The 87,569-nt window shown below is 41.7% G+C and carries 95 protein-coding genes, 2 pseudogenes and 1 riboswitch (1 of these 98 cut by a window edge); of the genes and pseudogenes, 30 read left to right on the forward strand and 67 right to left on the reverse strand.

What is annotated here, in order from left to right:
* Positions 1-350: the 3' portion of a beta-ketoacyl-ACP synthase gene (locus QQJ93_RS10900; protein ID WP_089122197.1), read on the forward strand. It extends 898 nt beyond the left edge of the window; 350 of the gene's 1,248 nt are visible here — the last part of the coding sequence; the start codon falls outside the window, past its left edge; its stop codon occupies positions 348-350.
* Positions 351-453: 103 nt separating this feature from the next.
* Positions 454-909 (forward strand): Zn(2+)-responsive transcriptional regulator, encoded by a 456-nt coding sequence (gene zntR / locus QQJ93_RS10905; protein ID WP_089122196.1) that lies wholly within the window; start codon positions 454-456, stop codon positions 907-909.
* On the opposite strand, the gene QQJ93_RS10910 is transcribed toward zntR, so the two are convergent.
* From QQJ93_RS10910 to QQJ93_RS10925, 4 genes are all read right to left on the reverse strand, one after another.
* Complete coding sequence (locus tag QQJ93_RS10910) at positions 906-1,805, reverse strand: cation diffusion facilitator family transporter (RefSeq protein ID WP_089122195.1); 900 nt, start codon at positions 1,803-1,805, stop codon at positions 906-908. The genes zntR and QQJ93_RS10910 overlap by 4 nt on opposite strands.
* Positions 1,806-2,000: 195 nt before the next feature.
* Complete coding sequence (locus QQJ93_RS10915; RefSeq protein ID WP_089122194.1) at positions 2,001-2,879, reverse strand: LysR family transcriptional regulator; 879 nt, start codon at positions 2,877-2,879, stop codon at positions 2,001-2,003.
* A gap of 250 nt (positions 2,880-3,129) precedes the next feature.
* Positions 3,130-4,962 carry a glutamine--fructose-6-phosphate transaminase (isomerizing) gene (glmS, locus tag QQJ93_RS10920; RefSeq protein ID WP_089122193.1) on the reverse strand — a complete coding sequence of 611 codons (1,833 nt, stop codon included), beginning with the start codon at positions 4,960-4,962 and terminating at the stop codon, positions 3,130-3,132.
* 90 nt (positions 4,963-5,052) lie between these two features.
* A complete protein-coding gene (locus QQJ93_RS10925; protein ID WP_089122192.1) occupies positions 5,053-5,814 on the reverse strand; it encodes a DeoR/GlpR family DNA-binding transcription regulator in 762 nt (253 codons plus the stop codon).
* A gap of 398 nt (positions 5,815-6,212) precedes the next feature.
* Here QQJ93_RS10925 and pykF point away from each other — a divergent pair, with 398 nt between their 5' ends.
* Complete coding sequence (gene pykF / locus QQJ93_RS10930) at positions 6,213-7,625, forward strand: pyruvate kinase PykF (protein ID WP_089122191.1); 1,413 nt, start codon at positions 6,213-6,215, stop codon at positions 7,623-7,625.
* Positions 7,626-7,770: 145 nt separating this feature from the next.
* Here pykF and QQJ93_RS10935 read toward each other — a convergent pair whose 3' ends face one another.
* From QQJ93_RS10935 to QQJ93_RS10960, 7 genes and pseudogenes are all read right to left on the reverse strand, one after another.
* Positions 7,771-7,902 (reverse strand): hypothetical protein, encoded by a 132-nt coding sequence (locus QQJ93_RS10935; RefSeq protein WP_086961987.1) that lies wholly within the window; start codon positions 7,900-7,902, stop codon positions 7,771-7,773.
* A gap of 143 nt (positions 7,903-8,045) precedes the next feature.
* Positions 8,046-8,540, reverse strand: coding sequence for an acetolactate synthase small subunit (gene ilvN / locus QQJ93_RS10940; protein WP_089122190.1), 495 nt, complete (start codon positions 8,538-8,540; stop codon positions 8,046-8,048).
* Between the two features lies 1 nt (position 8,541).
* Positions 8,542-10,260, reverse strand: a complete 1,719-nt coding sequence (locus QQJ93_RS10945; RefSeq protein ID WP_089122189.1) for an acetolactate synthase 3 large subunit — start codon at positions 10,258-10,260, stop codon at positions 8,542-8,544.
* A 558-nt stretch (positions 10,261-10,818) separates the two neighbouring features.
* Positions 10,819-10,923: pseudogene (gene leuO / locus QQJ93_RS16455) on the reverse strand (transcriptional regulator LeuO); the annotation flags it as partial.
* A pseudogene (gene leuO, locus QQJ93_RS10950) lies at positions 10,903-11,784 on the reverse strand (transcriptional regulator LeuO); the annotation flags it as partial. The pseudogenes leuO (QQJ93_RS10950) and leuO (QQJ93_RS16455), both read right to left, overlap by 21 nt.
* A gap of 275 nt (positions 11,785-12,059) precedes the next feature.
* A complete protein-coding gene (locus QQJ93_RS10955) occupies positions 12,060-13,115 on the reverse strand; it encodes an MJ1255/VC2487 family glycosyltransferase (RefSeq protein ID WP_089122187.1) in 1,056 nt (351 codons plus the stop codon).
* Positions 13,116-13,120: 5 nt separating this feature from the next.
* A complete protein-coding gene (locus QQJ93_RS10960) occupies positions 13,121-13,651 on the reverse strand; it encodes a phosphatase PAP2 family protein (RefSeq protein WP_089122186.1) in 531 nt (176 codons plus the stop codon).
* Positions 13,652-14,254: 603 nt separating this feature from the next.
* Between QQJ93_RS10960 and leuA the strand changes: the two genes are divergently transcribed.
* The 5 genes from leuA to QQJ93_RS10985 all read left to right on the forward strand — a co-directional run bounded on the left by leuA (position 14,255) and on the right by QQJ93_RS10985 (position 20,116).
* A complete protein-coding gene (leuA, locus tag QQJ93_RS10965) occupies positions 14,255-15,805 on the forward strand; it encodes a 2-isopropylmalate synthase (RefSeq protein ID WP_089122185.1) in 1,551 nt (516 codons plus the stop codon).
* Positions 15,806-15,905: 100 nt separating this feature from the next.
* Positions 15,906-16,994, forward strand: coding sequence for a 3-isopropylmalate dehydrogenase (leuB, locus tag QQJ93_RS10970; RefSeq protein WP_089122184.1), 1,089 nt, complete (start codon positions 15,906-15,908; stop codon positions 16,992-16,994).
* A gap of 23 nt (positions 16,995-17,017) precedes the next feature.
* Complete coding sequence (leuC, locus tag QQJ93_RS10975; protein WP_089122183.1) at positions 17,018-18,436, forward strand: 3-isopropylmalate dehydratase large subunit; 1,419 nt, start codon at positions 17,018-17,020, stop codon at positions 18,434-18,436.
* Between the two features lie 10 nt (positions 18,437-18,446).
* On the forward strand, positions 18,447-19,067 hold the full coding sequence (leuD, locus tag QQJ93_RS10980; protein ID WP_089122182.1) for a 3-isopropylmalate dehydratase small subunit: 621 nt from the start codon (positions 18,447-18,449) through the stop codon (positions 19,065-19,067).
* 269 nt (positions 19,068-19,336) lie between these two features.
* The gene (locus tag QQJ93_RS10985) at positions 19,337-20,116 is read left to right on the forward strand and encodes a DUF547 domain-containing protein (RefSeq protein WP_089122181.1); all 780 of its coding nucleotides are present in this window, start codon (positions 19,337-19,339) and stop codon (positions 20,114-20,116) included.
* A gap of 17 nt (positions 20,117-20,133) precedes the next feature.
* Here the strand turns inward: QQJ93_RS10985 and djlA are convergent, their stop codons facing one another.
* Complete coding sequence (gene djlA / locus QQJ93_RS10990; RefSeq protein ID WP_089122180.1) at positions 20,134-20,976, reverse strand: co-chaperone DjlA; 843 nt, start codon at positions 20,974-20,976, stop codon at positions 20,134-20,136.
* A gap of 459 nt (positions 20,977-21,435) precedes the next feature.
* On the opposite strand from djlA, the gene lptD reads away from it, so the two are divergent.
* The 6 genes from lptD to QQJ93_RS11020 all read left to right on the forward strand — a co-directional run bounded on the left by lptD (position 21,436) and on the right by QQJ93_RS11020 (position 28,358).
* Positions 21,436-23,757 (forward strand): LPS assembly protein LptD, encoded by a 2,322-nt coding sequence (lptD, locus tag QQJ93_RS10995; RefSeq protein WP_089122179.1) that lies wholly within the window; start codon positions 21,436-21,438, stop codon positions 23,755-23,757.
* Between the two features lie 85 nt (positions 23,758-23,842).
* Positions 23,843-25,138 carry a peptidylprolyl isomerase SurA gene (gene surA / locus QQJ93_RS11000; RefSeq protein ID WP_089122178.1) on the forward strand — a complete coding sequence of 432 codons (1,296 nt, stop codon included), beginning with the start codon at positions 23,843-23,845 and terminating at the stop codon, positions 25,136-25,138.
* Positions 25,135-26,175: a 4-hydroxythreonine-4-phosphate dehydrogenase PdxA gene (pdxA, locus tag QQJ93_RS11005; protein ID WP_431313593.1), complete on the forward strand. Its 1,041-nt coding sequence runs from the start codon at positions 25,135-25,137 to the stop codon at positions 26,173-26,175. The genes surA and pdxA overlap by 4 nt, the downstream gene beginning before the upstream one ends.
* On the forward strand, positions 26,172-26,978 hold the full coding sequence (gene rsmA / locus QQJ93_RS11010; RefSeq protein WP_089122177.1) for a 16S rRNA (adenine(1518)-N(6)/adenine(1519)-N(6))-dimethyltransferase RsmA: 807 nt from the start codon (positions 26,172-26,174) through the stop codon (positions 26,976-26,978). The genes pdxA and rsmA overlap by 4 nt, the downstream gene beginning before the upstream one ends.
* A gap of 176 nt (positions 26,979-27,154) precedes the next feature.
* Positions 27,155-27,535 carry a Co2+/Mg2+ efflux protein ApaG gene (gene apaG, locus QQJ93_RS11015; RefSeq protein ID WP_089123526.1) on the forward strand — a complete coding sequence of 127 codons (381 nt, stop codon included), beginning with the start codon at positions 27,155-27,157 and terminating at the stop codon, positions 27,533-27,535.
* Between the two features lie 10 nt (positions 27,536-27,545).
* Complete coding sequence (locus QQJ93_RS11020) at positions 27,546-28,358, forward strand: symmetrical bis(5'-nucleosyl)-tetraphosphatase (RefSeq protein WP_089122176.1); 813 nt, start codon at positions 27,546-27,548, stop codon at positions 28,356-28,358.
* Between the two features lie 170 nt (positions 28,359-28,528).
* Here the strand turns inward: QQJ93_RS11020 and folA are convergent, their stop codons facing one another.
* The 6 genes from folA to rplU form a co-directional block, all read right to left on the reverse strand.
* On the reverse strand, positions 28,529-29,011 hold the full coding sequence (folA, locus tag QQJ93_RS11025; protein ID WP_160117463.1) for a type 3 dihydrofolate reductase: 483 nt from the start codon (positions 29,009-29,011) through the stop codon (positions 28,529-28,531).
* A gap of 11 nt (positions 29,012-29,022) precedes the next feature.
* Positions 29,023-29,505 carry a threonine/serine exporter family protein gene (locus QQJ93_RS11030; protein ID WP_089122175.1) on the reverse strand — a complete coding sequence of 161 codons (483 nt, stop codon included), beginning with the start codon at positions 29,503-29,505 and terminating at the stop codon, positions 29,023-29,025.
* The gene (locus tag QQJ93_RS11035; RefSeq protein ID WP_089122174.1) at positions 29,487-30,254 is read right to left on the reverse strand and encodes a threonine/serine exporter family protein; all 768 of its coding nucleotides are present in this window, start codon (positions 30,252-30,254) and stop codon (positions 29,487-29,489) included. The genes QQJ93_RS11030 and QQJ93_RS11035 overlap by 19 nt, the downstream gene beginning before the upstream one ends.
* A gap of 187 nt (positions 30,255-30,441) precedes the next feature.
* Entirely contained in the window at positions 30,442-31,611 is a 1,170-nt protein-coding gene (gene cgtA, locus QQJ93_RS11040; RefSeq protein WP_089122173.1) for an Obg family GTPase CgtA, read from the reverse strand.
* Positions 31,612-31,836: 225 nt separating this feature from the next.
* Positions 31,837-32,094, reverse strand: a complete 258-nt coding sequence (rpmA, locus tag QQJ93_RS11045) for a 50S ribosomal protein L27 (protein WP_017026335.1) — start codon at positions 32,092-32,094, stop codon at positions 31,837-31,839.
* A 21-nt stretch (positions 32,095-32,115) separates the two neighbouring features.
* Entirely contained in the window at positions 32,116-32,427 is a 312-nt protein-coding gene (gene rplU, locus QQJ93_RS11050) for a 50S ribosomal protein L21 (RefSeq protein WP_089122172.1), read from the reverse strand.
* 273 nt (positions 32,428-32,700) lie between these two features.
* Here rplU and ispB point away from each other — a divergent pair, with 273 nt between their 5' ends.
* A complete protein-coding gene (gene ispB / locus QQJ93_RS11055) occupies positions 32,701-33,672 on the forward strand; it encodes an octaprenyl diphosphate synthase (protein WP_089122171.1) in 972 nt (323 codons plus the stop codon).
* A gap of 113 nt (positions 33,673-33,785) precedes the next feature.
* On the opposite strand, the gene mdh is transcribed toward ispB, so the two are convergent.
* On the reverse strand, positions 33,786-34,721 hold the full coding sequence (mdh, locus tag QQJ93_RS11060; RefSeq protein ID WP_089122170.1) for a malate dehydrogenase: 936 nt from the start codon (positions 34,719-34,721) through the stop codon (positions 33,786-33,788).
* A gap of 380 nt (positions 34,722-35,101) precedes the next feature.
* Between mdh and argR the strand changes: the two genes are divergently transcribed.
* Positions 35,102-35,572: a transcriptional regulator ArgR gene (gene argR / locus QQJ93_RS11065; RefSeq protein WP_089122169.1), complete on the forward strand. Its 471-nt coding sequence runs from the start codon at positions 35,102-35,104 to the stop codon at positions 35,570-35,572.
* Between the two features lie 211 nt (positions 35,573-35,783).
* Positions 35,784-36,791 (forward strand): TAXI family TRAP transporter solute-binding subunit, encoded by a 1,008-nt coding sequence (locus QQJ93_RS11070; protein WP_089122168.1) that lies wholly within the window; start codon positions 35,784-35,786, stop codon positions 36,789-36,791.
* Positions 36,792-36,809: 18 nt separating this feature from the next.
* On the opposite strand, the gene QQJ93_RS11075 is transcribed toward QQJ93_RS11070, so the two are convergent.
* The 3 genes from QQJ93_RS11075 to rapA form a co-directional block, all read right to left on the reverse strand.
* Complete coding sequence (locus QQJ93_RS11075) at positions 36,810-37,796, reverse strand: D-2-hydroxyacid dehydrogenase (protein WP_089122167.1); 987 nt, start codon at positions 37,794-37,796, stop codon at positions 36,810-36,812.
* A 54-nt stretch (positions 37,797-37,850) separates the two neighbouring features.
* Positions 37,851-38,588, reverse strand: a complete 738-nt coding sequence (gene rluA / locus QQJ93_RS11080) for a bifunctional tRNA pseudouridine(32) synthase/23S rRNA pseudouridine(746) synthase RluA (protein ID WP_089122166.1) — start codon at positions 38,586-38,588, stop codon at positions 37,851-37,853.
* 188 nt (positions 38,589-38,776) lie between these two features.
* On the reverse strand, positions 38,777-41,701 hold the full coding sequence (gene rapA, locus QQJ93_RS11085) for an RNA polymerase-associated protein RapA (protein WP_089122165.1): 2,925 nt from the start codon (positions 41,699-41,701) through the stop codon (positions 38,777-38,779).
* A 555-nt stretch (positions 41,702-42,256) separates the two neighbouring features.
* On the opposite strand from rapA, the gene QQJ93_RS11090 reads away from it, so the two are divergent.
* Together QQJ93_RS11090 and QQJ93_RS11095 are read left to right on the forward strand one after the other, a co-directional pair.
* Complete coding sequence (locus tag QQJ93_RS11090; protein ID WP_089122164.1) at positions 42,257-43,690, forward strand: PhoH family protein; 1,434 nt, start codon at positions 42,257-42,259, stop codon at positions 43,688-43,690.
* A gap of 223 nt (positions 43,691-43,913) precedes the next feature.
* The gene (locus QQJ93_RS11095) at positions 43,914-44,609 is read left to right on the forward strand and encodes a hypothetical protein (RefSeq protein ID WP_089122163.1); all 696 of its coding nucleotides are present in this window, start codon (positions 43,914-43,916) and stop codon (positions 44,607-44,609) included.
* Between the two features lie 54 nt (positions 44,610-44,663).
* Here QQJ93_RS11095 and thiQ read toward each other — a convergent pair whose 3' ends face one another.
* The 5 genes from thiQ to mpl form a co-directional block, all read right to left on the reverse strand.
* Positions 44,664-45,383 carry a thiamine ABC transporter ATP-binding protein gene (gene thiQ, locus QQJ93_RS11100; protein WP_089122162.1) on the reverse strand — a complete coding sequence of 240 codons (720 nt, stop codon included), beginning with the start codon at positions 45,381-45,383 and terminating at the stop codon, positions 44,664-44,666.
* Positions 45,384-45,454: 71 nt separating this feature from the next.
* Entirely contained in the window at positions 45,455-47,044 is a 1,590-nt protein-coding gene (gene thiP, locus QQJ93_RS11105) for a thiamine/thiamine pyrophosphate ABC transporter permease ThiP (RefSeq protein WP_089122161.1), read from the reverse strand.
* Between the two features lie 47 nt (positions 47,045-47,091).
* Complete coding sequence (gene thiB, locus QQJ93_RS11110; protein WP_244943683.1) at positions 47,092-48,063, reverse strand: thiamine ABC transporter substrate binding subunit; 972 nt, start codon at positions 48,061-48,063, stop codon at positions 47,092-47,094.
* A gap of 90 nt (positions 48,064-48,153) precedes the next feature.
* Positions 48,154-48,251: riboswitch (TPP riboswitch) on the reverse strand.
* Between the two features lie 96 nt (positions 48,252-48,347).
* The gene (locus tag QQJ93_RS11115) at positions 48,348-48,977 is read right to left on the reverse strand and encodes a flavin prenyltransferase UbiX (protein WP_089122159.1); all 630 of its coding nucleotides are present in this window, start codon (positions 48,975-48,977) and stop codon (positions 48,348-48,350) included.
* Positions 48,978-49,072: 95 nt separating this feature from the next.
* Positions 49,073-50,428, reverse strand: a complete 1,356-nt coding sequence (gene mpl, locus QQJ93_RS11120; RefSeq protein ID WP_089122158.1) for a UDP-N-acetylmuramate:L-alanyl-gamma-D-glutamyl-meso-diaminopimelate ligase — start codon at positions 50,426-50,428, stop codon at positions 49,073-49,075.
* 247 nt (positions 50,429-50,675) lie between these two features.
* Here mpl and fbp point away from each other — a divergent pair, with 247 nt between their 5' ends.
* Positions 50,676-51,686: a class 1 fructose-bisphosphatase gene (fbp, locus tag QQJ93_RS11125; protein WP_089122157.1), complete on the forward strand. Its 1,011-nt coding sequence runs from the start codon at positions 50,676-50,678 to the stop codon at positions 51,684-51,686.
* Between the two features lie 197 nt (positions 51,687-51,883).
* The gene (ppa, locus tag QQJ93_RS11130; protein ID WP_089122156.1) at positions 51,884-52,411 is read left to right on the forward strand and encodes an inorganic diphosphatase; all 528 of its coding nucleotides are present in this window, start codon (positions 51,884-51,886) and stop codon (positions 52,409-52,411) included.
* Between the two features lie 99 nt (positions 52,412-52,510).
* Here ppa and QQJ93_RS11135 read toward each other — a convergent pair whose 3' ends face one another.
* The 4 genes from QQJ93_RS11135 to tamA form a co-directional block, all read right to left on the reverse strand.
* Positions 52,511-52,882 carry a DUF2799 domain-containing protein gene (locus tag QQJ93_RS11135; RefSeq protein WP_170143413.1) on the reverse strand — a complete coding sequence of 124 codons (372 nt, stop codon included), beginning with the start codon at positions 52,880-52,882 and terminating at the stop codon, positions 52,511-52,513.
* A gap of 86 nt (positions 52,883-52,968) precedes the next feature.
* Complete coding sequence (locus QQJ93_RS11140) at positions 52,969-53,328, reverse strand: gamma-glutamylcyclotransferase family protein (protein ID WP_089122155.1); 360 nt, start codon at positions 53,326-53,328, stop codon at positions 52,969-52,971.
* Between the two features lie 42 nt (positions 53,329-53,370).
* Entirely contained in the window at positions 53,371-57,174 is a 3,804-nt protein-coding gene (tamB, locus tag QQJ93_RS11145; RefSeq protein WP_089122154.1) for an autotransporter assembly complex protein TamB, read from the reverse strand.
* On the reverse strand, positions 57,174-58,910 hold the full coding sequence (tamA, locus tag QQJ93_RS11150; RefSeq protein WP_162497268.1) for an autotransporter assembly complex protein TamA: 1,737 nt from the start codon (positions 58,908-58,910) through the stop codon (positions 57,174-57,176). The genes tamB and tamA overlap by 1 nt, the downstream gene beginning before the upstream one ends.
* Positions 58,911-59,089: 179 nt before the next feature.
* Between tamA and msrA the strand changes: the two genes are divergently transcribed.
* Positions 59,090-59,725, forward strand: coding sequence for a peptide-methionine (S)-S-oxide reductase MsrA (gene msrA / locus QQJ93_RS11155; RefSeq protein ID WP_089122153.1), 636 nt, complete (start codon positions 59,090-59,092; stop codon positions 59,723-59,725).
* Between the two features lie 70 nt (positions 59,726-59,795).
* Here msrA and QQJ93_RS11160 read toward each other — a convergent pair whose 3' ends face one another.
* On the reverse strand, positions 59,796-60,008 hold the full coding sequence (locus QQJ93_RS11160; RefSeq protein WP_089122152.1) for a DUF1107 family protein: 213 nt from the start codon (positions 60,006-60,008) through the stop codon (positions 59,796-59,798).
* A 348-nt stretch (positions 60,009-60,356) separates the two neighbouring features.
* Here QQJ93_RS11160 and QQJ93_RS11165 point away from each other — a divergent pair, with 348 nt between their 5' ends.
* From QQJ93_RS11165 to QQJ93_RS11185, 5 genes are all read left to right on the forward strand, one after another.
* On the forward strand, positions 60,357-60,908 hold the full coding sequence (locus QQJ93_RS11165; RefSeq protein ID WP_089122151.1) for a YtfJ family protein: 552 nt from the start codon (positions 60,357-60,359) through the stop codon (positions 60,906-60,908).
* Between the two features lie 296 nt (positions 60,909-61,204).
* The gene (gene zrgA / locus QQJ93_RS11170) at positions 61,205-61,873 is read left to right on the forward strand and encodes a zinc uptake protein ZrgA (RefSeq protein WP_119297236.1); all 669 of its coding nucleotides are present in this window, start codon (positions 61,205-61,207) and stop codon (positions 61,871-61,873) included.
* A gap of 211 nt (positions 61,874-62,084) precedes the next feature.
* Positions 62,085-62,810, forward strand: coding sequence for an ABC transporter ATP-binding protein (locus QQJ93_RS11175; RefSeq protein WP_089122150.1), 726 nt, complete (start codon positions 62,085-62,087; stop codon positions 62,808-62,810).
* Complete coding sequence (locus QQJ93_RS11180) at positions 62,810-64,069, forward strand: ABC transporter permease (RefSeq protein ID WP_089122149.1); 1,260 nt, start codon at positions 62,810-62,812, stop codon at positions 64,067-64,069. Before QQJ93_RS11175 ends, QQJ93_RS11180 begins: the two co-directional genes overlap by 1 nt.
* A 2-nt stretch (positions 64,070-64,071) precedes the next feature.
* The gene (locus QQJ93_RS11185) at positions 64,072-64,617 is read left to right on the forward strand and encodes a DUF3299 domain-containing protein (protein WP_089122148.1); all 546 of its coding nucleotides are present in this window, start codon (positions 64,072-64,074) and stop codon (positions 64,615-64,617) included.
* A gap of 136 nt (positions 64,618-64,753) precedes the next feature.
* Here the strand turns inward: QQJ93_RS11185 and cysC are convergent, their stop codons facing one another.
* Genes cysC through cobA form a run of 5 tightly spaced genes read right to left on the reverse strand, consistent with a single transcriptional unit; the run spans position 64,754 to position 70,495 of the window.
* A complete protein-coding gene (gene cysC / locus QQJ93_RS11190; RefSeq protein ID WP_089122147.1) occupies positions 64,754-65,365 on the reverse strand; it encodes an adenylyl-sulfate kinase in 612 nt (203 codons plus the stop codon).
* A gap of 54 nt (positions 65,366-65,419) precedes the next feature.
* Complete coding sequence (locus tag QQJ93_RS11195) at positions 65,420-67,144, reverse strand: SLC13 family permease (protein WP_089123522.1); 1,725 nt, start codon at positions 67,142-67,144, stop codon at positions 65,420-65,422.
* Between the two features lie 24 nt (positions 67,145-67,168).
* Entirely contained in the window at positions 67,169-68,623 is a 1,455-nt protein-coding gene (gene cysN / locus QQJ93_RS11200) for a sulfate adenylyltransferase subunit CysN (protein WP_089122146.1), read from the reverse strand.
* Between the two features lie 29 nt (positions 68,624-68,652).
* On the reverse strand, positions 68,653-69,561 hold the full coding sequence (gene cysD, locus QQJ93_RS11205) for a sulfate adenylyltransferase subunit CysD (RefSeq protein WP_089122145.1): 909 nt from the start codon (positions 69,559-69,561) through the stop codon (positions 68,653-68,655).
* A gap of 58 nt (positions 69,562-69,619) precedes the next feature.
* Positions 69,620-70,495, reverse strand: coding sequence for a uroporphyrinogen-III C-methyltransferase (gene cobA / locus QQJ93_RS11210; RefSeq protein ID WP_089122144.1), 876 nt, complete (start codon positions 70,493-70,495; stop codon positions 69,620-69,622).
* Between the two features lie 237 nt (positions 70,496-70,732).
* On the opposite strand from cobA, the gene QQJ93_RS11215 reads away from it, so the two are divergent.
* Positions 70,733-71,185 (forward strand): GNAT family N-acetyltransferase, encoded by a 453-nt coding sequence (locus QQJ93_RS11215; protein WP_089122143.1) that lies wholly within the window; start codon positions 70,733-70,735, stop codon positions 71,183-71,185.
* A 7-nt stretch (positions 71,186-71,192) separates the two neighbouring features.
* On the opposite strand, the gene QQJ93_RS11220 is transcribed toward QQJ93_RS11215, so the two are convergent.
* Complete coding sequence (locus QQJ93_RS11220; RefSeq protein WP_089122142.1) at positions 71,193-71,846, reverse strand: LysM-like peptidoglycan-binding domain-containing protein; 654 nt, start codon at positions 71,844-71,846, stop codon at positions 71,193-71,195.
* Positions 71,847-72,040: 194 nt separating this feature from the next.
* On the opposite strand from QQJ93_RS11220, the gene bamJ reads away from it, so the two are divergent.
* Positions 72,041-72,661, forward strand: a complete 621-nt coding sequence (gene bamJ / locus QQJ93_RS11225; protein WP_089122141.1) for a BamJ family beta-barrel-assembly machinery protein — start codon at positions 72,041-72,043, stop codon at positions 72,659-72,661.
* Between the two features lie 108 nt (positions 72,662-72,769).
* On the forward strand, positions 72,770-73,234 hold the full coding sequence (locus tag QQJ93_RS11230) for a DUF2780 domain-containing protein (RefSeq protein WP_089122140.1): 465 nt from the start codon (positions 72,770-72,772) through the stop codon (positions 73,232-73,234).
* Between the two features lie 104 nt (positions 73,235-73,338).
* Here QQJ93_RS11230 and rplQ read toward each other — a convergent pair whose 3' ends face one another.
* The 29 genes from rplQ to QQJ93_RS11375 form a co-directional block, all read right to left on the reverse strand.
* Positions 73,339-73,725 carry a 50S ribosomal protein L17 gene (gene rplQ / locus QQJ93_RS11235; protein ID WP_089122139.1) on the reverse strand — a complete coding sequence of 129 codons (387 nt, stop codon included), beginning with the start codon at positions 73,723-73,725 and terminating at the stop codon, positions 73,339-73,341.
* A gap of 26 nt (positions 73,726-73,751) precedes the next feature.
* Positions 73,752-74,744: a DNA-directed RNA polymerase subunit alpha gene (locus QQJ93_RS11240; RefSeq protein WP_017026372.1), complete on the reverse strand. Its 993-nt coding sequence runs from the start codon at positions 74,742-74,744 to the stop codon at positions 73,752-73,754.
* A gap of 24 nt (positions 74,745-74,768) precedes the next feature.
* Positions 74,769-75,389 (reverse strand): 30S ribosomal protein S4, encoded by a 621-nt coding sequence (gene rpsD / locus QQJ93_RS11245; protein ID WP_027697909.1) that lies wholly within the window; start codon positions 75,387-75,389, stop codon positions 74,769-74,771.
* A gap of 29 nt (positions 75,390-75,418) precedes the next feature.
* Entirely contained in the window at positions 75,419-75,808 is a 390-nt protein-coding gene (gene rpsK / locus QQJ93_RS11250) for a 30S ribosomal protein S11 (RefSeq protein ID WP_027697910.1), read from the reverse strand.
* Positions 75,809-75,829: 21 nt separating this feature from the next.
* A complete protein-coding gene (rpsM, locus tag QQJ93_RS11255) occupies positions 75,830-76,186 on the reverse strand; it encodes a 30S ribosomal protein S13 (protein WP_027697911.1) in 357 nt (118 codons plus the stop codon).
* A gap of 147 nt (positions 76,187-76,333) precedes the next feature.
* Positions 76,334-76,447 carry a 50S ribosomal protein L36 gene (rpmJ, locus tag QQJ93_RS11260; RefSeq protein ID WP_000868186.1) on the reverse strand — a complete coding sequence of 38 codons (114 nt, stop codon included), beginning with the start codon at positions 76,445-76,447 and terminating at the stop codon, positions 76,334-76,336.
* A gap of 41 nt (positions 76,448-76,488) precedes the next feature.
* Positions 76,489-77,823, reverse strand: coding sequence for a preprotein translocase subunit SecY (gene secY / locus QQJ93_RS11265; protein WP_089122138.1), 1,335 nt, complete (start codon positions 77,821-77,823; stop codon positions 76,489-76,491).
* A gap of 20 nt (positions 77,824-77,843) precedes the next feature.
* Entirely contained in the window at positions 77,844-78,278 is a 435-nt protein-coding gene (gene rplO, locus QQJ93_RS11270; protein WP_027697913.1) for a 50S ribosomal protein L15, read from the reverse strand.
* Between the two features lie 5 nt (positions 78,279-78,283).
* Positions 78,284-78,460 (reverse strand): 50S ribosomal protein L30, encoded by a 177-nt coding sequence (gene rpmD / locus QQJ93_RS11275; protein WP_089122137.1) that lies wholly within the window; start codon positions 78,458-78,460, stop codon positions 78,284-78,286.
* A gap of 6 nt (positions 78,461-78,466) precedes the next feature.
* Complete coding sequence (gene rpsE / locus QQJ93_RS11280) at positions 78,467-78,967, reverse strand: 30S ribosomal protein S5 (RefSeq protein WP_017026378.1); 501 nt, start codon at positions 78,965-78,967, stop codon at positions 78,467-78,469.
* A 14-nt stretch (positions 78,968-78,981) separates the two neighbouring features.
* Positions 78,982-79,335 (reverse strand): 50S ribosomal protein L18, encoded by a 354-nt coding sequence (gene rplR / locus QQJ93_RS11285; RefSeq protein WP_027697916.1) that lies wholly within the window; start codon positions 79,333-79,335, stop codon positions 78,982-78,984.
* Between the two features lie 9 nt (positions 79,336-79,344).
* Entirely contained in the window at positions 79,345-79,878 is a 534-nt protein-coding gene (rplF, locus tag QQJ93_RS11290; protein WP_089122136.1) for a 50S ribosomal protein L6, read from the reverse strand.
* A gap of 10 nt (positions 79,879-79,888) precedes the next feature.
* Positions 79,889-80,281 carry a 30S ribosomal protein S8 gene (gene rpsH, locus QQJ93_RS11295; protein WP_089122135.1) on the reverse strand — a complete coding sequence of 131 codons (393 nt, stop codon included), beginning with the start codon at positions 80,279-80,281 and terminating at the stop codon, positions 79,889-79,891.
* Positions 80,282-80,310: 29 nt separating this feature from the next.
* Positions 80,311-80,616, reverse strand: coding sequence for a 30S ribosomal protein S14 (gene rpsN, locus QQJ93_RS11300; RefSeq protein WP_027697919.1), 306 nt, complete (start codon positions 80,614-80,616; stop codon positions 80,311-80,313).
* Positions 80,617-80,633: 17 nt separating this feature from the next.
* On the reverse strand, positions 80,634-81,173 hold the full coding sequence (gene rplE, locus QQJ93_RS11305; protein WP_027697920.1) for a 50S ribosomal protein L5: 540 nt from the start codon (positions 81,171-81,173) through the stop codon (positions 80,634-80,636).
* A gap of 14 nt (positions 81,174-81,187) precedes the next feature.
* The gene (gene rplX / locus QQJ93_RS11310; RefSeq protein ID WP_027697921.1) at positions 81,188-81,502 is read right to left on the reverse strand and encodes a 50S ribosomal protein L24; all 315 of its coding nucleotides are present in this window, start codon (positions 81,500-81,502) and stop codon (positions 81,188-81,190) included.
* 14 nt (positions 81,503-81,516) lie between these two features.
* Positions 81,517-81,888: a 50S ribosomal protein L14 gene (gene rplN, locus QQJ93_RS11315; RefSeq protein WP_017026385.1), complete on the reverse strand. Its 372-nt coding sequence runs from the start codon at positions 81,886-81,888 to the stop codon at positions 81,517-81,519.
* A 165-nt stretch (positions 81,889-82,053) separates the two neighbouring features.
* Positions 82,054-82,308 (reverse strand): 30S ribosomal protein S17, encoded by a 255-nt coding sequence (gene rpsQ, locus QQJ93_RS11320; protein ID WP_027697922.1) that lies wholly within the window; start codon positions 82,306-82,308, stop codon positions 82,054-82,056.
* Complete coding sequence (gene rpmC, locus QQJ93_RS11325) at positions 82,308-82,499, reverse strand: 50S ribosomal protein L29 (RefSeq protein WP_017026387.1); 192 nt, start codon at positions 82,497-82,499, stop codon at positions 82,308-82,310. The genes rpsQ and rpmC overlap by 1 nt, the downstream gene beginning before the upstream one ends.
* Positions 82,499-82,909, reverse strand: coding sequence for a 50S ribosomal protein L16 (rplP, locus tag QQJ93_RS11330; protein WP_027697923.1), 411 nt, complete (start codon positions 82,907-82,909; stop codon positions 82,499-82,501). The genes rpmC and rplP overlap by 1 nt, the downstream gene beginning before the upstream one ends.
* 11 nt (positions 82,910-82,920) lie before the next feature.
* Entirely contained in the window at positions 82,921-83,622 is a 702-nt protein-coding gene (rpsC, locus tag QQJ93_RS11335) for a 30S ribosomal protein S3 (protein WP_017026389.1), read from the reverse strand.
* Positions 83,623-83,642: 20 nt separating this feature from the next.
* A complete protein-coding gene (gene rplV / locus QQJ93_RS11340; protein ID WP_027697924.1) occupies positions 83,643-83,975 on the reverse strand; it encodes a 50S ribosomal protein L22 in 333 nt (110 codons plus the stop codon).
* Between the two features lie 10 nt (positions 83,976-83,985).
* Entirely contained in the window at positions 83,986-84,264 is a 279-nt protein-coding gene (gene rpsS, locus QQJ93_RS11345) for a 30S ribosomal protein S19 (protein WP_004398469.1), read from the reverse strand.
* A 19-nt stretch (positions 84,265-84,283) separates the two neighbouring features.
* Positions 84,284-85,108, reverse strand: coding sequence for a 50S ribosomal protein L2 (gene rplB / locus QQJ93_RS11350; RefSeq protein WP_089122134.1), 825 nt, complete (start codon positions 85,106-85,108; stop codon positions 84,284-84,286).
* Between the two features lie 15 nt (positions 85,109-85,123).
* Complete coding sequence (rplW, locus tag QQJ93_RS11355; protein ID WP_027697925.1) at positions 85,124-85,426, reverse strand: 50S ribosomal protein L23; 303 nt, start codon at positions 85,424-85,426, stop codon at positions 85,124-85,126.
* Positions 85,423-86,025 carry a 50S ribosomal protein L4 gene (gene rplD / locus QQJ93_RS11360; RefSeq protein WP_027697926.1) on the reverse strand — a complete coding sequence of 201 codons (603 nt, stop codon included), beginning with the start codon at positions 86,023-86,025 and terminating at the stop codon, positions 85,423-85,425. The genes rplW and rplD overlap by 4 nt, the downstream gene beginning before the upstream one ends.
* A 16-nt stretch (positions 86,026-86,041) precedes the next feature.
* On the reverse strand, positions 86,042-86,671 hold the full coding sequence (rplC, locus tag QQJ93_RS11365; RefSeq protein ID WP_089122133.1) for a 50S ribosomal protein L3: 630 nt from the start codon (positions 86,669-86,671) through the stop codon (positions 86,042-86,044).
* Positions 86,672-86,684: 13 nt separating this feature from the next.
* Entirely contained in the window at positions 86,685-86,996 is a 312-nt protein-coding gene (gene rpsJ, locus QQJ93_RS11370) for a 30S ribosomal protein S10 (RefSeq protein WP_017026395.1), read from the reverse strand.
* A 447-nt stretch (positions 86,997-87,443) separates the two neighbouring features.
* On the reverse strand, positions 87,444-87,569 hold a 126-nt coding region (locus QQJ93_RS11375; RefSeq protein ID WP_488803634.1), incomplete at its 5' end, for an EF-Tu C-terminal domain-related protein.

Below are 87,569 nucleotides of genomic sequence, written 5' to 3' on the forward strand. Positions count from 1 at the left end.
TCATCGATTATATTTCCGCTCATGGCACCGCAACCGATCGTGGTGATATTGCTGAAAGCCAAGCCACCTTTAATGTATTCGGCAATCAAACACCTATCAGCTCACTAAAAAGCTATTTTGGTCATACCTTAGGAGCTTGTGGCTCGATTGAAGCTTGGCTGAGCTTAGAAATGATGCATTCAGGATGGTTTAGCCCAACCCTAAATTTAGAGAATATCGACCCTGAGTGTGGTGACTTAAACTACATTCGTGGCAATGGTTGTGAAATGGATTGCCAATACATCATGAGCAATAACTTTGCTTTTGGTGGTATTAATACTTCAATCATCTTTAAACGCCATTCTCACTAGCTTTCAACAATAAAATCCCTTTTACTCAAAAACCATTGGCCCTAGACTTAGATCTAGGGCCTGTTGAACTTTGGACATAAACGATGGAAGAAAGGAGTCGCTGATGTACAAGATAGGTGAACTAGCAAAGTTATGTGGCATTAATAATGACACACTGCGCTTTTATGAAAAATCAGGCTTATTGAGCCCATCAGCTCGCTCTGAATCTGGTTACCGCCTTTATAACGAGCAAGATAAGCAAGCACTACAATTTATTATTCGAGCCAAAAAGGTTGGATTTAATTTATCCGATATTAAAGAGCTACTTGAAATCGAAGTCGATAAAGCTAGTAACTCCTGCTTTGATGTCAAACAAGTTGTTGATGCTAAGCTCGCCGATGTGGAGCAAAAACTTTCTGAACTGCAACACTTTCAACGTTCATTAAAAACCTTATCTTCCGCTTGTTGTGGCGGCAAAGGTAGCGCCGAAGAATGCACCATCTTACAAGCCTTGGAAACCAATACTGAACAAGTGGCCGTAGAACAACATCACCATGCCGAAAACTGTCAGAAACATTAACTCGCAATATTAATCGTGAGCTGTAATTTTAATGGCAAAGAAGACAAGTGAGTTTCAATTCTTTGTCTCGCTTGTTCAATATCATCACGCGAGATCAACTCACTAGAATCATCAACATGAAGATCCACATCAACCCACAATTCATGGCCAACCTTTACCACACCCGCTAATTCAATTTCCTGCTGAGAATCTTTATTCGTCACCGTAATAGTTTGATCAACGGTTTGGCAAATCTCTTTACTTGGTGCCATTAAAAAGATTTCTCTTAATGCAGAGCGCAACATCCCAAATGGCACTTTAATGAAATAAAATGACATCAGCAGCATCATCATTGGATCTGCATATACAGCGTATTTTGCTAATGGTGTTAATGTCATCAACCAGGCCACCACAAACCCTGCTGTTACCGCAACACTAAGTAATGTATCCATTTGCCATTGCTTCACTTCAGCATCAATCAAACCAGAAAAATGTTTGTTCCTTAATGAAAGCATGCACCACCAAGCCAGACCACAACCAATCACATTGATAACACCAAAAGCGGTTGCAATCGAAACATCAACAGCACGGCCTCCAGTAAACATGGCGCCAATGGCTGAATATAATGAATAGCTGACAATTAATAAGATCACCGCACCTTTCACGGCGATAACCGCAGGTTCAAATAAAGCGCGGCCAAAAGGGAATTGGGCATCTGATGGTTTTTTAATATAACGAGCAGCAACTAGCGACAATAATGTTAACAGCAGACTAACAAGGGAATAGACTCCATCAAACATGATGACAAGTGAGCCAACAAGTAAGCCAACAATCAACCCACCCCCTGCAAATATTGATGCAAAAAGAGCGGAGAAAGCTAAAGCACGATTTTCGTTAAACTTTGTATGAACAGACATTTTATGAATACCTTTAGATAACTAAAGATATTTTGGGGGAATGTAGGATCTTTACAATAAAAACTTACACAAACCAGCAATAGAAAAACAATATTTCGAATTAAATCACTTATAAATCAACAACTAAAATCCAACACCACCCGTCAAATTAACTGACACTGACCGCTACAGAAAAGTAAAGAAACCCAAAATACTTTAGAAGTCGAACAGATAATCGCTCACCTTATCAACTAACCAGTCAATAGCAGGACTATCGGTCCCTTCGGCAACACTGAACATACAAAAATCTTCTTGTGTTAATCCATAAGTATGGCGAATCACAGAAAGACGCTGTTCACGCAAATGATGACGAATCAATGGCTCTGGAAGTACTCCCCATGCCGATTCAGTTAATATGGTATTAAGCATATATTCAAAACTAGAAAAGCCAATATAACGGCGAGAAAAAGGCTCTAAACTGGCATTGTCTTGCTCATTTAGATAAGCCATGACCGCTTGCATAGACTTGCGTAACTCTTCATCTGTAACTCGCTGAAGTTTGCTTAATGGATGAGTTGAACTACACACCGACATCATACGAATTTTGCCTAACGGTTGACGAACAATACGTGCATCATCGATATGCTCATAATCCACTCCGAATGCAAAATCAACCTGTTGAGTTGCCACTAAATTGGCTAAGTCTCCACTTGAAGCCAAAATGATGTTAAATGAAGTACTAGGAAACTGCTTACTAAGTGAATGAGCAAATTCCTGCCATAACAGATCCGGTAAGGCATCATCACGAGCTATCCATATTTCCGATGCAAACTCATCAGACACTTGAGAGCAAATTCGACGAACACGAGAAGTGGTAATAAGAATACTTTCAAAATCCTTATAAACGGCCTTACCGACTTCAGACAAGGTTAGGTTATTGCCAGTGCGGATAAACAACTTAACATTTAGATCCATTTCAAGCGCTTTAATTGCCATACTAAGCTTAGTGCGATTACATTCTAACTGCCGGGCTGCTTCAGAAACGGAACCAGTATTAGCAACAGTGCAAAATGCTTCAATTTGTGACAAGTTCATAGCCAGCTCACCTAATTAAAGTCTCGGAATAATAAACAATTATTAAAAGATTGCCTATCAACACCATTCATTGTTGTACAAACAATTTTAGCCTAACCAACAGAAATTAAGGATTCATCTCAATTAAATTAAAACCTCGAGAGTTGGATGCTGGTGACATAAAAAATGGCTGTGTCCAATCTGAACACAACCATTTACTCATAACCAGGTTTTAACGGCTAGATGAGATATGTAACTTATTGATTTAAAATTACTCTACCGTAACCGCCTTAGCTAAGTTCCTTGGCTGATCAACATCGGTGCCTTTAATCAAAGCAACATGGTATGAAAGTAACTGCATTGGAATGGTGTAGTAGATTGGTGCAGTGATCTCACTGACATGTGGAAGATTAATGATCTTCATACTTTCATCGGCTTCAAATCCTGCGCCAGCATCGGCAAACACATACAGTAAACCGCCACGCGCGCGGACTTCTTCAATATTCGATTTCAGCTTCTCTAGTAGCTCATTATTGGGTGCGACCACTACCACAGGCATATCCGCATCAATTAAGGCTAACGGACCATGTTTTAGCTCACCGGCAGCATAAGCTTCAGCGTGAATATAAGAAATTTCTTTTAGCTTTAAAGAGGCTTCTAGTGCAATTGGGTAATACTCACCACGACCTAAGAATAGCGTGTGATGTTTGTCGGCAAAGTCTTCTGCTAAGGCTTCAATATCTTTATCGTAAGCAAGTGCTTTTTCAATTTGAGAAGGCAATAAATGTAGAGCTTCAACAATTTCTGCTTCTTTTGCGCTATCAATACGTTGCTGCTGTTTACCCATAGCAGTGACCAGCATGAGTAGTCCCGCTAGTTGAGTAGTAAAGGCTTTAGTTGAAGCGACACCAATCTCAGTGCCAGCACGTGTCATAAAGGCAAAATCAGACTCACGAACAAGAGATGAACCTGCAACATTACAAATGGTCATTGCTGACATATAACCTTTTTCTTTGGCTAAACGTAATGCGGCTAAGGTGTCGGCAGTCTCGCCGGATTGAGACAAGGTGATCAGTAGGCTATTTGGTCGAGTCACAAATTTGCGGTAGCGGAATTCTGATGCAATTTCCACATCACAACTTACGCCAGCCAAAGACTCAAACCAGTAACGTGCTGTCATACCTGCATTGTAAGACGTACCACAAGCGATGATTTGTACATGCTCAACTTTAGATAGGATCTCGGCAGCATTCACACCAATGCTTTCGGTAACCACTGAATCTTTGGTTAATCGAGCTTCCATGGTATTAATTAATGCGGTTGGCTGTTCAAAGATTTCTTTTTGCATAAAGTGACGATATTGACCTTTATCACCCGCATCATGCTCTGCGCTTGATTCAGAAACCGTGCGTTCTACTCGCTCACCATTTTCAGCAAAAACGGTCACTTCACGACGAGTCACTTCAGCAACATCACCTTCTTCAAGGTACATAAAACGGCGAGTCACATTTAATAGAGCCAATTGATCCGAGGCGATAAAGTTTTCACCTACGCCTAAACCAATCACAATTGGGCTACCTGAACGCGCAACGACTACACGGCTTGGATCTTTACGATCAAATACGACCGTGCCGTAAGCACCATCAAGCTGCTTAACTGCTTTTTGTAATGCTTCAATTAATGTTGCAGAAGTACGACGTTCCCATTCAACTAAGTGAGCAATCACTTCAGTATCAGTTTGAGATTCAAACACATAACCACGCTCACGTAAGGTTTCACGCAAGGATTGATGGTTTTCAATAATACCGTTATGCACCACTGCAATATCATTTGAAACGTGTGGATGGGCATTGATTTCAGAAGGTTCACCATGAGTTGCCCAACGAGTATGAGCAATACCGGTTCCACCAAACACATCGGCAGCGTCAACCGCATCAGCTAATTCTTGTACTTTGCCTAAGCGGCGTACACGCGTCATGTTTGAATTACCATCGACGACCGCGACACCGGCTGAGTCATAGCCGCGATATTCCAAACGACGTAAACCTTCAACAAGAATTTCAGCTACATCACGCTGCGCAACAGCACCCACGATTCCACACATATTGTTATCCTTTTTTATTCCTTTACCAGCAGCAAGCAAAAGGTGGTAAAGCGTAATTTAATAAATTGATTAGATTTTAAGTTTTCGATATTAGGCAATCAGAACTTGCACATTATGTTGTTGTATTTGTGCTTGTTGTTCGTCAGTAATGCCATTATCCGTTACCAGCACATCGACTTTGTCCCATGCCAGTTCTAAATTTGGAATTTTTCTACCAATCTTGTCAGATTCCACCATCACCACCACACGGCGCGCCACTTCGGACATAACCTGACTGAGGCCAAGCAGTTCATTAAACGTTGTGGTGCCACGTTCCAAATCAATCCCGTCTGCTCCAATAAATAATTGGTCGAAATCGTATGAACGCAGAACTTGCTCAGCGACTTGCCCTTGGAAAGATTCCGAATGGGTATCCCAAGTGCCACCGGTCATTAATAAAGTTGGTTCGCTTTCTAGTGCATTTAATGCATTAGCGACATTCAGTGAGTTGGTCATCACCACTAAGCCTCGCTTATGATTAAGTTGCTCGATCAAAGCACCAGTAGTACTACCGCTATCAATAATCACTCTATGGTGATCTTTAATTAACGATGCTGCCGCTTTAGCCAGCGATACCTTTCGTTTCGAAACCTCTTCTGAAAATTCTTCATCGATGATTTCTTTAGGTAAAGCAATCGCCCCACCGTAACGGCGCAATAGCAAACCACTGGCTTCCAATGCCGACAAGTCTTTTCTTATAGTGACTTCAGAGATATTAAATTGCTTATTTAACGCTTCAACACTGACTTCACCAAATTCATTTACCTGTTGAACAATAAGATGACGTCGCTGTTGAGTATTTCGTTTTGACATAAAATAAAACCAATTAAGTTTCGAAACGAAACATATTAAACACAATCGAAACTTATTTGTCTATTTTTTTCACCACAAAAAATAAATGTTTTTTGAAGAAACCTTGTTCTAAGACAAGTAAGTATCGTGATCTTCCCCACAAAGACTGGTAAAATTATTACCCCATTTAAGAAACAAAATTACAACGCAGCCCCTCGCAGACTACAAAATGAAATGGTGGCTGCAACGAAAGTGAAGTGTGGCCGTGCGAGAATGGGAATAATGACTACAATGTAGGTCAGACAATAAAAATGCAGTAAAGAATTTCTGTTTTAGCGCATCCAACCTTTCTCGTTGTTTGCGGTTAAAACGCATAAAAATTGAAAAATGTAATATTACTTACCGGAGAGTATCTACTCATGAAAAAGACCAAAATCGTATGTACGATTGGCCCGAAAACTGAATCTGTTGAGAAACTAACTGAACTAGCAAACGCTGGCATGAACGTAATGCGTTTAAACTTCTCACACGGTGATTTCGAAGAACATGGCAACCGTATTGCTAATCTTCGCCAAGTAATGAAGAACACAGGTAAACAACTTGCGATCCTTTTAGATACTAAAGGCCCAGAAATCCGTACTATCAAACTAGAAAACGGCGATGATGTTGCCCTAGTAGCTGGTCAAGATTTCACATTCACAACCGATATCTCTGTTGTGGGTAACAAAAACACAGTAGCGGTAACGTACCCTGGCTTCGCTCAAGACCTTAAAGCTGGTGATACTATCCTAGTAGATGATGGTCTTATCGAAATGGAAGTGGTAGCAACGACTGATACTGAAGTTAAATGTAAAGTATTAAACAACGGCGACCTAGGTGAAAACAAAGGTGTTAACCTTCCTGGCGTTTCTGTAAAACTACCTGCACTTGCTGAAAAAGATAAAGCTGACCTTAAATTTGGTTGTGAGCAAGGCGTTGATTTCGTTGCTGCTTCTTTCATCCGTAAAGCAGACGATGTAAAAGAAATTCGTGAATTGCTATGCGCAAACGGCGGCGAGAACATCCAAATTATTTCTAAAATCGAAAACCAAGAAGGTGTTGATAACTTCGATGAGATTTTAGAAGCTTCTGACGGCATCATGGTTGCTCGTGGTGACCTAGGTGTTGAAATCCCAGTTGAAGAAGTAATCTTCGCTCAGAAAATGATGATCGAGAAATGTAACCGCGCACGTAAAGTGGTTATCACTGCAACTCAAATGCTTGATTCTATGATCAAAAACCCACGTCCAACTCGTGCAGAAGCGGGTGACGTTGCGAACGCAATCATGGATGGTACTGATGCAGTAATGCTTTCTGGTGAGTCTGCGAAAGGTAAATACCCTGTTGAAGCGGTAACTATCATGGCGCAAATCTGTGCTCGTACTGATAAAGCTCTAAAAGCAGAACTAGGTTCTCGTTTAGATAGCCCTCGTCTACGTATCACTGAAGCAGTATGTAAATCAGCAGTAGAAACTGCCGAGAAACTTGCTGCTCCAGTTATCGTTGTAGCAACTGAAGCAGGTAAATCTGCTCGTTCAGTACGTAAATACTTCCCAACAGCAAAAATCATTGCCGTTACTACGAACACTAAGACTGCAGCACAACTTTGCTTGTCTAAAGGTGTAACGCCAATCGTTGTTGAGTCTATCAATGATACTGAAGACTTCTACCGTCAAGGTATGGCTCTAGCGCTAGAAACAGGCTACGGCGAGAAAGGCGATGTAACTGTTATGGTTTCTGGTGCTCTAGTACCATCAGGCACAACTAACACTTCTTCTGTTCACGTTCTTTAATTAAAACGAACCGATAGAAATACCAAAGGAGGCCAATCGGCCTCCTTTTTTCTACTTTTCTTACACCTGCAAAACACAATCTACCTTTAGTTGTACTACTCACTGCAATATCTTCCCTACGTTAGATACTACCTTTCCTACGCCATTACCAACCAAAGAACTCTTGATGATGAGTGTTCAGCAACACCACCAACAATAAGAAATATAAAGCACTAATATTGATAGCAAGTACTAACAAACTAGCAATCGTTACCCTCACAACCACGACATTAGACATAAGCCACTCACCGAAATTGATAAATATTCATTCAATAAGTTTAGTGAAGTTTTGCCGATTTATTAGACTAAAGTCTTAGATCTTTTTTTCATAAAAAAACGCAACCCGTAGGCTGCGCTATCAGTTATGGTATTAGAAAATCACTATGCTTTTAAAGCACGCTCTCCACGGGCTATACCAACGACTCCACTGCGTGCGACTTCAATGACATCAGTCATCTCTGATACCGCTTTAATAAAAGCATCTAACTTAGCACTATCGCCAGCGAGTTGAATGGTAAATAATGAAGCGGTCACATCAACAATCTGTCCACGGAACACATCAGATAAACGATGTACTTCAGCACGAGAAAAGCCACTAGCTTTTACTTTTACTAACATCAATTCACGTTCAACATAATCGTACTCAGTAACCTCTTGCACCTTAAGTACATCCACTAGCTTGTGTAGGTTTTTTTCAATCTGCTCAAGCTGTAGCGCATCAGTTGCAGTAGTGATATTTATACGAGATAAGGTTTCATCATCCGTCGGAGAAACAGTTAATGACTCAATGTTATAACCACGTTGTGAGAACAAACCAACAACACGTGATAAAGAACCTGGTTGGTTTTCTAATAGCAATGAAATGATATGTCTCATATTAGGTTCTCTCCGTCTTGCTTAACCACATTTTATCCATTGCTTCACCTTTAATTTGCATTGGATAAACATGCTCAGTTTCATCAACATTAATATCAACAAACACCAGACGATCTTTCATATCTAAGGCTTTTTGTAGGCCAGCTTCTAGCTCATCTGGAGTATTAATACGAATCCCAACATGGCCATAAGCTTCAGCAATGGCAGCGAAATCAGGCACAGAATCCATATAAGAATGAGAATGGCGACCTTGATAAATCATATCTTGCCATTGCTTTACCATGCCTAAGAAACGGTTATTCAGGTTAATAATCTTAACCGGAATGTCATATTGCATACAGGTTGATAGCTCTTGAATATTCATCTGAATACTGCCATCACCGGTAATGCACACCACTTCTTCTTTTGGCATAGCAAACTTAACGCCCATTGCCGCCGGTAAACCAAAGCCCATGGTGCCTAAACCACCAGAGTTAATCCAACGACGTGGCTTATCAAATGGGTAATATAGCGCAGCAAACATTTGGTGCTGACCGACATCTGAAGCAACATAAGCTTCACCTTTAGTTAGCTTGTAAAGCGTTTCGACTACCTGCTGAGGTTTAATACGATCTGAAGTACGATCGAACTCTAAACATTTACGATTGCGCCAACTTTGTAGTTCTTGCCACCAAGTTTCAATCGCCTCACTATCTTGATCTGCACCTTGATCTTCAAGCAGCTTTAACATGCTATTTAATACTTCATCAGCAGAACCTACGATAGGTAAGTCCGCTAGAATGGTTTTAGAGATCGAAGATGGATCGATATCAATGTGCATAATCTTGGCATTAGGGCAGTATTTTTCGACATTATTGGTGGTACGGTCATCAAAACGCACCCCGACGCCAAAAATAAGATCAGCATTATGCATCGCCATATTAGCTTCATAAGTACCGTGCATACCTAACATACCCAGCGAATTATGGTGAGTCGCAGGGAAAGCGCCCAGCCCCATTAAAGTACTGACTACTGGTAAATTCAGTGCTTCAGCAAGCTTAATCAATTGCTCACTGGCTTCTGCAATAATGGCCCCACCACCGACATAAAGTACTGGTTTTTTCGCTGCCAGTAAGGCTTTCAACCCTTTCTTAATTTGCCCTTTATGACCCGAAGTTGTCGGATTATAAGAGCGCATTTTAATTTCATCAGGGTAGTGATAAGAGAATTTTTCTAATGGATTTAAAACGTTTTTCGGTAGATCAACCACCACAGGGCCAGGTCGGCCGGTAGAGGCTAAGTAAAACGCTTTTTTTATGGTTTCTGGAATATCTTCAGCTTTAGTGACTAGGAAGCTGTGTTTAACGACAGGACGGGAGATCCCCACCATGTCACATTCTTGAAAAGCATCGTTGCCAATTAAGCTACTTGGTACTTGGCCAGACAACACTACCATTGGCGCAGAGTCCATATAGGCAGTCGCAATACCGGTAATGGCATTCGTTGCACCAGGGCCGGAAGTGACGAGAACAACGCCGACTTTACCCGTTCCCCGAGCATAGCCATCTGCCATGTGGACCGCAGCTTGTTCATGACGAACCAGTACGTGTTCAATATCACTCTTTTCATGTAAAGCATCGTATATATCCAAAACTGAACCGCCTGGATAACCGAAGATATGCTCTACACCTTCATCTATTAGGGAACGGACGATCATATCCGCGCCAGATAACATTTCCATGTTGCCTCCTGTTAACTGAATTTCATCGACCTTAATATAAAGTGCAATAATTCAGTGCTACATAGTTAGGGCTTATTTTTAGCCTAAGAAACTTCAGGCTGCTTAATACTTTAGATTTACAAAAGCACTGCAACCTTGCTATGTACCTATTTGCATTGTCATAACAAGCAACTAGGGTGCATACGCTCAAAGTCACCTTTGAACTTGACCACTTTACCGCCATTAACAGAAACTTGTCTATTACTCTAAAGTTATCCGAATCATAAAAATTAACAAATAACCCACATAATCAGTGATAAAGACTGTATATCCAGCAGACCTCAAAACATCCCGACCAATACCCTTCTTAAATTCAGTAGATAATAAAACCAACAATGAGAGATTAATCTCGTTTTTGTACCCAAGTAACTTCAAGGTACAGAGTTCAGCACTATTACCCAAGCCTTCAAGCGTAAGAGGTTGGCGAAATAATGTAAGCACCTTAAAATCAATCTGACCTAACAAAAAAACGCAGCCTCTAATCAAATAGAGACTGCGCTTTTTAAAAGAGTTTACTTGTTATAGGCTTGCGGCAAGAGTCTCGCCACAAATCAACATCAATTGATCTCTCATCCAGATGTGACCTTTATCTTTCTCACTAGATTCATGCCAGCTTAAGTAACCCGCTACCTTATTGTCTGCGTATGGGTAAGACATGACTTTATAGTTTGCACGAGTAGGAACAGAATCAATCAACCAACGAGGAACCACTGTCACTAATTCAGATTGACCTACTACGTACAAAATATTGCTTAAACTTGTACCATGGTAAGATGCTTGGAATTCAAAATCCCCGGTATAAACACGTTCATAGAAACTACGTACACCGTTTACTTTCGATAACGTTGCATGCTTTTCTGCCATAAACTCTGCTTGACTAATTTGAGAGCCAATGCGTGGATGATTTGCCGCAGTCACCACGACAAGTTCATCACTGAAGATTTCCGTGCTTGAATATCCTGGCTGCTCAAAACGTGCATAATCAATCACAAAATCAACTTCTTGATAACGAAGTTTTTCAGGCAAGTGGCGATCAAAATCAGCATCCAGGCTTAATTGAATGCTTGGGGATTTTTCAGCAATACCATGCATAATTCTTGGTGCAAAGCGCAAATCTGAAGGACTGCAAACCGCTAATTTAAATACTCGCTCTGATGTTTCAGGAACAAAAATAGAATTCGGTAATTCATTGCGCACTAATTGCAGTGCTTGACGAAGCGGGCCAAACAATTGACGAGCGCGTTGAGTCGGTTGGATACCACGACCATGACGCATGAATAATTCGTCATTAAACATAACTTTTAAACGAGCCACCGCATTACTTACGGCAGGTTGTGACATACCTAAATACTGTGCCGCACGAGTAATATTTTGCTCTTGCATTACTGCATCAAAAACGGTCAACAAGTTAAGATCTACGCCACGTAAAGTTGATTCCGTTCTTAAATTAAGGGCAGTGTTTTTTGGTTCAGTAGAAAGTGTCATGTTGTGTTGTGCCTCTTTTAATTGTAGTTCAATCACACATAACGACCGTGATTATCAACTACAAAAAGATATCGAATAATAATTGTATTTGCCCCGCCAATATGTCGGGTGGCACTTACTATTCACCAAGCAAATATTAGAAGCAACCGTATTGATATTAAATCATTTTTATTTACCAAAAATCACTAAAAAAACTAAACTTTCAATGGGTTATATTAAAAACATAAATTAATATAAAAAACATTTAACGACTAAATTGATGACAAAAAAGTTGTTCACTCATTAATCAAAGCATAGTGAGGGAAATCAACTTGCTCCCATAAGTAGCTCCACAGCGGTGCAATATTCTCCCACTCACCTTGTACTACCCAATCAGCAATTGACTCGGCAACATTGGGATAAATCACTCGCTCAGCCGGCTCATCATCTAACCAAGTTCGCACGATACTAGGATCAAGCCATTGCATTGAACTGGCTAACCCTAAAGATTCAAGTGTCGCCACATTACTCATTTGTTCAAATTGTCCATCTAATGGTTTTAATAGTAATTTCTTACCCAAGGTTAATGCTTCAGAAGGCAACTCAAAACCACCATTGGCAATCACACCATGACAAGCATGCAAATCTCGTTGGAAGTTTTGATACGACAAAGGCATAAAAGTAAGGTGCTCTTGTTGATTTACTTCTTTTATTTCTGGGTGGTAACAAATGAAATGACGATTGGAGAAGCGTTGTAAAAGATCACTTATGGCTGGTAGCGCCTCGAAAGGTAAATAAACTAAAATAAAGTCATGCTTTTGGTTATCAATTTGCTTGGGTGTATGAACGATTGGCGGCAAAATGGGTTGCTGAAAATGGTACCAATGCAATCCTAAATGATGTTGAGTAGGCGCAAAATGCTGTATCAATGTCTGATCAAGCCAACTCGCCCCTTTCTTTGGCACGGAATAGCGAAAGGCATTTTGATGGCTTATCCCAATGCTCGGCACGTTTTGCTTTTTAGCCGCCCAAGCAGTAATCGGTTCAAAGTCATTGAGCACCACATCATAGCCTTCCAAGTCCATCTCTGACACTTCTCTCCATAGTTGGCTAGGATTTGTATTCAAGGCAGTTTTCATATGGCTGACTTTGCCCTTTTCAGTCGTAAATGTCAGTCCACGTCGGGTTTGATAGTCCCCAAAATCTTCCATTGAAAAATAAGCTTTGTCATCTCGTCCCGAGAATAAGAAATCAACAGAGACATCCGATTGTTTAGATAAAGCAGATGCCATTGCCCGTGCTCGAGCGATATGACCATTTCCTGTACCTTGCACGCCATATAAGATTTTCATTCTTTTCATCCACCAGCTAAAATATTAATTGCTGCGATAGCGCAACTGATTCCCAAAGCTGCCCCTAGTACAATATCCGTTAGAAAATGCACTCCTAACAGAATTCGAGAAAACCCGATCAATCCAGCCCAAATAAAAGGCAACAAACCGAATTCCGGATAGTAATTTTGTAATAACACTGCCATTAAGAAAGCGGCTGCCGTGTGGCCAGAGGGCAAGCTATATTGATCGGATGGAGTGATAAAAGAAGTTAACAAATGGGATATTTGTGCTGGCCTGCGACGTTTAAAACTATTTTTAGCTAACCAATAAATTGGCAATTCCAGTAAAAATGCTAACAATCCCGCCAGTAAAAAATATTGACCCGTTCTCGGCTCAAACAACCAAGCTAATAACCCCATCACTGCGTATAAATGTCCATCACCAGTATGAGAGATGGCTTTGCTAATACGAGCAACTGGTAAATTAAAGCGGTGTTGTAAGCAAAATAAAGAAAACGCTAAATCAAAGCGTGCGATTGGCTGTATGGTTTTCATCGTATGCTCCTTGTTCGATGCTTAATCAGCACTACACTGGCTAAGGTAAGGGAGATAAATGACAAAAAAGTGACGATATTTTGTTCTTATGATGAAAGGTGATTTCCAGATATAAATAGGTATAGCTAAGTGACTTCAAAGTGCAGAATTTAGAGCTCTCATCCAAACCTTTAGGTAAAGAAGATTGACGAAGAAATGTAAGCATCTTTAAAACCAATCTCACATGGCATAAAGATTTGAATGAGAGGCCATTAAGTTATTTGGATATTTTTTCATCCAAAAGGTTGACGCATCCCCCTTGAGTGCGGTACTAATTGAATCAGTTTTTACGTGGTCGAAGACATTGCTAAGCTAGTTTTGATAAATAGCACTCGGTTAACATAGATAACACTAAGGTACCAAGCATGATTCAACAATTTTCAGCTCTACTGAACCTCCTCCTCATCGTGACTCAATCGCGCGGGTAGGCAGTGGACGAAAAACCACATACGATTTCAAACAAGCCCGCATCCCGATGCGGGCTTTTTTATTCGCAAATACTCAAAAATAAGTAGCCGAATAAACCGCATTGGATAGCAAAGCATTAATCACAAGGAAGATAACATGAACGATCAAGTCATTATATTCGACACCACACTACGCGATGGCGAACAGGCACTTTCAGCAAGCCTAACCGTAAAAGAAAAACTACAGATCGCTTATGCCCTAGAACGTTTAGGTGTAGATGTTATCGAAGCTGGCTTTCCAGTTTCTTCACCCGGTGACTTTGAATCCGTTCAAACCATCGCTAAACAAATCAAAAATAGCCGAATTTGCGCCCTATCCCGTGCAGTAGAAAAAGACATTGATGTCGCAGCAGAAGCGTTAAAAGTCGCTGAAGCCTTTCGTATTCATACTTTTATTTCCACATCGACTATCCACGTACAAGATAAACTTCGCCGTAGTTATGATGACGTAGTAGAAATGGGGGTTAATGCTGTTAAACGTGCACGTAAATACACCGATGATGTAGAGTTTTCTTGCGAAGATGCAGGTCGTACTCCAATTGATAACCTATGCCGCATTGTTGAAGCTGCCATTGATGCAGGGGCAACAACCGTTAATATCCCAGATACCGTTGGTTATACTCTACCAAGTGAATTTGGTGGTATCATCGAAACTTTATTTAATCGCGTACCAAACATTGATAAAGCAGTCATTTCAGTACACTGTCATGATGACCTAGGTATGTCAGTTGCTACCTCTATGGCGGCAGTTCAAGCTGGCGCTCGCCAAGTAGAAGGTACCATTAATGGTATTGGTGAACGTGCTGGTAACTGTGCGTTAGAAGAAATCGCCATGATCATTCGCACTCGCGCGGAATTGTTAGGTGTTCATACTGGCCTTAAATACGATGAAATTCATCGCACTAGTAAACTTGTCAGCCAATTGTGCAACATGCCAATTCAATCGAACAAAGCGATTGTCGGTGCCAATGCCTTTAGCCACTCATCAGGTATTCACCAAGACGGTATGTTGAAGAATAAGAATACTTACGAGATCATGACACCAGAATCCATTGGCCTTAAAAACCAAGCATTAAACCTGACCAGTCGCTCAGGCCGCGCAGCCGTCAAAAGTCACATGGAAACCATGGGTTACAGCGATGGTGATTACAACCTAGATACTCTATACGAGGACTTCTTGAAGCTAGCTGACCGAAAAGGCCAAGTATTTGATTACGATTTAGAGTCATTAATGCACTTTGCTAACTTGCGTGAAGAAGATGATTTCTTTAAGTTAAATTACCTAAGCGTGCAATCTGGTAGCGTGATGGCAACCACCAGCATTAAATTACAATGTGGTGAAGAAGAAAAATGTGAAGCAGCAGTCGGTAACGGTCCCGTCGATGCACTTTATCAATGTATCTATAAACTAACCGGTTATGACATTGTATTGGATAAATTCGACCTAACCGCCAAAGGTGAAGGGGAAGACGGCCTAGGTCAAGCGGATATCATCGCCAACTACAAAGGTCGTAAATATCATGGTACAGGTCTTGCGACTGATATCGTTGAAGCTTCTGGCCAAGCCTTGTTGCATGTTATAAATAGCATTCAGCGTGCCGACCAAATTGCCAAGATAAAGCAATCTAAAAGAATTGAAACGGTTTAATTGACCAACCGCTAAACAAGTAGCTGACCAGATTGATTGAAACAGCGGCTCAGCTACTTACACAATATGACGTAGATAAATATTTAAGGAATAAATAACCATGGCAGGTACATATAAAATTGCTGTTTTACCCGGAGATGGCATCGGCCCTGAAGTCATGCAACAAGCGCAAAAAGTACTCGATGCGATTGAAAAAAAACATGGCATTTCATTTGAGCGCCAAGAATTTGATGTCGGCGGGATTGCAATTGATAACCACGGTACACCACTACCAGAGAGCACAGTCAAAGGTTGTGAAGAGGCTGATGCAGTATTATTTGGCTCGGTAGGTGGTCCAAAGTGGGAACATCTACCACCAAATGATCAACCGGAGCGCGGTGCACTACTTCCACTGCGTAAACACTTCCAATTATTTTGTAACCTTCGTCCAGCACAAATCCATACAGGCTTAGAGAGCTTCTCACCATTACGTGCTGATATTTCTGATCGCGGCTTTGATATCGTAGTCGTTCGTGAATTAACGGGCGGTATTTACTTCGGTCAGCCGAAAGGTCGTGAAGGTGAAGGCCCACAAGAAAAAGCTTTTGATACTGAGGTTTATCATCGCTATGAGATTGAACGCATTGCCAAAATCGCATTTGAATCAGCGCGTCTACGTGATAAAAAAGTCTGCTCGGTAGATAAAGCAAACGTGCTACAAAGCTCAATTTTATGGCGTGAAGTGGTAGAAGAAATCGCTAAAGACTACCCTGATGTCGAGCTGTCTCACATCTACATCGATAACGCCACCATGCAGCTAATCAAAGATCCCTCTCAATTTGATGTGATGCTTTGTTCAAATATTTTCGGCGATATTATTTCTGATGAATGCGCAATGATCACAGGCTCTATGGGCATGTTGCCATCCGCTAGCTTAAATGAAAGCAAGTTTGGTCTATATGAACCAGCAGGTGGTAGTGCGCCAGATATCGCAGGAAAAAATATTGCCAACCCAGTGGCGCAAATTCTATCAGCAGCATTGATGCTTCGTTACAGCTTAAATGAAGAGCAAGCGGCGCAAGATATCGAACAAGCGGTATCAAAAGCACTAGCAGCCGGAGAGCTGACTGCCGATCTTGCTGGTAAAAACCCCGCCCTTTCGACTTCAGAAATGGGTGACAAGATTGCGCAGTACATTCAGTCATTATAATTAATTTGAGCAGGTAGCTAGCAATGTCAAACTCAACATCAAAAACATTATATGAGAAAGTCTACGATGCTCACGTAGTCGTAGCCGCCCAAGGTGAAAATCCGATTTTATATATCGACCGTCATTTGGTACACGAAGTGACTTCACCGCAAGCATTTGATGGCTTACGCGAAAAAGGCCGCAAGGTACGCCAAGTCAGCAAAACCTTTGCCACTATGGATCACAACGTATCGACGACCACCAAAGATATTAATGCCTCTGGTGAAATGGCGCGCATTCAAATGCAAACCTTGATGAAAAACTGCTTAGATTTCGGTGTCACGCTGTACGATCTAAACCATAAATATCAAGGTATTGTGCATGTAATGGGGCCAGAACTTGGTATTACATTGCCAGGCATGACGATTGTTTGTGGTGACTCCCACACCGCCACTCATGGCGCATTTGGCTCATTGGCTTTCGGTATTGGTACTTCCGAAGTGGAGCATGTACTTGCGACTCAAACGCTAAAACAAGCCAAAGCTAAGACCATGAAAATCGAAGTCAAAGGCAAAGTCACCGAAGGCATCACAGCCAAAGATATTGTATTGGCGATTATCGGTAAAACCACCGCAGCTGGCGGAACCGGTTATGTAGTAGAGTTTTGCGGTGAAGCCATTACCGACCTGTCAATGGAAGGACGAATGACGGTTTGTAACATGGCGATTGAGCTAGGCGCAAAAGCAGGTCTCATTGCACCAGATCAAACTACTTTCGATTACATTAAAGATAAAAAGTTTGCTCCGAAAGGTTCAGAATTTGATGCGGCAGTAGAATACTGGAAAACGTTAAAATCTGATGATGATGCTCAATTTGACGCGGTAGTCACTCTAGATGCTTCAGAAATCAAACCACAAGTGACTTGGGGCACCAACCCAGGTCAAGTGATGTCGGTTGATGGCATTATTCCTAACCCTCAAGATTTCACCGATCCAGTCGAAAAAGCATCCGCACAAAAAGCATTGGCTTACATGGGATTAGAAGCCGGCAAAAGACTATCGGACTACACGGTAGATAAAGTATTTGTTGGTTCTTGTACTAACTCTCGCATTGAAGATATGCGCGCCGCGGCAGCCGTTGCTAAAGGACGTAAAGTCGCGCCAAATGTACAAGCCTTGATCGTACCGGGTTCAGAGCAAGTCAAAGCTCAAGCGGAACAAGAAGGTCTGGATAAAATCTTTATTGAAGCCGGTTTTGAATGGCGTTTACCAGGCTGTTCAATGTGTCTTGCAATGAACAATGATCGCCTAGGCCCACAAGAGCGCTGCGCGTCTACCAGTAACCGTAACTTTGAAGGTCGCCAAGGTCGTGATGGTCGCACCCATCTCGTTAGCCCAGCAATGGCGGCAGCAGCAGCGATTGCTGGTCACTTTGTCGATATCCGTTCACTAGAACAAGCCTAAGGAGCACGCTATGTCTCAAGACCCTAAACAGACAGGTTTTAAACAACATACTGGCCTAGTCGTGCCACTGGATATTGCTAACATTGATACGGATGCAATCATACCCAAACAGTTTCTACAAAAAGTCACTCGCTTAGGCTTTGGTCAGCATTTATTTCATGATTGGCGCTTTTTAGATGATGCGGGTAAACAACCTAATCCTGAGTTTGTAATGAATGCACCACGTTATCAAGGTGCAAGTATTTTACTAGCACGTGAAAACTTCGGCTGTGGTTCATCTCGTGAACACGCTCCTTGGGCACTTGCCGACTACGGTATTCAAGTGATGATCGCACCTAGCTTTGCTGACATTTTCTACGGTAATTCCATCAACAACCAGATGGTTCCGGTACGTTTAACCGAAAGTGAAGTTGATGAATTATTTGATTTTGTTCATAGCAATCAAGGCGCCCAAATTACGGTAGATTTAGAAGCGATGACAGTGTCGGCTAACGGCAAACAATATAGCTTTGAAATTGATGAATTCCGTCGTCATTGCTTGCTTAATGGCTTAGATAATATCGGTCTAACATTACAACATGCAGAGAAAATCACAGAGTTTGAAAATAACATTCCAAGCTTTTTGAAGTAGACAGGCAATATACCCAAAGTAATTGACGTTGCAGTGAGGTGGCAAGTGAATGAAGCCCTATGAGTTTAGCTTGGCTAAATAGTTGGGGCGAATAAACACTGTCAACAAAGCTTCACCTTCAAGTACGAAGGGGATAAACGCAATCATACTAGCCCAAATACTCAATAGGTATTTGGGCTTTTTTATAGCTAAAACCTAAAGTGAAAGTTCTAAGTATCTCTACAGGTCTCTTTCTTTATTGAGAATAATACCGAGATTGAAAAATGAATATGAAATACGTTTGGTTAATACTACTCGCCAGCTTGAGCTTCTTCTCCCATGCTGCCCCCAAAGCCGAATTGTGGCTCTATTGGAATAAAAGCAATGAAGCGAACTTACAAATGATCGATCATAGTGAATGGCAACACGTATTAGATAACAACCTATCTCAACAGGACTCTAATACTCTATTTGATTACAAACATATTAGCCCGACCGACCGACAGAGTTTACGGGATTATATCAATACGCTAACTAATCTTGATCCTCGCCAATTCAATAAAAGTGAACAATTTGCCTATTGGGTGAACTTATACAATGCAGCAACCGTTCAGCTTATTTTAGAACACTACCCCATTACTTCGATTACTAAACTCGGCGGCTTATTTTCATTTGGCCCTTGGGATCAAGATATCATCACCATTAATAACCAAGAATTAAGCCTTAACGATATTGAACATCGAATTCTTCGCCCTATTTGGCAAGACAAACGCATCCATTATGCGGTCAATTGTGCCAGTTTAGGCTGCCCTAATTTATCGACTAAAGCTTTTACCGCTGATAATACTCCATCGTTACTCAAAAAAGCTGAATTCGATTTCATCAACAGTAAAAAAGGCGTCAACATAACGGATGACAAGCTTGAGCTTTCTTCCATTTATGATTGGTATGCAGTGGATTTCGGCGGTGAACAAGGGGTATTGAACTACTTATCTCGCTTTAAGCCTGAGATACAAAAAATCAACAAAAAGCCCAGCTATCAATATAACTGGGCTCTCAACGAAAAGTAGATTGAAACTAGGTTGGATTAAAAACCTTTATTCTTCTTAACTAAATCATAAGCAGATTGAATTTCTTGCGCTTTTTGTTTCGCCACTTCCATCATTTCTGGTGGCAAACCTTTCGCGACTAACTTATCTGGGTGGTGCTCATTCATTAGCTTACGGTGAGCACGCTTGATCGTTTTCGCATCTGCACTTTTATCTACACCTAATAGTTCATAAGCATCATCCAATTGAGATGCTGTTGGGCCTTGCTGCCACTGACCACCGGATTGCTGACCTTGATGCTGATAACCACCAAAGCCACCACCTTGTTGAAAGCGAAATGCTGCTTCTTGCATACGTAAACGCTGTTGCAAATATTGCGCGGTAAAACCTAATTCTGATGCCACAACTTGCAAGACATTAATTTCACTAGGATGCAATGAACCATCAGCAAACGCAGCTGAAATCTGTAACTCTAAAAAAAACTGTAACAAATCACGTCGACGTCCCGCAGAAAAGCGCACTTTACGTAACGTGTCTTCTAATGGAAAGCTCGATTCTTTACCTTGTCGGAATGCTTCTTGGGCAATTTTTTTCTGCTCGCCAGTAAGGTTCATGCGATCCATCATGACAGAAGCTAATTGAATTTCTTCTTTAGTCACTTGTCCTTTAGCTTTCGCGACATGTCCCATAACGGCGTAAGCAGCTTGGAAAAATTCGGTTTGTCTTTCCGCTTGAGAAGGGCCAGTTCCAAATGCTGATTGGAATCCTTGTTGGCTACGACGAGCCTTATCAAATTGATGACCAATAAAGCAGCCAATGATCGCACCAGGAATATTCCCGATCATTGAGCCAAACAAAATACCCAGTAATTTACCTAACATATGTTGATTCCAAATCCCAAACTATGAATTTTTATTGTTAACTATTGTCTGTATAGTGTCGATTCTTGCAAGTTTCTTATATGATATACCCAAGTAACTTCAAGATGCGAGTTTCAGCAAGAATAAAACAAGCTTTAGGCAAGGCAAATTGAAGATGATCATAGTGATTCTATCTCTGTTCAATTTAACGTAGCATAGAGCTTGTTTTAACTTGCCCTTCGGGAGCTTCATTCAAACCTTTATGCCGCGTCAGATTGGTTTGAAAGGTGCCTACATTCCTTCGCCAATCTTCCTTGCCTAAAGGTTTGGATGATAGCTCTGAATTCTGCATCTTGAAGTCACTTGGGTATATAAAAATCTGTGTATATTTCGTCTTATTTCTGTAAATAACCTTTGTGTATACATAAGTATTATCAAAAACGACATTCACAACTAAGTTTCACAGGACAACTTTATTTCATGCTACCAATTTCTCGCACTTTTCTTGCCACGCTCATAAGTGCAGCCTTCCTACCTACTGCTTTCGCTGATGAAAGTAGTAGCGACAGTGTGCCGGAAATCGTCCCAGTAGATCAATGTATTGCTCCAGAAGAAAATTCAGCGGATCCAGCTCAAGAGACCGTCAATATCGAAGCGGATAGTATTCATGCTGAAGGAAAAGATAAAGCAGTATATCAAGGTGACGTTATTGTTACTCAAGGTCATAAAAAAATCACTGCTGATAAAGTGACACTCAATCAGAGCGAAAGTTCTGTCGTTGCTGATGGTAATGTGACGATGAATGATGGCCAAATTAAATCCACATCCAACCAAGCCAAGTCTGATTTTAAAGGCGAACGCATTGAACTGCATGACACAAAGTATCAATTACTTTGCCAACCTGCTCGCGGTGAAGCCACTTACATATTAAAAGATGGCCAAAGTATCTACACCATGGAAGATGGTTCATTAACCACTTGCCCTGAAGGCAATAAATCATGGCGTGTTAAAGCAACCAATATTGATATCGATAACGATGAAGAAGAAGCAACCTTTTACAATACCCGCTTTGAAATCTTAGATGTCCCTGTCTTTTACTGGCCGTACATTACCGTACCGATTGGTGATAAACGTAAAACCGGTTTTCTTTATCCATCGGGTGGCTATGATTCAAAAAATGGCTTGGAAATTAATGTTCCAATCTACTTTAACCTTGCACCACAATATGATTTAACGACTACCATTAATTACATGCAAAGACGTGGTGTACAGTTCGAAAATGAATTTAGATATTTAACCGATGGTTTTGGTACCGGTTCAATCGATTTTGAATATTTAAACGATGACGACTTATACAGCGATAAAGGTTCTCGTTGGGGGGTAAACTTCTCTCACGATGGTATTTACGATCGTCATTGGAAATTCTCTGTCGACTACTCTCGCGTTAGTGATAATGATTACTTTGCCGACCTTGATTCCAATATTGGTAATCGTGAAGATGGTCAATTATTGCAAGCGGGTGAAGTCTCTTATCGTACTGATTATTCTGATACCACGTTAAAAGTTCGTGACTTCCAAGTGCTCAGCTCGTCTCAGCCTTATCGGTTAATGCCACAACTACAATATGAGTACAACCGACCAAATGTGCTACCGCATATTGATATGGAGTGGAATAGCCATATTAGTCGCTTTGAGACCGATGACGATGACCTGCCTGATGCAACCCGTGTACATTTAGAACCTGGTGTAGTCGTACCTTTCTATGCACCGTGGGGGCAATTAACTTCTGAAGCGAAGTTGATGTATACCTACTATGACCAAGATCTAAAAGGTGGTTCAGCTGAATTTCAAACCAATGGCAATGGCGATACTTATCAATTAAAAGAAAATGCCAGCCGTACCGTGCCAGAATACCGTATGACCGGCACGCTATTTTTAGATAACAGCCAAAAATGGCTCGGTGGGTATACCCAAACTCTTGAACCTCGATTGCAATATTTGTACATCCCGGAAGTTAACCAAGATGATATTTATCAAGGTTATGATACAACTTTAATGCAGCTAGATTATTATGGGTTATTTCGTGATACGAGATACAGTAGTGTTGACTATATCGCTCCAGCCAATCAATTCAGTTATGGTGCTACCTCGCGCTTTTACGATGATAACTACAAAGAACGCTTCAATGTTTCAATAGGCCAAATCTACTACATCAACCCTGAAAGTGGTGAAGCTAATTTATCCGCTTGGGCGCTAGAGAATGAATGGAACATCAATGATGAATGGCTATTTAAAGGTGGCGTACAGTACGATGGCGATGCGTCTGAGCTACAACTGGCAAACAGTACCCTTGAATATAAGCTTCCGTGGGGCGGACACACTCAATTAAATTATCGCTATATTGCTAAAAGTTATATCGAAGATAATGCTACTAACCTAAATAATGTCGACCAATATACTCGTGATGGTATCTCTCAAGCAGGGATTGTTAATAGCTTTACTATCGCTCAACGTTGGAGTGTGCAAGCAGACTACTACCATGATCTGACCGAGCAAAGCATGTTAGAAAGCTTAGTTGGTGTGACTTATAACGATGATTGCTGGTTCTTAGGATTAACCTATTCTCGTCATATCATGAACTCAGGTGATGTTAGAAATGTCTACCCAGAACCTGGCCCAGAATATGAATCAAAAGTAAGCCTAAATATTGGCATTAAAGGCTTAGGACAAAGTGCAGGCGTAACCTACAGCGATGGCGGCAATGCACTAGGCTATGGCCGACCATTTAGCCTTGCTGACTAATGAACCGATAAGCCTGTCATGCTAACATTACAGGCTTACTCGTTTACTGTACTTAATTTATTGTACTTATTGGATATCAAAAATAATGAAGACATGGATTCCCGCATTACTTGGAATAATGAGTCTGTTTACGGCCTCAGCAACACTGTCTGCACCCCAACCTCTCAACCATGTGGTAGCAATAGTGAATGATGGCGTTATTTTACAAACAGATGTAGATACCGCGATAAAAACAGTACGAGCTAATGCACAAGACAAAAGCCAATCGCTTCCTGATAGCGATACCCTACAAGAACAAGTCCTTGAAAAGTTGGTATTAGATGAAATTCAATTACAAGAAGCCAAACGAATGGGCATTCAAATTGATGACCAACGTTTAGATCAAGCGATTGAAGGCATCGCCCAAGATAATAATCAGAGTTTGGAACAATTAAGGGCCTCTCTACAGCAACAAGGCATCACTTACCCAGTATTTCGTGAACAAATTCGTAAAGAAATGGCAATAAGTGAAGCCCGAAATGCTCAAGTTCGCCGTAGAGTGAATATTTCACCATCCGAAGTCGATACTCTGGCATCTATGTTGGCTGAACAAACCACACAAAATGTTGAATATAAAGTGTCTCAAATTCAACTACGCTTTGGTGATGATAAAGAAGCAACCGAACAACAAGCTCGTGAGTTAATTGAACGATTAAACCAAGGTGAAGACTTTTCTACTCTTGCTTATACCTACTCGAAAGGCCCAAAAGCTCTACAAGGTGGTGACTGGGGCTGGATGCGTAAAGAAGAAATGCCAACCATCTTTGCCGATGAAATTAGCACTCAAGGCAAAGGCGCAATCATTGGCCCATTCCGCAGTGGTGTTGGCTTTCATATTATGAAAATTGATGATGTTAAAGGTTTACAAACCGTTGCCGTTACCGAAGTCAATGCACAACACATATTGATTAAACCATCGATCATTTTAAGTGATGAAGGCGCGAAAGAAGAGCTCAATCGCTTGATTGATGAAGTCCAGTCGGGCAAGCGTACTTTTGGTGAGCTAGCTCAACAATACAGTCAAGATACAGGCTCAGCGGTAGCTGATGGCATTTTAGGTTATCAAACACCAGATACTTACGTACCTGAGTTTAAACATCAAGTTGAAACCTTACCAGTCAATCAAATCAGCGAACCCTTTAAAACGGTTCATGGTTGGCATATCGTTAAAGTACTAGATCGCCGTACGGTTGACCGCACAGAATCAGCGATGAAAAACCGCGCTTATCAAATATTATTCAAACGTAAATTCAACGAAGAAGCCGGTGCATGGTTACAAGAAATTCGTGCCAGTGCCTATGTTGAAATGTTAGATCAACAAGACGAGCAAGATGACCAATGAGTATTGAAAAAATGATAAACATTCGTCGTCTTGCAATCACTGCGGGTGAGCCTGCAGGCATTGGCCCTGATCTCGTATTAGCACTATCTCAATATGATTGGCCACATCAATTGGTAGTGTGCGCAGATAAACAGTTACTAACTGAACGTGCTGAGCAACTTGGGATTAACGTACAACTTCTAGACTATGACGCAGCACTTCCCGCTCAAGTGCAGCAAAAAGGCCAATTATACGTTGAAAATATTGCAGTTTCTCAACCGGTTGTGCCTGGTCAACTTAATGAAGCCAATGGCCACTATGTGTTACAGACCTTAGAGCGAGCTTGCCAAGGTAGTATGACGGGGGAATTTGATGCCATTGTCACAGGCCCTGTTCATAAAGGAGTGATTAATCGCGCTGGTGTTGCTTTTAGCGGCCATACAGAGTTCTTTGCGGAACGTTCAAATACTCCATTAGTAGTGATGATGTTAGCGACAGAGGGATTACGGGTAGCGCTTGTGACCACCCATATTCCTTTGGCCTATGTCAGCCAAGCAGTGACCGCTGAACGCCTTGAAAGTATCATTCGAATTTTGCATGCAGATTTAGTCAATAAATTTGGTATTGATAAACCTAATATCTACGTGTGTGGTCTTAACCCTCATGCGGGCGAAGATGGTTGTTTAGGGCGTGAAGAGATTGAAACCATTACGCCTACATTAGAAAAAATGCGTCAACAAGATGGCATGAATTTAGTTGGTCCACTACCGGCTGATACCATTTTCAATCAAAAATATTTAGAAAAAGCCGATACCGTATTGGCGATGTATCATGATCAAGGGTTACCCGTGCTAAAATACAAAGGCTTCGGTAATTCAGTCAATATTACCCTGGGGCTACCGTTTATCCGTACCTCAGTCGATCATGGTACTGCACTGGATCTAGCTGGCACAGGGAATGCCGATATAGGCAGTTTTTTAACTGCAATCACCCATGCTTTAGAACTGGTGGAAAGCTCAAAGCTACCAGAATCAAAGCAACAAGAGAGTAATCAATGAGTAATGATGTCCATCTAGGTCATAAAGCCCGTAAACGCTTTGGCCAAAACTTTTTAAATGATCCCTATATTATTGATGGTATTGTTTCTGCAATAAACCCACTTCCTGGACAAAACCTGGTTGAAATTGGCCCAGGCTTAGGTGCCATCACTGAGCCTGTTGGCCGTGAAGTTGATAAATTAACCGTTATCGAACTTGACCGCGATCTAGCTGAACGCCTAAGAAATCACCCAGAGTTATCCAGTAAGCTAACCATTCATGAAGGCGATGCAATGCGCTTTGACTTCAATGAATTAGTGAAGCCAAATAATAAGCTACGTATTTTCGGTAACTTACCTTACAACATCTCGACACCATTGATGTTCCACTTATTTGAATTTCATAAAGATATTCAAGACATGCACTTTATGCTGCAAAAAGAAGTGGTTAATCGTCTAGCGGCAGGTCCAGGCTCAAAAGCTTACGGTCGTTTAACGGTTATGGCTCAGTACTTCTGTAAAGTAATGCCAGTACTTGAAGTACCACCAACTGCATTTATACCACCACCGAAAGTTGATTCAGCGGTCGTACGTTTGATGCCTTATGAAGTATTACCTCATCCTGCCACTAGCTTGAAATGGTTAGATCGTGTGTGCCGTGAAGGTTTTAATCAACGTCGTAAAACGGTTAGGAACTGCTTCAAGAGCTTAGTGTCATCAGAAGAGTTAGAGCAATTGAATATAAGCCCAAGTGTGCGCCCTGAGAACTTAACTTTAGTGCAGTTTGTTGACTTGGCAAATTACCTTGATGCCAAAGATAAGTAATTCACTATACCCAAATGACTTCAAGATGCAGAATTCAAAGCCGAAACTTTCATCTTGAAGTTACTTAGGTATAAGCTTCAATTATCACTAAATAATAAAAATAAGAGCACGATAACGTGCTCTTATTTTACCTATACTATTCAACATCAATTCTCTAAGGATAGGAGAAATTTGTGATTCCACAACAACCACCAAGTATTACTTGTCAGATCCATACACGTTATATAGAAGAGCAATCTCAACCAGAAAAAAGTCGCTATATCTTTGCCTACACCATCACCATTCGTAATCTCAGCCAACAGTCTGTTCAACTGATCAGTCGTCGTTGGTTAATTACCGATGCTAACGGTAAACAATTAACCATTGAAGGCGATGGCGTAGTCGGTGAGCAACCAGTAATAGAGCCGATGCAAGAATATACTTATACCAGTGGTACCGCTTTAGAAACTCCACTAGGCGTTATGCAAGGTCACTATGTGATGCTGGATGAACAAAGTGAGCAATTTCTTGCTGAAGTCGCGCCATTTCGCATGGCTATTCCAAATATTTTAAATTAAGCGAGGTTTTGTGGCGACCTACATAGTTGGTGATATCCAAGGCTGTTTTGATGAATTACAAGCTCTACTAAAACAAGTCAATTTCAACTCGCAAGTTGATCAATTATGGTTGGCTGGAGATTTAGTTGCTCGCGGTCCCAAGTCATTAGAAACATTACGCTTTGTCAAAAGTTTAGGCAACTCAGCAAAATGCATCCTCGGCAATCATGACTTACACCTACTGGCGGTACATTTAGGTTACTTCAATGCCAAACCTAAAGACCAAACACTCCCTATACTACAAGCAACCGATCGCCAAGAATTAATCGATTGGCTACGTCAACAACCATTGATGGCAGAGCATGAAGAGTTTGTTATGTGTCATGCAGGAATTGCACCTAGTTGGGATCTCGCAACAGCTAGACAATCGAGCTTAGAAATCACTACTATTTTGCAAAGTGATGATTGGAGTTGGTTAATCAAAAATATGTACGCTAACCAACCCGTTCAATGGGATGCTAATTTACAAGGCATTGAGCGATACCGTTTTATTATCAATGCTTTCACTCGAATGCGATTTTGCGATCAACAGGGGCAACTAGAGATGGAGTGCAAACTTCCTCCCACTAAAGTCGACAATAGTAGCCTAGTGCCTTGGTTTAAAGTAAGCAAACGTATCTCATTGAATAAAACAGTCATTTTTGGCCATTGGGCCGCCTTAATGGGATGTCATGATCAAAAAGCAAATGTGATAGGGCTGGATACTGGTTGTGTGTGGGGAGAACATTTGTCTATGTTACGCTGGGAAGATAAGCAAATGTTCACTCAAGTAAGTCTACAATAATCCCTTTATATCCAAGTAACTTCAAGGTGCGAGTTTCAGCAAGATTAAAACCTTTATGTTCCGTCAGATTGAGTTGAAAGGTGCTTACATTCCTTCGCCAATCTTCCTTGCCCTAAAGGGTGGATGATAGCTCTGAATTCTTCATCTTGAAGTCACTTGGGTATAGACCATTAAACCTTTTCTAAACAAACAAAGCGCATGTTGTAGGCGTTTTTATCATCTTTGAGATATTCTTCCTGCTCAACGATTTGCCAATGATCTCCCCAGTCTGGAAATTGAGTATCACCTTCAATATCCGCATCAATAAAAGTTAAATAAAGACTATCGGCTTGAGGTAGGCAGAACTCGTAGATTGTGCCACCTCCGATAATCATCAATTCATCAAAATCACCAGCCACTTGCTTGGCTTGTTCTATACTGGTTACAGTAGTGACACCTTCAATAAAGAGTGAAGCATCTCTTGAAATCACAATATTTAAACGTCCCGGTAATGGTCGCCCAATCGATTCATAGGTCTTGCGGCCCATTACTATCGGCTTTCCCATTGTGCAGCGCTTAAACCAAGCAAAATCGGCAGGTAGGTGCCATGGCATTTGATTATCTTTACCGATAATACGATTATTTGCCATTGCGGCAATCATGCTAACCTTCACACTCAATCCTTTTAAATAATTGATTTTCTTCTATAAAATAACAATCCTGGCATTGCTAGACCTATTGCTAATCCTGCAATAATAAACATGGCTTGTAAGAAGTTATCGATCAAAATACTAAATAATTGTGCATCATAGCCATTTTGGTTTATTTCAACTAGAGCGATCATCGCTTTAAATGCATAAACTCCCGGTACCATAGGAATCATGGCAGCCACGGTAAAGACCTTTGGGTGCGCTAAAAAACGATGTGACCAATGAACCCCAACCATACTCACTATAGTTGCGGCAAAAAATGTTGCCCATTCAATAGGAATATTATAAGTCATTAATGCAAATCGAATTCCATGCCCTATCGCTCCTCCTAGTGCGCAATATTTTAGAGCTTTAACCGGAACATTAAATACCAAAGCAAAGCCAACGGCGGGAATAGCAGCAAGGGACATATCAGTAAGCAAAGCTATCAAAAAATCCATTATCTCACCCACACCCATGTCCCCGTTACTGTCATTGCTGCCACGATTCCTAAGCAAGTGGCAAAGGTCAATAAACTTGCCATGAAAAATCGAGCTATTCCCATATTTATATAACCTTTCAACATATCTGCAACAGAATTAATCAAAGGAAAACCAGGAACTAGCATCAGCACTGAAGATGCCATGGCGGTAAATGGAGCATTACCTAATTGGTGAATAACCGCTTGAGAGGAAATTACTGTGGTCACAAATGCTGTCACTGCAAAATTGACTAATGGGTTAAAGTTACGATGACCTACTTCTTGCCGAACAAACATGCCACAACAGGATGCAATAAAGGTAATCGCACATATCATGACATCCCCGCCAGCTAAACGAGCAAACGCAGCACAAGATAAGCCAATCATGAATAAAACCAACCAACGGTTATATCTAACGGGCTTAATTTGTTCGAGTTTCTGGAGAGCTAACCGATAATCAATAATTTTTCGCTCCAGCATAATACAGATTTGCTGAACTTCCGTAACAACCCTCATATTGATGCCACGATCAGGACAACGGCGGGCGGTAGTAATACAATGTTCATTCATAACAGTGGTTACCACTAATGAGCTGGCTGACATTGACACCTCAACATCCGTCATTCCACTTGCGAGCCCTAATCTTCGGGTTAAATCTCCGACTAAAGTACTTTCAGCCCCGTGTGCTAGAAGCATTTGACCTGCTTGAATAATCATCCGAGTAATTATTCGTTGTTTTTCATCCATAATTATATTCTCATCAATCCATTGATAATTAATTAACCTTTATTGCAGATAAGAGTTATCACATTATCGACAATTAAGGTTAGCGCTTAAAGTGTGCACTAAAATACCCTCTGATAGCATGATTTAGGATAAAAAAAAGCTGTGATCTTAAAAAAATCACAGCTTATATGAATCTAAATTTTAAAGACTAGTCACGAACATAGATAACATGACCGTCATCTTCGTCATCATCCCAGTCATCGTCATCCCACTCTTCGGTAATCACATCTTTACCGCTCATGGCATCTTTATGGTAGTCATCCCACTTGAAGTCGACTTTCTCTTCTTCTTCAATCACCTGCTCTTCTTTCGGTAAAGTTTCCATAAACTCAGCTAATTGGAAAGCCAGTTCTTTAGTACCTAATTTATTCGATGCAGAAATCTTAGCGTAATGACCATCCCAACCTAATGCATCAATGATCTGTTGGATCTTTTCATCCACTTCTTCTTCTGAAAGAAGATCGACTTTATTAAAGATCAACCAGCGAGGTTTAGCGGCGACTTTTTCACTATATTGTTCAAGTTCATCAATGATCGTCAGTGCATTTTCGATTGGATCTGAGCCGTCAATCGGTAATAAATCGATCATATGCAATAGCACACGACAACGCTCTAAGTGTTTTAGGAAGCGAACACCAAGACCGGCCCCATCAGCAGCACCTTCAATTAGACCGGGAATATCGGCAATCACAAAACTACGTTCAGAGCCAGCTCTCACAACACCTAAGCTAGGAATCAAAGTAGTAAATGGATAATCTGCCACTTTAGGTTTAGCCGCAGACACAGCTCGAATAAAGGTTGATTTACCCGCATTTGGTAGCCCAAGCATACCAACATCGGCAAGCAACAATAGCTCTAGACGTAACTCACGTACTTCACCTTTGGTACCCATAGTCTTTTGACGTGGCGCACGGTTAACCGAAGATTTAAAGCGTTGGTTACCTAAACCATGCCAACCGCCTTTCGCGATCATGATTTTCTGGCCATGTTCCGTTACTTCAGCAACGACTTCATTAGTATGGATATCAATAGCGCGGGTTCCAACCGGTACTTTGATCGTTTTATCAGCACCGCGTTTACCTGTACAGTTACCACCACTACCATTTTTACCACGTTCCGCTTTATGGAAACGTTCAAAACGGTAATCAACTAACGTGTTAAGGTTTTCGTCGGCTTGCATGTAAACATCACCGCCATCACCACCATCACCACCGTCAGGGCCACCTTTTTCAACAAATTTTTCACGCCAGAAACTAACAACGCCATTACCGCCATCGCCAGCTTCCACTTTTATGGTTGATTCATCAACGAACTTCATTTGCTACTCCACCTGCATTATTGGCAAGTTATTATGAGTGTAGACCACAGACTGTAAATCCCAACTATCGGCTTTCGATGATAGGGTCTAGGGTCTAGGGTCTAGGGTCTAGGGTCTAGGGTCTAGGGTCTAGGGTCTAGGGTCTAGGGTCTATTATATAACTTTGTTATAAATAAAAAACCCCGCCATAAAGGCAGGGCTTTGAATTCAATTGTAAACAGAAACTTATGCAGTTTCGATGCTTACGAACTTACGGTTCTTAGGACCTTTAACTTCAAATTTAACTTTACCTTCAGATAAAGCAAATAGAGTATGGTCTTTACCGATACCAACATTTGTTCCAGCGTGGAATTTAGTACCACGTTGACGAACAATGATGTTACCAGCTAGAACAGATTCGCCACCAAAACGCTTAACACCTAGGCGTTTGCTTTCTGAATCGCGACCGTTATTAGTAGAACCACCAGCTTTTTTATGTGCCATGTTAGCTTCTCCTTAGTTAAATTAAGCGCTGATGCCAGTAATTTTGACTTCAGTGAACCACTGACGGTGGCCCATTTGCTTACGAGAATGCTTACGACGACGGAACTTAACGATTTTTACTTTATCGCCACGACCGTGCTTAACTACTTCCGCAGTTACTTTACCGCCAGCAACCAGAGGTGCACCAATAGTGATTTCTTCACCATTAGCAACCATAAGAACTGAATCAAACTCAACGTTTGCGCCAGTTTCTACGTCCAATTTTTCTAAACGAAGAGTTTGACCTTCGCTTACACGGTGTTGTTTACCACCAGATTGGAAAACAGCGTACATATTTTACTCCGCTTTTTCCGCACAGCATCATGTTAGTTATTTTAAACATATCAGGTGTGCGCTTAAACTTGTCATCAATAGGGCGCAGATTCTACTTGAGAGCTTGGCCTTTGACAAGATAAATATTAAAAAAAATGGCGAAAAGATCATCGCCTGATTAAAGTGCGCTAATGATGCCGTTTACACTCGTGTTTATCAATGTTTTTTAGTGTAGAATCCATGATTATTTTTTAAATTTAGGCCTAGCACGCCCTATTCTCAGCTGGAAGAACAATGGATTTTAAAGCTATCCAGGCACTCACTGCCGACGACATGGTAAAAGTGAATGAAACCATTCATGCACAATTGAATTCAGAAGTTAGCCTTATTAATCAACTCGGTTTCTACATTGTTAGTGGTGGAGGTAAGCGCCTACGCCCTCTTTTAGCATTGCTATCAGCAAAAGCTTTAGGCTACCAAGGTCAAGATCACATCACTGCCGCTGCATTTGTAGAGTTTATTCATACGGCTACATTACTACATGATGACGTGGTTGATGAATCTGATATGCGTCGTGGTAAAGAAACAGCTAATGCTGCGTTTGGTAATGCTGCTAGCGTTCTTGTTGGCGACTACATTTATACTCGCTCTTTCCAAATGATGACCAGCTTAGGATCTTTGAAGATCCTCAAGTTAATGAGTGATGCGGTTAACGTGATTGCCGAGGGTGAAGTTCAGCAACTAATGAATTGCAATGATCCAAACACCACCGAAGAAAGCTACATGCAAGTGATCTACTCTAAAACGGCTCGTTTATTTGAAGCGGCAACTCAAATCGGTGCTTTGTTGGTTGATGCGCCAAAAGAAACCGAAGTCGCCTTGCAAAATTATGGTAAGTACTTAGGTACCGCTTTCCAGTTAATTGATGATGTAATGGATTACACATCCGATGGTAAAGAAATGGGCAAAAATGTAGGCGATGATCTTGCGGAAGGCAAACCGACCCTACCTTTACTTTATGCCATGCAAAATGGTACACCAGAACAAGCAGCTATGATTCGTGATGCCATTGAACACTCGAATGGTATGGAAAAACTGGATGCGATTATGGCGGCAATGCATGAAACAGGCTCACTTGAATATACGACACAACGAGCTGAAGAAGAAGCGGATAAAGCAATTTCCGAACTCGCGATTATTCCAGAGTCAGACTATAAACAAGCTCTAATTGCTCTTGCGCATATGGCGGTTAGAAGAACGAAATAGATTTCCGAAGCTCGAACGCAAAACTTCTCGTTCGCTTCGCTACTCGTTTATCGAATAAAAAAGCTCGTCTCTTTTCCAAGAAACGAGCTTTCGAGAAACAAGATTCGCTTACTTTACTTCGCGAACTCTTCACCAAGTGCGATATCGCCTTTTAGTGTATCTAGCATGCTATCAAACGCTTGTTGTTCGAATGCACTTAGCTCACCAAAGCTTAAAATTTCCTCTACACCCTCTTTACCTAAACGAATAGGTTGAGCGAAGAAGCGTGCGTGCTCGCCATCACCTTCAACGTAAGCACATTCAACAATACCTTGTTCGCCGTTTAGTGCTTTCACTAAAGATAAACCAAAACGGTATGCTGCTTGGCCCATAGAAAGCGTTGCTGAACCGCCGCCAGCTTTTGCTTCTACTACTTCTGTACCTGCATTTTGAATACGCTTAGTCAGAGAAGCTAACTCATCATCAGAGAATTCCACGCCTTTTACTTGAGAAAGTAGAGGTAGGATCGTCACACCAGAGTGACCACCAATAACGGGTACTTCTAAACCGTCAAGTGAAACACCTTTCAGTTCAGAAACAAAAGTCTCAGAACGAATCACATCTAGCGTGGTAATACCAAATAGGCGTTTCTTATTGTAAACACCTGCTTTTTTCAATACTTCAGCGGCAATTGGCACTGTTGTGTTTACTGGGTTAGTAATAATACCAACACACGCAGTTGGACAAGTATTAGCAATTTTTTCAGCTAAAGATTTGATGATCCCAGCATTTACATTGAAAAGATCTGAACGATCCATACCAGGTTTACGTGCAACACCAGCAGAAATAAGCACTACATCAGCACCTTCTAAGGCTGGAGTTGGATCTTCACCGGCATAACCTTTAATTGAAACCGGAGTAGGAATATGGCTTAAATCAGCAGCAACTCCTGGTGTAACTGGAGCAATATCGTATAAAGCAAGATCTGATCCTGCAGGAAGTCCGTTTTTCAGCAATAAAGCAAGTGCTTGACCAATACCACCAGCAGCACCAATTACAGCTACTTTCATGAGCCTTTCTCCTTCGAAAAAATTTGATTATTTTTTTACATTATTTAGGTCTGAATTTAAGGAGTTGGAACGACACTCCCTAAGAAATTTATAGGGCCTAATCTTAATTCCTTCGAAAGTACAATAACTCGATTATAATTACAATTATTCAACATCAGCTTTGAGATATTGAACTCATCCCTAATAAAATCATATATAAATTCAATAACTAAAATTAATACCTAGCATGCAACACACCTAGTTCAACCAGACATTTTGGCAAAAAAATTAACATAATAATCACAATCTTTTTTTGCTGAAAATTTGACTTAATCGTTTGGTGATCACTGAGCATCTATGCGAAAATATTGAAATTATATGTACCACTAAAAGAATCCATTATGCGAAATAGTGACAAACAAGATAACTTAGTCCGCTCTTTTAAAGCCCTACTAAAAGAAGAATGTTTTGGCTCTCAAGGCGAAATTGTTGATGCACTGCGAGAAGAAGGCTTTGTCAATATCAATCAGTCAAAAGTTTCTCGAATGCTGACTAAGTTTGGTGCCGTAAGAACGCGTAATGCGAAAATGGAAATGGTGTATTGTTTACCAGCTGAACTAGGTGTCCCTACGGCTTCAAGCTCTTTACGTGAATTAGTACTCGATGTTGGTCATAACGATGCTTTGGTTGTGATTCATACTGGCCCGGGAGCTGCTCAGCTTATAGCTCGCTTGCTTGATTCTCTTGGCAAATCGGAAGGCATTCTTGGAGTGGTTGCGGGTGATGACACCATTTTTATTACACCGACCTTAAATATTAGTACCAAACAATTATTTGACTCTGTATGCGAGTTATTTGAATTCGCAGGTTAAATTCCCTCTATCTTTTCCTTTGGCGTTCTTTGACTATTTTTCCCCCTTGTCGTGAACGCCTTCTCACTTTTTAAATAACCTTTAATAATTATCTATCTTTATAATCCTTATTGTTAGTATGTTTATTAACAACTGATCAACCTACCACCTACTGTTGATATACAATGGCAAGGATCGCCATTTCTCGTTTTATTGGCATAAGGAGTACGCCATGATTAACCCTGTATCATTTTTTCAGCGCTTTTGTTTTCTGTACGTCTATAGAACTTTGTTGACTTGCCTTTTAGTCGTTTCAAGCACAACGGTCAAAGCAGAAGATAATAAAAGCTATATCACAATTGCCACCGGTGCAGTAACAGGAGTTTATTACCCTGCCGGCAGTTCTATATGTAAGTTAATCAATAAAGGACGTTTACAGCATCATATTCGTTGCTCAGTCGAGCCTTCTGCTGGTTCTGTTGATAATATTGATCAAGTGCGATTAGCTAAAAATGATTTAGGGATCACTCAATCAGATTGGCAGTATTTTGCTTTTCAAGGGAGTAAAGAGTTTACACCTAAAGCACCTTACTCCAACATGCGTGCCCTCTTCTCTTTGCACAATGAACCTTTTAACCTAATCGTGCGCAAAGATTCAAATATCAAAAGTGTCGCAGATTTAGCAAGAAAAAGAGTCAATATTGGTAATAAAGGCTCAGGTGATCGAGCGACAATGGATAGAATCATGCAGCAATTTGGCTGGTCACCAAAAAGCTTCTCACGAGCAACTGAATTGACAGGAGCAAGCCGAGCTCAAGCGTTATGCGATAATCAGATTGATGCGTTTGTTTCCATTCTAGGTAATCCTAATGCTTCGATAAAAGAAGCAACGACTTCTTGTCAGGCCAAATTAATTCCAGTAACTGGCCCTAAAATCGATAAATTAGTTGATAACACGCCTTATTATGCCACGACTAGCATCCCGGCAAATCTCTACCCAAACAATGAAAAAGACATCAAAACTTTCGGCACCTTATCGGTTGTGTTTACCGATAAGCGCATGTCCGATGAACTTGCTTATAACATCACCAAATCGGTATTTGAGAACCTTGATACCTTTAAGCGCCTGCACCCTGCTTTCGCAATGTTAAAGAAAGAAAATATGATTAAAGATGGCATTTCCGCGCCACTGCATCCGGGCGCGATTCGTTATTATAAAGAAGTTGGCTTGCTACCTTAACTGAATATACCCAACTAACTAGCAGACTCGGTTTTGCTCAACACCTTGTTGGTATTTTTCAATATTATCCATCAAGATATTACACAAAGCTTGAATAGATGAATGACTCCCCCATGCGACATGTGGAGTAAGAAGTAGATTTGGCAAGTCCATATTAGCGATAAGCGGGTTCGATTCATCAGCAGGCTCTTTGCTGAACACATCACACCCTGCACCTGCAATTTGTTTTGTTTTTAATGCTTCCACCAAATCCGACTCATTAACTAGCCCACCGCGGCCGGCGTTAATTAAAATTGCGCTCGGTTTCATCGCTGCTAGTTCTGGCATAGCAATTAAATCTTGCGTGTCATCAGTAAGTGGGCAATGTAAAGTCAACACATCAGCGGTTTCAATCACCTTATCAAACGCCATATAACCAGGGCGTGCAGGTTTTACCCCTTTACGTTCCGCAAACACTACCTTCATGCCAATTGCTTTAGCCAGTACCCCTACCGCCTGTCCTAGACTACCACTGCCAATGATCCCTATGGTTGAATCGGCCACATCGGTAATAGGATGAGTAAAGAAACAGAATTGCTTTTGTTTTTGCCACTCACCATCGGCGATATCTTGGTGATAACCGACTAGGTTGCGTTTAAGTGCAAACATCATCGCCACTACATGTTCTGGCACGGAGCGGGTTCCATATCCCTGAACATTGGTTACCACTATTCCATGCTCTCGACAGTAGTCTAAATCAACGTTATTGGTTCCTGTCGCCGCGACCGCAATTAACTTAAGTTTCGGGGCTTGATCCAAAATGTCCGCAGTTAATTGCACTTTATTGGTGATCACAATATCGGCCGATGCAATACGCTCAACCACCTTCTCCACTGGCGTTAAATCAAACTGTTGCCATTGATGCTCAAAGGTTAAGTTTGGCACAGTAATATGTTCAGGAATCGTCGCGTGATCTAAAAAAACCACCGTTGGTTTACTCGATAAATGAGTGGGAGGGATCGGCATGTAAAATCCTTTTCGGCCTGAAAGTAAAATATACCCCGTGATTTGGGCATAACCCTACGACGATACCAAAGTTTTATAATCTGGCAACTCAGGTTCAGCGTTAAAGTGTTGCAAAATTTGCGCTTTTACATTGGGATAAAAATCACATTCGACAAATGCAGTTGCTAATTGGTTATCTTTCGGATGATAAAAACTCAGCTCAGCAGAATGCAATTGCAACCGTTCAGAATACTCTAATGCCTCTGGAGTTGCATAGAATTCATCACCGACAATCGGATGACCAAGCGCCATCATATGTACCCGAAGTTGATGTGATCGCCCTGTAATTGGTAGTAAGCGAACGACGGTAGTTTGCTCTTCCCGTGCTACCACTTGGTAACGTGTTAAAGAAGGCTTGCCATCTTGATGACACACTTTCTGCCGAGGACGATTCGGCCAATCACAAATCAGCGGTAAATCGATTTCACCTTGGTCGTGCTCAACACTTCCCCATACTCGCGCATAATAAATCTTATGGGTAAGGCGATATTGGAATTGCTTCTTAATGTGACGTTCTGCTTCTTTAGTTAAAGCAAATAGCATCAAACCAGAGGTCGCCATATCCAAACGATGCACCACTTCAATATTTGGGTAGATCTCACGTAAACGGCTCCAAATACTGTCGTAATGCTCCGCCAAGCGCCCCGGTACCGATAACAAACCCGCAGGCTTATTGGCTACCAGAATATGCTCATCTTGATAGACGATATCCGTCCAAGGATCGGTGGGGGGAAGGTATTCAAGTAGGGCCATGAAAAAGGTTCCTAGTTTGGAGTTCGTTCCTAATTTGGAGTTCCGAGCCCCTAGGATTCACTCCCTAAGAAAATAGTTCAAGGAATAATATTTAGGGTGGAAAACTAACAAATAAGATATGTACAAATCCCCCAGTTCCTAGAAGCTCCCCTGTAGGGACTAAAAACTAGGAACTAGGGACTGCTTTTTTACTGATGCGCAACCACGATCAAACGTAGAGAATCCAGTTGCAACTGAGCGGTTTCGATATAACCAGACAGCGTTTCAATTTGCGTTTCAATGGCGCTAATTTCTTCATCACGAATGTTTGGATTCACCGCTTTAAGTGCCAATAAACGTTCTAATTCAGAATTAAGCTTCTGCTGCATCTCCGATTTAGCAGTTTGTCGCACTTCATCCAGTTTTGGCAATACCGCTTGCTCAGCACTTTCAATTAATGCATGAATCTGATCTTGAACCGAGCTGGCAACTTTACTCGCCATATGACGGTTAATCGGGCTAAGTTGGCGGTTAAAGGTATCAAATGGTACTTGCTCTGAAAGTTCGTTACCTTTGGCATCCATCAATAAACGAATTGGCGTTTTTGGCAAGAATTGGTTAATGCCACTGCGTTTCGGTGCTTGAGCATCCACCAAATACACCAGCTCTAAGAACATAGTACCAACTGGTAACGCTTTGTTTTTCAATAAAGAAACCGCATTAGTACCAACATTCTCGCTAAGCAGTAAATCGATACCACCTTGGATCATTGGGTGCTCCCAACTCATAAAGTGCATATCTTCACGAGACAGAGCAGTATCACGATCAAAAGTAATGGTCGCTCCCTCATACGGCAATCCCGGATAGCTTGGCACCATCATGTGTTCCGATGGGGTAACGACTAACGCATTTTCACCTTTATCATCTTGGTTTAAGCCAATCGTATCAAATAGGCCAAGTGCAAACGTTACAAGATTCGTATCATTATCACCAGATGCGATAATTTCAGTGATTTTCTGTGCTTTTTCGCCACCGTTCGAGTGAATTTCTAATAAACGGTCACGGCCTTGTTCTAATTTAGATTTCAGTTGTTTATTGAGCGCTGCCGATTGCTCGACTAAATGCTCTAATTCACTCATATCGCCAGACGCTAGCATAGCAATTAAGTTGGCAGAATATTCATCATATACCGCACGGCCAGTCGGGCAGGTTTCTGCAAACGCATTCAAGCCTTGGTGATACCAATGAGCCAAAATTGATTGTGCTGAATTCTCTAAATGTGGAACGAAAATTTCAATATCTCGAGTTTGACCAATACGGTCTAAGCGGCCAATACGTTGTTCCAGTAAATCTGGGTTGAATGGTAAATCGAACATCACTAGCTGATTGGCAAACTGGAAGTTACGTCCTTCTGAACCAATTTCAGAACAAATCAACACCTGCGCACCGCCCTCTTCCTGCGCGAAATACGCTGCGGCTTTATCACGTTCAAGAATAGACATACCTTCATGAAATACCGTGGCTCGAATACCTTCACGTTCACGTAAAGCTTGCTCTAGTTGCAAAGCCGTAGAAGAACGAGAAGCGATCACTAAGATCTTTTCAGAGCGTTTTTCTAACACTTTGTCGATAAGCCAAGTTACGCGAGGATCGAACGTCCACCATGAAGTTTTATCGCCTTCAAGATCTTGCAAGATCTCTTCTGGATATAAGTTTTTCAGTGCTTGCGCTTGCTCTGGAAGTTCGCCATCCATCATCTTAGAAACTCGCATCGCTCGCGTGTATTGCTCAGGCATTGGCATTTCTAACATGTGTACGTGGCGTTCAGGAAAACCTTGGATTGCGGCACGAGTATTACGGAACAAAATACGCCCTGTGCCATGACGATCCATTAAGTTATCAATCAACTCTTGGCGAGCTAAGGTTTTCTGTTCTACATCAAATTCAGCCTGTGAGCTACAACCATCTAAAATTCTAAATAGAGGCTCGGCATCTTGCTCTGATAATAATTCAGTGATGCTATTTTTTTGATCGTTAGTGAGCGGCTTGCCAGACTCCAAACTTGCTACGGCTTCAGCAACCGGTGCGTATTGCTGCTCTTCTTTAACAAAAGTGGGGTAATCAAAAAAGCGGTCGGAATCAAGCAAACGCAGCCGAGCAAAGTGACTTTCATGCCCAAGTTGCTCTGGAGTTGCCGTAAGAAGAAGGACACCAGCAATTTTTGCTGCTAAGCCTTCGATCATCTGATATTCACGGCTTGGTGCGTCAACACTCCACTCTAAGTGATGTGCTTCATCTACTACCAATAAATCCCAATCTGCTTCCAGTGCTTGGTTGAAACGTTTTTCATTCTTTTTCAAGAAATCTAATGAACATAAGACATATTGCTGAGTATCGAATGGATTTAAAGCATCAGCTTGTGACTCTAGGCAACGCTCTTCATCGAATACCGAAAAATGCAGGTTGAAACGACGCATCATTTCGACTAACCATTGATGCTGCAAGGTTTCTGGCACCACAATTAAAATTCGCTCAGAACGACCGGTTAATACTTGTTGGTGAATGATCATGCCCGCTTCAATGGTTTTACCTAGACCCACTTCATCGGCAAGTAGAACACGAGGCGCATGACGACGCCCCACTTCATGAGCAATATAAAGTTGATGAGGGATAAGGCCAGCACGCATACCACATAGACCACGCATTGGACTTTTATGTTGTTGATATTGATTAGTTAACGCGTTGTAGCGCAAAACAAAGTTATCCATACGATCAATTTGACCAGCAAACAATTTATCTTGCGGTTTATTAAAGCGAATTTGGTGGTTTAAGAAAATTTCACGTAATACAACATCGCTTTCTTGGTTATCTTGGCGACTACCGATATAGCTAATCACATCATCTTTTACTTCGACATGCTCAACTTTTAAGGTCCAACCTTCTTGGCTTTCAATAACATCACCGACATTAAACACCACTCGAGTGATCGGCGCATCATTACGGGCATATAAACGGTTTTCTTCTGATGCAGCAAACATCAAGGTCACAGTACGAGCATCAAGCCCGACGACTGTTCCTAATCCTAAATCGCTTTCTGTATCACTAATCCAACGCTGACCTAACGCAAATGCCATGTAATCGACTACCTTATGAATCTGACTTTATAAAATCTAGTTTAGAAGCTTGCGGTTCCAATTTCTTAAAAAATAATGAACGAAATCATCCAATGTCCATTCCGCAAAAAGCTGATTATTTTACTGGATAGCTAACGATATATCACCATGATTTAAAGTTAATTTTCGCCTTGACATAAAAGTGTCAATATTTGAGAGGTAAATTAGAGCTGAAAGTAAAAATCTTTCATATACTCACTATATACTCAAAGTAATTGGAGCTGCAGTGAGGCGACAAGTGAATGAGACCCCATGAGCATAGCTCGCCTATGTGATTGGGGCGAATGAACGCTGTCAACAAAGCTGCAGCTTCAAGTACGACGGGTATAAGCACTCAGATAGTTTTGTATTAAAAAGCTATCATTGCTTATCAATCAAAAGGGTTTGATCGTTATGTAGCTGCACGCTACCGACACTCTCGATAGCGAAAATGGGAACAGGACGTTCCCTATTATTGTAGCGACCTCTAGCAATCAAACATTGCTAGCTTTCCGCACCGCGGAACAAGGAGACGCTATGGGCTCGACCGACAGAACGCTAACTAGCACAACATTATCCAAGCACCCGTTATCACACGATAAATCATCGCGCAAAATCTTTGTCCTTGACACTAATATACTACTCCACGAACCTCACGCCATATATTCATTCCAAGAACACGATGTTGTCATTCCAATGACGGTATTAGAAGAACTTGATCGCATCAAAGACAGCAAACGTGATGTTGCCCGAGATGCCCGAGTCGCCATTCGAGCCCTAGAAGCAATCTTCCACGATGCAACACCCGATGAAATATCCCAAGGCATTCCTTTTGCGAAGGACAATCAAGCCACGGGCACTATTTCTATTCTGGCGGATTTCGACATACAAGATAGTGATAAAGCCTTTGCCGATAAAGCTGGCGACAATCGAATTTTAAATGGTGTGATTGCTCTACAAAATCGTCGTGCACCGCGTGAAGTGGTATTGATCACTAAAGATATCAATATGCGTTTACGAGCCAAAGGCGCAGGGGTTCAATATGTTGAAGACTACCGAACTGACCAATTAATTGATGACGTACAATTTCTAACCAAAGGATTTAATGAATACCAAGGCAGTTTTTGGGATAACTTTAAACAAGTAGAGAGCCACAATTGCGGCAGTAAAACTTTTCATACGGTTGATCGAGAAGGCTTAGAGCCAACCTTTATTAATCAATATATTATCGATGAAGATACCGATTTTGCTGGTCGTGTTGAAGAACTGCATCCAACGAGTGCCAAAATTAAAGACCTTAGCCGAGAACGACTGATGCACCGACATGCTTGGGATATTTATCCGAAAAATGTCTATCAAGGAATGGCGATGGATGCCTTACTGGATCCTGAAATTGATTTGGTGATTTTAACTGGGGCAGCAGGTAGTGGTAAAACCATGCTTGCCATGGCGGCAGCGTTAGAAATGACTATCGAAAAGAAAATGTTCGATAAGATTATCGTCACTCGTAATACACCTGATATCGGTGAAGCCATTGGTTTCTTACCCGGCACGGAAGAAGAAAAAATGATGCCTTGGTTAGCAGCGATTACTGACACGCTAGAAGCACTACATAAAAACGATCACTGTACTGAAGGCTCATTAAAGTACATTTGTGATAAAGCCAATATTCAATTTAAATCTATCAACTTTATGCGTGGCCGCTCCATTCAAAATGCTTTCGTGTTGCTGGATGAATGCCAAAATCTGACCGCTTCACAAATAAAAACCATCATTACTCGCTGTGGTGAAGGTACCAAGATTGTCTGCTCGGGTAACCTAGCGCAAATTGATTCCACTTATTTAACCCCCGTAACCTCAGGTTTAACTTACATGGTTGAACGTTTTAAGAACTTCGAAGGTAGTGCCAACATTCATTTAAATGGCGTTGTGCGTAGCCGTTTAGCGGAGTTCGCTGAAGAAAACTTATAATCAATTAAAAGTCATGGAGTTACTACAATCAAGGCACACATTGTGTGCCTTGATTGTAAAAAATAATTAGACTTATTTAGCATTAAACTTTATTTGATAAAACTAAAAAATATTAGCGTTAAAACAATATCAGCTATAGAATTCCTTTCCCTCTGCCAATATCACATGGAGTGCCAGACTAAAACGGATGAAAACATAAGGCAGCTTTATTTTCGGAGTGACTATGTCTACTGATATACGTTTTATTTTCAAAGGGTTTGGCCAATTTTTATTACTTGCTTTACTTGTTACTTTGCCAATTGCCACTCTTAGTTATGACCTGATCTACCTCAAACACGGAATAACTGAAACCTCGCTCACTGAATACTTTCAGGAACTTATTCTCCTACTTAGCTCACTATCTTTTGCTTACATCGCTTATAAAGAACCTTCTACACGACATTTTTGTACTTTAGCTGCGGGTTTTTTCGGTTGTATGTTCATCCGAGAATTAGATGGTTTATTTGACTTGGTATTTCACGGTTTCTGGATAGTACCTGCACTATTTCTTGCGGCTGCCTGTATGATATTCGCTTCAAGAAATATCAAGCAAACCATACACACCTTTTCTCACTTCACTCAAAGTCGTCATTTTTTCTCATTATGTTTAGGTATGTCATTACTGCTGGTATTTTCGCGCTTATTTGGTATGGGGCATTTTTGGCAAGGTATTCTCGGGCCTGAATACGATCGAACGATCAGGCGTGTAACAGAAGAAGGGCTAGAAGTCCTAGGCTATACCATCATTTTTTATTCATCATTAGGCTACCTACAAAGCTTCTTAACTTGGCGTAAATATCGCCTTAATGATGAAAGTTACTCTGAGTTTATCGGTAAGCGAAATCAGTTTTTTACCGATCGCCTGGCTAAAAAATCTTAACCTCCTTTTCATGTCAACATGCTGCCCTTGATATTGATGATATCAAGGGCGGTGTTAATTTCCGCTCGCTTGAAGGAATGCTCTTAGGTGAGCGTTAGAACTTTCTTGAGTTAACTGTGATATTTGATCGCACTCCGTCACTTGCCCTTGCTCCATAAAAGCAAAATGACTCCCTATCGATTTGGCATCTGACAAATGATGAGTCACCATCAATACGGTGATATTGCGTTCTTTGGCTAAACTTGCCACCAGCGACAACATCTCTTGACGTAAAATAGGGTCTAACGCTGAAAAAGGCTCGTCCAACAACCAAATAGAATGAGTCTGTACAAAGCATCTTGCCAATGCGACTCGTTGCCGCTGCCCGCCCGATAACTGCTCTGGTAAGCGTTCCAAGAGTTCAACAATACCAACTTGGTGCGCAGCGGATTCTACTTGCTGTTTTTGTTGGATAGTTAATTTCAGGCCGGGATGCAAACCAAGTCCAATATTTTGCCTTACCGTTAAGTGACTGAATAAATTATGCTCTTGAAATAACATCGCCAATGGTCTTTGGTGAGGCTGTAAGCCAATCACAGATAAGCCATCAACTTTAATCTTCCCTTGCTTAGGTTCAATAAAGCCGGCGATTAAACTCAATAAGGTTGATTTCCCAGATCCACTAGGCCCCATCAAAGCCATAATGGAGCCACGCTCTACCTGCAAATCAAAGTGAAAGGTTTCTTTTTGATAGTCATAAATGACTTGTTGGATCTCAATGGCGCTATCAGACATGGTGACTCTTCTTCATTAACTATGGGCGTGTTCATCTCGAACAAAATTTAACCATAAAAGGTAAACTCGCCCTAACGACTACTTCGCTTAAACGTAACATCAATCAAGCTAAAACAGATAACGCTAAACACCAATAAACACAATGAGACCATCGCCGCTGCTGGCATTTGATAGCTCCCCAATAGTTGAAATAAATACAAAGGCAAAGTAGTAAAAGATTGATTACCAAATAGTGCCACTGCACTTAAGTCCCCCATCGAAAACATAAAGCTAATCGCAAAGGCGTGAGCAATGGGTTTATTCAGCGCTTTCCACTCAACCATTTTAAAACGACTCCAACCCGTCATACCTAAACTTTGACATAAAAATTGATATTGCTGCGCGGTTTGTAACATCGGCTGCGACAAAGTTTTGATGATGTAAGGCAACGCCATTAAACCATTAACTAAAATTACCATAACAAAAGCAAGGCTGAATACATCGACTTGATTACGCAGCAATAAAAACAGTCCGGTACTAATCACAATCCCCGGTGTCACCAAAATAATCGTGCCCATTAACTCTATACGTCCAGCCCAATGACTTTGACCTTTCAAGTGCCAAGCACGACTGGTAAATAAAATCGCAATCCCCATTATCAGGGCGAGTGAACTGGCTAATGTTGCGACTTTAATTGAGGCCATCAACGCTTGCCAAAATTTGGCATCTTGCAGCACAACCAATGATTGAGGGTTCAAACCTTGCCAAAACACCATCAATAAAGGTGGTAGAACAAGCAAGATTGCCGCCATAATCCAAACGCTATCCCAAACTTTTGCTAAACGTGAGTCTGACCATAGAGGCAAAACCGGTTGGTTAGTCTGAACCGAAGCTGGCAACGTTTTAGCTAAACGCAATAATAGTAAACTTAGCCCACCACATAGCAGCATTTGCCATAACGCGAGAATCGCGCCAGCTTGTAGGTCAAAATCAAACTTAATCGCTTGGTAGATAGCAAGCTCAATCGTGGTTGATTTAGGCCCACCACCTAATGCCATAACCGTCGAAAAACTAGTGAAGCACAACATAAACACCAAGCCAGCTACATGTGGAAGTTGCTGCCTGATACGTGGCCATTCGACTTGATGAAACTTTTGCCATGCATTCATTCCCAAGTGAGAACACAATTTATGTTGCTCATTAGGGATAGACTCTAAAGCATGTAATAACAAACGACAGGCATAAGGTAAGTTAAAAAATACATGAGCCACTAAAATGCCATTTAAGCCGTAAATTGAAAATGGTAAACGGGCATCAAAAGCTTTAAACGCACTAGCGACTAAACCGCTATTACCTAAAATAGCTAAAATACCGAATACCCCAACCAACACCGGCAATACCAATGTCGAAGCAAACAGTTTCAATAACAGCGACTTGCCTCTAAATTCTCGTCGAGATAACGCATGAGCAACCGGAATCGCTAAACCAACACTCAACAAAGTCGAAAAGAATGCCTGATAGAAGCTAAAGAAGGTGATATGACGATAATAAGGATCGGATAAAACCCAACTGATATTTAGGCTTGGCGCATACTGAACTAACGCTCCTATAGTGGCACTGACAAACAAAAAAATTGCCAGTGCAACCGCTACGCCAAGTTTAGGAACAGGAACATTAACCACGCTAGCAACCTACTAGAATCTTAAAAGCGAAAAGAGTTGTCATGTGGTTATTGCGACAAAGCCATCTGCCATTCACGAGTCCAACCTTTCAGCTGTTTAGCAACCACTTCAGGCTCTAATGACAGCATCTTGCTTGGCAGCGTTAATTGGTCATAGCCTTTAGGCAATTCAATATCGGTCACAGGGTACATCCAATTTCCCGTTGCCATCACAGATTGAAAAGCATCCGTTAAGATAAAATGCATAAACTCATCGGCCAATTTAGGGTGCTTAGTACTTGCCACTTTAGCCGCCAGTTCAATCTGTGCATATTGGCCTTCAGTAAAATTAGCTGCAGCATATTGTTGATCATTTTCAGCAATGATGTGATAAGCCGGAGAAGTACTATAAGACAGCACCATATCACTCTCCCCTTTTAAGAACATAGGGTAAGAGTCTGACCAACCTTTGCTGACCGTAACGGTTTTATCGGCAATTTTTTGCCATGCTTGCGCCGCATTATCACCATAAACCGCTTTCACCCACAGCAATAAACCTTGCCCGGTAATCGACGTTCGCGGATCTTGATAAATGATATTGAAGTCATCACGATCGACTAATTCTTTTAAGCTTTTCGGCGGATTCTTCATTTTGGTTTTGTTGTACACAAAAGCAAAATAGCCGTAATCAAAAGGCACAAAATAAGGGTTATTCCAACCACCAGGAATAGTGACTTGAGAGGTATCAACATCATGTTTGGCAAGTAGCCCCGTTTGCTGAGCTTGAGCCATAATATTGTTATTTAGCCCCAGTACAACATCCGCCTTGGTGTTGTTGCCCTCTAAACGAATACGACTGAGTACTGAACCACCATCATCCAAGGCAACAAAATTTAGGTTGCAGCCACATTGCCCCTCAAAAGCTTGTTTTATTTTCGGGCCGGGGCCCCAGTCAGAAGTAAAAGAGTCGTAAGTATAAACGGTTAAGGTCGGCTTTTGTTCAGCTAGTTCTGAACTAGCAAGCGCTGAAGTAGAAAAGATTGCAGCACAAGAGAGAGCAAGCAAACTAGAAGCTTTAGGTGTGAAGTTCACTAGATTAATCCTTATTTAGTGAGCGGCACAGGGAAAAGGAGGAGAAACTCACTCAATTCCTACGCCAGCATTATCTGGTTCAGGTCACGGGTGTTATCTCAGCCAAATCACATGATTCAGCACCCCGATGAGTTGTATACCCAAGTAACTTCAAGTTACTTGGGTATATATCTAAATTGTAAAGTCTTGCTTAACAAGTGGCGAGTCGTTATTCACTATTAATAACAATACTGTTAGCTAGAGCGCTGATCGTATCCCCAACGAGGCACTAAACCTTGTTCAATGCCTAAATGATCGAGAATTCTCGCTACCATAAAATCGACTAAATCTTCAATGGTTTTCGGTTGATGATAAAAACCTGGTGCTGCCGGCATTATAGTAACGCCCATTTGCGATAACTTGTGCATATTTTCTAAATGCAAAGTAGAAAATGGCGTCTCACGTACCACTAACAATAATTGACCACGTTCTTTCATTACCACATCAGCCGCACGTTCAATTAAGTTATCCGACATGCCATGAGCAATCGAAGCCACACTACCAGCAGAACATGGACACACTACCATTTGTTTCGGTGCGGCAGAACCTGAAGCAACGGGAGAAAACCAGTCCTCTTTACCACATACGATTAACTTATCACTGCGGCATTTAAGGTGTTCAGCCAAAACTTTTTGTGCAGCCTCTGGACCACTTGGTAACTTTAAATCATGCTCGGTTGCCATCACGACACGAGCGGCTGATGAGATCAGTAAATAGACTGTGTAATCAGCCGCCAACAAACACTCTAATAGACGTAATCCATAGGGTGCGCCGGAGGCTCCAGTGAAAGCCAGAGTGATTTTCTTTTCCGTCAATTGAGACATATTCGCTTCCTCAATAGAGAATGAGTTAGGTAAGTAAAAAGATCATAATGATCTTTTTACTACCCATGATCTTTTTGCTTACTATGATCTTTTTACTATTTTTGTTGTAAAGCTTGTAATAGTTTGGCGTGGATCCCTTCAAAGCCGCCGTTACTCATCACTAAGATCTGATCGCCACTTTGCGCTTGAGCTGCAATATGTCCCACAAAGCTATCAATATTGTCATCAACATAACTTGGTTGAGAGCACTGCTTCGCCACCTCTTCTACCGACCATTGAATATTACTTGGTTGATATAAACAAACCTCATCGGCATGCTTAAAGGCTGCGGCTAAAGTTTGTTTATGTACGCCCATTTTCATCGTGCTTGAGCGAGGCTCAAACACCGCAATAATTTTGCTATCACCAACTTTATTGCGTAAGCCTTCTAAAGTAAGCTCAATCGCTGTTGGGTGGTGAGCAAAATCGTCATACACCTTAATACCCTTAACTTCACCTTTCAGCTCTAAACGACGCTTAGTATTGATGAATTTACCGAGTGCTTCGCAAGCCAGATCTGGAGTAACACCAACATGACGCGCTGCAGCAATCGCCATCAATGCGTTATTCACATTATGATCACCGACTAAATCCCACATTACATCACCGTAATGTTTGCCATCTAAATACACTTGGAAGTGACTTCCATCTTTTTTTACTTTTTCGGCTTTCCAGTGACCATCATCGCCAATGTATTCTAATTCGCTCCAGCAACCACGCTTAATAACATCCTGCAGGCCATCATCATTACTTGGCATCAGAATACGACCGTTGCCAGGAACCGTACGAACTAAATGATGAAATTGACGCTTTATCGCTTCAAGATCATCGAAGATGTCAGCATGATCGAACTCTAAATTATTCATCACCAGTGTGCGTGGATGGTAATGGACAAACTTAGAACGCTTATCGAAAAAAGCACTGTCGTATTCGTCTGCTTCAACCACAAAAAACATACTTTCGCCTAAACGAGCTGACACACCGAAGTTACCCAATACGCCTCCGACTAAGAAGCCCGGCGCATAACCGCAATCTTCTAAAATCCAAGACAACATACTCGAGGTAGTGGTTTTTCCATGAGTACCAGAAACCGCAAGAACCCAGCGGTCATGCAATAAAAACTCTTGTAGCCATTGCGGACCAGAGGTGTATTTCAAATTGTTATTTAATACATATTCTACACAAGGATTACCACGGCTCATCGCATTACCTATCACCACGAGATCCGGCGCAGGATTAAGCTGAGAAGGATCAAAGCCTTCAATAATATCAATACCTTGAGATTCAAGTAATGTGCTCATCGGTGGGTAAACATTAGCATCACAACCTGTCACCTTATGTCCAAGTTGACGTGCTAAAACTGCAGCTCCACCCATAAAAGTGCCACAAATACCGAGAATATGAATATGCATAACAATGGTTCCAATCCAACTATTAGGATCTAAAAAAATGAATGTACGATAATTCTGAATAGTACCGTAAACACAGAGAAAAGTATGGTTAGAGTTTAAAGGATATAAACTGAAATAAAAATTAAACATTTTCTACTATTGCCATAGTTACTTCATTACCATAAAAAAGTTTATCCTTTTACAATGGGTTAGCCCCTAACACACCCGTAATAGGTGTATACCGCTTAACGACACAAAAGGATTAAACATGTCGACCATGCGTACACTTGGTGAATTTATTGTTGAAAATCAACACCACTTCCCTCACGCGAGTGGAGACTTATCTTCTCTACTCGGCTCTATTAAATTGGCTGCTAAAATAGTCAATAGGGAAATCAATAAAGCCGGACTGGTTGATATTACTGGCTCGGTGGGCGCAGAGAATGTTCAAGGAGAAGAACAACAAAAACTCGATTTATACGCTAATGACAAATTTAAAGCAGCATTAGAAGCTCGCGATCAAGTCTGTGGCGTAGCAAGTGAAGAAGAAGATGAGGCGGTCGCCTTTAATAAAGATCTGAATAAAAATGCTAAATACGTCGTATTAATGGATCCACTTGATGGTTCATCTAACATTGATGTTAATGTTTCAGTTGGCACCATCTTCTCTATTTATCGCCGCGTTTCTCCAATAGGCACCCCTCCAACCGAAGAAGATTTCTTACAACCAGGTCATAAACAAGTGGCTGCGGGTTATATCATTTATGGCTCTTCTACTATGTTGGTTTACACCACTGGTAATGGCGTACATGGCTTTACTTATGACCCATCACTTGGAGTATTCTGCCTATCTCATGAGCAAATGATGATTCCACAATCTGGCACCATTTATTCAATCAACGAAGGCAACTATATTCGTTTCCCAACCGGCATCAAAAAATACATCAAATATTGCCAAGAGAATGTTCCTGAAGAAAAACGCCCTTATACTTCTCGTTACATTGGATCTTTGGTTGCTGATTTTCACCGTAACTTACTAAAAGGTGGAGTCTACCTCTATCCAAGTACTGAAAGTCATCCAAATGGTAAATTACGCTTATTGTACGAGTGCAACCCTATTGCTTTTCTCATGGAGCAAGCGGGCGGCAAAGCAACCGATGGTAAAAACCGTATCATGGATTTAAAACCAACCGAGCTACATCAGCGAGTTCCTTTTGTAGTAGGTTCACCTGTTATGGTTGATAAAGTAGAAAGCTTTTTAGAGCAATACCCTGAATAGCTAATTGCATCGTTTAGCAATGAAAGATAGGAGGACTCCATTCCTCTTATCTTTTTCTCTTATCACTTCACTAGAATTTCCTTCGCATATTTCACTCAAACCCTTTACAACCCCTTAACAACTCACGTTATAATCAAAGCGTTAATTTCAAATCTAATAAGTTATCTCAAGATAGCTAAACTGAGAAAGGAAGCCCAATGAGCTTGAATAATGTACCTGCTGGTAAATCACTACCAGACGATTTATATGTAGTGATCGAAATCCCTGCTAATGCAGACCCAATTAAATATGAAGTTGATAAAGACAGCGGCGCAGTATTTGTTGACCGCTTTATGTCAGCGCCAATGTTCTACCCATGTAACTATGGTTATGTAAACGACACACTATCTTTAGATGGTGACCCAGTAGATGTTCTAGTACCAACGCCATTTCCATTGATGCCTGGTTCAGTTATTCGTTGTCGTCCTGTTGGCGTACTAAAAATGACAGATGAGTCTGGTGAAGATGCTAAAGTAATTGCTGTACCTCACAGCAAATTATCTAAAGAGTACGAACATATTCAAGATATCAACGATGTACCTGAATTACTTAAATCTCAAATCACACACTTCTTTGAGCGTTACAAAGATCTTGAAGAAGGTAAGTGGGTAAAAGTTGATGGTTGGGAAGATGTAGCAGCTGCACGTAAAGAGATTTTAGAATCTTACGAGCGCGCTCAAAAATAATACCATTACCAATTCAAACTGGTAACCATAAAAAAGAGCCTGCTATAGGCTCTTTTTTATTAGTTGATATTTTTATTAACGGGGTATTAAGTATTAACACTACATTCCACCAGCGTGAGATTGGACACCAGCTGTGTAGTCTTGGCGAAAGAAAGGATCAATATTATCGCAAATCCCTCGGTAGGCTTGTCCGGTAGAACCTAACCAGGAGGCATTCTGACTACAATATTGCTTTTGCCCCTTCGCGTAACCTTGTTGATACGCCATATATGCTTCATCAGTTAAGTTAGATGTTTTAGCAAGTTGATGCTGGCTATGTTCCACCAATCCTTTAGCTGCCGTTTGTTCACCATAGTTTTGCCACGCTTGGCTATCAGCTGAATTCGGCATATCCTTGTGAGATGCACAACCTGCTACAACCAATAGAGCAAGCATTGCAAGAGTTTGTTTAATTACAGTTATCTGTTTCATGTCTATCTCCATTTATCGTAAGGATGACTGAATAAGTATACGACAACAGTTCAATACGCCTAGACAGGAAAAAAGTTCACTTTGTTTTAATAGGAACCCTCATCCCGTTTACACCAATCTCCAGACGATATTTCTTTTTTCAATAAATCTTTGTTTTGGTATAAATATATCCATGCCAGCCCATGTGGTGTAGTAACTAACTCACGCTCATATTCATTCGGATAATCTTCCAATATATCTAATTTCCGCATCGTTTCATCAGCAACTAAATACACTTCGGCGATTAAAGATTGTTCACCTTTTATTGCCGCAGGGTAAGGTCCTAAGTCAAACAGCTGGAAATGAGCTTGTGTCACTACATTGCCTAAAAATTGGCTATCACTTAATAAGTGATGATTTAATTCACCTTGACGTAACGTGCCATAAACCAAAACACGATGCGACATAGTTTTTCCTTTTCTATTCAATGCAATATTCCCTACTCACCATCAATTAAAACTAAATTGGTAAAGGAAATCGACGGCACTATCGACTCCTGTCACCGCTTCAACATAAAAGTCGGTGAGCAATTCATAACGAACGGTAAACTCACCTAATGCGTTAAATATTCCGACGCCATATTTTACTTGTAGACCCGGTGCAATATAACCGCTTACCGTCACCTGAGAGTCATCACCCGAGCCCGCAGTACCTAATTGTAAATCTTGCACGCCAAAGGCTTCACCAAGCTCGCCAACTAACTGACCACTTTTAGCCAAACTTAATCCGATTAATGCTGTGGTCATAGTACTGCCACTTGTACCATCTTCTATACCCTGACCGCGCAATAGGTAAGACAACGCATTAGTTTGCGACATCGCGGGCTCAGAAAACACCTTAACTTCTGGTGCATCCGCGGGGCCATTCACTTGGATCCCAGCGATGACATCATCTTGAGTGTTGTCTGGATTTCGGATCGCCTTAATCGCCACATAAGGTTGATCAGCAGGCCCATTCATTAATATTTTACCTTCTTGAATGATCAAATCTTGCCCAAAGGATTGGTAATAACCTTCCTCGATTCTCACTTCACCTAAAATAAATGGACCTTTATCTTTCTGAGAAACTTTCAAGCTCCCCACTAAATAACCTTTTAAACCAAATGCAGACAAACTGACATCATCGCCAATATTGATCGTAATATCGCTTTCTAACGCCATTGGTAGACCATTATTCTCTTCTACCGGATTAAGATCTTCATCTAAAATGATTTCATCTTTCGATAAACCTACCGCACTTTCTGGTAGGTCTTCGACTAAAATTCGCCCCCAAGGAATATCAATATTACCGGTGATTTTTGCCAGTGTTGGCGTAATCGCAATGGTAAGATCTGGCTTCACTTTTAAAGCAACCATTGGCGGAGCTTCAACTTTCAGCTCATCACCAAAGGCACGTAAATTGGCATACCAGTTACTACGTTGCGCCCAATTAGCATCTCCTTGTAACTGTAAATCACCATCATCGGTTTCTAATACACTATTCAAGGTCGCCGAATAGCCATTAAATCGAGTTTTAACTTCCCCTTGATGAATATCTACTGGGAACATTGGACCTTCTAATTGAAAGTTCTCAATATCAAAATTACCTAACACTTTAGGATTTAAAATGGGTCCATTGAAATCTAACTTGGAATTCACATTGGCATTAAGACGGTTTTGTTCTCCTAACAAAGGACGTAGAAAGCCAAGATGGATGTTCTCAATGGTATTATCACCATCAATCGACATCTGTTGAGCTTGAACATTGGGGATAGTAGCTTGGCCTTTAATTTGGCCGTTATTAGTTAACGCTAACAGCCAACTCATATCGAGCTTATTTTGCTGTAAATTGGCGGATAATTGGATCTCGTCCCAAGGGATGGTGAGTGGTGTATCCAGTTTCTGAACCACATTACCTTGAGGAATATCCACATCCAACTTCATCTGAGGCGCTTTATCATTTGCCCATTTCAGCCAAGCGTTAACGTTTAACTCACCATTAATTTCGGTATCCTCAGGAAAGAACACTGCCAACTCATCAAAAGAAAATTGTTGCACCGACAACGTAGCCTCGCCATCACTGCCGACTGAAAGGTCTTTATCTAAACAAATTTTAGAGGGTAGATGTTGCCAACAATGAGCTTGTACATACACACGTTGCGATGCAAATTGATAACCAATATCAACTGGCTGATTAATCTGCCAGATTGGGTTGGTTTGTTGATTGGTATTTGGCTCCATTAAGGTAATTTGAGCCGACGTTAATTGCCCTTGCCACATTTGTTGCGACTTAGCTTGTTGCGGCTTATTTTTCATTCCACCTTTAACGGCTAAGTTGGTTGAAAATAAATCCGTCATCATATCAAGATCGAGTTGGTGATCTTGCTCATTCCCTTTAAAGGCTAAAGAAAGGTCTTTAAGTTGGTGTTCTTGATATAGACCGCCTTGCGCACTCAAACGAATATCGCCACTTGGTGATGGAAAAGGAGAAACTTGCCCTTTAACCAGCAGTGATTTCAATTTGGCTTCACCTTGCTTCCAGTCGATGTCGCTTATCGATAAGTCGGTCAAAATTTGCGGCGACTTTTGTGCACCACGTAGCTGAACATCCCCCATCGCTTGGCCTTTTAACTCTGGAATCGTTGCTTCCAGTTTTGGCATATGAAGCGCTATATCCATATCCCACTTCTGTTCTAATCGACCTTTAATTCTGACACTATTCTTTGCGTGAGAGAGTTTTAATCCGCGAGTTCGAACTATGTATTGGCCTTTACCATGAAGATCACTAGCATTTAACTGACCTTTTAAAGACAAAGGATAACCACGCAACTTGCCATCTATCGCCAAGCTTGGAAACTGCACTTTCCAACCTCCTTGTGGCGTTAAATTACCAGTATGAATTAAACTGCCGTTAAGGGTGCCCTCCGCTTGTGGCCATTGCATGCCTGGCTGAATATCGCTCAAACCTAAAGTTGCTTTCCAGTTTAATGGCGCTTGCCAATTAACCATTGCTTGGCCTGTAACATTCCCCCCGAGCGTCGCAATATTTAATTTATGCAATTCAATCTGATCAAGATCTCCTTTTGCATCCAATTCAATATCTAAAGCTGGAATATCTATCCCAGACACTTGTGAGTCTAAGTCAAATTGATAGCCTTCTAATGAACCACTGCCATCTAAATGCGCAATGTTAACTTTATAATCGGCTTGCCCTTTAAATGGCCATTGTGCTTTAGCATTTTTAATAGATAAGCCAAATGGTAATGTCGCTTTCAGTGGTTGAAGGTGGGTTTGTATTTTCGCTTCAACTCCGCCCGAAAGCTCACTCGATACATTTAGATTGGCAACACTACCTTTGGCATCTAAGGTTATCGTCTGACCTGAATACTCCGTCATTTTGACTAACCCTTTTGCTTGCAATGTTAACGGGTAGTCACCAGACATGGTGAGCTTCGTATTTAAGTTTAAATCTGCCTGTGGCATATCAAGCTTAAGATCTCGAATATCTAGCTTACTCCCGGTCAATGAGCCTTTAAAACCTAAATGATTCACCTTCATAGGTGAGTCTTGCTGCAAAATAAAATCATCAACATTAAATTGTTCAACTTGCAAATTGACAGGCAATGCGACTTTAGGCAGCAGAATATCGGGCCGTTGTGCCAACGGGGTTTCATCGACTGGCTCAGGAATATTGTCAGCCTCATCGGGCGCTAAGGTTAGCCGGATGGTTTGCCATTTGGTTGGACGTAATGTCAGCGTTCGCCCTTGCATATAAAGCCCGGTAGAAAAATGTTTCCAAGATGCTTTATTGCCCAAGATATTCAAATCAATATCATTAAGTTCGAGATGTGTTAGAGAGACGGGAATAGGGATAAAAATGGCCGGCATCAATGAACTACTGTCATCAGGCTCACTACTTTCAGATGCAGGTAAATCCGGCATTGAAAACTTCAGGCCATTAACCGCGATAGTATCAATACACACCGAGTGCTCAAATAGGCAGTCAATTGATGTTGAGAAATCAAAGCGCTTAAGCTCAGTTAAAATCCCTAGTTCGGTATTTTTATATTCAAGATCATGCAAGGTAAAAGCCGGTAATAAACTACCTTCGGTGGAGCCTACTTTCAGCTCTGGTACTAATTTTTGCGCCACCCACAAACTACTATTTAAACCAACATTGGTAAACAGCAATACCGCAACTAACAACAAAGCGACCAAAACCGTCGTTGGGATCAATAAAATAATGCCAAGTAGCCATTTCAGTAATCGCTTCATTACAACTCAGGACCTAAGGTAAAGTGGATACGGAATTCATCACCATCATCGGCATCTAATCCATAAGCAAAATCTAAGCGCACTGGCCCCACCGGTGAAGCCCAGCGCACCCCGAGGCCAACACCTCGTTTCCATTCTGGGGTATCAGTCCATGCATCACCAACATCTAAAAATGCCGCGCCCCACCAATTGCCAGTTACTCGATATTGATATTCCAAACTAGAGGTAGCCATATAGGCACCGCCTTCTAGTTCATCGTTACTATCTCTTGGCGAGACCTCTTCATAACCATAGCCGCGTAGTGAATTCACCCCACCCACAAAAAAGCGTAATGAAGGTGGCACTTCCGACCAATCATCTGCAAAAGCGCCCCCCGCATCTAAACGAGTTAGGAAACGGTGATTACGACCGATTCCTCGAACCCATCCAGTATGACCAACCACACGAACAATTCGCGTATCCGATAATAATGACGGATCACCATATTCAAAACTGATACTTTGTTTATCACCCCACATTGGCATAGTGTTACCACGCGTTCTTACTCGGGAGAATGAAATCCCCGGTAGCACATATAAAGAGTGGCCAGATTCTGATGCTTGTACATAGTCTTCATACAACAAGCGTAAATAAATGGTTCGATGCCAACCGTTATCGTAGAGCCAATGACGTTCAAAAGATAAGTTTTGTTCTTGGCTATCTGTGTCATTATCATCTTCATCTTTAAAGCCGTACTGCACGAGATAATAATCGTGTAACACATCTTCCAATGGGATCTTATAGTTGGCAGTAAAGGTTTTTTCAGGATGCGATAACATCACACTGGCACCGACACTATGGCCATATTTATTTAACCAAGGTTTTTTCCATGAAAGTTTACCTCGCGGACCAACATCAGTGGAATAGCCTAAACCCGTTTCGATTTGGTTACGTGTTTGCGGTGAGACTCTCACTTTCATTGGTAATGACTTATCTTCATCAACACTTTCAATATCCGGCTCAACAAAAATGTTAGTAAACCACTCAGAACTCGATAAGTTTTGGTTAAGCTCACCCACTAAAACCGATTGATACGGTTGACCATTTTCATACGGCACTAATGACTGAACCCGCTTTTGCTCAATTTGACTGCCGGTAATAGTGGTTTGGCCAAACACATAGCGTTGGCCGCTTTGATAATGAAGATGTACAAAAGCTTGATTACGGCTTGGCGAGACTTGCAAACGAGTGTCTATAAACTGGCCATCGAAATAACCTTTCTGTAATGCGAGATTACGCAAAGCACTCTTTAACCCTTCATAATTCCCGTGGTTCACCACTTGGCCTAAATTTAATTTAGATCGATCTACCAAACGCATAAAGTCCACATCGGTAGCTGCATCGCCTTCTATCACAATATCACTTTCATAAATAATAGTAGGAATGCCTGCGTCAACCGTTACGATTATCTCATTATCAGCATCAGGATCATTAGTATCACCTTCAATTTGAAACTGAATAATTGGATTGTAATAACCGAGCGCTTTAAGAGCATCGACAATATTTTGCTTAACTCGGGATTGAAAACGCAATGAGGTGGAATATTCACTTTCCTTAATCGCTGATAAATATGAAGACACATTATCTTCTAGCTCACCATCTAAACCTTCAATGGTGAGTTCGGTTTCCGCATAACTCGGCATTGCCGAAAAAATCAGCAAACAGGCTAACAATGAAGTGAGGTGACTCTTTTTCATAAGTGAATATTTGTACTCATTGTCAAAACTGCTGTAGTTTGTCACTTCAAATACTCATTCATTTGAAATGACCACAGGGATTCGTCGGTCTATGGTTAGGTTCTTTACACCTAATATATGGTATACAACTTAAACTACCAGACTTTCCCGGTTCTCAAAAGCCAGATTAAGGATTATATATGTCGAATAAAGATAAATTAGTCACCCAAGAAACGGCATTAGCTGGCCGTGATGAAAAAATGCTCATCACAGAGTTACATTATATTAATCAAACAGATTTAACTGCCGACAAACCTGCAGGCAGTAAAGAAGTATTATTAGGACTCGGATGCTTCTGGGGAGCTGAACGTGTTTTTTGGCAACTTGATGGTGTACTCAGCACATCGGTTGGTTATAGCGGAGGTTATACCCCAAACCCAACCTATCAAGAAGTATGTAGCGGAGAAACCGGGCATGCTGAAGTAGTGCGAGTGATTTTCGATCCAAGTCGATTAACTCTAGAAGAGATCTTAGTAATATTTTGGGAGAAACATGACCCGACCCAAGGAATGCGCCAAGGTAATGATATTGGCACTCAATATCGATCAGTGATTTATACCGAAGACCAAAACGATCTCGCGATAGCGGAACAAAGCAAAACGATCTACCAGCAAGCGATCGGCGAATCTTTAAGTAAAAACATCACCACTGAATTAGCCGTAATGGAGGATTATTACTTAGCGGAAACCTATCACCAGCAATATTTAGCTAAAAACCCACAAGGCTACTGCGGTATTGGCGGTACAGGGGTGTGCTTCCCACCAAGCCTAGCTTAATAAACTCCGCGTAAGAGCTACAGCATAAACAGGCTTACCTCTCCCAAGCCTGTTTTCTTAAATCCCTACCTCAAGACTCCATCGATAATTGATGAATCGCCAAGTTGACCTCTTTCATAATCTTCAATTGTTTCTTATTCGATATATCTGGTAATAGCACTTTACCTTGGTCGAAATAAAATTCCCCAACCCCTTTGATTCCAAAGTGCCCTTTAAATACAACTTTCACAAAACGAGCAATTTGAAGTGGGCGATAACGATTAAAAATTGGCTGCATATTCATTAGTCTATCCAGATTATTGTTATTTGCGATAACGTCTTCACAGGCCTTAATAGCATTTCAATAGTGTCTTTAATGTCACATTTTGATAGTGCTATTAATAAATATATAGTGGCTAAAACTTAATTGAGCCACATTGATACAGTAGAATTGCTGCAAATTCGTGACAAAGAGCAAATTCAAAATTTTTCACTTCTTGGCTATATACCCAAATGACTTGGGTGTAGTTAATAAAAATTAAGCAAAATTAGAGCCAACTTATATTTCACTCTTTTCAACTCTATTTATGCGCTATCATATGAATATATGAGGACTTTCTCACTTTTCCAGTATCTAACTAGGTAGACAACTATGATAAGAAAACTATCCATTGCCCTCTTTTTGAGCATAGCGTCACTCGCTGCAAGTGCAAATAACATTCAAATAGGCAGAAGCGTTCCGGCAGTAACGGTAGAAAAAGGTGGCGAGATTTTCATGCAAAATGATGATTTCAATTACTTACCTTGGAATACTGAACTACTACTCGGTAAGGTTCGTGTCATTCAAGCAATTGCAGGAAGAAGCGGTGCGAAAGCAATGAATGCTCCTTTAATGGAGGCGATTACTCATTCAAAATTCCCAGAAGATAAATATCAAACCACCACCATTGTTAACCAAGATGATGCGATTTGGGGTACTAGTTCATTTGTAAAATCATCAGCAGAAGATGGTAAGGAAGAGTTTTCTTGGTCTTCAATGGTATTAGATCAACAAGGTGTGGTAGCAAAACAATGGCAACTAACCCCTAAATCTTCAACCATTATCGTCCAAGACAAAACAGGGCGAGTTCTTTTCAATCAAGATGGTGAACTGACTGAGCAGCAAATTAACCAGGTTCTACAGTTAATCAAGCAAAACCTGTAAGTGATATACCCAAGTAACTTCAAGATGTGAGTTTCAGCAAGAATAAAACAAGCTTTATGCCGCGTCAGATTGGTTTGAAAGGTGCCTACATTCCTTCGCCAAGCCTCCTTGCCTAAAGGTTTGGATGATAGCTCTGAATGCTGCATATTGACGTCACTTGGGTATACCTATTGTAATAACATAACATTCTCTTGCCAGATGGTTAATTGTTATAGTATAACAGTCAATCATCTGGTGAGAATTTAAGCCATCATGCTTGATCTCACATCCTATATTTATTCAGTGAGATCTCGACAATGCATAAAAATATTCTTGTTCCTTCCATCTTATCTGCAAGCCTATTCGGACTATCTACTGGTGTCGCTGTTGCAGATTCTCAGCATGAATTTACTCAACATCAAGCCCATGTTCACGGGGTTGTCACATTCAATATGGTACAAGATAGCAACGATTTTCTAATCGAAATTGAATCTCCAGGACAAGACATTTTAGGCTTTGAGCATGCCCCAAATAGCCAATCAGAAAAGCAAACCTATCAACAAGCAGTTGCCTTACTTAGACAACCTAACCAACTATTCGCTTTCGCGGCTGCAGCTAATTGCCAGCCTGTTGATTCATTAGTTAAAGACAACATAGGTCAAGATGAACACGATCATGATAACCATAACGAACATCATGATTCGCACGACCACGACCACGACCACGACCACGACCACGACCACGACCACGACCACGACCACGACCACGACCACGACCACGACCACGACCACGACCACGACCAAAATCATGGCGCATTTACGTTGCAATACCAGTATCAATGTGAAAATATTTCTCAATTATCAACAATTGATACTCAATGGTTTACTCACTTTCCAGCAAGCCAGACCATTGAAGTTAATCTGTTAACTGACAGTACTCAAAAACACATTGAACTCAAACAGCCGAAGCATACTATTACGTGGTAAAATAACCGACCTATAAAAATAGCGCCGCAGTCTTAGCGTGGCGTTATTTGCTCAAAATATATATCCAAAGTTATTGGAGTTACAGTGAAGCAACAAGTGAATGAAGCCTCATGAGTACAGTTAGCTTATGCCATAGTGATTTTAAAATTCAGGCGTAGTCAACACCGCTATAGCTTCAAATATAATGGATATCAGCCAAAACGAGATCAAGATGACAATGCCTCTCGCGATAGAACTTAAACAGATCAGCTTTACTTGGCCAAAGCAACCCTCCCCCACTGTAGTGATAGAACAGTTGACAGTTAAGCCCCAGCAGCATGTATTTATTCAAGGACCAAGTGGCTGTGGAAAGTCGACATTATTAAGCTTATTAACCGGAATAATAACGCCACAATCAGGTCAAGTTCGCATTCTCGATAATCCACTCAATCTCTTATCGCAAGCTGAGCGGGACAAATTTCGCGCTCGACATATTGGTTATATTTTTCAGCAATTTAATCTACTACCTTACTTATCTGTTTTAGAAAATGTCTTGTTGCCTTGTCGATTTTCTCGAGATCGTAAAGCTAAAGCAGAACAACAAACTTCATCCCTAGAACAACAAGCAAAGCAATTACTCTCTCGGCTACATTTGCCTACATCGTGTTTTGAACAGCCCATCAATGAACTGAGTATTGGTCAACAACAACGAGTAGCGGCCGCCAGAGCATTAATAGGTCAACCAGAAATCATCATTGCCGATGAACCAACCTCAGCCCTAGATCAAGATAACCGCCAAGCTTTTATTGAACTATTAATTGAAGAAGCCAATCAATCAGGCGCCACAGTGATTTTTGTCAGTCATGATTCTAGTTTGCGTTCTTACTTTGAGGTACATGTTGACCTACCAACAATTAACCAAATCAGCCTAGTGAACCAACAACAAGAGGTAAATTAATGAGTGCAATTATCTCTCTTGCTTGGAAGAGCTTACTTAATCGTAAAACCACCGCCATATTGACCATCATTACTGTAGCTATTTCAGTGGTGTTACTACTGGGTGTAGAAAAAATCCGTACCCAAGCGAAAAGCAGTTTTGCTAACACCATCTCAAGTACCGATCTCATCGTTGGAGCGCGATCTGGTGAAGTGAATTTATTGCTTTATTCAGTATTTCGGATTGGTAATGCCACCAATAATATCGGTTGGCAGAGCTATCAAGATATCGCTCATCTACCACAAGTTAAGTGGGCAATTCCTATTTCTCTAGGGGATTCACACCGCGGCTTCCGTGTAATGGGCACCAATCAGGACTATTTTAAATTCTATCGTTACGGAAGTAAGCAACCACTTACTTTCTCTCAAGGGGAAGCTTTTCATAGCTTATTTGAAACTGTCATTGGCTCGGATGTAGCAAAAAAACTCAACTATCAACTCGGTGATGAGATTATTATTGCTCATGGTATCAGTGATAAATCTTTTACTCGCCACAAAAACTTACCCTTCACCATTACTGGTATTTTAGCGCCAACCGGTACGCCCGTTGATAAAACAGTACATGTTTCATTAGGTGCGATTGAAGCGATCCATGTTGGTTGGGAGTCAGGTGCGCACCTTGGCCAAACACCAGATAAACAAGTATTAGAGCAGCAAACATTCGAACCTAAAGAGATCACAGCTTTCATGCTAGGTCTGAATTCTAAAATCCAAACTTTTATGCTGCAAAGGCAAATCAATAATTACAACAAGGAGCCTTTAAGTGCCATTTTACCTGGTATCGCATTAAGTGAATTGTGGGGCATGATGTCAGTAGCAGAACAAGCCTTAATGGTAATCTCAGGTTTTGTAGTCATCGCCGGCCTGCTAGGCATGCTGACCAGTTTACTCACAGGATTACAAGAACGTCGCCGCGAGATGGCGATTTTGCGTGCTATGGGCGCACAACCTAAGCACATCTTCTTCTTACTAATGAGTGAAGCGAGTTTATTAACCTTACTTGGCATCACTGTTGGTACAGGGATACTCTACCTTGTATTAGCCGCTTGTGCTCCAATCATAGAACATCAATATGGTGTCAAAATTGCCTTAACCGCTTTATCCCAACATGACCTTATGTTACTACTACTGGTACAAATTTCAGGAGTCGTGATCGGGTTATTCCCATCACTTAAGGCATATCGTCATTCTGTCGCTGATGGCATGACCATAAAGGTATAAAAATGAACACTATCTCGATTAAAGCCACTCAGTTAAACAATCTAACGACTAGATTATTATGGCTTAGTGCGCTTTTAATATGCCTATGCGTTCCTGTCGTTCAGGCAGAACAAAAACAAGAACCATTGAAACTTGATTGGATAGACCTAGTTCCAATCGATGAACAAAAGAACTTTGATAAACTCGGAATGCCTGCACCTGGTAATCATACTGGCGGCAAAGCAAAGCAAAACCCAATCGGCAATACTCGTCCAGAGCTCAATAACAGTTATGTCAAAATTCCCGGATTTGTTATTCCTCTAGAGGGAGATGAGAACACTATTACCGAGTTTTTATTGGTGCCATATTTTGGTGCTTGTATTCATGTACCACCACCGCCGCCAAACCAGATTATTTATGTCAAATTCCCAAAAGGAGCACCGGTTCAACAACTATGGGATGTGGTGTACGTGGTTGGGAAACTAGAAACTCAAGTGCTGGATCATGAACTCGCTCAAACAGGTTATACCTTGCAAGGTGATGCCATCGAAGAATATGACGATATGTAGTCAACCAATAACAAAACAAGTAACAAAAAGGGAACCCAGCAGTTCCCTTTTTATTTTGCTACCTACCATCTAAGTATTGAGTGAATAATAAAATCATTTGTTAAGTCAAAATAACAAATAAATTCAACCAATTAAGTTACTCAATAATGGCTCTATCTCGTAACTGATGTAGACAAATTCCCACCAGCTCATCTAATGATTTATCACCTGCTGGTAAATCAATTTCAGGATCTTGTGGTGCTTGATATTCAGAATCAATACCAGTGAAATTGGGGATCTCACCGGCTCTAGCCTTCTTGTATAAACCTTTCGGATCGCGCTTTTCACACACCTCTAAAGGCGCATTAACGAACACTTCAATAAACTCACCATCAGGCAGTAGATCACGCACCATTTGACGCTCAATACGATGTGGAGAAATAAACGCCGATAGTACAATCAAACCTGCATCAGCCATCAGTTTAGCTAGCTCACCAATGCGACGAATATTTTCTCTACGATCTTGAGATGAAAAACCTAAATCACTACATAAACCATGACGTACATTATCGCCATCCAACAAATAAGTATGATACCCCAAGCTAGCTAATTGAGACTCTAATGCCCCAGCTACCGTGGATTTTCCCGCACCTGATAGCCCGGTAAACCAAAGCACTACTGGTTTTTGCTTTTTTAATTCAGAGCGAGTTTGTTTGGTCACCTGATGCTGGTGCCAAATTACATTTTCATCTTTATTCAAAACAGTCATTATTGGATTCCATGCTACTTAGCTGCCCTTACGATTCATATCGAAGAGTCCGCGTTAAAAAGGGAAGAAATAAGGAATTAGCGTCAATGTTACGACCGAATAAACAATCGAGATTGGCACCCCTATCTTAATAAAATCGTTAATGTGGTAATTACCGACACTGTAAACCAACAGATTAGTTTGATAGCCATAAGGAGAAACAAAGCTGGCACTCGCCCCAAACAATACCGCCATGATAAACGGCATCGGATCTACGCCATAACCTATCGCCATGCTATAACCAATCGGAAAAGCTAACGCTGCCGCAGCATTATTGGTGATCAACTCTGTCAAAATAAGCGTCAGTAAATAAGTGGCGATCAATGCTCCCATAGGCCCGCCACCATTAAACAAATAAATGAATAAATCCCCCATTTGTTTAGACAAACCTGAAGACATCATTAACTGTGCCAAACACAAAGCAGAGCCTACGATCACCACAATATCGATAGGGAAACGACGTCTTAGTTCACTAATGCCCACCGCCCCGAACACTAACATCAACACAATATAGCCTGCTAAACCTTTGATAATCGGAATCACTCCCACAAGTGATAGTCCAATAACCGCAGCAAAACCGAATAATGCAATCGCCGATTTAGTTCGATCTAGTTTGGCACTCGAATCAAGATCGTTAATCAATACAAACTCTTTACCGTGATCTTGACGAGCGGAGTGAAACCCTTTTCCAGGAACCAATACCAAAGTATCACCAGCGACCAGTTTTACATTGCCCAAACCACCTTCTAAACGCTCGTGTCCTCGACGAATCGCTACCACCACAGCATCAAAACGATCACGAAATTGGCTCGACTTTAAAGTCTTATTACAAATCGAAGCTGATTGGCTCACCACTACTTCAATGAAGCTTTGTCCATTTAGGTGATGCTGACCAAACAACGTAATGCCGGGTATCTCTTGTAAGGTGGCAACACTTTCAACATCACCACAAAACAACAGACGATCATTTTCAAGTAATACCAGATCGGGCGTGACCGAAGCTATGGTCACCCCATCGCGGATCACTTCAGCTAAAAATAATTTACGTAATGCCCTCAAGTTGTTTTGCGCAATACTCTTGCCGATTAAAGGCGAGCCGGCTTCAACACGTGCTTCTAAAAAATATGGGAGAACATCATGCTCATTCGAATCACTATGTGGCAGTAAATAACTTAGTGGGATCAGTACCAAAACACCAATCACTAAAATTGCTAACCCAATACAGGTTGGAGCAAAAAAGCCAAGACTCGGCAATCCAGCATCAACAACAAAGCTATTAATAATTAAATTCGTCGAAGTGCCAATTAAAGTTAAAGTACCGCCAAGGATAGCGGCGTAAGATAATGGAATTAATAATCGTGATGGTGCATGAGAATTATTACGCTTAATCGCACCAATCAAAGACACTACTACCGCTGTATTATTAGTAAAAGAAGAAAGAAATGCGGTCGAAAAACCGAGCTTCGCCACTACACTACCCAATCGACCCGATGAAATATGACGACTGATCCAACTGATCAACCGCGTTTTCTCCAAGGCACATGACGCTAAGATCAACAGCACTAACGTCAACAATGATGAATTAGTAAAGTTCTTCGCTATACCATCAAGATCAACCGCGCCAGTCATAAAAGCGACTAACGCGGCGGTAGCAAAAATAAAGCTCGGCTTAATCTTGGTGAAGATTAAACTACCAATAATGGCGATCAACAGCAGTAATACCAACCATTTATCCCACATGGCAAACCCCACCATCACCTTGCTTTACTTCTTTTGATCGTTAAGAGAAGACGAATCAAAAAGTTGGCTAATATCTTTCGCTCCCCAATGTGGGAAATGCTTGCGAATAAGAGCATTAAGTTCAACTTCAAAGCTCGATGAAACAGGAGCCGTTGTTTGCTGTTCCGTTAAACGTTCACGCACCATACCAGCACCAACAGTAACATTGGTTAAACGGTCGATAATGATAAAACCACCGGTATCAGCACACTCAGTGTATTTATCTAAAGCGACGGTTTCAGTTAATGATATTTCACATAAACCAATACCATTTAATGGCAGCTCCGTCGCATCAAACTCTTCCAACTTATTGATATCATATTGATGTTTAATCGACTCTAATTGTCCTATCGTTTGTTTGCCTGCAACTTTAATATCGTATTGGCGACCAGTGGAAAAAGGTTGATCAGTCATCCATACCACGTCGGCTAAAAACTGATTGGTGGCTTTAATCGTCGCGCCTGTTGGAACGAGTAAGTCACCGCGACTAATATCAATTTCATCCTCTAAAGTGACTGTCACCGCTTGACCTGCTCGAGCTGAATCCAAATCACCATCAAAGGTAACAATGCGGGCAACCTTAGAGCTTTTTCCAGATGGCAGTGCAGTCACACTATCCCCGACAGCAATCGTGCCATTTGCAATGGTGCCAGCAAAACCACGGAAATCGAGATTAGGACGATTAACATATTGCACCGGTAAGCGGAACTCACCTTGAGTATGCTCTTGGCTTAAATCAATATCCTCTAAGATTTTCAGTAGTGGTTGACCTTGATACCAAGCCAGGTTCTGGGTTTGATCGACAACGTTATCACCTTCCAGTGCTGAGATTGGGATCAGTTGAATATTAATATCTGAATTTAAATTCTTAGAAAACTCTAAGTATTCTTCACAGATATCGTTAAAACGCTGTTCAGAATATTCCACCAAATCCATTTTATTGACTGCAACCACAAAGTGGCGAATACCTAATAAACTGGAAATAAATGAATGGCGACGAGTTTGATCTAATACCCCTTTACGAGCATCAATCAGAATCACTGCAACATCACATGTAGAAGCACCGGTTGCCATATTACGGGTATATTGTTCATGCCCCGGAGTATCGGCAATAATGAATTTACGTTTCTTGGTTGAGAAATAGCGATACGCGACATCAATGGTAATACCTTGTTCACGTTCGGCTTGCAAACCATCGACCAATAACGCTAAGTCAGGTCGCTCACCAGTGGTACCAACACGCTGACTATCGCTATTCACTGCGGCTAATTGATCTTCATAAATCTGTTTTGAATCGTGGAGTAGGCGACCGATTAGGGTGCTTTTTCCGTCATCAACAGAGCCACAGGTTAAAAAACGCATCAATGATTTATATTGATGCTGGGTGAGATAACCCTCGATGCCCAATTCAGCCAGTTCGGCTTCAACAACTGCGTTCATAATAAAATCCTTTTGATAACTTAACCGGCTTAAAAATAGCCTTGGCGTTTTTTCAATTCCATCGATCCTGATTGATCATGGTCGATCGCACGGCCCTGACGTTCACTGGATGTCGCCACCAACATTTCTTGAATGATCTCTGGTAAAGTCGCGGCTTCCGATTCGATGGCACCAGTTAGTGGGTAACAACCTAAAGTACGGAAACGCACACTCTTATGTTCCACCTTCTCACCTTCTTCGAATTGAAAACGATCATCATCGACCATGATTAACATACCGTCACGGTTGACCACCGGTCTTACGGCGGAAAGGTACAGAGGAACAATCTCAATATTTTCAAGGTAGATGTATTGCCAAATATCCAATTCCGTCCAGTTTGAAAGTGGGAATACACGAATACTTTCGCCTTTATTTACTTGGCCGTTATAGGTATGCCAAAGCTCTGGGCGCTGATTTTTAGGATCCCAAGTATGATGCTTATCGCGGAATGAATAGACACGCTCTTTAGCGCGAGATTTTTCTTCATCACGACGCGCACCACCAAATGCGGCGTCAAAACCATATTTATTTAATGCTTGCTTCAAACCTTGAGTTTTCATGATATCGGTATGTTTCGACGAACCATGAACAAAAGGATTACAGCCCATCTCTAGCCCTTCAGGGTTCTTGTGCACCAATAAATCAAAACCATATTTCTTAGCTGTGCGATCACGAAATTCAATCATTTCTTTAAATTTCCAATCAGTATCCACATGCAAAAGTGGGAATGGGATCTTTCCAGGATAAAAAGCTTTACGTGCAAGATGCAGCATGACCGCTGAATCTTTACCGATTGAATACATCATTACCGGGTTATCAAACTCGGCAGCAACTTCACGGATAATATGAATACTTTCCGCTTCAAGTTGCTGTAAATGGGTTAAACGTTCTTGTTCCATGATTCATATCCTTGCGCTAAATGCGTTTAATATTCAACGATGCGACTCTTAACTAGAGCTAAATCGCAATCGGCTGAGTTGAATTTTGTTGTGGGACTTGAGAGCCAAACCAAGAGAGCTTTGATGACAGATTCACCACTTCACCAATCACAATTAAAGAAGGTGATTGAGCATATTCTGCTAGGCTCGTTAACTCGGATAATGTTCCAATAAGCACTTTTTGTTTAGCTTGTGTACCACGTTCAATGATGGCTATTGGGGTATTGGTTGCTCGACCATGCTCAATCAATTGCTGCTGGATATAAGAAGACTTCATCAAGCCCATATAAATCACTAATGTTTGATGGCCTCGAGCAAGTGTCGACCATTCCATCTGATCATCTTCAGATTTTAAATGACCTGTAATAAACATGGCTGATTGGGCGTAGTCGCGATGTGTCAACGGAATCCCAGCATAAGCAGTCGCACCAGCCGCTGCAGTAATGCCAGGAATGACCTCAAAGCCAATACCTGCATCGGCTAATACTTCCAACTCTTCACCACCACGACCAAACATGAATGGATCGCCACCTTTAATACGCGCGACCTTGTAGCCTTGCTGAGCAAAATCGACTAGTAATTGATTAGTTTTATGTTGAGGTACACTGTGATGCCCCGCTTTCTTACCCACACATACTAAAATGGTATCATTAGGAATAAGCGCCATAATCTCATCGGAAACCAAATAATCATAAAGCACTACATCTGCTTGTTGCAGGTAAGACAAAGCTTTCAAAGTTAAAAGCTCAGCATCACCTGGTCCCGCTCCAATAAGCGCAACCTGACCCGGCTTCAATTGGCTATGACTAAAATTCAGCAAGCTCTTTGTTTGGCTAGCTTGATTTAATGCTGCGCTGCTTCCCTTCCTATTTGGGAATAATGAAATCGTATCCATACTACTAGCTCTTCTCGACTGAATGCTTATTAGGCAATCATTATGACGATCAGATGTTATTACCTGAAATGCTAAAATTTCATTTTTTATTCGAATAACTGCTAAGGGAATATAAAAGGCATTTATCAAAGAAAACGAATAAGCTACAAACACAGGTGGGATATAGCTTGACTAAGAGGTTAAGTCTATTATCTTAAACTGTATTTCTATCTTACTAAGCTAAAGAGACGTGTTTTTATGCAATGGATTTGTAAATCTTTCGACCAACTTACCACTCACGAACTTTACCAATTACTAAAATTGCGAGTAGATGTATTTGTGGTTGAGCAAACATGTCCTTATCCAGAACTCGATGGCAAAGATCAATTTGAAGGGGTTTACCAGCTGCTAGGCTACCAAGGCAATCAATTAATTGCTTGTGCTCGTTTGCTTAAACAAGGTATAAGTTTTGAACATGCAAGTATTGGAAGAGTTGCTACAGACATAAACCACCGTGGCAATGGCTTAGGTCATCAACTAATTCAAACCGCTATTGAATATAGTGTTCAATTATGGGGAAACGTTGATATTACCATTGGTGCACAATCTCACCTTGAGCATTATTATGCAAAACATGGATTCAAGAAAGTTTCAGAGGAATATCTAGAAGATGATATTCCTCATATTGATATGACAAGAAGTGTGTCGTAATAGTAGCTTACTGCGGAGTGCTACGTGCAAAGCCGCCACTGGATAAACGAAAAAACATCACCGGGCCATCTTCTTTTTCTATTCTAAGAATATCTAAATCACCACGATTGGTTAGTTTAAATCGGATCAATTGACCATTTTGAATATGACTTAAGGGCTGATCCTTACCCTGTATTTCAACGAGTTGATTCAAATCAGATAGTGGTAAATCATTATTTCTGAAGATCTGCGAGAGCGTATCCCCTTTCTGTACCGTGTAGTCATTCCAAGGTTCTGGCCCAGCATTATTGCTCACCTTACGCTCGGACTGATCTTCAGCTTCCGACTCTGGTCCGCTTAGTTGTACACGCTTTTCACTTTTCTCAATTTTTGGCTTCGGTTTGGTTGCTGCCGTTTCTTCACCATTAATCACCAAAGGAACCGCCATACGTGACGGCTTATCAGACTTAACGCTAACCTCTTGAATTTGATCCTCTGGAGATTTTTCACTAGGAAGTAACATCAAGATAATAACGAGTGGAATAAGCACCATCAAAATACGCTGATGCAATCTAGGCAAAGAATGCCAAGCATCAATAACTCTAATCACAAGTCTTGATTGGATAAACTTATCCATAATGACTTGCGTGCGGCTTTGGTTATTTTTTTTACGTTGGTTCACGTTGCATCATCCTAATATTATTTGCGTCAAGGATATTCAATAAACTAATCGTTTTGTCAGTATATTACAAAATTTTCTATAGCTATAACGGTTAACCCTGTATTGCTAACAAAGTTTTATATAGCCAAGTGACTTGGGTATATTAATCAGAACTGATATTCTTAGTGCTTCATTTAAGCAAACAAGAGATTCGCATGTCTGACGTTAAATTAGAAACTATTGAACAAAAAGCAAGTTACGGTATTGGCCTTCAAATGGGTCAACAACTTGCAGGAAGTGGCCTAGAAGGTCTAAATGTTGCCGCTATCGCTAAAGGTATTGCAACATCATTAACAGGTGACATGCCTGAAATCGAAGTTGATGAAATAAACAATGCACTTCGTGAACTTCATACTCGTGCAGAAGCATTACGTGCTGAAGCTGCAAAAGCGGCTGCGGCAGATGGCGAAGTATTCTTAAAAGACAATGCTCTACGTCCTGAAGTAACAGTTCTAGAGTCTGGTCTTCAATACGAAGTGGTTACTGAAGGTACTGGTGAAATTCCAACATCAGACAAACAAGTACGCGTACACTACCACGGTCAATTAACTGACGGTACTGTATTTGATAGCTCAGTATCTCGTGGCCAACCTGCGGAGTTCCCAGTAACGGGTGTTATTGCTGGTTGGGTTGAAGCACTGCAACTTATGCCTGTTGGTTCAAAATGGAAACTGTATATCCCACAAGATCTTGCATACGGTGAGCGCGGTGCTGGTGCAGCAATCCCTCCTTTTGCGGCCCTAGTATTTGAAGTTGAACTTCTTGCTATCCTATAACAATAGTTTTTAAATTGTTAATAAGTATAAAAGCAGCGACCGCTGCTTTTTTTATACATGAAAAACAGTTATAACTAGATCCTACATCAATACAAATGGAATTCTGCTATGAAAAAGTTCGCCATTACCCTCATCTCCGCTAGCCTTGTCCTATCATCACCAAGCTATGCATTATTTGGATTAGGTGAGAAAAACACCGATGCTGTGACTAAACTAGCTTCTCAAGCACAAAGTAGTACTGAGTTAGTCAATTCTCTAAAAGATCAATTAGGGGTGTCTACCGAGCAAGCTGCCGGTGGAGCTGGAGCTCTATTAGCAATGGCTTCAAATGAGTTATCTGGTAGCGCTGGGGAAGAATTCTCAGGCTTATCTTCCAACCTTAGTGGCATTTTAAATAGTGCTAAATCAGCAGGTAATACATTAGATAGTATGGCAGCAGTAAAGGCTGCTTTTGAAAAATTAGGCTTAGATAGCTCAATGGTAGAACAATATGTACCAATCGTACTAGATTATTTAGGTGATGAAGGAGCAAGTAGCGGACTACTAAGTTCATTAACCAATCTTTGGAAGTAACTGCTTTTATTTATAGAATAAAACGCAAATAATCCACTCATATTTAAGACATAAAAAAACGCCGAGTAATAAATACTCGGCGTCTTTTATTTATTTAACTTTGCTTATTCAGCAGCTTCTTCAGCTGCTGCTTCTGGACGGTCAACAAGCTCAATGTATGCCATTGGCGCTTTATCACCGGTACGGAAGCCAGCTTTTAGGATACGAGTGTAACCGCCTTGACGGGCAGCAAAACGTGGACCTAATTCATTAAATAATTTTGCTACAACTTCGTTATCACGAGTGCGAGCAAATGCTAGACGACGGTTAGCAACGCTGTCAGTCTTAGCTAGTGTAATCAAAGGCTCAACTACGCGGCGAAGCTCTTTTGCCTTAGGCAAAGTTGTCTTGATAACTTCATGACGAACTAGAGAGCTAGCCATGTTGCTAAACATCGCTTTACGATGGCTGCTGTTGCGGTTGAGTTGACGACCACTCTTACGATGGCGCATGACCTAATCCTTCTAACTAATATCAATTAATCTTCAGCAATCGACGCTGGTGGCCAGTTTTCTAGGCGCATACCTAGAGACAGACCGCGCGACGCTAGAACATCTTTAATCTCTGTTAAAGACTTCTTACCAAGGTTTGGCGTTTTAAGAAGCTCAACCTCGGTACGCTGTACAAGATCACCGATGTAGTGAATCGCTTCTGCTTTCAAGCAGTTAGCAGAGCGAACTGTTAGTTCAAGATCGTCTACAGGACGCAGTAGAATAGGATCGAACTCCGGCTTCTCTTCTTTCTCTTCTGGAACACGTACATCACGAAGATCTACGAATGCATCCAATTGCTCAGCTAAAATTGTAGCTGCACGACGGATAGCTTCCTCAGGTTCTAAAGTGCCATTTGTTTCCATATCGATAACAAGCTTGTCTAAGTCAGTACGTTGTTCTACACGTGCTGCTTCTACAGCGTAGGCGATTTTATCAACCGGGCTGTATGTAGCATCAACAAGTAGACGACCGATTGGACGCTCATCTTCTTCAGTATGGATACGAGCTGAAGACGGAACATAACCACGACCACGTTGAACTTTAATACGCATAGCGATTTCAGCTTTGTCATCCGTTAGGTGACAAATAACGTGTTCTGGGTTAGCGATCTCTACATCACCATCATGGATGATGTCACCTGCAACAACAGGGCCCGAGCCTGATTTTTTTAGTGTAATAAACACTTCATCTTTGCCTTCGGCAACGCTCACAGCAAGACCTTTCAAGTTAAGAAGGATCTCAAGGATATCTTCTTGAACGCCTTCTTTGGTGCTGTACTCGTGTAGAACGCCTTCAATCTCAACTTCTGTTACAGCACAACCTGGCATAGAAGATAGAAGAATACGGCGAAGTGCATTACCTAAAGTGTGGCCAAAACCACGCTCTAAAGGCTCAAGAGTTACTTTTGCATGTGTCGTGCTGATCTGTTCGATGTCAACAAGACGTGGCTTAAGAAATTCTGTTACAGAACCCTGCATTGTGTCCTCTCTTTTGTTTAAACCTTACTTAGAGTAAAGTTCGACGATCAAGTGTTCGTTGATGTCAGCAGATAGATCAGAACGCTCTGGGATACGTTTGAAAGTACCTTCCATCTTGCTAGCATCTACTTCAATCCAAGTTGGTTTTTCGCGTTGTTCAGCAACTTCTAGAGCAGCTTTAATACGTGATTGCTGTTTAGCTTTTTCACGAATAGAAACAACGTCGTTAGCCGTAACTTTGAATGAAGGAACGTTAACTACTTTGCCGTTTACTAGGATAGCTTTGTGGCTAACTAGCTGACGTGATTCAGCGCGAGTAGCACCGAAACCCATGCGGTATACGACATTATCTAAACGACCTTCAAGAAGTTGAAGCAGGTTTTCACCTGTGTTGCCTTTAAGGCGTGCAGCTTCTTTGTAGTAGTTGCGGAATTGTTTTTCTAGAACGCCGTACATACGACGAACTTTTTGCTTCTCACGAAGCTGAACGCCAAACTCAGATAGACGACCGCGACGAGCGCCGTGTACACCTGGTGCGTTATCAATTTTACACTTGGTATCGATCGCGCGGACACCTGACTTAAGGAATAAGTCAGTACCTTCACGACGACTAAGCTTCAGCTTAGGGCCCAAATATCTTGCCATGATCTTTCTCCAATATTCCTAGAAACGAATTAAACGCGACGTTTCTTAGGTGGACGACAACCGTTATGAGGGATCGGAGTTGCATCAACGATGTTAGTGATGCGGTAACCCAATGCGTTTAAAGCACGGATAGTAGACTCACGACCAGGACCAGGGCCCTTAACCATAACTTCCAAGTTCTTTAGGCCATATTCTTTGGCCATTTCACCTGCGCGTTCAGCAGCAACCTGTGCAGCAAACGGCGTAGATTTACGAGAACCACGGAAACCTGAACCACCTGCAGTAGCCCATGAAAGAGCATTACCTTGACGGTCAGTGATGGTCACGATTGTGTTGTTAAAAGAAGCATGGATGTGCGCTACGCCATCTGCTACTTGCTTGCGAACGCGTTTACGCGTGCGTGTTGGTTGTTTTGCCATTGTACTCTCTACCTTATCCGATTATTTTTTGATCGGCTTGCGCGGACCCTTACGAGTGCGTGCGTTGGTTTTAGTACGCTGTCCACGTAGTGGTAGACTGCGACGATGACGAAGACCGCGGTAACAGCCAAGGTCCATAAGACGCTTGATGTTCATCGATACTTCACGACGTAGATCACCTTCTACAGTGTATTTAGCTACACCATCACGCAGTTGATCAATCTGCTCTTCAGTTAGTTCACTGATCTTAACATCTTCAGCAATACTCAACTCAGCTAGGATAGCTTGAGAACGAGTTTTACCGATGCCGTAGATCGCAGTTAATGCGATAACAGCGTGTTTATGATCAGGAATGTTAATGCCTGCTATACGGGCCACTATTCACTCCTAGTACTTATATAAAGAATTATCCGCTGCAAAGCCCGTCGAGGATACGCAGCGGCATACTACTTCTTTTGCACGCAAAAGGTAGGCCGAGGAATATACTCGGCCTGCCCTCATATTTCAAGTAAAAATTTCTGCTAATTAGCCTTGGCGTTGTTTATGCTTTGGCTCACTGCAAATTACACGCACAACACCGTTGCGCTTGATAACTTTACAGTTACGGCAGATTTTTTTAACGGAAGCACGAACTTTCATTGCTAAACTCCGTAATGAAATCTGAACTATACCTACTGTTATTAGCGGTTATAGCTTTTCAGATTCGCTTTTTTCAACACAGAATCATACTGTTGAGACATCAGATGAGTCTGTACCTGTGCCATAAAGTCCATGATGACTACCACTACGATAAGCAGTGAAGTACCACCGAAATAGAACTTAACGTTCCATGCGGACATCATAAACTGTGGGACTAGACAAATAAAGGTAATATATAAAGCACCAACTAGTGTTAAACGAGTCATTACTTTATCTATGTATCTTGCTGTCTGCTCACCTGGGCGGATGCCGGGTACGAATGCACCGGACTTCTTCAAATTATCTGCTGTCTCACGAGGGTTAAACACCATCGCTGTATAAAAGAAACAGAAGAAAATAATTGCTGTCGCATAAAGTATTATATACAAAGGTTGGCCTGGACTCAGTGCCAAAGACACGTCAGTTAACCAACCAAATGTTTTACTCTCACCGTTCTGGCCAAGCCATTGAGCTAGAGTACCTGGGAACAGGATAATACTTGAAGCAAAGATAGCAGGGATAACACCCGCCATATTTATCTTCAATGGTAAATGCGTACTTTGTGCTGCAAACACTTTACGTCCTTGTTGACGCTTCGCATAGTTAACGACAATACGACGTTGACCACGTTCCATGAAAACAACGAAATAAATAACAGCGAACGCAACCACAGCGATTAACAATAGAAGAAGCACGTTCAATTCACCTTGACGCGCTTGCTCAATTGTATGTCCGATTGCAGCTGGCAACCCAGCAACAATACCTGTGAAAATAATCAACGAGATACCGTTACCAATTCCACGCTCAGTAATTTGTTCACCTAACCACATTAAGAACATGGTGCCGGTTACTAAACTGATGGTAGCAATGATTGTGAACATGGTTTGATCGATAACGACCAGATTTTGGACCATATTCGGCAGACCAGTTGCAATACCAATTGCTTGGAAAGTTGCTAGTACAAGCGTGCCATAGCGTGTGTATCGGCTTATCTTACGACGGCCTGCTTCACCCTCTTTCTTGAGTTCCGCTAACGCTGGATGAACTACAGTTAGCAATTGGACAACAATCGAGGCCGAAATATACGGCATGATGCCCAATGCTAATATAGATGCACGCGAAAGAGCACCACCAGAGAACATGTTAAACATTTCAATGATGGTACCTTTTTGCTGTTCGAACAAATCGGCAAGTACAGCCGCATCAATACCAGGAATCGGCACAAAAGAGCCAGCTCGGAATACCAAAAGCGCGAGGATTACGAATAATAAACGCGATTTTAATTCACCAGTACCCTGTTTAGCAGTACTGAAATCTTGTCCTGGTTTTTTAGCCATCTGTACCTATCCTTCGAAGATTAAGCTTCGATTTTACCGCCAGCAGCTTCGATAGCAGCTACAGCACCTTTAGTCACACGTAGACCTTTAACAGTTACCGGCTTGCTGATTTCACCAGAAAGAACAACTTTAACAAATTCGATGTTCTTAGTGATTACGTTAGCAGCTTTCAAGCTGTCAAGATCGATAACGTCAGCCGTTACTTTCGCTAGCTCAGCTAGACGAACTTCAGCAGTCACTAGGCTCTTACGAGAAGTGAAACCGAATTTTGGTAGACGTTGTTTCAAAGGCATTTGACCACCTTCAAAACCTGGACGAACAGAGCCGCCAGAACGTGATTTTTGACCTTTGTGACCGCGGCCACCAGTTTTACCTAGTCCAGAACCGATACCACGACCTAAACGCTTCTTAGAAGGTTTAGAACCCGCAGCCGGTGATAGAGTATTCAAACGCATTCTGATTACTCCCCAACTTTAACCATGTAGTGAACTTTGTTGATCATGCCGCGCACGCACGGAGTGTCTTCAAGTTCTACAGTGTGGTTGATTTTACGAAGGCCTAGTCCACGCAAAGTAGCTTTGTGCTTTGGTAGGCGACCAATTGAGCTTTTAGTTTGAGTTACTTTAATAGTTGCCATGTGTTCTTACTCCGAAATAGATTCAACAGTTAGACCACGTTTAGCAGCAACCATTTCTGGTGACTTCATGCCGCTCAAACCATCGATCGTTGCACGAACGATGTTGATAGGGTTCGTAGAACCGTACGCTTTCGCAAGTACGTTATGAACACCTACAACTTCAAGTACTGCACGCATTGCACCACCGGCAATGATACCTGTACCTTCAGAAGCTGGTTGCATGTAAACTTTAGAGCCTGTGTGGCGACCTTTCACCGAGTGGTGAAGAGTGCCTTCGTTAAGTGCGATAGTAACCATGTTACGACGCGCTTTTTCCATTGCTTTTTGAATCGCAGCTGGTACTTCACGAGCTTTGCCGTAACCGAAACCAACGCGACCATTACCGTCACCAACTACAGTTAGTGCAGTAAAGCTAAAGATTCGACCACCTTTAACCGTTTTAGAAACACGGTTAACAGCGATTAGCTTTTCATTCAAATCTGAAGCTTGTTGTTCTTGTTTAGCCATCTTCCAACCCTACCTTAGAATTTCAGACCAGCTTCACGTGCAGAATCTGCAAGTGCCGCCACTCGACCGTGGTATTGGAAACCAGAACGATCGAAAGCCACATCTGAGATGCCTTTTTCGATAGCGCGCTCAGCAATAGCTTTACCTACAGCTTTAGCAGCGTCAACGTTACCAGTATTCTTAACTTGCTCACGGATCGCCTTTTCTACAGTAGAAGCAGAAGCGATAACCACAGAGCCGTTTGGTGCGATAACCTGAGCGTACACATGACGCGGAGTACGGTGTACTACTAGGCGGTTTGCACCTAGCTCAGCAATCTTACGACGTGCACGTGTAGCACGACGGATGCGAGATGCTTTCTTATCCATAGTGTTACCTTACTTCTTCTTAGCTTCTTTAGTACGCACATTTTCATCTGCGTAACGAACACCTTTGCCTTTATAAGGCTCAGGCTCACGGTAAGAACGAATGTCAGCAGCAACTTGACCGACTAATTGCTTATCACAAGCAGTTAATACGATTTCAGTTTGGCTTGGACATTCAGCTTTAACACCTGAAGGCAATTCATGCTCTACAGGATGAGAGAAGCCTAGAGTTAGAGCTACAGAGTTGCCTTTAATAGCAGCACGGTAACCTACACCCTTAAGAACTAGCTTCTTCGTAAAGCCTTCAGTAACACCAACAACCATGTTGTTTACTAGTGCACGCGCAGTACCTGCTTGAGCCCAAGCATTAACTACACCTTCACGTGGACCGAAAGTCAGGTTGTTTTCTTCCTGAGCGATCACTACTGCATTGTGTAAAACGCGAGTTAACTCACCTTTAGCACCTTTAACAGTAACTTCTTGACCATTCAGTTTCACCTCTACGCCAGCTGGAATAGCGACAGGTGCTTTAGCAACACGAGACATATTCTACTCCTTAAGCTACGTAACAGATGATTTCACCGCCAAGACCTGCTTTACGAGCAGCACGGTCAGACATCAGACCCTTGGAAGTGGAAACAACAGCAACACCCAAACCACCCATCACTGATGGTAACTCGTCTTTTTTCTTGTAGACGCGTAGACCAGGACGTGAAACACGTTGGATTTGCTCGATTACTGGTTTTGCTTGGAAGTACTTAAGAGTAACTTCTAGCTCTGGTTTTACTTCGCCTTCAACAGCGAAGTCAGCGATGTAGCCTTCAGCTTTTAGTAAAGTAGCAATTGCAACTTTAAGCTTTGAAGAAGGCATTTTCACAGCAACTTTGTTTGCTGCCTGACCGTTACGAATGCGGGTCAGCATATCCGAAATCGGATCTTGCATGCTCATATGATTTACTCCAAATGATTAAGTGGCAATTACCAGCTAGCCTTACGAAGTCCAGGAATCTCGCCTTTCATGCAAGCTTCACGAACTTTGATACGGCTTAGACCGAATTTACGTAGGTAACCGTGTGGACGACCAGTTTGGTTGCAACGGTTGCGCTGACGCGATGCACTTGAATCACGTGGAAGAGCTTGCAGTTTAAGAACTGCGTTCCAACGATCTTCTTCAGATGCGTTAACATCACTGATGGTTGCTTTAAGCGCAGCACGCTTTTCAGCGTATTGTGCTACAAGCTTTGCACGTTTAGTTTCACGTGCTTTCATTGATTGTTTAGCCATAACAGTAACCCTTCACCTTATTTGCGGAATGGGAAGTTAAAGGCAGCCAGCAGAGCTCGGCCTTCCTCATCAGTGTTTGCAGACGTCGTGATAGTAATATCAAGACCGCGTACACGATCGACTTTATCGTAGTCGATTTCCGGGAAGATGATTTGCTCGCGAACGCCCATGCTGTAGTTACCGCGTCCGTCAAAAGACTTAGCGCTAACACCACGGAAATCACGTACTCGTGGAAGAGCGATAGAAATCAAACGCTCAAAGAAATCCCACATACGCTCGCCACGCAAGGTTACTTTACAACCAATTGGGTAGCCTTCACGAATTTTGAAACCAGCAACAGATTTGCGTGCTTTAGTAATAAGTGGCTTTTGACCAGAAATGGTCGCCATATCACTTGCAGCATTCTCAAGTAGTTTCTTATCGTTGATTGCTTCACCAACGCCCATATTTAGGGTGATTTTCTCAATCCTAGGGACTTGCATGACGCTTGTGTAGCTGAACTCTTTGGTCAGTTCAGCGACTACAGACGACTTGTAGTAATCATGCAGTTTCGCCATAGTAGAACTCCAAATTACTTAATTAATTCACCGTTTGATTTGAAGAAGCGCACTTTTTTGCCTTCTTCCAAACGGAAACCGATACGATCCGCTTTACCAGTAGATGCGTTAAAGATTGCAACGTTAGAAGCATCAATAGCTGCTTCTTGTTCAACGATGCCACCTTGTTGACCTAGAGCCGGTTGAGGCTTTTGGTGTTTTTTAACAAGGTTGATACCTTCAACGAAAACTTTACCAGTTTCGAGAACCTTAGTTACTTTACCGCGCTTGCCTTTATCTTTACCAGCAAGAACGATTACTTCGTCATTACGACGGATTTTAGCTGCCATTTTATTGCCGCTCCTTACAGAACTTCAGGTGCTAGTGACACAATTTTCATGAATTTCGCATTACGAAGCTCACGAGTCACAGGACCAAAGATACGTGTACCGACTGGTTGCTCAGTATTGTCATTCAACAATACACAAGCATTACGGTCGAAGCGAATGACAGAACCGTCTGGACGACGAACGCCTTTACGGGTGCGCACCACTACCGCTTTCAGAACATCACCTTTTTTTACTTTACCGCGAGGAATTGCTTCCTTAACAGTAACTTTGATGATATCTCCGATATGTGCATAACGGCGGTGAGAGCCACCCAGAACCTTAATACACATTACTCTGCGAGCGCCGGAGTTATCCGCTGCGTCCAGTGTACTTTGCATTTGGATCATGTTAGTGCTCCGCTAAATATTAAAACTAGACCCATCTCGGGTCGGGCTGCCTCTTTATAAGGGCTGCGAATTGTACCACCGTTTCCAGAAGAAAGGTAGTCAAAAAATAAACGGCCCCAAAAAAAACTTTGGGGCCGCTTTAAAAGCCTAAAAAATAAGGAAAAATTAAATTTTCGATTTTTCTAGAACTTTAACCAATGTCCAAGATTTGGTCTTAGACAGTGGACGACACTCACGAATCTCAACTTTGTCGCCTAGGCCACATTCGTTGTTTTCATCGTGTGCATGTACTTTTGTCGTACGTTTGATGAACTTCCCATAGATTGGGTGTTTAACAAAACGTTCGATAGCAACAACAATAGACTTGTCCATTTTGTCACTAATTACACGACCTTGAGTCGTACGAGTTGTTTCGCTCATTATGCGCCTGCCTTACTAGTCAAAACAGTCTTAACACGTGCGATATCACGGCGTACAGCTTTCAGAGTATGAGTTTGCTGTAGCTGACCAGTTGCAGCTTGCATGCGCAAGTTGAACTGTTCGCGTAGCAAATTCAATAACTCAGCGTTAAGCTCTTCAACGCTTTTTTCGCGTAGGTCTTGTGCTTTCATCACATCACCTGCTTAGTTACAAAAGTTGTTTTTATAGGCAGTTTACGTGCCGCTAGGCGGAACGCTTCACGTGCCAACTCTTCAGGTACACCACCCATCTCGTACATCACTTTACCAGGCTGGATTTGGGCAACCCAATATTCAACGTTACCCTTACCTTTACCTTGACGAACTTCAAGAGGTTTTTCAGTGATAGGTTTGTCTGGAAAAATACGAATCCAGATTTGACCTTGACGCTTAACGTGACGCGTCATTGCACGACGAGCCGCTTCGATCTGACGAGCAGTAATGCGACCACGGCCAACAGCTTTAAGGCCGAATTCGCCGAAGCTTACATCAGTACCTTTCGCTAGACCACGGTTACGACCAGTCATAACCTTACGGAATTTAGTACGTTTAGGTTGTAGCATCAGTCGACTCCTTACTTACGGCTTTGACGTGGCTTCTTCTTAGGCTTGTCAGCCTTTGGCTCTACCGCATTAGCGTCTGGCATACCACCAAGGATTTCACCCTTGAAGATCCAAACTTTAACGCCGATCACACCATATTGAGTGTGAGCCGAAGAAGTTGCGTAATCAATATCAGCACGTAGGGTATGTAGTGGCACACGGCCTTCACGGTACCATTCAGTACGCGCGATTTCAGCGCCGCCTAAACGACCGCTTACTTCTACTTTGATACCCTTAGCACCTAGACGCATTGCGTTTTGTACTGCGCGCTTCATAGCACGACGGAACATAACACGACGCTCTAGCTGAGACGAGATGCTATCAGCCACTAATTGACCGTCTAGCTCAGGCTTACGTACTTCTGCAATGTTAATTTGCGCTGGTACACCTGCAATTTTAGCTACAGCTGCGCGTAGCTTCTCAACGTCTTCGCCTTTCTTACCGATAACAACACCTGGACGAGCAGTGTGAATAGTCACACGGATGCTCTTCGCAGGACGCTCGATAACGATGCGAGATAAAGACGCTTTAGACAGTTCTTTCGTTAAGAACTGACGTACCTTGAAGTCGCCGTCTAGGTTGTCAGCGAATTCGTTGGTATTAGCAAACCATGTAGCATTCCAAGGCTTAACGATGCCAAGACGAATACCATTTGGATGTACTTTCTGACCCATTTGCTTACTCTCCTAGTCTCTTAGCGATCTGCTACAACAACAGTGATGTGGCTTGAACGCTTCAAGATACGATCCGCACGGCCTTTAGCACGAGGCATAATACGCTTCATGATAGGGCCCTCATCTACGAAGATTTTAGCGACTGATAGATCGTCGATATCTGCACCTTCGTTGTGTTCCGCATTTGCAATCGCAGAATCAAGTACTTTCTTAATTAACTCAGCAGCTTTTTTGTTGCTGAAAGTTAAAATTTCAAGAGCTTGGTCTACTGATTTACCACGGATTTGGTCTGCAACTAAGCGAGCTTTCTGAGGAGAAATGCGAGCAAAGTTATGTTTAGCAATAGCTTCCATTATTTACTCCTTACTTCTTCTTAGCTTTCTTATCTGCAGCATGGCCGCGATAGGTACGAGTTGGTGCAAATTCGCCCAGTTTGTGACCGATCATTTCATCAGTTACGAATACTGGAACGTGTTGACGACCATTATGGACAGCGATGGTCAAACCAATCATTGATGGAATGATCATTGAGCGACGGGACCAAGTCTTAATAGGCTTTTTGTCTCCGCTTTCCACCGCTTTCTCTACCTTCTTCAGCAAGTGTAGGTCAATAAAAGGACCTTTCTTGAGAGAACGTGGCATGGCGATTCCTCTTTATAGATTATTTGTTACGACGACGTACAATGTACTTGTCAGTGCGTTTGTTCTTACGAGTCTTGAAGCCCTTAGTAGGCATACCCCAAGGAGAAACTGGGTGACGACCACCAGAAGTACGGCCTTCACCACCACCGTGTGGGTGGTCTACTGGGTTCATTACCACACCGCGAACGGTTGGACGAACACCGCGCCAGCGGTTAGCACCAGCTTTACCTAGTTCACGAAGCATGTGCTCAGAATTACCTACTTCACCGATAGTTGCACGGCCTTCAGATAATACTTTACGCATCTCACCAGAACGTAAGCGTAGAGTTACATATGAACCGTCGCGAGCGACAAGTTGAGCATATGCGCCAGCTGAACGAGCTAGCTGTGCACCTTTACCAGGCTTAAGTTCAATACAGTGAATTGTAGAACCTACTGGGATGTTACGCATCGGCAGGGTGTTACCTGCTTTGATAGGCGCATCAACACCAGATTGAACTGCATCACCAGCTTGAATGCCTTTAGGGGCAATGATGTAACGACGTTCACCGTCTGCATACAATACTAAAGCAATGTTTGCACTACGGTTTGGATCGTATTCAAGACGCTCAACTTTCGCTGGGATACCGTCTTTAGTACGTTTAAAGTCAATTACACGGTAGTGATGTTTGTGACCACCACCAATGTGACGTACTGTGATACGACCGTTATTGTTACGACCACCATTTTTAGAGTTTTTCTCTAAAAGCGGTGCGTAAGGCTTACCTTTATGTAGGTCAGCATTAACTACTTTAACAACGTGGCGACGACCAGGGGAAGTCGGCTTACACTTAACAATAGCCATTTTTAACTACTCCTGTTACTCAGCACCGCCAACGAAGTCAAGGTCTTGACCTTCTTTCAAAGTAACGTAAGCTTTTTTCACGTCTGAACGACGGCCTTCACGCATACCTTGACGTTTGGTCTTACCCTTTTGTACTAGGGTATTTACAGACTTAACTTCAACTTCAAATAGCTTCTCTACAGCTGCTTTGATCTCTTTTTTCGTTGCATTAGTAGCAACTTTAAAAACGATAGTGTTTGCTTTTTCAGCAGCCATTGTCGCTTTTTCAGAGATGTGCGGAGCACGTAGAACTTTTAGTAGACGCTCTTCACTGATCATGCCAGCATCTCCTCAACTTGCTTAACTGCGTCAGCAGTCATTAGAACCTTGTCAAATGCGATTAGACTTACTGGATCAATACCAGCTACATCACGTGCATCAACTTTGTATAGGTTACGAGCAGCTAAGAATAGATTCTCGTCTACTTCGCTAGTTACGATTAATACATCGTTTAGCTCAAGATCTTTAAGCTTAGCAACTAGGTCTTTAGTTTTTGGCGCTTCAACTGAGAAGTTATCAACAACGATTAAACGCTCTTGACGAACTAATTCAGAAAGAATGCTTTTCATAGCACCACGGTACATTTTTTTGTTTACTTTTTGGCTGTGATTTTGTGGTTTCGCAGCAAAAGTAACACCACCTGTACGCCAGATTGGGCTACGGATTGTACCAGCACGCGCACGGCCAGTACCTTTTTGACGCCATGGTTTAGCGCCGCCACCAGATACTTCAGAACGAGTCTTTTGAGCACGAGTACCTTGACGAGCACCTGCTGCATACGCAACAACTACTTGGTGTACAAGAGCTTCGTTAAACTCACGTCCGAAAGTAGTCTCGGAAACAGTTAGTGCATCAGCACCTTTAACCATCAATTCCATTACTTACTCCTAGACGTTATGCTTTAACAGCTGGTTTTACGATTACGTTGCCACCGATAGCACCAGGTACTGCACCTTTAATAAGAAGCAGATTGCGTTCAGCGTCAACACGTACGATCTCTAGGTTTTGAGTCGTTACACGCTCAGCACCCATGTGACCAGCCATTTTTTTGCCTTTAAACACGCGACCTGGAGTTTGACATTGGCCAATTGAACCCGGAGCACGGTGAGACAAAGAGTTACCGTGAGTCATATCTTGAGTACGGAAGTTCCAACGCTTAACAGCGCCTTGGAAACCCTTACCTTTAGATGTACCAGTAACGTCTACTTTTTTGATTTCATTGAAAAGTTCTACGTTTAGCTCAGCGCCAACTTCAAACTCTTCACCGTTTTCTAAACGGAATTCCCAAAGACCGCGGCCTGCTTCAACACCTGCTTTCGCAAAGTGACCAGCTTCAGGCTTAGTTACACGGTTAGCTTTCTTAGCACCTGCAGTTACTTGGATTGCAGAGTAACCATCATTTTCAAGTGTACGTACTTGAGAAACACGGTTAGCTTCAACCTCAACAACTGTTACAGGGATAGAAACGCCTTCTTCGGTAAATACGCGGGTCATACCCACTTTACGACCGACTAGACCAATCATTATTTCTTCTCCCTTAACCTAGGCTGATTTGAACATCAACGCCAGCAGCAAGATCTAAACGCATCAAAGCATCAACAGTTTTATCTGTTGGTTCTACGATGTCGATTAAACGCTTGTGAGTACGAATTTCGTACTGGTCACGTGCGTCTTTGTTGACGTGAGGAGAAACAAGAACAGTGAAACGCTCTTTACGAGTAGGTAGTGGAATAGGACCACGAACCTGTGCGCCGGTGCGCTTTGCTGTTTCAACGATTTCCGCAGTAGACTGATCGATTAGACGATAATCGAAAGCCTTTAGGCGGATACGAATACGTTGGTTCTGCATGAGACAGAGCTCCAATTAATTAATTACACAAACAATATCGCCACTCAACTGCGTAAATTCGCAGGAATGCCGATTGATTTATGTGAAACCGTAGTGCCCTTATTGGGTACATTGTCAGTTAATTTCATCAGAAACTATTTAACTATTTTCTAGATAATTAGATAACTAATTTTATTAACTGCGAACATAAGCTGAGTATACATTATGGGCTAGTCACCGAATAATTCCTTAAGAATTAAGAGTGCTAACTCGAATCCTCGCTGCTCATTGGTTCACAACTGGCTAAACCAGAGCCGTGCATTATACAGATCACAAAATGGGATGCAAGTGGTGTTCGAAAATTAATCGCAAAAAGATGAGATACGAGATAATTTTATTGCTTCATTTCGATAGGCAACAAAAAGGGAAGCCGAAGCTTCCCCTTTTTATACAGACTTGAGTATGATATTAAGCGATGATTTTCGCTACAACACCAGCACCAACTGTACGGCCACCTTCACGGATAGCGAAACGTAGACCTTCATCCATCGCGATTGGTGCGATTAGAGTAACTGTCATTTGTACGTTATCACC

This window comes from Vibrio algivorus (genome assembly GCF_030161215.1).
GTDB classification, from domain to species: domain Bacteria; phylum Pseudomonadota; class Gammaproteobacteria; order Enterobacterales; family Vibrionaceae; genus Vibrio; species Vibrio algivorus.

Bases quoted from the DNA above. Each gene is read 5' to 3' on its own strand.
- zntR (WP_089122196.1), top strand. From the start codon at position 454: ATGTACAAGATAGGTGAACTAGCAAAGTTATGTGGCATTAATAATGAC.
- QQJ93_RS10910 (WP_089122195.1), bottom strand. From the start codon at position 1,805: ATGTCTGTTCATACAAAGTTTAACGAAAATCGTGCTTTAGCTTTCTCC.
- QQJ93_RS10915 (WP_089122194.1), bottom strand. From the start codon at position 2,879: ATGAACTTGTCACAAATTGAAGCATTTTGCACTGTTGCTAATACTGGT.
- glmS (WP_089122193.1), bottom strand. From the start codon at position 4,962: ATGTGTGGAATCGTGGGTGCTGTTGCGCAGCGTGATGTAGCTGAAATT.
- QQJ93_RS10925 (WP_089122192.1), bottom strand. From the start codon at position 5,814: ATGTCAAAACGAAATACTCAACAGCGACGTCATCTTATTGTTCAACAG.
- pykF (WP_089122191.1), top strand. From the start codon at position 6,213: ATGAAAAAGACCAAAATCGTATGTACGATTGGCCCGAAAACTGAATCT.
- QQJ93_RS10935 (WP_086961987.1), bottom strand. From the start codon at position 7,902: ATGTCTAATGTCGTGGTTGTGAGGGTAACGATTGCTAGTTTGTTAGTA.
- ilvN (WP_089122190.1), bottom strand. From the start codon at position 8,540: ATGAGACATATCATTTCATTGCTATTAGAAAACCAACCAGGTTCTTTA.
- QQJ93_RS10945 (WP_089122189.1), bottom strand. From the start codon at position 10,260: ATGGAAATGTTATCTGGCGCGGATATGATCGTCCGTTCCCTAATAGAT.
- QQJ93_RS10955 (WP_089122187.1), bottom strand. From the start codon at position 13,115: ATGAAAATCTTATATGGCGTGCAAGGTACAGGAAATGGTCATATCGCT.
- QQJ93_RS10960 (WP_089122186.1), bottom strand. From the start codon at position 13,651: ATGAAAACCATACAGCCAATCGCACGCTTTGATTTAGCGTTTTCTTTA.
- leuA (WP_089122185.1), top strand. From the start codon at position 14,255: ATGAACGATCAAGTCATTATATTCGACACCACACTACGCGATGGCGAA.
- leuB (WP_089122184.1), top strand. From the start codon at position 15,906: ATGGCAGGTACATATAAAATTGCTGTTTTACCCGGAGATGGCATCGGC.
- leuC (WP_089122183.1), top strand. From the start codon at position 17,018: ATGTCAAACTCAACATCAAAAACATTATATGAGAAAGTCTACGATGCT.
- leuD (WP_089122182.1), top strand. From the start codon at position 18,447: ATGTCTCAAGACCCTAAACAGACAGGTTTTAAACAACATACTGGCCTA.
- QQJ93_RS10985 (WP_089122181.1), top strand. From the start codon at position 19,337: ATGAAATACGTTTGGTTAATACTACTCGCCAGCTTGAGCTTCTTCTCC.
- djlA (WP_089122180.1), bottom strand. From the start codon at position 20,976: ATGTTAGGTAAATTACTGGGTATTTTGTTTGGCTCAATGATCGGGAAT.
- lptD (WP_089122179.1), top strand. From the start codon at position 21,436: ATGCTACCAATTTCTCGCACTTTTCTTGCCACGCTCATAAGTGCAGCC.
- surA (WP_089122178.1), top strand. From the start codon at position 23,843: ATGAAGACATGGATTCCCGCATTACTTGGAATAATGAGTCTGTTTACG.
- pdxA (WP_431313593.1), top strand. From the start codon at position 25,135: ATGAGTATTGAAAAAATGATAAACATTCGTCGTCTTGCAATCACTGCG.
- rsmA (WP_089122177.1), top strand. From the start codon at position 26,172: ATGAGTAATGATGTCCATCTAGGTCATAAAGCCCGTAAACGCTTTGGC.
- QQJ93_RS11030 (WP_089122175.1), bottom strand. From the start codon at position 29,505: ATGGGTGTGGGTGAGATAATGGATTTTTTGATAGCTTTGCTTACTGAT.
- QQJ93_RS11035 (WP_089122174.1), bottom strand. From the start codon at position 30,254: ATGGATGAAAAACAACGAATAATTACTCGGATGATTATTCAAGCAGGT.
- cgtA (WP_089122173.1), bottom strand. From the start codon at position 31,611: ATGAAGTTCGTTGATGAATCAACCATAAAAGTGGAAGCTGGCGATGGC.
- rpmA (WP_017026335.1), bottom strand. From the start codon at position 32,094: ATGGCACATAAAAAAGCTGGTGGTTCTACTAATAACGGTCGCGATTCA.
- rplU (WP_089122172.1), bottom strand. From the start codon at position 32,427: ATGTACGCTGTTTTCCAATCTGGTGGTAAACAACACCGTGTAAGCGAA.
- ispB (WP_089122171.1), top strand. From the start codon at position 32,701: ATGGATTTTAAAGCTATCCAGGCACTCACTGCCGACGACATGGTAAAA.
- mdh (WP_089122170.1), bottom strand. From the start codon at position 34,721: ATGAAAGTAGCTGTAATTGGTGCTGCTGGTGGTATTGGTCAAGCACTT.
- argR (WP_089122169.1), top strand. From the start codon at position 35,102: ATGCGAAATAGTGACAAACAAGATAACTTAGTCCGCTCTTTTAAAGCC.
- QQJ93_RS11070 (WP_089122168.1), top strand. From the start codon at position 35,784: ATGATTAACCCTGTATCATTTTTTCAGCGCTTTTGTTTTCTGTACGTC.
- QQJ93_RS11075 (WP_089122167.1), bottom strand. From the start codon at position 37,796: ATGCCGATCCCTCCCACTCATTTATCGAGTAAACCAACGGTGGTTTTT.
- rluA (WP_089122166.1), bottom strand. From the start codon at position 38,588: ATGGCCCTACTTGAATACCTTCCCCCCACCGATCCTTGGACGGATATC.
- rapA (WP_089122165.1), bottom strand. From the start codon at position 41,701: ATGGCATTTGCGTTAGGTCAGCGTTGGATTAGTGATACAGAAAGCGAT.
- QQJ93_RS11090 (WP_089122164.1), top strand. From the start codon at position 42,257: ATGGGCTCGACCGACAGAACGCTAACTAGCACAACATTATCCAAGCAC.
- QQJ93_RS11095 (WP_089122163.1), top strand. From the start codon at position 43,914: ATGTCTACTGATATACGTTTTATTTTCAAAGGGTTTGGCCAATTTTTA.
- thiQ (WP_089122162.1), bottom strand. From the start codon at position 45,383: ATGTCTGATAGCGCCATTGAGATCCAACAAGTCATTTATGACTATCAA.
- QQJ93_RS11115 (WP_089122159.1), bottom strand. From the start codon at position 48,977: ATGTCTCAATTGACGGAAAAGAAAATCACTCTGGCTTTCACTGGAGCC.
- mpl (WP_089122158.1), bottom strand. From the start codon at position 50,428: ATGCATATTCATATTCTCGGTATTTGTGGCACTTTTATGGGTGGAGCT.
- fbp (WP_089122157.1), top strand. From the start codon at position 50,676: ATGTCGACCATGCGTACACTTGGTGAATTTATTGTTGAAAATCAACAC.
- ppa (WP_089122156.1), top strand. From the start codon at position 51,884: ATGAGCTTGAATAATGTACCTGCTGGTAAATCACTACCAGACGATTTA.
- QQJ93_RS11135 (WP_170143413.1), bottom strand. From the start codon at position 52,882: ATGAAACAGATAACTGTAATTAAACAAACTCTTGCAATGCTTGCTCTA.
- QQJ93_RS11140 (WP_089122155.1), bottom strand. From the start codon at position 53,328: ATGTCGCATCGTGTTTTGGTTTATGGCACGTTACGTCAAGGTGAATTA.
- tamB (WP_089122154.1), bottom strand. From the start codon at position 57,174: ATGAAGCGATTACTGAAATGGCTACTTGGCATTATTTTATTGATCCCA.
- tamA (WP_162497268.1), bottom strand. From the start codon at position 58,910: ATGAAAAAGAGTCACCTCACTTCATTGTTAGCCTGTTTGCTGATTTTT.
- msrA (WP_089122153.1), top strand. From the start codon at position 59,090: ATGTCGAATAAAGATAAATTAGTCACCCAAGAAACGGCATTAGCTGGC.
- QQJ93_RS11160 (WP_089122152.1), bottom strand. From the start codon at position 60,008: ATGAATATGCAGCCAATTTTTAATCGTTATCGCCCACTTCAAATTGCT.
- QQJ93_RS11165 (WP_089122151.1), top strand. From the start codon at position 60,357: ATGATAAGAAAACTATCCATTGCCCTCTTTTTGAGCATAGCGTCACTC.
- zrgA (WP_119297236.1), top strand. From the start codon at position 61,205: ATGCATAAAAATATTCTTGTTCCTTCCATCTTATCTGCAAGCCTATTC.
- QQJ93_RS11175 (WP_089122150.1), top strand. From the start codon at position 62,085: ATGACAATGCCTCTCGCGATAGAACTTAAACAGATCAGCTTTACTTGG.
- QQJ93_RS11180 (WP_089122149.1), top strand. From the start codon at position 62,810: ATGAGTGCAATTATCTCTCTTGCTTGGAAGAGCTTACTTAATCGTAAA.
- QQJ93_RS11185 (WP_089122148.1), top strand. From the start codon at position 64,072: ATGAACACTATCTCGATTAAAGCCACTCAGTTAAACAATCTAACGACT.
- cysC (WP_089122147.1), bottom strand. From the start codon at position 65,365: ATGACTGTTTTGAATAAAGATGAAAATGTAATTTGGCACCAGCATCAG.
- QQJ93_RS11195 (WP_089123522.1), bottom strand. From the start codon at position 67,144: ATGTGGGATAAATGGTTGGTATTACTGCTGTTGATCGCCATTATTGGT.
- cysN (WP_089122146.1), bottom strand. From the start codon at position 68,623: ATGAACGCAGTTGTTGAAGCCGAACTGGCTGAATTGGGCATCGAGGGT.
- cysD (WP_089122145.1), bottom strand. From the start codon at position 69,561: ATGGAACAAGAACGTTTAACCCATTTACAGCAACTTGAAGCGGAAAGT.
- cobA (WP_089122144.1), bottom strand. From the start codon at position 70,495: ATGGATACGATTTCATTATTCCCAAATAGGAAGGGAAGCAGCGCAGCA.
- QQJ93_RS11215 (WP_089122143.1), top strand. From the start codon at position 70,733: ATGCAATGGATTTGTAAATCTTTCGACCAACTTACCACTCACGAACTT.
- bamJ (WP_089122141.1), top strand. From the start codon at position 72,041: ATGTCTGACGTTAAATTAGAAACTATTGAACAAAAAGCAAGTTACGGT.
- QQJ93_RS11230 (WP_089122140.1), top strand. From the start codon at position 72,770: ATGAAAAAGTTCGCCATTACCCTCATCTCCGCTAGCCTTGTCCTATCA.
- rplQ (WP_089122139.1), bottom strand. From the start codon at position 73,725: ATGCGCCATCGTAAGAGTGGTCGTCAACTCAACCGCAACAGCAGCCAT.
- QQJ93_RS11240 (WP_017026372.1), bottom strand. From the start codon at position 74,744: ATGCAGGGTTCTGTAACAGAATTTCTTAAGCCACGTCTTGTTGACATC.
- rpsD (WP_027697909.1), bottom strand. From the start codon at position 75,389: ATGGCAAGATATTTGGGCCCTAAGCTGAAGCTTAGTCGTCGTGAAGGT.
- rpsK (WP_027697910.1), bottom strand. From the start codon at position 75,808: ATGGCAAAACAACCAACACGCACGCGTAAACGCGTTCGCAAGCAAGTA.
- rpmJ (WP_000868186.1), bottom strand. From the start codon at position 76,447: ATGAAAGTTCGTGCTTCCGTTAAAAAAATCTGCCGTAACTGTAAAGTT.
- secY (WP_089122138.1), bottom strand. From the start codon at position 77,823: ATGGCTAAAAAACCAGGACAAGATTTCAGTACTGCTAAACAGGGTACT.
- rplO (WP_027697913.1), bottom strand. From the start codon at position 78,278: ATGCGTTTGAATACTCTATCACCGGCTGCGGGTTCTAAACCTTCTAAG.
- rpmD (WP_089122137.1), bottom strand. From the start codon at position 78,460: ATGGCAACTATTAAAGTAACTCAAACTAAAAGCTCAATTGGTCGCCTA.
- rpsE (WP_017026378.1), bottom strand. From the start codon at position 78,967: ATGGCTAAACAAGAACAACAAGCTTCAGATTTGAATGAAAAGCTAATC.
- rplR (WP_027697916.1), bottom strand. From the start codon at position 79,335: ATGGATAAGAAAGCATCTCGCATCCGTCGTGCTACACGTGCACGTCGT.
- rplF (WP_089122136.1), bottom strand. From the start codon at position 79,878: ATGTCTCGTGTTGCTAAAGCACCTGTCGCTATTCCAGCTGGCGTAGAG.
- rpsH (WP_089122135.1), bottom strand. From the start codon at position 80,281: ATGAGCATGCAAGATCCGATTTCGGATATGCTGACCCGCATTCGTAAC.
- rpsN (WP_027697919.1), bottom strand. From the start codon at position 80,616: ATGGCTAAACAATCAATGAAAGCACGTGAAACTAAACGTGCAAAGCTT.
- rplE (WP_027697920.1), bottom strand. From the start codon at position 81,173: ATGGCGAAACTGCATGATTACTACAAGTCGTCTGTAGTCGCTGAACTG.
- rplX (WP_027697921.1), bottom strand. From the start codon at position 81,502: ATGGCAGCTAAAATCCGTCGTAATGACGAAGTAATCGTTCTTGCTGGT.
- rplN (WP_017026385.1), bottom strand. From the start codon at position 81,888: ATGATCCAAATGCAAAGTACACTGGACGCAGCGGATAACTCCGGCGCT.
- rpsQ (WP_027697922.1), bottom strand. From the start codon at position 82,308: ATGAGCGAAACAACTCGTACGACTCAAGGTCGTGTAATTAGTGACAAA.
- rpmC (WP_017026387.1), bottom strand. From the start codon at position 82,499: ATGAAAGCACAAGACCTACGCGAAAAAAGCGTTGAAGAGCTTAACGCT.
- rplP (WP_027697923.1), bottom strand. From the start codon at position 82,909: ATGCTACAACCTAAACGTACTAAATTCCGTAAGGTTATGACTGGTCGT.
- rpsC (WP_017026389.1), bottom strand. From the start codon at position 83,622: ATGGGTCAGAAAGTACATCCAAATGGTATTCGTCTTGGCATCGTTAAG.
- rplV (WP_027697924.1), bottom strand. From the start codon at position 83,975: ATGGAAGCTATTGCTAAACATAACTTTGCTCGCATTTCTCCTCAGAAA.
- rpsS (WP_004398469.1), bottom strand. From the start codon at position 84,264: ATGCCACGTTCTCTCAAGAAAGGTCCTTTTATTGACCTACACTTGCTG.
- rplB (WP_089122134.1), bottom strand. From the start codon at position 85,108: ATGGCTATTGTTAAGTGTAAGCCGACTTCCCCTGGTCGTCGCCACGTT.
- rplW (WP_027697925.1), bottom strand. From the start codon at position 85,426: ATGATCAGTGAAGAGCGTCTACTAAAAGTTCTACGTGCTCCGCACATC.
- rplD (WP_027697926.1), bottom strand. From the start codon at position 86,025: ATGGAATTGATGGTTAAAGGTGCTGATGCACTAACTGTTTCCGAGACT.
- rplC (WP_089122133.1), bottom strand. From the start codon at position 86,671: ATGATTGGTCTAGTCGGTCGTAAAGTGGGTATGACCCGCGTATTTACC.
- rpsJ (WP_017026395.1), bottom strand. From the start codon at position 86,996: ATGCAGAACCAACGTATTCGTATCCGCCTAAAGGCTTTCGATTATCGT.